This is a genomic window from Pedobacter panaciterrae, assembly GCF_013204795.1.
Lineage (GTDB): Bacteria > Bacteroidota > Bacteroidia > Sphingobacteriales > Sphingobacteriaceae > Pedobacter > Pedobacter panaciterrae.
Window position 1 is genome coordinate 346029 of the sequence record NZ_JABMKW010000018.1, and the last position, 115343, is coordinate 461371.

General features: G+C 39.4%; 91 protein-coding genes and 1 tRNA gene (2 of these 92 cut by a window edge). 32 read left to right on the forward strand and 60 right to left on the reverse strand.

What is annotated here, in order from left to right:
* The 5 genes from metK to HQN86_RS17230 form a co-directional block, all read left to right on the forward strand.
* Window positions 1-1244 carry the 3' portion of a methionine adenosyltransferase gene (gene metK, locus HQN86_RS17210; protein WP_172662152.1) on the forward strand. The gene continues 7 nt to the left of window position 1, outside the view, so 1244 of the gene's 1251 nt are visible here — the last part of the coding sequence; its start codon lies beyond the left edge, outside the window; its stop codon occupies window positions 1242-1244.
* Between the two features lie 147 nt (window positions 1245-1391).
* A complete protein-coding gene (locus HQN86_RS17215) occupies window positions 1392-1739 on the forward strand; it encodes a hypothetical protein (RefSeq protein WP_172662153.1) in 348 nt (115 codons plus the stop codon).
* A gap of 184 nt (window positions 1740-1923) precedes the next feature.
* Complete coding sequence (locus HQN86_RS17220) at window positions 1924-5265, forward strand: VCBS repeat-containing protein (protein WP_172662154.1); 3342 nt, start codon at window positions 1924-1926, stop codon at window positions 5263-5265.
* Between the two features lie 234 nt (window positions 5266-5499).
* Window positions 5500-8640 (forward strand): SusC/RagA family TonB-linked outer membrane protein, encoded by a 3141-nt coding sequence (locus HQN86_RS17225; protein ID WP_172662155.1) that lies wholly within the window; start codon window positions 5500-5502, stop codon window positions 8638-8640.
* 29 nt (window positions 8641-8669) lie between these two features.
* Window positions 8670-10172: a RagB/SusD family nutrient uptake outer membrane protein gene (locus tag HQN86_RS17230; RefSeq protein WP_172662156.1), complete on the forward strand. Its 1503-nt coding sequence runs from the start codon at window positions 8670-8672 to the stop codon at window positions 10170-10172.
* Between the two features lie 47 nt (window positions 10173-10219).
* Here the strand turns inward: HQN86_RS17230 and HQN86_RS17235 are convergent, their stop codons facing one another.
* The 7 genes from HQN86_RS17235 to HQN86_RS17265 all read right to left on the reverse strand — a co-directional run bounded on the left by HQN86_RS17235 (window position 10220) and on the right by HQN86_RS17265 (window position 22549).
* Window positions 10220-11068 (reverse strand): sugar phosphate isomerase/epimerase family protein, encoded by an 849-nt coding sequence (locus HQN86_RS17235; protein WP_172662157.1) that lies wholly within the window; start codon window positions 11066-11068, stop codon window positions 10220-10222.
* A gap of 22 nt (window positions 11069-11090) precedes the next feature.
* Window positions 11091-12209, reverse strand: coding sequence for a Gfo/Idh/MocA family protein (locus HQN86_RS17240; RefSeq protein ID WP_172662158.1), 1119 nt, complete (start codon window positions 12207-12209; stop codon window positions 11091-11093).
* A 48-nt stretch (window positions 12210-12257) separates the two neighbouring features.
* Window positions 12258-12998 carry a ThuA domain-containing protein gene (locus tag HQN86_RS17245; protein WP_172662159.1) on the reverse strand — a complete coding sequence of 247 codons (741 nt, stop codon included), beginning with the start codon at window positions 12996-12998 and terminating at the stop codon, window positions 12258-12260.
* Window positions 12999-13018: 20 nt separating this feature from the next.
* Window positions 13019-16576, reverse strand: a complete 3558-nt coding sequence (locus HQN86_RS17250; protein WP_172662160.1) for a PVC-type heme-binding CxxCH protein — start codon at window positions 16574-16576, stop codon at window positions 13019-13021.
* A gap of 112 nt (window positions 16577-16688) precedes the next feature.
* Window positions 16689-17387, reverse strand: a complete 699-nt coding sequence (locus HQN86_RS17255) for a DUF3823 domain-containing protein (protein WP_172662161.1) — start codon at window positions 17385-17387, stop codon at window positions 16689-16691.
* Window positions 17388-17411: 24 nt separating this feature from the next.
* Entirely contained in the window at window positions 17412-19343 is a 1932-nt protein-coding gene (locus HQN86_RS17260) for a RagB/SusD family nutrient uptake outer membrane protein (RefSeq protein ID WP_172662162.1), read from the reverse strand.
* Window positions 19344-19363: 20 nt separating this feature from the next.
* The gene (locus HQN86_RS17265) at window positions 19364-22549 is read right to left on the reverse strand and encodes a SusC/RagA family TonB-linked outer membrane protein (RefSeq protein ID WP_172662163.1); all 3186 of its coding nucleotides are present in this window, start codon (window positions 22547-22549) and stop codon (window positions 19364-19366) included.
* A gap of 329 nt (window positions 22550-22878) precedes the next feature.
* On the opposite strand from HQN86_RS17265, the gene HQN86_RS17270 reads away from it, so the two are divergent.
* The gene (locus HQN86_RS17270; protein WP_172662164.1) at window positions 22879-23772 is read left to right on the forward strand and encodes an AraC family transcriptional regulator; all 894 of its coding nucleotides are present in this window, start codon (window positions 22879-22881) and stop codon (window positions 23770-23772) included.
* Between the two features lie 11 nt (window positions 23773-23783).
* Here HQN86_RS17270 and HQN86_RS17275 read toward each other — a convergent pair whose 3' ends face one another.
* The 3 genes from HQN86_RS17275 to HQN86_RS17285 all read right to left on the reverse strand — a co-directional run bounded on the left by HQN86_RS17275 (window position 23784) and on the right by HQN86_RS17285 (window position 26535).
* Complete coding sequence (locus HQN86_RS17275; RefSeq protein ID WP_172662165.1) at window positions 23784-24308, reverse strand: ExbD/TolR family protein; 525 nt, start codon at window positions 24306-24308, stop codon at window positions 23784-23786.
* Between the two features lie 428 nt (window positions 24309-24736).
* Entirely contained in the window at window positions 24737-25864 is a 1128-nt protein-coding gene (locus HQN86_RS17280) for a FecR family protein (RefSeq protein WP_172662166.1), read from the reverse strand.
* 83 nt (window positions 25865-25947) lie between these two features.
* Window positions 25948-26535 carry an RNA polymerase sigma factor gene (locus tag HQN86_RS17285; protein WP_172662167.1) on the reverse strand — a complete coding sequence of 196 codons (588 nt, stop codon included), beginning with the start codon at window positions 26533-26535 and terminating at the stop codon, window positions 25948-25950.
* A gap of 667 nt (window positions 26536-27202) precedes the next feature.
* Between HQN86_RS17285 and HQN86_RS17290 the strand changes: the two genes are divergently transcribed.
* Genes HQN86_RS17290 through HQN86_RS17300 form a run of 3 tightly spaced genes read left to right on the forward strand, consistent with a single transcriptional unit; the run spans window position 27203 to window position 30824 of the window.
* The gene (locus HQN86_RS17290; protein WP_216854441.1) at window positions 27203-28375 is read left to right on the forward strand and encodes a GAF domain-containing sensor histidine kinase; all 1173 of its coding nucleotides are present in this window, start codon (window positions 27203-27205) and stop codon (window positions 28373-28375) included.
* Between the two features lie 38 nt (window positions 28376-28413).
* On the forward strand, window positions 28414-29661 hold the full coding sequence (locus HQN86_RS17295) for a YaiO family outer membrane beta-barrel protein (RefSeq protein WP_172662169.1): 1248 nt from the start codon (window positions 28414-28416) through the stop codon (window positions 29659-29661).
* Window positions 29662-29663: 2 nt separating this feature from the next.
* Window positions 29664-30824, forward strand: a complete 1161-nt coding sequence (locus HQN86_RS17300) for a hypothetical protein (protein ID WP_172662170.1) — start codon at window positions 29664-29666, stop codon at window positions 30822-30824.
* Here the strand turns inward: HQN86_RS17300 and HQN86_RS17305 are convergent, their stop codons facing one another.
* The 8 genes from HQN86_RS17305 to HQN86_RS17340 all read right to left on the reverse strand — a co-directional run bounded on the left by HQN86_RS17305 (window position 30825) and on the right by HQN86_RS17340 (window position 39376).
* Window positions 30825-32846, reverse strand: coding sequence for an LTA synthase family protein (locus HQN86_RS17305; protein WP_172662171.1), 2022 nt, complete (start codon window positions 32844-32846; stop codon window positions 30825-30827). It abuts the gene before it with no gap.
* A gap of 3 nt (window positions 32847-32849) precedes the next feature.
* Window positions 32850-34274, reverse strand: coding sequence for a glycosyltransferase family 2 protein (locus tag HQN86_RS17310; RefSeq protein WP_172662172.1), 1425 nt, complete (start codon window positions 34272-34274; stop codon window positions 32850-32852).
* Window positions 34271-35335, reverse strand: a complete 1065-nt coding sequence (locus tag HQN86_RS17315) for a HEAT repeat domain-containing protein (protein WP_172662173.1) — start codon at window positions 35333-35335, stop codon at window positions 34271-34273. Before HQN86_RS17315 ends, HQN86_RS17310 begins: the two co-directional genes overlap by 4 nt.
* Entirely contained in the window at window positions 35332-35694 is a 363-nt protein-coding gene (locus tag HQN86_RS17320) for a response regulator transcription factor (RefSeq protein WP_172662174.1), read from the reverse strand. Before HQN86_RS17320 ends, HQN86_RS17315 begins: the two co-directional genes overlap by 4 nt.
* Window positions 35695-36285: 591 nt before the next feature.
* Window positions 36286-37095: a Fic family protein gene (locus HQN86_RS17325; protein WP_172662175.1), complete on the reverse strand. Its 810-nt coding sequence runs from the start codon at window positions 37093-37095 to the stop codon at window positions 36286-36288.
* A gap of 127 nt (window positions 37096-37222) precedes the next feature.
* Window positions 37223-37296, reverse strand: a tRNA-Asp gene (locus HQN86_RS17330).
* Window positions 37297-37415: 119 nt separating this feature from the next.
* The gene (gene prfA / locus HQN86_RS17335; protein ID WP_172662176.1) at window positions 37416-38489 is read right to left on the reverse strand and encodes a peptide chain release factor 1; all 1074 of its coding nucleotides are present in this window, start codon (window positions 38487-38489) and stop codon (window positions 37416-37418) included.
* Between the two features lie 134 nt (window positions 38490-38623).
* The gene (locus HQN86_RS17340; protein WP_172662177.1) at window positions 38624-39376 is read right to left on the reverse strand and encodes a UDP-2,3-diacylglucosamine diphosphatase; all 753 of its coding nucleotides are present in this window, start codon (window positions 39374-39376) and stop codon (window positions 38624-38626) included.
* A 128-nt stretch (window positions 39377-39504) separates the two neighbouring features.
* Here HQN86_RS17340 and HQN86_RS17345 point away from each other — a divergent pair, with 128 nt between their 5' ends.
* Both HQN86_RS17345 and HQN86_RS17350 read left to right on the forward strand, forming a co-directional pair.
* Window positions 39505-40515: an NAD(P)/FAD-dependent oxidoreductase gene (locus tag HQN86_RS17345; protein ID WP_172662178.1), complete on the forward strand. Its 1011-nt coding sequence runs from the start codon at window positions 39505-39507 to the stop codon at window positions 40513-40515.
* A gap of 2 nt (window positions 40516-40517) precedes the next feature.
* Entirely contained in the window at window positions 40518-40847 is a 330-nt protein-coding gene (locus tag HQN86_RS17350) for a 2Fe-2S iron-sulfur cluster-binding protein (RefSeq protein WP_068889978.1), read from the forward strand.
* A gap of 9 nt (window positions 40848-40856) precedes the next feature.
* Here the strand turns inward: HQN86_RS17350 and HQN86_RS17355 are convergent, their stop codons facing one another.
* From HQN86_RS17355 to HQN86_RS17375, 5 genes are all read right to left on the reverse strand, one after another.
* A complete protein-coding gene (locus tag HQN86_RS17355) occupies window positions 40857-42560 on the reverse strand; it encodes a S41 family peptidase (RefSeq protein ID WP_172662179.1) in 1704 nt (567 codons plus the stop codon).
* Window positions 42561-42621: 61 nt separating this feature from the next.
* Entirely contained in the window at window positions 42622-42837 is a 216-nt protein-coding gene (locus HQN86_RS17360; RefSeq protein ID WP_048908302.1) for a hypothetical protein, read from the reverse strand.
* Between the two features lie 94 nt (window positions 42838-42931).
* Window positions 42932-43381, reverse strand: coding sequence for a hypothetical protein (locus HQN86_RS17365; protein ID WP_172662180.1), 450 nt, complete (start codon window positions 43379-43381; stop codon window positions 42932-42934).
* Window positions 43382-43392: 11 nt separating this feature from the next.
* Window positions 43393-44850: a SusD/RagB family nutrient-binding outer membrane lipoprotein gene (locus tag HQN86_RS17370; RefSeq protein ID WP_172662181.1), complete on the reverse strand. Its 1458-nt coding sequence runs from the start codon at window positions 44848-44850 to the stop codon at window positions 43393-43395.
* A 9-nt stretch (window positions 44851-44859) separates the two neighbouring features.
* Entirely contained in the window at window positions 44860-47907 is a 3048-nt protein-coding gene (locus tag HQN86_RS17375) for a SusC/RagA family TonB-linked outer membrane protein (protein WP_172662182.1), read from the reverse strand.
* A 245-nt stretch (window positions 47908-48152) separates the two neighbouring features.
* On the opposite strand from HQN86_RS17375, the gene HQN86_RS17380 reads away from it, so the two are divergent.
* Window positions 48153-48899, forward strand: coding sequence for a DeoR/GlpR family DNA-binding transcription regulator (locus HQN86_RS17380; protein WP_048908297.1), 747 nt, complete (start codon window positions 48153-48155; stop codon window positions 48897-48899).
* On the opposite strand, the gene HQN86_RS17385 is transcribed toward HQN86_RS17380, so the two are convergent.
* Window positions 48896-50095, reverse strand: coding sequence for an anhydro-N-acetylmuramic acid kinase (locus HQN86_RS17385; RefSeq protein WP_172662183.1), 1200 nt, complete (start codon window positions 50093-50095; stop codon window positions 48896-48898). The two genes, HQN86_RS17380 and HQN86_RS17385, sit on opposite strands and share 4 nt — an antisense overlap.
* 334 nt (window positions 50096-50429) lie before the next feature.
* On the opposite strand from HQN86_RS17385, the gene nagB reads away from it, so the two are divergent.
* From nagB to HQN86_RS17400, 3 genes are all read left to right on the forward strand, one after another.
* Window positions 50430-52349, forward strand: coding sequence for a glucosamine-6-phosphate deaminase (gene nagB / locus HQN86_RS17390; RefSeq protein ID WP_172662184.1), 1920 nt, complete (start codon window positions 50430-50432; stop codon window positions 52347-52349).
* A gap of 63 nt (window positions 52350-52412) precedes the next feature.
* Window positions 52413-53570, forward strand: coding sequence for an acyltransferase family protein (locus tag HQN86_RS17395; RefSeq protein WP_172662185.1), 1158 nt, complete (start codon window positions 52413-52415; stop codon window positions 53568-53570).
* Between the two features lie 23 nt (window positions 53571-53593).
* Window positions 53594-56461 carry a M16 family metallopeptidase gene (locus tag HQN86_RS17400; protein ID WP_172662186.1) on the forward strand — a complete coding sequence of 956 codons (2868 nt, stop codon included), beginning with the start codon at window positions 53594-53596 and terminating at the stop codon, window positions 56459-56461.
* A gap of 89 nt (window positions 56462-56550) precedes the next feature.
* Here HQN86_RS17400 and HQN86_RS17405 read toward each other — a convergent pair whose 3' ends face one another.
* The gene (locus HQN86_RS17405) at window positions 56551-58101 is read right to left on the reverse strand and encodes a glycoside hydrolase family 10 protein (RefSeq protein WP_172662187.1); all 1551 of its coding nucleotides are present in this window, start codon (window positions 58099-58101) and stop codon (window positions 56551-56553) included.
* 187 nt (window positions 58102-58288) lie between these two features.
* Here HQN86_RS17405 and HQN86_RS17410 point away from each other — a divergent pair, with 187 nt between their 5' ends.
* Window positions 58289-59197 (forward strand): hypothetical protein, encoded by a 909-nt coding sequence (locus tag HQN86_RS17410; protein WP_172662188.1) that lies wholly within the window; start codon window positions 58289-58291, stop codon window positions 59195-59197.
* Here HQN86_RS17410 and HQN86_RS17415 read toward each other — a convergent pair.
* From HQN86_RS17415 to HQN86_RS17430, 4 genes are read right to left on the reverse strand one after another with little or no spacing between them, the layout of a single operon-like run.
* A complete protein-coding gene (locus HQN86_RS17415) occupies window positions 59189-62908 on the reverse strand; it encodes a sensor histidine kinase (RefSeq protein WP_317171718.1) in 3720 nt (1239 codons plus the stop codon). The two genes, HQN86_RS17410 and HQN86_RS17415, sit on opposite strands and share 9 nt — an antisense overlap.
* A 38-nt stretch (window positions 62909-62946) precedes the next feature.
* Window positions 62947-63828, reverse strand: coding sequence for an ACP S-malonyltransferase (fabD, locus tag HQN86_RS17420; RefSeq protein ID WP_172662189.1), 882 nt, complete (start codon window positions 63826-63828; stop codon window positions 62947-62949).
* 20 nt (window positions 63829-63848) lie between these two features.
* A complete protein-coding gene (gene folE / locus HQN86_RS17425) occupies window positions 63849-64478 on the reverse strand; it encodes a GTP cyclohydrolase I FolE (protein ID WP_172662190.1) in 630 nt (209 codons plus the stop codon).
* Window positions 64479-64489: 11 nt separating this feature from the next.
* Complete coding sequence (locus HQN86_RS17430; RefSeq protein ID WP_172662191.1) at window positions 64490-64900, reverse strand: 6-pyruvoyl trahydropterin synthase family protein; 411 nt, start codon at window positions 64898-64900, stop codon at window positions 64490-64492.
* A gap of 84 nt (window positions 64901-64984) precedes the next feature.
* Between HQN86_RS17430 and mqnB the strand changes: the two genes are divergently transcribed.
* Both mqnB and HQN86_RS17440 read left to right on the forward strand, forming a co-directional pair.
* Window positions 64985-65617, forward strand: coding sequence for a futalosine hydrolase (mqnB, locus tag HQN86_RS17435; protein ID WP_172662192.1), 633 nt, complete (start codon window positions 64985-64987; stop codon window positions 65615-65617).
* A gap of 34 nt (window positions 65618-65651) precedes the next feature.
* Window positions 65652-66497: a menaquinone biosynthesis family protein gene (locus HQN86_RS17440; protein WP_172662193.1), complete on the forward strand. Its 846-nt coding sequence runs from the start codon at window positions 65652-65654 to the stop codon at window positions 66495-66497.
* An 8-nt stretch (window positions 66498-66505) separates the two neighbouring features.
* On the opposite strand, the gene HQN86_RS17445 is transcribed toward HQN86_RS17440, so the two are convergent.
* The 7 genes from HQN86_RS17445 to HQN86_RS17475 all read right to left on the reverse strand — a co-directional run bounded on the left by HQN86_RS17445 (window position 66506) and on the right by HQN86_RS17475 (window position 72406).
* Window positions 66506-66886, reverse strand: coding sequence for a hypothetical protein (locus tag HQN86_RS17445; protein WP_048908284.1), 381 nt, complete (start codon window positions 66884-66886; stop codon window positions 66506-66508).
* A gap of 3 nt (window positions 66887-66889) precedes the next feature.
* Window positions 66890-68122 (reverse strand): ABC transporter permease, encoded by a 1233-nt coding sequence (locus HQN86_RS17450; protein WP_172662194.1) that lies wholly within the window; start codon window positions 68120-68122, stop codon window positions 66890-66892.
* Window positions 68123-68139: 17 nt separating this feature from the next.
* Window positions 68140-68778 (reverse strand): MBL fold metallo-hydrolase, encoded by a 639-nt coding sequence (locus HQN86_RS17455; RefSeq protein ID WP_172662195.1) that lies wholly within the window; start codon window positions 68776-68778, stop codon window positions 68140-68142.
* A 19-nt stretch (window positions 68779-68797) separates the two neighbouring features.
* Window positions 68798-69382: a gliding motility lipoprotein GldD gene (gene gldD, locus HQN86_RS17460; protein WP_172662196.1), complete on the reverse strand. Its 585-nt coding sequence runs from the start codon at window positions 69380-69382 to the stop codon at window positions 68798-68800.
* Window positions 69383-70126 (reverse strand): shikimate dehydrogenase family protein, encoded by a 744-nt coding sequence (locus tag HQN86_RS17465; protein WP_172662197.1) that lies wholly within the window; start codon window positions 70124-70126, stop codon window positions 69383-69385. It abuts the gene before it with no gap.
* Between the two features lie 36 nt (window positions 70127-70162).
* The gene (locus tag HQN86_RS17470; protein WP_048908386.1) at window positions 70163-70933 is read right to left on the reverse strand and encodes a phosphosulfolactate synthase; all 771 of its coding nucleotides are present in this window, start codon (window positions 70931-70933) and stop codon (window positions 70163-70165) included.
* A gap of 69 nt (window positions 70934-71002) precedes the next feature.
* Entirely contained in the window at window positions 71003-72406 is a 1404-nt protein-coding gene (locus tag HQN86_RS17475) for a tetratricopeptide repeat protein (RefSeq protein WP_172662198.1), read from the reverse strand.
* Between the two features lie 287 nt (window positions 72407-72693).
* Here HQN86_RS17475 and HQN86_RS17480 point away from each other — a divergent pair, with 287 nt between their 5' ends.
* Both HQN86_RS17480 and amaB read left to right on the forward strand, forming a co-directional pair.
* Entirely contained in the window at window positions 72694-73158 is a 465-nt protein-coding gene (locus HQN86_RS17480) for a nuclear transport factor 2 family protein (protein ID WP_172662199.1), read from the forward strand.
* A gap of 11 nt (window positions 73159-73169) precedes the next feature.
* Window positions 73170-74711, forward strand: a complete 1542-nt coding sequence (amaB, locus tag HQN86_RS17485) for an L-piperidine-6-carboxylate dehydrogenase (RefSeq protein ID WP_172662200.1) — start codon at window positions 73170-73172, stop codon at window positions 74709-74711.
* A 68-nt stretch (window positions 74712-74779) separates the two neighbouring features.
* Here the strand turns inward: amaB and HQN86_RS17490 are convergent, their stop codons facing one another.
* Window positions 74780-75382 carry a GIN domain-containing protein gene (locus HQN86_RS17490; protein ID WP_172662201.1) on the reverse strand — a complete coding sequence of 201 codons (603 nt, stop codon included), beginning with the start codon at window positions 75380-75382 and terminating at the stop codon, window positions 74780-74782.
* Window positions 75383-75629: 247 nt separating this feature from the next.
* Between HQN86_RS17490 and HQN86_RS17495 the strand changes: the two genes are divergently transcribed.
* Window positions 75630-78524 carry a DEAD/DEAH box helicase gene (locus HQN86_RS17495; RefSeq protein ID WP_172662202.1) on the forward strand — a complete coding sequence of 965 codons (2895 nt, stop codon included), beginning with the start codon at window positions 75630-75632 and terminating at the stop codon, window positions 78522-78524.
* Here HQN86_RS17495 and aat read toward each other — a convergent pair.
* Window positions 78521-79153 (reverse strand): leucyl/phenylalanyl-tRNA--protein transferase, encoded by a 633-nt coding sequence (aat, locus tag HQN86_RS17500; RefSeq protein WP_172662426.1) that lies wholly within the window; start codon window positions 79151-79153, stop codon window positions 78521-78523. The genes HQN86_RS17495 and aat overlap by 4 nt on opposite strands.
* 69 nt (window positions 79154-79222) lie before the next feature.
* Here aat and HQN86_RS17505 point away from each other — a divergent pair, with 69 nt between their 5' ends.
* A complete protein-coding gene (locus HQN86_RS17505) occupies window positions 79223-79591 on the forward strand; it encodes a YccF domain-containing protein (protein ID WP_172662203.1) in 369 nt (122 codons plus the stop codon).
* Here HQN86_RS17505 and HQN86_RS17510 read toward each other — a convergent pair.
* Entirely contained in the window at window positions 79588-80565 is a 978-nt protein-coding gene (locus HQN86_RS17510) for an App1 family protein (RefSeq protein WP_172662204.1), read from the reverse strand. The genes HQN86_RS17505 and HQN86_RS17510 overlap by 4 nt on opposite strands.
* A gap of 54 nt (window positions 80566-80619) precedes the next feature.
* Between HQN86_RS17510 and HQN86_RS17515 the strand changes: the two genes are divergently transcribed.
* Window positions 80620-81495 carry a diacylglycerol/lipid kinase family protein gene (locus HQN86_RS17515; RefSeq protein ID WP_172662205.1) on the forward strand — a complete coding sequence of 292 codons (876 nt, stop codon included), beginning with the start codon at window positions 80620-80622 and terminating at the stop codon, window positions 81493-81495.
* Here the strand turns inward: HQN86_RS17515 and HQN86_RS17520 are convergent.
* From HQN86_RS17520 to HQN86_RS17570, 11 genes are all read right to left on the reverse strand, one after another.
* Complete coding sequence (locus tag HQN86_RS17520) at window positions 81492-82142, reverse strand: TonB family protein (RefSeq protein WP_172662206.1); 651 nt, start codon at window positions 82140-82142, stop codon at window positions 81492-81494. The two genes, HQN86_RS17515 and HQN86_RS17520, sit on opposite strands and share 4 nt — an antisense overlap.
* A gap of 32 nt (window positions 82143-82174) precedes the next feature.
* Window positions 82175-82867, reverse strand: coding sequence for a peptidoglycan DD-metalloendopeptidase family protein (locus tag HQN86_RS17525; RefSeq protein WP_172662207.1), 693 nt, complete (start codon window positions 82865-82867; stop codon window positions 82175-82177).
* Window positions 82851-83228, reverse strand: a complete 378-nt coding sequence (gene rbfA / locus HQN86_RS17530; protein ID WP_048908269.1) for a 30S ribosome-binding factor RbfA — start codon at window positions 83226-83228, stop codon at window positions 82851-82853. Before rbfA ends, HQN86_RS17525 begins: the two co-directional genes overlap by 17 nt.
* A gap of 31 nt (window positions 83229-83259) precedes the next feature.
* Complete coding sequence (hflX, locus tag HQN86_RS17535; RefSeq protein WP_172662208.1) at window positions 83260-84450, reverse strand: GTPase HflX; 1191 nt, start codon at window positions 84448-84450, stop codon at window positions 83260-83262.
* A gap of 22 nt (window positions 84451-84472) precedes the next feature.
* The gene (trpC, locus tag HQN86_RS17540) at window positions 84473-85264 is read right to left on the reverse strand and encodes an indole-3-glycerol phosphate synthase TrpC (RefSeq protein WP_172662209.1); all 792 of its coding nucleotides are present in this window, start codon (window positions 85262-85264) and stop codon (window positions 84473-84475) included.
* A gap of 2 nt (window positions 85265-85266) precedes the next feature.
* On the reverse strand, window positions 85267-85839 hold the full coding sequence (locus HQN86_RS17545) for an anthranilate synthase component II (protein WP_172662427.1): 573 nt from the start codon (window positions 85837-85839) through the stop codon (window positions 85267-85269).
* Between the two features lie 19 nt (window positions 85840-85858).
* Entirely contained in the window at window positions 85859-87262 is a 1404-nt protein-coding gene (locus HQN86_RS17550; protein WP_172662210.1) for an anthranilate synthase component I family protein, read from the reverse strand.
* Window positions 87263-87495: 233 nt separating this feature from the next.
* The gene (locus tag HQN86_RS17555) at window positions 87496-87930 is read right to left on the reverse strand and encodes a cytochrome B (RefSeq protein WP_172662211.1); all 435 of its coding nucleotides are present in this window, start codon (window positions 87928-87930) and stop codon (window positions 87496-87498) included.
* 84 nt (window positions 87931-88014) lie between these two features.
* Window positions 88015-88422: a Dabb family protein gene (locus HQN86_RS17560; RefSeq protein WP_172662212.1), complete on the reverse strand. Its 408-nt coding sequence runs from the start codon at window positions 88420-88422 to the stop codon at window positions 88015-88017.
* A 26-nt stretch (window positions 88423-88448) separates the two neighbouring features.
* Window positions 88449-88898 carry a carboxymuconolactone decarboxylase family protein gene (locus tag HQN86_RS17565; RefSeq protein ID WP_172662213.1) on the reverse strand — a complete coding sequence of 150 codons (450 nt, stop codon included), beginning with the start codon at window positions 88896-88898 and terminating at the stop codon, window positions 88449-88451.
* Window positions 88899-88915: 17 nt separating this feature from the next.
* A complete protein-coding gene (locus HQN86_RS17570) occupies window positions 88916-89755 on the reverse strand; it encodes a sigma-70 family RNA polymerase sigma factor (RefSeq protein WP_172662214.1) in 840 nt (279 codons plus the stop codon).
* A gap of 60 nt (window positions 89756-89815) precedes the next feature.
* On the opposite strand from HQN86_RS17570, the gene HQN86_RS17575 reads away from it, so the two are divergent.
* From HQN86_RS17575 to HQN86_RS17585, 3 genes are read left to right on the forward strand one after another with little or no spacing between them, the layout of a single operon-like run.
* Window positions 89816-91357 (forward strand): TPM domain-containing protein, encoded by a 1542-nt coding sequence (locus tag HQN86_RS17575; protein ID WP_172662215.1) that lies wholly within the window; start codon window positions 89816-89818, stop codon window positions 91355-91357.
* A gap of 25 nt (window positions 91358-91382) precedes the next feature.
* On the forward strand, window positions 91383-92447 hold the full coding sequence (locus tag HQN86_RS17580; RefSeq protein WP_172662216.1) for a carboxypeptidase-like regulatory domain-containing protein: 1065 nt from the start codon (window positions 91383-91385) through the stop codon (window positions 92445-92447).
* Window positions 92448-92488: 41 nt separating this feature from the next.
* Window positions 92489-92959 carry a group II truncated hemoglobin gene (locus tag HQN86_RS17585; protein WP_172662217.1) on the forward strand — a complete coding sequence of 157 codons (471 nt, stop codon included), beginning with the start codon at window positions 92489-92491 and terminating at the stop codon, window positions 92957-92959.
* Between the two features lie 171 nt (window positions 92960-93130).
* Here the strand turns inward: HQN86_RS17585 and HQN86_RS17590 are convergent, their stop codons facing one another.
* The 7 genes from HQN86_RS17590 to ppnP all read right to left on the reverse strand — a co-directional run bounded on the left by HQN86_RS17590 (window position 93131) and on the right by ppnP (window position 102568).
* On the reverse strand, window positions 93131-94891 hold the full coding sequence (locus HQN86_RS17590) for a RagB/SusD family nutrient uptake outer membrane protein (RefSeq protein WP_172662218.1): 1761 nt from the start codon (window positions 94889-94891) through the stop codon (window positions 93131-93133).
* Between the two features lie 2 nt (window positions 94892-94893).
* Window positions 94894-98175 carry a SusC/RagA family TonB-linked outer membrane protein gene (locus HQN86_RS17595; RefSeq protein WP_172662219.1) on the reverse strand — a complete coding sequence of 1094 codons (3282 nt, stop codon included), beginning with the start codon at window positions 98173-98175 and terminating at the stop codon, window positions 94894-94896.
* A 69-nt stretch (window positions 98176-98244) separates the two neighbouring features.
* Window positions 98245-99168 (reverse strand): FecR family protein, encoded by a 924-nt coding sequence (locus HQN86_RS17600; protein WP_172662220.1) that lies wholly within the window; start codon window positions 99166-99168, stop codon window positions 98245-98247.
* Window positions 99169-99312: 144 nt separating this feature from the next.
* A complete protein-coding gene (locus HQN86_RS17605; RefSeq protein ID WP_172662221.1) occupies window positions 99313-99849 on the reverse strand; it encodes an RNA polymerase sigma factor in 537 nt (178 codons plus the stop codon).
* A gap of 390 nt (window positions 99850-100239) precedes the next feature.
* On the reverse strand, window positions 100240-100989 hold the full coding sequence (locus HQN86_RS17610) for a DeoR/GlpR family DNA-binding transcription regulator (RefSeq protein WP_172662222.1): 750 nt from the start codon (window positions 100987-100989) through the stop codon (window positions 100240-100242).
* Between the two features lie 4 nt (window positions 100990-100993).
* Window positions 100994-102169: an MFS transporter gene (locus tag HQN86_RS17615; protein WP_172662223.1), complete on the reverse strand. Its 1176-nt coding sequence runs from the start codon at window positions 102167-102169 to the stop codon at window positions 100994-100996.
* An 84-nt stretch (window positions 102170-102253) separates the two neighbouring features.
* Window positions 102254-102568, reverse strand: a complete 315-nt coding sequence (gene ppnP / locus HQN86_RS17620) for a pyrimidine/purine nucleoside phosphorylase (RefSeq protein ID WP_172662224.1) — start codon at window positions 102566-102568, stop codon at window positions 102254-102256.
* Window positions 102569-102739: 171 nt separating this feature from the next.
* Here ppnP and HQN86_RS17625 point away from each other — a divergent pair, with 171 nt between their 5' ends.
* Both HQN86_RS17625 and HQN86_RS17630 read left to right on the forward strand, forming a co-directional pair.
* On the forward strand, window positions 102740-103306 hold the full coding sequence (locus HQN86_RS17625; RefSeq protein ID WP_172662225.1) for a serine protease: 567 nt from the start codon (window positions 102740-102742) through the stop codon (window positions 103304-103306).
* 1 nt (window position 103307) lies between these two features.
* On the forward strand, window positions 103308-104864 hold the full coding sequence (locus tag HQN86_RS17630) for a flotillin family protein (RefSeq protein WP_172662226.1): 1557 nt from the start codon (window positions 103308-103310) through the stop codon (window positions 104862-104864).
* 70 nt (window positions 104865-104934) lie between these two features.
* On the opposite strand, the gene HQN86_RS17635 is transcribed toward HQN86_RS17630, so the two are convergent.
* The 3 genes from HQN86_RS17635 to HQN86_RS17645 all read right to left on the reverse strand — a co-directional run bounded on the left by HQN86_RS17635 (window position 104935) and on the right by HQN86_RS17645 (window position 107002).
* Window positions 104935-105540 (reverse strand): GIN domain-containing protein, encoded by a 606-nt coding sequence (locus HQN86_RS17635; protein WP_172662227.1) that lies wholly within the window; start codon window positions 105538-105540, stop codon window positions 104935-104937.
* Between the two features lie 162 nt (window positions 105541-105702).
* Window positions 105703-106326, reverse strand: a complete 624-nt coding sequence (locus HQN86_RS17640; protein ID WP_172662228.1) for an HAD family hydrolase — start codon at window positions 106324-106326, stop codon at window positions 105703-105705.
* 10 nt (window positions 106327-106336) lie between these two features.
* The gene (locus tag HQN86_RS17645; RefSeq protein ID WP_172662229.1) at window positions 106337-107002 is read right to left on the reverse strand and encodes an O-methyltransferase; all 666 of its coding nucleotides are present in this window, start codon (window positions 107000-107002) and stop codon (window positions 106337-106339) included.
* A 101-nt stretch (window positions 107003-107103) separates the two neighbouring features.
* On the opposite strand from HQN86_RS17645, the gene HQN86_RS17650 reads away from it, so the two are divergent.
* From HQN86_RS17650 to HQN86_RS17665, 4 genes are all read left to right on the forward strand, one after another.
* The gene (locus HQN86_RS17650) at window positions 107104-109278 is read left to right on the forward strand and encodes a GH92 family glycosyl hydrolase (RefSeq protein ID WP_172662230.1); all 2175 of its coding nucleotides are present in this window, start codon (window positions 107104-107106) and stop codon (window positions 109276-109278) included.
* Between the two features lie 133 nt (window positions 109279-109411).
* A complete protein-coding gene (locus HQN86_RS17655) occupies window positions 109412-112138 on the forward strand; it encodes an amidohydrolase family protein (protein WP_172662231.1) in 2727 nt (908 codons plus the stop codon).
* Complete coding sequence (locus HQN86_RS17660; RefSeq protein WP_246269679.1) at window positions 112068-113438, forward strand: amidohydrolase family protein; 1371 nt, start codon at window positions 112068-112070, stop codon at window positions 113436-113438. Before HQN86_RS17655 ends, HQN86_RS17660 begins: the two co-directional genes overlap by 71 nt.
* A 219-nt stretch (window positions 113439-113657) precedes the next feature.
* A protein-coding gene (locus HQN86_RS17665; protein WP_246269682.1) for a TonB-dependent receptor crosses the window boundary here: on the forward strand, window positions 113658-115343 show its 5' portion. The gene runs 1512 nt beyond the window's last position; only the first 1686 of its 3198 coding nucleotides appear in the window; it begins with the start codon at window positions 113658-113660; its stop codon lies off the right edge, out of view.

Here is a 115343-nt window from a genome sequence, read left to right on the forward strand (position 1 = left end):
ATTTATTTACATCCGAATCAGTTTCTGAAGGTCATCCGGATAAAGTAGCAGATCAAATCTCAGACGCACTTATTGATAATTTTTTGGCATTCGATTCAGAGTCAAAAGTTGCTTGTGAAACTTTGGTTACCACAGGTCAGGTTATTTTAGCTGGCGAGGTAAAATCACAAACTTACCTGGATGTGCAGCAAATTGCTCGTGATGTAATCAGAAAAATTGGTTATACAAAAAGTGAGTACATGTTTGAAGCCAACTCATGTGGCATTCTTTCCGCAATCCACGAACAGTCCCAAGATATAAACCAAGGTGTAGACAGAGCCAGTAAAGAGGAACAAGGCGCCGGTGATCAGGGAATGATGTTTGGCTATGCAACCAACGAAACTGAAAACTACATGCCTTTGGCATTAGATCTTTCACATACACTTTTACAGGAATTAGCGCTCTTAAGAAGAGAAAACAATGAAATTACTTATTTGCGTCCTGATGCTAAATCACAAGTAACGCTGGAATATTCAGACAACAACAAACCAGTTCGTATTGATGCTATTGTAATATCCACCCAGCATGATGATTTTGATGAAGAGGCTACTATGTTAGCCAAAATCAAAAAGGACCTTGTGGACATTCTTATTCCAAGAATTATTGCAAAATACCCGCAATATGCTCATCTGTTTAACGATAAGATAGAGTATCACATCAATCCTACAGGAAAATTTGTTATCGGAGGTCCTCATGGCGATACGGGTTTAACAGGCCGTAAAATCATTGTGGATACCTATGGAGGAAAAGGAGCTCATGGTGGTGGTGCATTCTCAGGAAAAGATCCAAGCAAAGTAGATAGAAGTGCGGCATATGCAACTCGTCATATTGCGAAAAACCTTGTTGCTGCTGGTGTAGCTGAAGAAATTTTAGTTCAGGTAAGTTATGCTATTGGGGTTGCAAAACCAATGGGCATTTATATTAACACTTACGGAACAAGCAAAGTAAATAAAACAGATGGCGAAATTGCCAGGATTGTTGAAGACCTATTTGACATGCGCCCGTACTTTATTGAGCAGCGCTTAAAGCTAAGGAATCCAATTTATAGTGAAACTGCAGCATATGGTCATATGGGTCGTAAACCTGAAACAGTGACCAAAACTTTCAAAAGCCCCGGAGGCGAAGAAAAAACAGTTACAGTTGAATTGTTTACCTGGGAGAAACTGGACTTTGTAGATAAAGTAAAAGCTGCTTTTTCATTATAAGCTTAAGGAATATTTAAAATTCAAAAAGGCTGACCATGAATTATGGTTAGCCTTTTTACATTATAGCACATCGAATAATACCCTTTCAACAAAAAAGAAAACCATTTCTAAAAGCTGTTGTTTTACTTACAAAAAACAAGACCTATTATGGAACATCCAATAGAAATGAATACACTCAGTCAGGTTTTAGAAAAATTAAGACTTAAAGGCCTGGATAACGAAATAAAGATGACAGATCATGGTAAAATGCAAGGAGTGGGCATTAATAAAATTTATAACCCCGAAGACCTTACCATAATTAAAACCTATCGCTTTGAAGGAGATTCTGACCCTGCTGACAACTCCATACTTTATTTGTTAGAAGACAAAGACAAACAGATAGGCTATATTCTTGATGCTTATGGAATGTATAGCTCTCAGGAAAATGCCGGGTTCGATGACTTTCTAAAAAAAATACCTACCGCAGATAGGGATATGCAAGAGTTATTTAGTTAACCAAAATTATATCTACAGCTTGTTTAGCTAAAAAAAACAGATACAAAAAAAGCATTTTTAATCGAATGCTTTTTTTGTATAAGAAGTTGGGGATGGTGCATCTTTAATGCTTTCCGTAAAAAAGATGATACATTGAAATAAAGTTGTTATCTTCAAGAAGAATTAAACCAAACTTCTTAACCAAATGTCTTCTTTAACCTCTAAACTGCACCTGAGCATAGCGCTTCTCAGCCTATTTTCATTTACATCCTGTGTAAATAATGATAAAAAAACGAGCATTGAGGCTGACACAAATAAACTCTTTTCTCTACTTTCCTCAGATCAAACACATATCGATTTCAATAATACAATCATTGAGAACGAGAGAGCAAACATTATATCTTATCAGTACTTCTATAATGGTGGAGGTGTTGCAATCGGCGATTTAAATAATGATGGTCTCGATGACATTTATTTCTCGGGGAACATGACAAAAGCCAAACTATATCTTAATAAAGGGAACATGCAGTTTGAGGATATTACTGATAAAGCCGGCATAACTGAAGTGGGCCTTTCCTGGAAAACAGGAGTTACCATGGCAGATGTTAATGGTGATGGAAGATTAGACATTTATCAGTGTTACTCCGGGGCGTTACCAGCAAAAAACAGATCCAATAGCTTGCTGATCAATCAGGGAATCAACGATCAGGGAATCCCGATATTCAAGAACGAGGCTGCAGCGTATGGACTTGCAGATACCGCATATAGTACCCAGGCCGTTTTTTTTGATTATGACAAAGATAACGATCTTGATATGCTCCTGTTAAACCATAATCCGAAAGTTTTTACTACCCTTGATGAAATATCTGCCCCTCTAATCTTAAAAGAGCCTGCACCAACCATTAGGATTAAACTATATAAAAATGAAAATAAAAAATTCAAGGACGTTTCTGATCAGGCTGGCATATATAATTCCTCTTTTACCTATGGTTTAGGTGCCGGAGTAAGTGACCTGAACAATGATGGTTATCCCGACATTTACATTTCAAATGACTATTCGGCTCCCGATTATTTGTACATGAATAACGGGAATGGCACTTTCACAAATCAAATTCAATCCCAAATCGGTCACACCTCTTTATATTCGATGGGTAATGATATTGCAGACATTAACAATGATGGCCTTTCTGATATTTTTACCTTAGATATGCTTCCGGAAGACAATCGCAGGCAGAAGTTGCTTTTTTCTCCTGACAATTATGAATATTATGATTTACGCCTGCGTCTTGGCTTCCACTACCAGGATATGCGCAATATGCTTCAATTAAATAATGGGAACGGCACATTTAGTGAAACGGGCCAGCTGTCGGGCATTTCAAATACAGATTGGAGTTGGGCAGCATTGTTTGCAGATTACGACAATGACGGCTGGAAAGACCTTTTTATATCTAATGGCTATATGAGGGACTATACCAACATGGACTTTCTGAAGTTCAAAGGAGATTTCTTGCGTAGCACCGATCCAAGTCAAATAAAAGCGAGTCTGTTAGATCTGATTCACGCGATGCCGGCATCCAATGTTAACAACTACATTTACAAGAATAATGGAAACCTCTCATTTACCAATAAAGTGATGGAATGGGGATTAAACATTCCTTCGAATAGCAATGGGGCAGCATATGCTGATTTGGATAACGATGGGGATTTGGATCTGGTAGTTAACAACATCAACCTGGCGGCGTTTGTTTATGAAAACAAATCAGACAAAAAAGCGAAAAATCAATTTCTCAAAGTAAAACTGCAAGGATCCGGACAAAATACTCAGGGTATTGGGGCAAAGATATGGATCTATAACAAAAACAAACAACAGTATCTTGAACAAATGCCATCTCGCGGCTATCAATCAAGTGTTTCCCCGATTTTGCATTTTGGCTTAGGGGATGCTAATTCCATTGACTCTCTTCGAATAGTTTGGACAAGTGGAAAACAAGAGGTGATCTCAGGTATAAAAGCAAACCAGCAAATACCCTTGTTAGAAACAAACGCAAAACTAATATATAAAGCTCCGCAGCTTGTTCCTTCTATATTTAAAGAGGTTAAATCGCCTATAGCATTCCAACAGCAAAAAAAATCAACCAACGATTTTAAGCGACAACCATTATTAATAAATCCTATGTCATTTTCCGGGCCGTGTATAGCCAAAGCAGATATAAACGGCGACGGTTTAGAAGATATTTATATCGGCGGAACTCAGGGGCAAACCGCTGTGCTTTTTATTCAAAAAAAGAATGGCGAATTTGTTAAAAAACCTCAGGCAGCTTTTGCTTCCAGCATAAAAAGTGAGGATGCAGATGCAGTTTTTTTTGATGCCAACAAAGATGGTTTTATCGATCTTTATGTATGCAGCGGGGGCTATGACAGTTATACTCCAGCAGACCCATCACTGCAAGACCGGCTATACTTAAATGATGGCAAAGGTAATTTTAGGCAAGCAGTTAATGCGCTACCTAAAATGCTAAGTAGCAAGAGTTGTGTCCGCGTCACAGATTTTAATCAAGATGGTCATCCAGATTTATTTATAGGAGGAAGAGTAGTCCCAGGTCGTTATCCAGAAACACCAGCGAGCTATTTACTGATTAACGATGGGAAGGGAAATTTCAAAGATCAAGTTGAAACCATAGCGCCGCAATTACAAAAAGCAGGAATGATCACAGATGCAGCATGGGTGGATTTGAATGGCGATAAAAAACAGGATTTAATTGTTGTAGGAGAGTGGATGCCTGTTACCGTATTAATTAGTAATAATGGAAAATTGATTGATAAAACCACTGATTATTTTGATAAACCCTTTTCAGGATGGTGGAATAAATTACTGGTTGATGATCTAAACAATGATGGCTTGCCGGATATAGTGATTGGAAATACCGGCTTGAATACACAATGCAAGGCAACAGAACAGGAACCCGCAGAAATGTATTACAAAGATTTTGACGACAATGGATCAGTTGACCCCATATTATGCTTTTACATTCAGGGAAAAAGCTACCCCTACGTAACCAGGGATGAAATGCTTGACCAGATGAGCATCATGCGCACCCGTTTTCCGGATTATAAAAGTTATGCTGATGCATCAATGAAAGACATATTCACGAAAGAGGAATTAAACGGTGTATCAAGGCTAAAAGCCAATCATTTAAAAACCACAGCCTTTATTAATAATGGGAAAGGCAAATTCAAAGAATTGGACTTGCCCATCGAGGCTCAATTTTCGCCTGTGTTTACCGTTACCGCCATTGATTACGATAAGGATGGCAATAAAGATTTGTTGTTATGTGGTAACATTAGCCGTGCACGACTCAGATTCGGAAAATACGACGCCAATTATGGCTTGCTTCTTAAAGGCAACGGTAAAGGCGGTTTTACCTACATCTCTCAGCAAAAATCCGGTTTTAATATAAAAGGAGATGTGAGAAGCGTAGTACAAACCAATAACAAACTGATATTCGGCATTAGCCAACAGGGCCTGAAGGCATATACATTAAGGTAATCGGGAAAGGCAATTGCCAGATAAATTACATGGCAAAATAGCTTAATGATTTGCAAAAATAAGTTAACAATCCAACTGAACTTTACTATACTTTCATAGTAATAGCATCATATCTTTTATTAAAATCTATTTCTTTTAAAAATCTGGATGCGTATCAAGCAGCTCAGATCGGAGAAGAAACAGGTACAAAAATAACTTAAAAGGTATCTGCTAGTTAACTAAATCATCCCAAATATGAACCAGTTTTTAACTTTGACACCCAAGGGTGTGGCTTTGCGCCAAAAAATTATTTGCCTGTTAACAGTTCTGTTCCTGGCGACAACGATGCAACTACATGCAAACTATCTAAAAAAAAATCCTGCTTACCTACGCATCCCCCCCATCGATGCAAAAGGAAAAATCCTGGATGAAAAGGGTGTTGGAATTCCCGGAGTCAGCATTAAAGTAAAAAGTACAGGACAAACTACAACAACTGATAATGACGGCAATTTCAGCATAAAGGGTTTAACCGACGAGGCGATTTTGATTGTTTCCTATGTCGGCTATACCACTCAAGAGGTAAAGGTTACTTCCGGAAACATGTCAATTAAGTTAGTGCCACAATTGCAAGGTTTAGATGAGGTTGTTGTTGTAGGGTACGGAACCGCAAAAAAATCGGATCTAACCGGAGCAGTAGGTACAGTAAAAGCAGAAACGCTTCAGGAGCGTCCGGCCTCGTCTCTTAATCAAAGCTTATCGGGTCGCGTGTCAGGCGTAAATGTATCCTCCAATTCCGGCAGACCAGGCGGCCGGGCCAGCATCCGCATTCGGGGCGCAAGTTCATTAAGTGTGTCTAATAATCCTTTATATGTGATTGATGGAGTTATACTCAATGCTGTAGATCTGAAAAACGGGAGTTCCCCGATCGATTACATAAACCCTAGCGATATCGCCTCTATCGAAGTATTAAAAGATGCCTCATCAACAGCAATTTACGGAGCACGTGGAGCCAATGGTGTAATCATGGTTACCACTAAACGTGGATCTTCCAATGGAGGGAATGTAACCTATGAATCAGACTTTAGTTTAGGTGTACTACCTAAAAAACTTGAAGTGCTCAATTCGAAAGAATTTTTAGCAGTAGAGGATTTAGCCTATGCAAACGCCAAAAAATATGATCCCGTAGGGTGGGCAACAGGAACAAAATACACAGACCCTAAGACCAAGCGTAACAATCCAAAATTGTTTGATTCACAAGGCAACCCATTATATGATACAGATTGGCAGGATGAAGCATTCCAAAAAGCGTTTACACAAAATCATCAGCTTGGCTTTGCCGATGGTAATGAAAGAAGCAGCTTTGGCGCTTTTTTAAACTATCGCAATCAGGAGGGGCTCGCACGTGGCTCATGGCAAAAAAGATATGCCGGCCGCTTTGTATTTGATAGCCAGATAAAGAGTTGGCTAAAAGTAGGTGGAACAATGGGTTATACAGATCAAAATGACAAACAAGTTGATCAGCTCGATGGAGGAGGAATAACCATGATGCGTCAGGTATTAGAGGCCTTACCGATTATTCCTGTAAAATATGCCGATGGATCATGGGCAAGCAACAGAGACTATCCGGGAATGGAAGGTGGCGACAGCCCTCTTCGTGTAGCTGCCGATAGGTTATATTTTTTGCGCACCCAAACTTTGCTCGGCAATATGTATGCGGCCATTAATCTGGCTCCCGGATTGGAGTTCAAATCAACAATTGGTACTAACATCATTAATCAGAGAGAGGATTATTTTGCAGCCAAAGGGATGCAATACATTTCTGACAATGGAGACGCCCGGGTAAATAACAACAGGTACAACTCATGGCAATTCGAGAATTACTTAACCTATAACAAGCAATTTGCGAAAATACACTCCATAAGCGCTATGGCAGGTCTATCCTGGCAGCATATTGATCGTTTTGAAAATCAAGCAAACACTCAGGGTTTCGATGACTCGTATTTTCTGTACAATAACCTGGGTGCAGGATCTAGCCCTCAGGCTCCTTCCTCCAATGGCCAGGCTTACGGGCTGAATTCATATTTTGCCCGCATAAATTACAGCCTGAACAACAGGTATTTAATAACTTTTACGGGTCGGGCAGACGGGTCTTCTAAGTTTGGGACCGAAAACCAGTATGCCTTCTTTCCTTCGGCCGCACTTGCCTGGAGAGTAATCGAAGAAGACTTCATGAAGAATATTCCCAGCATTTCAAACCTGAAGATTCGTGCCAGTTACGGCGCTACCGGAAATTCTGAAATTCCGGCATACAGAGCACTTGCAGGCATGGGTAATTATAACGTAATTTTCGATGGAACCCGAAATATCGGCATAGGCACCAACCGCATGGCCAATCCTACCTTACAATGGGAAAAAACGAAACAAATTGATTTCGGGCTTGAGGTCGGCTTATTCTCCAACAGGTTAAATTTCGAACTCGATCTGTATCGCAGAAAGGTTAATGGCATGTTACTAGAAGCCCCTTTACCACTAAGCAGCGGGTATCCCAGCATCTTCTCTAATGTTGGAAGTATGGAAAACAAGGGTATTGAATTTAGTGTAAACTCCACGAACATCAAAACAGACGATTTCTCCTGGAGTACAACCTTCAATATTTCCGTGAACAAGAACAAAGTTCTTGCCCTGGCCAGTGGCGATATATTTTCAGGAAATGGAGTAATTAGAGTAGGCGAACCTGTTGGCTCTTTCTTTGGAAGGGTACACCTGGGAACCTGGGGGACCAATGAAGCCGCAGAAGCAAAGAAATACAATATGCTGCCAGGTGATGTAAAATATAAGGACCTAAACAACGATGGCAGAATAAACGATCTGGACAGGACTATAATAGGAAAAGGTATCCCAGATGGGTTTGGCACGTTCTTAAATACTTTCCAATACAAGGCATGGTCATTAACCGTAGACCTTCAGTATATGTATGGCAATGATGTACTGGATAGAAGCATCCATTCAGCGGAAGACAGACAAGGCATTGCCAACAGTTACAAAACCGTGTTAAATGCCTGGACAGAAACCAATCAAAATACCTCAATTGCCCAAATCAGACCAATTAATGCCTATTATACCACAAACAATGATAGTCATAAAGTAACTGATGGATCATTTATCCGTGGGCGCAATTTATTACTTGCATATTCCTTTCCATCAGCAACAGCTGCTTCATTAAAACTGAATCGCCTAAGGATATATGGTTCCGTTCAGAACTTTTTTGTAGCTACTAAATATAAAGGTTATGATCCGGAAGTTTCCAACTCAGGAGCACCCTTCGATCAGGGCTTAACATTATATGATTACCCAAAGCCAAGGGTATTTATGGTTGGGCTTAATATCGGGCTATAGTTTAATACAAACCTTCTTAAGAAAGAAAAATGAAAACAATAATAAAAAAATATGGATTCCTGGTATTAACGGTTTACACTTTGGGGTTTACCAGCTGTACCAAATTTCTAGATGAATCGGATCCCAGCAATTTTACGGTAGAAAATTATTTTACTAAACCAGAACATGCAAGAAGTTCTGTAAATGCGATCTATGCAAGCATGCGTGATCCGATGAGTAGCGGCTTTGGCGGCGGCCCCTGGACAATGACTGAATTTGCTACCGGGCAGGCTGCTACTGATTTAGGGCAGGCTGTTGACAGCTATTTTGTAAAGGATCTGCAAAATACTGCCGATAACAGCTATGGATTAAATTATTGGCAAAATTACTATAAGGGCATAGGTAATGCCAACCTTTCAATAGCAAAGATACCATCCATCGCAATGGATGCTGCAGAAGCCAAAAAATTACTTGGCGAGGCTCATTTTTTACGCGCCTGGTATTATTTCAATTTAGTTCAGATGTTTGGTAATATTCCGCTGATAACAGAGCCCGTTGATTTGAAATCGGATCAATTGAGACCAAAACAAGCAGCTCCGGATGATGTCTACAAATTGATTGTGGAAGATTTAAAAACAGCAGAAGCTGCAGGCCTGGCATGGGTTGATGTTACAGGAAGAGTAAGCTTAGGAGCAGTAAAATCATTACTGGCCAAAGTATACCTTACCATGGCTGGCTACCCATTACAGAAAGGAGCTGAATATTTCGATTTGGCAGCAAAAAAATCAGAGGAAGTAATCGACTCCAAACAATTTAAGCTGTTCAATACTTACGGAGATTTACACAACCCGGCTAAGAAAAATATTGAAGAGAATATTTTTATGATTCAGTATAAGACACAGATCATTCCGGCAAACTGGCAGGAATTGATCATCCCTTATAATAAAAATATTTCAGCATACTCTGCCGAAACCGGAGGTATTTATGCCACAGCTGACTTTGTAAAATCATATGATCCGGCAGATCTGCGTGCAAAAGAAGGTCAGTTCTTTTTCACCAAGTTTACCAATCAGGACAACAGAAATCTGGTAGTAGATCTGGGAGGATACTTTATTTACAAAATTTTTGATGTAGCGGCACATACAAGCACGGCCAATAGCGATCTTAATTGGTCACTTCTCAGATATGCCGAGGTGCTATTGATATATGCTGAAGCTGCAAATGAAGTAAATGGCCCAAGTACCAAAATATATGACGAAGTTAATCTGATAAGGACAAGGGCACAATTGCCAAAATTAACTGGCTTATCCAAAGATCAATTACGGGAAGCGATTTGGCGCGAACGCTGGTATGAATTGTGCTTTGAAAATGTGACCTGGTTCGATATGGCACGTCTCCGTAAAGCATTTAATGTGAGCACCAAAGGATTTGATAATTATGTTGGCCATAAATTCTCCTATGGCCCGGTTTTAACCCAAAGAGAACTGCTGTTCCCAATCCCTAGCAGGGAGTTGAGGAACAACACTAATTTGATTCCAACACCAGGGTATTAATTAATGTTAGTTAATGAGGCTATCCAAAAAGGATAGCCTCTATTGAACTAAGAAAATAGCCTTTTATAAAAAGCAAGACCGTCTATCGCAAGATCATCTGAACTATTCGCCAGGGGCCGCCATATAGAGGCCGCTCTTGCAATCTCTTCCGACACCTCACCAAAAGTTTCTATCACAATAGCTTTTTCATAGCCAATTTCAGTCAATGCCTCCTTAATGCCAATCCAATCAAGGTTACCAGTTCCGGGAGTTCCCCTGTCACTTTCATTTGCCTGGATATGACACAATAGATCCTTACCCAATTTCCTTATCGTATCAGGAATATTCTTTTCTTCAATATTGCAATGGAAAGTGTCTAATTGTATTTTGACATTGGGACTGCCTACCTCACTAACTAAGGAAATAGCCTGATCGGCAGTATTGATCATATCCGTTTCAAACCGATTTAATGGCTCTACCCCCACCACCACCCCATAGTCGGCTGCTACTTCACCAATTTTAACCAGATTTTCAACGCACCAGCTTCTTTCTCTTTTTTTTTGTTCCTCGGTTATAAAACGGGTTTTTCCAACTGCAGAATATACCGGGCCACCAAAAATAGGGCTCCCTAAATGCTCCGCTATTTTAATGCAATCAGTAATATATTTGAGACCTTGCGCCCTTATTCGTGGATCCTCGCTGGAAATATCGCGTTCGGCACCAAATGCACCACTAACAGTAGCCTGTAATCCGGTTTCTTTTATGAGCTCTTTTAATCTAACCCAATCAATTAATTCTTGTTGTTCAACTGCTACTTCTATGATGTCAAATCCCATTCCTTTGATCTTATGAACAAGATCAAAGGAATGAGAAGTAAAGGGTGATTTCCAAAGGAATGTACTTACTCCAAATTTCATAAGGGATAAATTAAAGTTTTAATTAGATTTCGAAATCAGGTATATTGATACGCGTACCACCTTTCATTGCAGACTCATGCGCACAGATGCCTGCACAAGTATAATTGGCTGCCAGTGCAGCATCAACTGCTGAATCTCTACCTTCCATTATAGCAGCAACAAATTCCTGAACCAAATGAGGATGTGAGCCACCATGTCCTGCTCCCTGTAAAAATGAAACATGATTCGGATCATCTATTTTTTCTCTTTTTGTGAAATTCGCAATCTCAGGAATTAGCTGTTCATCGGTATCAGGTACGCTTATCCTGCGCGCATTTTCACCCCCATCAAACACGATGTGTTCTTCATCCTGCAACTGTTCCCATTCGAATGACATTTTCGTACCATATACATCATAACTTTCACGGTATTGGCGTACCACATCAAATAAAGAACGCGTAGCTTCTGCTACTACATCCGAGTTTTTTAACTTAAATGTTGCGGTTTCCACTGCAAACGGAGATCCATATCTGCTGGTCAGATCATCGCTTAGCCTTCCTGAACCATGACATACAACAGATTCAGCTTTGGTGTTATTGATCCTTAACAAAGGAGAGATGGCATGCGTTCCATTAAGCATTGGCGGATAGCCTTTCCAGTACTCGCCCCATCCATCCATACTCATGTCCTGAATATGGGAACCTCTAACAAACTGAATCCGACCCAGATCACCATTTTCTGCCAGTTTCAGCCCATAAAGGAACTCTCTGGTATATAGCGCCGTCTCCATCATCATGTACACTTTGTTAGCCTTTCTTTTAGCTTCAACTATCGCCGTACAATCCTCAACCGTCATCGCCATAGGAATGGTACATGCAGTATGTTTATTGGCGTTGAGTGATGCGAGCGTCATTTTAGCATGCTCAGGAACAGGAGTTACGATATGGATGGCATCAACGTCTTCTCTTAAAGGAACATCCTCATAATTTGTAAAGCAAAGATCCCTATCCAAATTAAATTTAGTGGCAAGCTCATCAATAGTGTCCTGATTGCGGGTACAAATCCCTACGGCTTTAACATCAGGGTGGTTCTGATAGATTGGAATAAACTCTTTACCAAAACCCATCCCTACAATAATTACGGTAATTTTCTTTTGACTCATGTGATTATTTAATTTAGATATTAACAGTTATTAAAAAGTTCAACAATATTATTTATGGCTCACCCACTTAATGGCATTCCGGATAAGCGTATGATAAACAGGTAAATCGTGCGATTCTGCATCATGACCTAATGCGATCCCAACAATCCGGGCTTTCGGATGATTGACAACAAATACAGAAGGATAAATAGCGGTAGATCCTTCCACACTAGAATTCGCTAAAATCTTTATTCCCGGCCCCGCAGCATCCACTTTATAGTAGTAGCGTTCATCTTTCAGGCTAAACTTCTGGTCTACCCCCTTTGTTACAGGATGTTTTGCATCAACAACATTCACTTCAAATGAGCCATATTTATCATGACCTTTTGATCCACCACTTACCAGCTGAACATTATATTCGGGCCAGTCTTTCCAGTTGTACCACAGTGCAGCATGAGCAAGCACCAGGCCCTTACCAGCGTTAACAAAGGCAAAAATGGCTTTCCTCAGTTCAGGATCTTCCATTGGCTGGTTGTTCGTTAAGAATAGAACATCAATATCGGGCAGTTTAGAAAGAATACTGCTCACATCACTTGTATAGGTCACAGTAGCAAGCCCGTCTTGCGCTAAGGTTTTTGTATCGACTTCTTTATACCATTTGTCGAAATCATGGGAAGCACCCCCACCTACCATCAGCGTACGTATTGCTTTGGTTTTTTTCTGAGCATTGGCCGGAGAATTTACCCCACAACTACTCAACGATAATACCAGGATAAAAAGCGAAGCCAAAAAAATTACATTCCATTTCATATCAAAAAGTTTATTTTAAATTACTTAACTACTCTCATAATACCATTCATTCCTCTCCAGTGACCAGGAAACGTGCAAAGAAAAGGATAGTCGCCAGTGACATCTGGCACTGTAAAATCAAAAGTTACTACATCCCCCGTGTTCAAAAGTTTAGTGGCATGCAAAACTTCGGGCATAACAGGCACATAATTCTTTTGGGCAGCCTGCGGATCACGAAGCATATCATCTGCAGCTTTCCCTACCTTTTGTAAGGTACCGGGTTTAATAATAAGCATATTATGCTGCATACCATCCGGATTTTCCAATTCAAAAATCAGTTTCTGCCCCGCTTTTACTGTAAAGAGATTTTTATCAAATTGCATCAGGTCCTTTACCACTTTGATTTTAATCAGCACAGGTTTAGAACCATCATTTTTAATTGTAGTTGCGGTCGCTGCCTTTTTACTTCCTGAGGGTTCTGCTTTTTTTAATTCAAGTGATGCATTTCTTGTTTCCCCTTTTAGTGGCAACATTCCATTATAAAATGGTTTCTGGTCCTCACTTTCTTTATCTCCAACAAAGCGCAAGCTGCCCTTAAGTGCATTTTTAAAGAGCCCGGAAGCTTTTGCATCGGCTACTTTTCTGCCATTTATTTCCAGTGTAATCATACCACCTGTCTCCAAACTGGCAATCACATCAAAAGATCTGTTCGGTACTGAATCTTTCGTTACTGCTGTATATGATTTACCGTTTTGGTTAACCACCATATTCAGATTCCCTGATTCAATAAATAAGCAATATCCATTATCCTTATTTCCCTGAGCCATAATGGCACCATTAAATTCACTGTTTCTAGCCTTGGTTACAGTCGCCTTGAAATGAATTTCCTTTCCGGCAACATCAGGCGACAACTGTGTGCTGCTACCCCTATCCAGCACATAAACTTCCTGACTAACCGCATTTACCAGGCGCCAGGTAAGACTTGAGTCACTAACTTTTTTACCACTTTCTTTTGAAACTGACAAAAAACCTTCTCTATTCTTCAAAGCTGCTGCAAACAGTGCTTGCGAGAGCCACTGGTCTTTTTCATTTTCCGCTTCAAAACTGGCTTCATAAATGATCTTCGCAGTTTCTTGTGATTCGGGTAAAGCGGCAAGTGTTAAAATTGCAGCCATTCTTGTATTTAAATTTTGGTCGTTAAGAATACCACTGCTTTGCATTAGATGTATCGTATGGTTGTTTTTAGGTAATACTTCTATTGCAGCTTTTCTTACTCCAGCCACAGGGCTAGATAAGGCCTGCACTACAACTTTCGTAGCTTCAGCGTTTTTACCGTCCAATACGCCCATGCCATTTAATGTCCACAATGCATTAACAGCCGATCCATTAAGCCCAATTTCATCTGCTTTTTGATCGCTTACCAACTTTAACAATGCAGGAATAGCACTCTGATCTTTTTTCTCTACCAGTAAACGTTGAGCCGTTATTCGCCAAAACATATTGTCGCTTTCTAATGCGGCAAGCAATCCGGGTGTATCATTCTTAGATAATGATATTGGAGTATATGGCTTAGCCTTTTTATATATCACACGATATATCCTACCCCGATCAAGATCTCTTAAATTGCTGATCAATGCATTTCCCTGTCCTAGTTTTTGATCTGCTAAAGTAAGTGGCAGAATAAACTCCGTAGGCGATTGTCTGGGAACAAATGTGTTGTGTTGAATAACAAAATTATACCAATCGGCCACCCATACCGCACCATCCGGACCAACTTCTGCCTGCACCGGACCAACCCATTCGTCGGAGCTTGCCAGGAAATTCCATCCATCTTTTTCTATAAATCCTGCTCCATCCGGCTCAATGATTGCATTATGGATTAATTTCACCGTAGGTTCAGATATAAAGGCAATGCGGTTCCAGTAATTTTTTGGGAAATTTCTGGCAGTATATAAATGGTGACCAGCAGCTGCAGTAAATCCGCCAACCACATCTACTTGTCGCAGGTTAGGGGTCATGGCATGCACATCATAGTGGCCATCAATTTTCTGAACTGCATTTAGATTTAAACCAGGAAGTGTCCTTTTGGTGTAAGAAGCAGGCATAGAATAAAATGCGCTGTGTGTATTGTTAGCGGTAGATATAAAAACATTGTTATCTTCCGAGAAGCCCAGCCCCCAGGTATTATTACTTGTTGGCGCGAGGTATTCGAAATCTTTTCCATCCGGCTTAAACCGATAAACACCCTGCCCAAAACGGGTATTAACTCCCTCTATTTGCCCATTGAAACCCGAGAAGCCCACGACCCCCCAAATTTTATTATCAAAACCATATAGCAAGTTTGAAGGACCTGCATGGGTGTCATTTTTACCCCATCCGGTTGATACTATTTCATGAACATCAGCCTTATCATCACCATTGGTGTCTTTCAAAAACACCATGTTCGGTGCTTGCGAAATGATCACTCCATCATTAGCAAAAACAATACTTGTTGGAATATTTAAACTGTCTGCAAAAACGGTAAACTTATCCGCTTTACCATCTCCATCTGTGTCTTCACAAATTTTTATCCGGTCATTTGCCGCACCATCTGTTTCAATAAAAGTATTTGGATAATCTACAGATTCCACTATCCAAAGTCGTCCTTTTTCATCCCATGCCATTGCAATAGGATTGGTGATATCTGGTTCCGCAGCAAAAAGCTTAATGTCAAAATCTACCGGAACCTGTATTAATTTCAAAGATTCTTCCGGAGTTAACCCTTCCTGTATTTTAGGAACTATGTGCCTTGCTGTAAAATCAGCTATTGTATCCGGATAAATGCTCATATTAGGAATTTCTAATCTTGCAATCTGATCTTCTACTTTATCGCCAACAGCCCATAAGACTCCGTTCCTTACCAATTTCAAGAAATTTCCGTTCTTCCAGGTTGCATCATCATGTCCGTAAGCGGTGTAAAAAACCCTTCCTTTTCCCTCATTCCGTACCCAGGTGTATGGCTCTTTTCTTGCCCCTTCGGTACGTTCGGTTAATACAACGATATCAGGATTTAGTTTTTGATGAACATAGGTTTCATCTGTAGTGGTAAATGCGGTAATATTTTTCATTACCTGATGCGAAGGATTTGAGATTTGCGCAGTAAATGATCCGTTACCATGTGATGCAAACTGACCCCCAATTGCCTTTATATACCATTCGGAATTTTTAAAACAACCTGAAGCCGAATGTAGTGGAATCAGACCTTTACCATTTTCAACAAAGTCCTTCAAAGCCTGCTCTTGTGAAACGGATATCGTATCGTGGTTAGCATAGATAATCAACCCATCATATTTGCTTAGGTTTTCTGTATTCAGATCCTTCAGGTCTGTAGTATAAGTAAGGTTAATGCCACTTTTAAAAAGTTCAATGGCCAGCCAGGGCGCATATTTACCTGAATCGTGATGTGTACTGAGGTTCCCCAGGAATAAAATTTCTGCCCTTCGGGGTGCTTCTTTAGCAGAACTTGTTAATCCCTGAACTGCTCCACTTACTCGTGTTTTGTTGGAGCAGTTTTGGAATAAAAATGCGCTAAACAGCAATAAAAAAAATGTTTTTCTCATGTGTGTTAAGATTATTTAGTTAAAAGATACTGATTTAGCTAAAATCATCTTTTTAAACTTTGTCAAACCAGCTCCCAATAAGAAAAGGGAGCTGGTTTAACTTAAAAAAATATTAAAAAGTTAATTTCTTTACAGGTGCAAAAATCATATCGTCAACACCCGAAAATTTGACCCCAATGCTGGCAAACACATAATTTTGAGTAGGGACTAATGTTGGCACAGTAACACTTAAACTCACATTATTCAGGTCGGTAATTGCAGACCCGGCTAAGTTGGTTGTAGCAACATTGGTTTGGGAATCCGCAAATCGTGTTTTGCTGATATAAAGCGTTACGCGTTCTATTGTTTTAGCATTTGCATCCTTTACAATTTGTTCTAACTTAAATGTTCCGGTAACACTTCCACTTGAATAAGTAAGCTGAGGTGTCCTTATCATATAGTAAGGCATTACCTCAATATCCATATTGGTGTTTCCTTTTAAAGTTATTGCAATTGAATCGGGCTTGCCACCGGTTTGTTTCCAAACAAAGGGGCCTTGTCCAATCGGAACAACCATTTTGTAAAGCCCATCAAAAAGCAGGTGTGAAAACGCCCCTTCAGGCGTGAATATACTGCCTATGGCACCGGTTTTACCAAAGCCCGATTGATATAACTCGTAGCTCACCTTATTATACTCAAAATTCAGTGGCTCCCCCTGATAAACTATACGTCCGGTTAAAGCAGCCTTAGGCGCATCAAAATTATCCTTCTTACAAGACAGAATAACGGTACTGAGTGCGAAAAACAGTATATAATGAAATTTAATTTTCATAATTATAAGATTTATAAATAATACTTATTGATTAGGTTGTTTAACTAGTTTTGGATTTCTTGTGAGGATATCGGGCTCAATCTCACTATAATAATTACCCAATTGCCAGTTGTCGCTTGCAGTAACAATGTTTGATAAATCCACTTTGTAAATCCACTTACCATTATTTGGTGATCCCGGAGCATAATATTTATATGGCAACAAACTGTAAGGTTGAGTACTGCGTTTTGTCGCTTTAGAAAGATTACTTAAAAGATCTGTTTTATTTAAAGCAACCCCATCAAATACCTGGTGGGCAATTCTAAACCTTTTAAGGTCAAAGAAATATTGTCCTTCAAAAGCAAATTCCACTCTACGCTCATGCACAATCCGATCAAAAGTGATATCGCCACCGGTTAAAGGAACAACTAATCCGGCCCTGGCCCGTACCTGATTCATGTACCCCGCAGCAACCGAAGATTGTCCTAGCTCAAAGGCTGCCTCGGCTGCATTCAATAAGATTTCAGCATAACGATATCTTACCAACCAAACGGCACTTCCTACCCCACGCTGACCCGAGCCAATAGCAGGGTCCTGATATTTCCGGATATAGAAACCGGTTTGAGCAGTATTACCAATTCCGTTAATTGGCCCATCAAAGCCAACAACCTGTTCCGGTACCGTTTTACCAGGTAATACCTTTTGAGCACCGCGCTCACCTCCACTGATTACCGTTCCGTTTGCTAGTTGCACTCCAGCCCAAATGTCAACTGGTCTGGCTTTAAAGCTTGAGCCCGGGATGATTACCGTGCCACCCAAACGGGCATCTCTGCCGGCAAATATGTCCTGTTGATTGGTATAATAAACATAATCACCGTTAGCGTCATTGGTAGCTAAAGGGGCGAATGTATTATCTAACTTTTCAAATGACTGAACCAAATTAAGGGATGGATTTATACGGCCACCTTCTTCTTCTTCAGCACCAAAACGAGGCTGATTTACTTGCGTAAATCCATGTCTTTTGAATTTTAATGCATAATCGTCAACCCATATCACCTCATTATTTTGTGTTTTATCATAAAATATGGCAGCAAAGTTTTCAGAAAGATTTCCGGGTTGCTTTTTGTATAGTGAATAAGCTCCCGCTGAGCCACTGATGATTTCTTCAGCAGCTTTCAAGGCAGTGGTATAATAAGCATTTGCCATACCTGCCGGAATACCTACCTCGCCACCTGAGAGCGAAACGGAAGGAGTTGTTGCGCCGTATTTTGCAATAGAAGCAGCATATAAAGCAGCTCTTGATTCCATAGCCAATGCAGCACCTTTGGTAGCACGGGCTTTAGTATTGCTATTTGCAGGAAGCAACAGTTTTAATTCCTCTGCCTCCTTAATTACAAAGTCATACATTTCCGATTCCTTTGCCCTTGGATATTGCAAAGAAGTAACATCAGTCCCATTAAACTCTAATGAATTGAGAATGATAGGCACGCCTCCATAATACTGGGTTAAGGTGAAATAATAACTTGCCCTTAAAAACCTGGCTTCAGCAATATAAGACGCCTTGGTTGCTGCGTCCAGTGCAGTAGCTGTTGCACAGCGCTCCATAAACAAGTTAAGTTCGCGGATATAAGTATAATCCCATGGTGTCCAGAAGTACGTTGCCCTGCCGCCAACATCTGGCCCTCTGTATCCCCTAAAGCCCCAGGTACTGTTACCATGGTAATTGTTATATTGTCCATTTTCAGAATAAAATGACTCATTAAAGTCACCAAAAGTAACCCACTCAGTTAACCTTGGATAATCGTACTGACGATTGTAAAGATCTGCCAGGATAGATAGCACCTGTGTAGGGTCACTAAAGGCCAGTTCAGGACTTAATACCTGAGTAGGCTTTATATCCAAATAATCTGAATCGCTTTTGCACCCCAAACTAAAAACGAATAAGGTGGCTATTGCTATTATAAATTTATTTTTCATGTTAGTTCAATTAAAAACTGTTATAAAGTGAGGTTAATGCCCATGTTAACAAATGAATTTTGTGGGTACTGTAAACCATTTGTATCCTGAACTTCCGAGTCAACCTTGTACTTGCTTAGGTTATCAATAGAAAATAGGTTATAGCCATTTACAAACAGGCGTGCCTTTTGGATGTTTATTTTTCCTATTAGTGATTTAGGTAAGGAATAACCAAGCTCCAGTGTTCTGGCACGAATGGCCGTTACATTATGCAACCAAAAAATAGAGTTTTTATTTACCGAACTGGCTGAATTGACGTTAAATCTTAATGCAGGATATTTACCTGGTATCCATTCACTATTTAAATCAAAAGCATCAGCTCTTCTCCATCTGTCAGTTAAAATGGTATTTAATGCACCTGAATTATATGAAAACCCTCTTCTGATTTCGTTTTCCTGATTATAGCTGTACATAGATCCGATTGAAAAATCAGCAGCAAAATCAAATCCCTTCCATGCTACGCTAAAATTAAACCCACCATTGATAATTGGCTGGTTGGTTCCGTCGGCGCTTCTTCCATAACCTAACGGGCGCTCATCATATCCATCAATTTTTCCATCACCATTAAGGTCCTTATAAATCAAGTCGCCCGGTAATAGGGTCTTATTACCCTGTCCGTCAATATTTATCGGATAGTTATTTATTTCTTCCTGTGATTGAAACTGGCCTACTACATCATATGCCCAAAAAAGGTTCTTGTATCTACCCTCGGCAGAATTACGGTACTGATCCCATGAGTTAAAAAATATCGGTTTGTAAGAAGCGGTGAACTTACTACGTGCGTATCCAACATTTCCACCAACGCTAAAAGTAACTGCACCAGCCGATCCATTGTAAGCAAGTGAAATCTCACCCCCGGCCTGCTCGTCTTTATTTATATTTTCGTCGCTTAGGTTAAAGCCAATCTCGCTAGGTAAAACGATATCATATTTGGTGCCTCTAAGTCCTGTTCGCAATCTTTTAAAATAGTCGACACTTCCAATCAATTTATTGTTAAACATGGTAAAATCGGCACCTATGTCCAGGATCTTACTTTTAAACCAGGAAATATTTAAGATGGGCTTACCTTTATCTCTTGAACCTATAATTGGATTTCCATCAAGAATGCCATAGCCATTCTGATTATAATTATAGCCGGCAAGATAATCAGTTGGTAATATCCCGTTATCATCATCTCCAAGTACACCGTAAGAAGCACGGATTTTCAAATCGTTCAGCTTACTGTTTTCACCTAACAGTGATTTCATGAATTTCTCTTCAGTAATTCTCCATCCACCAGATACAGAAGGGAAAAATCCTACTCTTTTATCCGGAGCAAATTTCCATGAAGCGTCCCTCCTGCCTGAAAACTCCAGGTAGTACTTATTCGCATAATTGTAGTTTATCTTTCCAATGTATCCGATACGGGCTTGCTGATCATCGCGATCATTGTAAGTATCCGTAGTGTTAAAATAGATAAGCGGAAGCACATTTGTTGCTGGCACGGCATGAACAAATACTTCTTTGTCCCTTACATCATATCTTTCAGAAATGAGAAGCCCTCCTACTGTATGTTTACCAAACGTATTGTTGTAGTTTAATCCAACCTGATAGTTATTCTTTTCTATCTTCTGAGTCCTACGCTCCCGCCATGGATTGATACTACCTCCGGTTGCTTTATAAGTATCGTCGGTAGGATTATAGGTATACGTTTTGTAAGTATACTCATGACCATCGTGCAGGCGATCTTCGAGTCCGTAAGAATAAGATCCCTGTGCAACAAGTCCCTTTATGTATGGGATTTGATATTGGGCATTAAACCTGGCCGATCCGTAACGTCTTCTATCATTCGAATATCCACCGTATTTTTTATTGTTATAAGCCCAATTGGATTCATTGTGGCCAATATCATTTATATAATCCGGATTGTCATTGGCATACGGACGTTCCCAGGGCCTGTTCCATAAGATGGCAGCTCTTGGTAAATTATAGTCATCACCTCCGGGTATTCCGGGATTATCTCTCACTTCGTTCCATCCATTTATCCCAATCCCAACCTTTAACCTATCTGTAATATTGGCATCCATATTGGCATTGATGTTTTTACGCCCATATGTAAACTCGCGTCCTAATACAGAATATTGGAACATATTTGTACCAGAAAAATAATAGTTTATTCTATCAGAACCACCTGTAGCATTAATAGCCTGCTGATACAACGGCGCATTTTTCTGTACAATAAAGTCTTTCCAGTTAAAACTTTGATAACCCGGAGCGGTGCCTTCCTTGTATTTGGCTAATTCCTCTTTGGTAACGGTAGTTGTCCCTCCGTTGTTCATCTCCGCATCAGCTTTGCCTAAATACCATTCGTATGAATCGTTCACTACATCAGGAAACCTGCTCCAATTCTGAAAGCCGGCATAGGTATCGATATTTATTACATTCTTTTCCCCTCTGCTTCCTCTTTTTGTGGTAACAACCACTACACCATTCGCAGCACGTACACCATAAACAGCTGCAGAAGCATCCTTTAAAACGGTAATGCTTTCTATATCACTTGGCGCAAGATTGTCGAACTGTCGTTTATCCTGCTGGATCCCATCAATTACAAACAATGGATTCCCCATGTTTCTTACCTGAATGGTAGCCCCACCTCCTGGTCTCCCATCAGGCATACGAAAGGTAACACCCGGTAATTTCCCAGCCAATCCTGTACTTACTTGCGATCCGCCATGTACTTTTTCCAGATCTTTACTGGTAACCGTTGAAATGGCTCCTGTTATTGATTCTCTTTTTTGGGTGCCATATCCCGTTACAACAACTTCGGTTAACTGTTGTTTATCCTCTTCCAATTCTACGTTAATTGTGGTGCTACCCTCCACGATAACTTCTTTTGTAAGAAATCCGATATAGGTGAATACCAATACGCCTCTTCCCGTTGGTAAGGAAACGGTGTACTTGCCCTGTTCATTTGTACTCATACCTGTATTGGCCCCTTTTAACTTAACGCTCACCCCGGTTAGTGGTTTTTGTTGAAAAGTTACGGTACCAGTAATGGTCTTTTGTTGTGCATGCACAGACTCCCGGGACAATAAAACAAGGGTAATCAGTAAAAGAAAAACATGATAATGTTTTCTTAGCAAAGCTTGCTCAAATAGAACAAATCTCTTGAGTATTAATTTTTTCATCTTATATTAAGTTTGATTAAGTTTAGGTTAAATAACTGAAATCGACATATTTAATGCTCATACTACTATGGCTTATCTCCTTTCTTTAATTAATGACTAATAAAAATTACCGCGCCCATAAATTAACTTATGGCGTCATGTTCTGATTTTCTAGATAGTTGCGGGATTCCGGAATCGCGTCGTTCTATTTTACAATCGTCTATATTTGGTTTTGGTTAATACAAGTTTAAATTTTATTGCGCTGGAATCATTGGCACTTGTTATCTAATAATGACTATATTGTATCCTAAAATTTCCATATAGCCAATATTTAAGATAATTTTAATAAAATGACGCACGTTATTCCCAAATCGCCTATTTCACAATCTAAAGTGTATGTGGTTAAAGAAATTTATGCCCCCTACTTTGATCCTACGTTTCACTCACATCCCGAATTTCAATTAAACTGTGTTCTGGAAGGCGAAGGAAGCCGTTTTGTAGGTAATAACATCACCTCATTTAAGGCTATGGATATGGTACTTATTGGCCCGCACCTTCCCCATGTATGGAGAAATGAAAACAAATATTTCGAAAAGGACAGTACACTATCAACCAGGGTTATTGTGGTATACTTCCATAAAGATTTTTTTGGAGAAGCATTGCGGTTAAAAGATGAAATGGGCCAAATCGACAGGCTATTTCAAAAATCTGAACGGGGACTAGAAATTATTGGGAAAACAAAGGTTGTTGTAAGTAAAATGATGCGTGAGCTGTTAGAATTAGATGGCATGGATGGCGTTATTCAATTGCTTAAAATATTAAATGTACTTGCTAAATCAAACGACTATCATTTTGTTACCCATAATTATTTGATTTCATCTAATACTGAAGCGGAGACTACCAGAATGAACAAGGTATATGGGCACGTAATGAGGAATTTCAAACATACCATTAGTGCGGAGGAGGTTGCCTCCTTAATAAATATGACCCGTACATCCTTTAGCAGATATTTTAAGGCGCGTGTGAATAAATCATTTTCAGATTTTCTTAAAGAGATCCGAATTGAATCTGCCTGCAAATTACTCAAGGAAGGAAAAATGAATATTGACCAGATTGGTTACGAATGCGGCTTTCAAACGCTCTCTAACTTTAATAAACAATTTAAAAAAGTTATAGGAAAACAACCTAATCAATACCGGAATGAATACCAAAAAGTAGCAGCCGAGTCATATCGGTATTTTTAACCTTAGAACGGTTACCTTTCTATAAATCCTTGTTCCTGACTGGCCAGACTATTGTCATCAATCAGATAAGATTTCACATCTGCGATACTCATTTCATCCAGTACGTCTACAAAATTCTTATATGTAGATCCTTCGGTGGGTTTAATAATAACTATCATAAACTTGACCGGATCATTTTCATGCAACTTTGCTATTTCCTTTTTATTTTGAGCTAAAACACTGCCTATCATTTTAAAACTTACACGATGTGGAGTTGCTTTCTTCGTCTCACCTTTATACCAGACAATGCTATTATCCTTACCCAAAAGAACCGTTAGCGTTCTTGACGCAGGATAAGGCTGATCAGGGATATCGATAATCGGCTTGGCTATATCCATGGCCTGCGACTTAGATAAGGAAGTTGTGAGCATGAAAAAGGTTATTAAAAGAAATGCCAGATCTACCATTGCGGTAAGGTCTACGGAGGGAACTGCTTTTCGGGTTCTGTTTTTTCCTTTTAAGGCCTCGCCATTTTGAGGAATGCTTAAGGTTGCCATAGTTCTGTCTTTTAGTTATGATGTGGATAAACATCAAATTTCATAAGGAAGACAGAAATATTTTTTTGAACTCAGAATCATCAAAATTTTGATTTTTAACTCAAAATTTTAAAATAAACTATTTAAATTAATTTTATAGAAACTATTGTTCTTAGAACAGTAGCATAGTATATTTAATAAAACTAAAAAGATATGTAAAAGCTAAATACTATATTTTTGCCGAATCTTCAAAATATTTGAAGCATTTAGCACTTAAGAATCTCGTCCTAAAAACCTGAGAACTTCCAAACAAACGAGAGAATAAGTGATGTTAAGTAAAAACACGGGATTTATAGACATTCATGAAAGCTTAAAAAACCAAATAACGGCTATTTATACCCTATAACTAAATTGACTGTAACGATTGTACATCTCGCTGATAGTAGACACTATAACACGATGATTGTTTTTCCTTCTACCCTGAATTTTACATCACCAGTTAACTCCAGGACGTGAAGTATCTGTGAGATTTTTCCATATTTGGATATGGTACCGCCAAAAATCTGTTTGCCGGCTTCTTTATTTTGATAAACAACATCCATGTTGTACCATCTTGATATTTTCTTCATGATATTTTGAAGAGGTTCGTTTCTAAAAGAAAATTCTCCTTCTTTCCACGCAATAACATCATTGGGGTCCACAACATTCACTTTAATCGCCGTTCCTGAATTCACAGCCTGTTGTCCGGGTTTAAGTGTAATCTGGTTAACCTGAACACTACCTTCAAGCAACGTTGTATTTGTAAACTGGTCATCAGAATAGGCGCTGATATTAAACCGTGTTCCAAGTACTTTTACAGTTTGTGTTTTACTTTGTACTAAAAATGGATGCAATTTATCTTTAGCAACTTCAAAGTAGGCTTCGCCGTTCAGCTCTATTCTACGCTCTTTAAGCCAACGAAAAGAAATCGGATATGTTAGAGATGAAGCGGCGTTTAGCCATACTTTCGTGCCGTCCGGCAACGAGAGCTTATATTGTCCGCCACGTGGCGTTCGAATGGTATTTGAAATTTCAGAATATGAGCTTTTGCCCCCGTTCTGTAACGGGGGCAGCTCATGTCGAGAGGTATAAATAATTTCTCCTTCCTTGGTTTTTGTAATTTGAGTGGTAGATTGTAGGGCCAGCAAACCAATTTTAGCATTTAACAAATTGATCTTTTTACCATCGCTCAAAATGAGTACGGCGGTATTCTTTCCCGGATCAATGTCATTTACATATGTTTTATTCGAAGTGTCTTTAGTGAAGAAATAAATAAAAACACCCAGGACGATGATCGATGCTGCTGAAACTGCAACCCCTAATGGCCAGCTTATCATTCTGGCCGTTTCTGGCTTAGTAGCTTTTAGAATAGGTTGCCACATCTGATCATCGATAGTCTCCAGATCAATCTGTGATAAACCGGACTGCTCATCCTCACGGAATTTGTGCAGCCAGTAACGCACTTTTTCAAGTTCCCGATCGGAGCATGTCCCGGCCTGAAATCTCTCCAATAAGTCCTTTACTTGTTCATCGTTCATAATCTACCCTATGCGTTTTTTAAGATAATCATAACAAAGACACCTCAGAATTAGGAATCGGGTACACGAAGGGAAAAAAAATATTATTTCAACATCCCTGTTAAAAAAGCATATATAAAAAGGAACAGTCCAAGTTTTCCCCGAAGTGTTTTCAACGCCCTTTTAATTTGAGTAGCTACCGTATGTTCGGAGATATTTAAGCGATCTGCTATTTCTTTGTTACTTAAATATTCCTGGCGTCTCAATTGAAATATTTCGCGCATTTTTTCTGGCAGGTTGTTGATCTCTTTTTCAATTAATGATTTAAGATCTTTTTCCCTAATGCGATAGTCCGTTTGAGCAGCTGCATTGTCTGTAACTTCTTTGAATGATGAGATGTATTCCTGAGTGATGGCCACATGCCGAAAAACATTAAGTACACGATTTAAAACAGCCTTGTAAAGGTAGCCAGAAAGTGTAGTCTGAATATTTAAATTACTCCTGGAATTCCATAAATGGACATATATCTCCTGGATAATATCTTTGGCACTTTCGCTGTCCTGAAGCTTTTTATACGCATAGATGTAAAGCAGGCTATTGTACCGCTTATAAATCTCGGTAAATGAATGATGGTCCCCTGCCCTCAGGAGATCTACAAGCTCAGCGTCTGAAAGTGTTCTACAATCATTCATTTATAAGGTTTTCTTTCAACAATGATCTTTTAGAGCTCCTTTAATGAAAAAAGAAGCGGCGCTGCCTAAATTAATGGACAGTCGCCGCCTCCTAAATTAACGCTCTCACCTCAAGATTATAAAAAATATTCTAAACTATCAAGGGTAAAATCACAATAACCTTAGAGTCAGTATTTTTAAAAAACATACAAACCTGGATTCAATTTATTTAAATATAGATGTTGTTGAGAAATGTCGCTTGATCCATTATTTTTGGATTCTTTTGGGCGCACGCGGAATTCTTGGAAAAAACAAAAAAGCCACTCGATTGAGTGGCTTTTACGGGCCGGACGGAACTCACCCAAGCCCAAAACAACCTTTAAATCAATATTTTACAAGCCCCCAATGAAAACTCCCTGAATTACTCACGATTTCAAATTACCATATAACGGCAACCGCTATTCTACTAAAATAGGAAATCAACCTGTTGCCTATAGCCGCAGTGAAAACGAATTGCAAATTAACAGCATTTGAAAGGTTACAGTGCTTTGGTAACATCATATCTCTTCATTGCTGTTTCAAAAATTCTGGCACATTGTTGGTTATACGCATACCGGTATTATATTAAACCTTCGGCAATTGTCAACAAGCTATGCGCCAAAATAGTCATCCTATACCTGAAAACGAAATGGCAAGACTCATCCGTCTAGCTGAACTCGATATTGACTACAGCAGTTTATCTGAAAACTTTAAAGATCTCACCCGCCTAGCCGCCAAAATAGCAGGCACAGAAATCTCCCTGATCAATCTAATTGATTCCTATACACAATGGACACTTGCAAACCATGGAATTGAGGTGGATCAGACGACAAGAGAGGAATCTGTCTGCCAGTATACAATCATGAATGACGATCAATTTGAAGTAAAGGATCTTTCCAAAGATGTAAGGTTTAACAAAAACAAATACATAGAGGCCCCTTTATCCTTACGGTATTATTTCGGCGTCCCATTGAAGGATCAACAGGGTCTGAATATTGGTGCACTTTGCGTTCTGGATACAAGACTTAAGACACTCAACCCGGAAAAAATAGAACTGCTGAAGATCATTGCAGCAGAAATAGTCAACAGGCTGAAGGCTTATAAGGCTATGGAAGAATTACGTGATCAGGTTAAACAGGCTGATGAATCCAGGAAAAAAGTTGCCCACGACATCAGGGGGCCTCTTGCGGGCATAATCGGCTTATCGCAGATCATAGCTGAACAAGGCAAAACTGCCAATATTGACCAGGTGATCGATTTTATTAACCTGATCCACACAGGCAGCAAGTCTATCCTGGATCTTGCTGACGAAATTCTCAGCCAGGAGCATGAAACCAAACAGCTCAGTAGCCAGCATTTCGATCTCAGCAGCTTTCGTGATAAGCTGAAACAGCTGTACGCCCCTCAGGCCGTCACCAAACAACTACAGTTGCAGGTCAGTGTCAATCAGGACACCCAGTACATCCCCTTTTCCAAAAACAAGCTTCTACAAATTACAGGCAATCTGATCTCCAATGCAATAAAATTTACGCCAAATAAAGGAAGGATCCTGGTTGATCTGGATTTGATTGTCAAATCTGATCAAAATAACCTGAATATTGCAGTTTCGGATACCGGAGTTGGTATAACCGAAGAAGAGATCACCCGGATCCTCAGGGGAGACAGCCATACCACGGCGGGGACAGGCGGGGAAAAGGGATATGGATTCGGTCTTTCATTGGTAAAACACCTAATTGAAAAACTCAACGGGCGATTGGAAATTCACTCTCAGATTGGTCAGGGGACTACTTTTAAAGTGGAACTCCCTTTGAGTAATTTATAATTTATTATCTTTAGGGTATCACCCTAATGTAATGAATCATGCGCTTAAAATTTCATTTGCCCTTAACACTTCTATTTTTTTCTTTCCAATTCCTGCAGGCTCAGGATCAGAATATCGGTTCTGATGAATTGTTTACCAAAGCACGCAGCGCGGCATTTGATCAAAAAGATTATCCCAAGGCAATTTCGCTAAGTAAGCAGGCCCTTGCAAAAAGTCCCGATTATACAGATATCAGGATATTTCTTGGCAGAGTTTATACCTGGAATAAACAACCAGATAGTGCCAGACAGGCCTTTAGTCAGGTTTTAAATAAACAACCAGATAATGCGGATGCGTCACTGGCTTTTGCCAGCCTGGAATTTTGGGAAGGCAATTCTGAAAAGGCACTTGAACATGTAAACTCCGGGTTGAAGCATCATAGCGATGCCAGTGATCTGTTGCTGCTGAAGGCAAAGGTCTTGAATGACCTGAAGAGATGGTCTGAGGCCAATATAGAGATAGAAAAGGTAATCAAGGCCGATCCAAACATGACTGAAGCAAGAACACTTGCGGCCAGGGTAAGGGAGAATTCCTCAAAAAACAAAATCGGGGTCAACTACGACTTTATCTATTTCGATAAACAATTTGATGATCCCTGGCACCTGGTAAGTGTGGACTACAGCCATCAAACCGCCCTGGGCTCGGTCATTGGCCGTATTAATTACGCCAACAGGTTCAAAAACAATGGGGTTCAATTCGAGATTGACGCCTACCCTCGCATTTCCAATACCTTTCAGGCTTACATCAGCGGAGGATATTCCAATAATGTCGGGGTGTTCCCCCAGTACCGGGCAGGTTTTTCATTGTATGCCAATTTGCCTGCAAGTTTTGAAGCAGAAGCCGGATTCAGGTACCTTACCTTTGGTGAATCTACCTGGATCTATACCGCCTCTGTTGGTAAATATTACAAAAGCTTCTGGTTCAATTTCCGGACTTTTCTCACCCCTTCAAATAATGAGGTTTCCCAGTCGTTTGCCTTAACAAGCAGGTATTACTACGGCGGTGCAGATGATTACTTCAGTTTACGGCTGGGTACAGGTCTTTCTCCTGATGATCCGCAAAACAATGTGCTGATTGGCAATGCAAACTATAAGCTAAGGTCAAACAACATCACTCTGGGATACAGACGCGCGTTCAAGTCCCTGAATATTCTAATCGTTAACCTGGGAGTTGACAATCAGGAATATAAATTGAATACCAGAGGAACACAGATTGACCTTGGTCTGGGATACATCAGACGCTTTTAGTGATGTCAAAAAGGAGAAAAATACTGGCCCTACTGGCAGTTATTGCGGCAATCCCCTTACTGATGTGGCTGCTCTGGCTTTGCACGCCTAAAACAAAAATGGTGGCGGCAATAATCGACAAAACGGTCCTGACCACCCGTGGCCAGGAACACATTTCCTTAACCTGGATCCTGAACCACCAGAAATTCACCAAAACCAGTACCAAGTCTTATCAGATTGCAAAGGACTATTTCGGTTTTTTCCCCCTGGACAAGGAGAACTTCCGCTTAAAAGGCTTGGAACGATTTAATCCTGATCAGCTGAAACAGCTGAGTGAGGATGCGGACATGGTGTATTTTACAGATACCTATGGCATTTACAACAATGAGTGGTATAGCCAAAAGAATAATACCGAGCGCTCCGGCATGATTTACGGAGGAATGAGCAGCCAGGACATTGAACTACTGAGGCTGATGAAAGCCAAAGGCAAACTGATCATTACCGAATTCAATAGCATTGGAAGTCCTACACACCTGGATACCCGCCTGAGGTTCGAAAAGCTGTTTGCCATGCGCTGGACAGGCTGGACCGGACGCTTTTTTGACAACCTTGACAGTACAAAAAACAAGGAACTACCAAGATGGTTAATCCGCAATTACAAAAGAGACAACAACAATCAGTGGCCATTTACAAAAGCAGGAGTTGCCTTTGTAAACGATAAAGATCAGGTAGTCATTCTCCAGGACAGCACTGAATTGGATGATCCCATGCCCCATATTACCAGCAGTCCATACGGGCAGCAGAATTTTGGTCTTCCAAGCAAAATTAAGTATGCGTTCTGGTTTGATGTGATCCAGCCCGATCTTAAGACCAATACCCAGGTTGCCAGCTTTACCCTGGATGTAAATGCGAAAGGCCGTGAGCTGCTGGCAGCCCATCAGCTGCCCAGGGTTTTCCCTGCTGTAATTATGCATAAGCATGAAGATTATCGGTTCTATTACTTCTCTGGTGATTTCTGTGACAATCCCATCACCATGGGTACTTCCTATTTTAAAGGTATCAGTTTGTTTAAATGGATGTTCTATAACACAAGCGATCCGATGGAACGTGCCAGTTTTTTCTGGAACTTTTACCGGCCCATGGTTAGCCAAATACTGAAGGAAGAAAAAAAATTCAAAAAGTAATTAATGCTTAGTTGGGCCGTACTTGTTCAACACCGAATCTGGTAAAATGCCTGCGCGGTTTCCAATGCCAGCATTTCTCCGCTTAAAGTGATCAAAGGCGTTCTTTAGCCGTTTATAAATGGGCTGATCCTCTACCGACTCCTCCTGCAGATCCGGGCCCATCTTGTAAAGTGAGCTTCCGTTGAGGTGGTACTCTCCCATGATGAAGTCGATAATATCTGTCTTGGTCTGGATAAGGGGATACTGATGAACGTTACGGAAGTTTCTTGCAGTATCGAGGCCCTCTCCCATCCAGCTCGCCTGATCTGGCACCTTAAGTTTATAACTGGCCTTAAGGAAGCTCAGCAGACTTGGGACGATATCAAAATGTGTGGAAACGGATGCAAACTGTGCATTCCGCTTTAATAGGGGTGAATAAATGATCAGCGGGACATGATACCTGTCAATTTTGCTGCTCATGGGGATTTCGGGCATTCTATGATCACCTGTAATGACAAAGATCGTATTTGCAAAATCTTTACGCTTTTTGCACTCCTGAAAAAAGCTTCTGAGTGCGTCGTCAGTATACATAATGGAAGAATACTGCAGCTTGTAATTCCTATAGGTGTCCTTTTTTGGATTCTCAAAACCCAGCTCATCCATACGCTGCTCAAACTTACTAACATATTCAGGCTGATCATTGACCAGAAAAGGATTATGACTGGCGACAGTGAGGATCACATTAAGTTCCGGGGATTTTGATTCCTCATCGGCCCTGGTTGCCAAATAATGTCTGAAAAGCTCCTTGTCATTGTAGCCCCACGTGAAGCCGTTGACAGCGGGGAGTTTCACATATCCCCCGGGGAAGGATTGAATGTCCCTGAGCTCATCAACATGATTCTTCTTTAAAAATAGAGACATGTTATCGAAACTCGCATCACCCCCGTAATAAAATGAAGTAGTATAGCCGTTAAACTTCAGCAGGCTATATAATGAGGCATGTGGCGGCATTTTATCTCCAAGTTCCAGAAAACCATTTTTTGAAAACGGCAGCGAGGCCATTAAAGAGGGCAGCACAGCAAAGGTACGCCCGCCTTCACTTAAGAAATTCTTCCAATATAGACTTTTACCGGACAGGGAATCCAAAAAGGGGGTAAAATTACCCAGGTAGGCCCCTTCATTAGTGAATGCCCTACCCAACCCCTCTACCAAAATGATAACAATATTGGGCCTGCTTGGGGATAAATTAAAAAAGGAGCTCAGCACATCCTGATCGGACACTTCGTGCAGGAAAGGGAATTCAGAACCACCGGTATATTTAAACGATGTACCGACGGTCTTTGTGTCCCCATAATCCCCAATATAAGCATCTGCATAAATATCGGATTCCTCGTCCGGAGGATAAAAATGAAGGTAAGAACTTACAAAAAAATAGTCAGTTTTATTGAGCACCAGATTGTTGTCAAAATCAGATTGAAACGGACGGCCACGCATCAGCTGCAAGACACCGGTAACTAAAAAGAACAAGGATAATCCAGGGAAGATCACCGCGGCCCAAAAGGGCAGCTGTATTTTACCAGGCAGGAATTTTAAAGCCACAAGTACCAATGCCACCAGCAGGATAAAACTCACAACCAGCTGAATACCCAGTCCTGTGGAGGCGCCAACGGTCTGTTTGATGTCTGCAATGGAATATCCATACAGATCAGCACCCAGAGGCACCAGAGAGGTATTGAAATATTGAACCAGGCCGATCTGAATGATGATCATCAGGATGATAAAGATTTTGAACAGCACTTTTGACAACTTTAAAGAGCTCTGGGCAAGCAGAACAAAAAAGATATATTCCAGAAAAAGCCCTTTGAACCAGAAAACCACATCTCCCAGCAGCGCCCAGAAAACAAAGGATGCTCCCTTTTGCGGGAACTCATGGGTAAATCCATTTAACAAAATCTCAAAAATGCGTATCAAGAATAAGGCAGCAAGCAAGACCAGGGCCAGCTGTATAAAAACCAATGTTGCTGATTTAAATCGATCGATCATTGTCTAAACTGTTTTTTTTGTAAAACCCTGCCTGGTCATCTCACCCCAGGAATTCTTCTTTCTCAGCAAATCAATATTCCCCTTAATAGCTGACCATACAACAAAAGGATGAAAAATAAATGGCTCTAAAAATGCCGTAATGATTAACATCAGCAGATCTTTGCTGCTTTTATACTGGTTATAGGTCAGTACTTCCATCAAAATGGCAAACACCGAATAAAGAAATCCGAAGCTGAATATAAACAGCAGCAGACCAATAAAAAAAGACCAGTGAATCAAGCCCAGTAATACGAAAATCACAAAACTCAGCAATCCCAGAAATTCCACGATTGGTGCTAAAAACTCAAAAAAGAACCAATAAGGATAACTGATCATCCCCAGTCGTCCGTATTTGGGGTTAAAGAACATCACTTTATGGAGCTGCAGGGTCTCTATGGTTCCTCTTGTCCAGCGGTTTCTCTGCCTGCCAAGAATTTTAAAAGATGCAGGTGCTTCGGTCCAGCAAAGCGGATCAGGAATAAAACTCACCTTATAAGGTACTTTTTGCTCTTCCATATACCTGCGCATCCTTACCACCAGCTCCATATCCTCCCCCACGGTATTGTGATTATATCCGCCGCATTTGATGACGATATCCCTATCGAATGCCCCGAAGGCACCTGAAATCAATAGCAAGCCGTTTAGACGGCTCCAGGCCATCCTGCCCAATAAAAATGCTCTGATGTACTCCAGGGTTTGCACCCTAGGAAGAAACTGTTTGGGCAGATTAACCTTTACCAATCGCCCGTTTTCGACAATACAGCTGTTGGCGATTCGGATTACTCCGCCCGTGGCGATAACCCTGATTTTGCTGTCTTCCAGAAAAGGTTTTGCCAGCTTCAGCAGGGCATCCTGCTCCAGGATACAGTCCACGTCAATACAAACGATATAATCATTTTGGGAGATGTTGACTCCCACATTAAGGGCATCTGCCTTCCCCCCGTTTTGCTTATCTACAATGATCAGCTTCTTGTAAACTGCCTTTCTGCTTTTGTAAACACCCAGCACGTCCTTGGTGGGAATCCTTTTGTTTACAAAAAAATCCGTCTTATAAAGGTCGTAGGCGCTGATCAGCTTCTCTAGAGAATCGTCTTTGCTCCCGTCGTTAATGATAATCACCTCCAAATTGTTGTAATTGATCGACAACAAAGACCTTACGTTTTCAATGATATTTGCACCTTCGTTATAGGCAGGCGCAAGAATACTGATACTTGGGGCCTGTGTCGAACTGGCCAGCACGCGGTAGTCTGTAAAACTGTTTTTACGCAGGTAAGTACGGATTTCGCCGATTGAATAACCGCCAATGAACATGTAGCAGGAAAGCAGCAGGATGGAATAGATCAGCAGTCCGTAGGTAAAAAAATCAAGCACTATTGTTTGCCAGCTCATACTCTAATTTCACTTTTAACCTGAGTAATTATTTCCTTCAACGGGTAGGACTGTGATTGTGGCCAAGCCATCAATAAGTCCATACCGGATTGACTGAGGCTTGCCATTGCTCGGACAACCGAGAGTTTCATTTCAAGATCTTCTGTATTTAAAAGTCCTTGTAATCGGGGTAGATCAGCTTCATCACCGATTTTTTTTACAGCCTTCAAAATGGCCAGCTGGTTATTATATTCTTCCAACGGGACCCTGTCCAATAGTTTTTTTGATGTGTCTTCACTGTAAATTTCCGTCAGGGTGTATATCGCCTGAGTCCTTACACTGGATTCGAGGTGTTCAAGGCAAGCAACAATCTCTTGGTAAAGTTCAAAATGATGGTAGTTACGGGCGAGTTTCAGCGCAAATACAACAACACTGGCATTTTCAGATTTAAGCCATTTGTCAATTCCGGTAAGGTTTACATGAGGGATAACAGACAGCTCCTTTAATAATTTCATCTGTTGCCACTCCGAGAGCTGATAAGTGATCACATCCAGAAACCGAAGCCCTTCAAACCCAAAAAGATTCAGCACGGCCAGCTGAGCTTCTGCCCGGACCAGTTCATTTTTATTGTTGGTGAAGCGGTATATCCTGGCAAGGTGCTCCTTGAGTTCCATGGTGCCAATCTGCTGGATCCCCACAGCCATAAGGTGCCACTTACCTGTTTCAATTAGCTTAATGGCATGGGTATCCAGGTCCAGCTGCAGGTACAGTTTTTTGATATTTTGTCCAGCTTGACCAGACATATTTTTCTTTGCCGCAGTAATCTTTTTGGTCAGCTGGGCCCTAAATCTGCTATTCTCCAGATTCACCCTCAGGCGCGGAGTGACCGGTATCGGCTGGTCAGCGCTACTGCCGCTTTCATTGAAAAAAATTGCCTTTCTGAGCAGTAAATCAATCATACTGTCCCATTTGGCATATTTTTTTCTCCATTTTTTCCGGATCAACAGGTAAGCGGTCATGAAAAAAATCAGAAATGCTGCCGCACCGAAAAAGAACAATAAAAGCGCCTGAAAAAATATCATCTCGAATGAACAAGCATAAACCTTTTTATTCGCACAGACAACTCATTGGGGCTGAAAGGTTTGGTAATAAAGTCGTCGGCACCTAGGCGGAATGCTTCAAGAACGATATCCTCCTGTCCCATGGCAGAAAGCATAATAATAGGCGTCTGATCTTTTTCTCTTAGCGCTGCCACCACCTCCAAGCCTGAAAGATAAGGCATCATGATATCCGTAATTACCAGTTCAGGCAGGAACTGATCTATTTTTTCCAAAGCTTCCCTGCCGTCCCTGGCAAGGATGAGCTGATGTCCATCTTTCTTTAAACGGAATTCTAAAGTCCTGAGCATAAGCTCATCGTCTTCAGCAATTAGAATCTTCATATATTAGCAGTTAGGGATGATTAACTAATAATTTTAAAACGCGTTATGCTGACTCTAAGTTAAGTCTTTTAGCAAAAAAAAGGCAAAAATGTTTTGGAAAATGATTGGGAACTCAGTATTGGTCAATAATCTTTTTTATCCGGGCAATTTGGCAGACGTCATTTTAAACTAACCAACATTATCACCTCAATACCAAATATCCGTCTTCCGCCGTTTGTGGCACCCTGTTGATGTAAAACTGTCTTCGAGACTCTTCAAATCTTCTGCTGCCCAAGTTGATGCTTTAAGCAATTTTTTCCTGTAAGCAGATTTCTTACCTTGATTATTTTCCTGAATGGTTACACCTAAACCTTTAAGTATTTTACCAAAGTACTTTTTTTGTCAGGAATATTTATAATTAGCGTTTCCATATAACAAATATACTAAACGTTAGGATGTATATAAAATTTCCCAAGAATTGTCCTCAATACTCATCCATTCCAAATCGATCAATGGATTGAGAAATCTGTCAAAAAACTATGCTGAAGTCAGGATTACATGTTATCCTGAGCAGATAAATGCGAGATATAATAGGGTCTAGTTAGGCTTATGTTATCTCATCTTCCTCCCTTTTTTAGGCGGATTAAAGTTCATGACAAAGTTTTGAGTAAGATTTTTCTTTTGGTCAATTTCCTTCTTCATTCTTTGCATAGAAGTTTCAGCAAAAAAAACAGTTAAAATACCGGTATCTTTATGTTTAGCAGATTGTTTTAAAGCTTCAATATAAGCAGCCTTTTCTTCGGCTCCAATTATTACATGCGGCAGATTGAACTTTGCAAGTATGAAGTTTGAAATCAGACGGCCAGTTCTCCCGTTTCCGTCCGGAAAGGGATGTAGATAAATAAAAAACTGGTGAAACCTAGCGCTAATGTCCAGCGGATGTAATTCGGCCTTTTCCATAGCTAATTCTGTGGAACTGATCAATGATGGCATACGTGCAATACTCACCCTGAAATCTCCAAAAACCGTATCCCCTGCAGCCATTTGCGTGTTGGTATATTCCCCTGGCTCAAGGCCCTTCGCAAATTTAAGGGTATTTTCCGTTAGTATTCTTTGTACCTGTTTGATCAAATTTTCGGTTAAAGGCTGTTTTAGGTCGTTAAATACGAATTCATAGGCTTTAAAATGATCTAGGATTTCATATGCCTCATATAAAGACCTGTTGTTTAACTTTAAATTGAGGCCCTTTTCTTTAAGCTCGCGTGTTTCATCCACGGTAAAGGTATTCCCCTCTACTGCACAGCTGTGCGCAGAAAACAATATTTCGTTATATTCCTTAAAATCTTCGAGATTAAAGCTATCAATAATAACTTTGCTGTATTCTGCTACAAGCGCATCATATTTTTTAAGCAAGCTCTCCATTTATTGTTTTGATTAAGGATTCAAAAGATGACTTTTAAAGATACACCAAATCTAAAAATATAGAAAAACACAAAAAAGCCTTCAAACGTGTAATTTGAAGGCTTTAGTTTGGCATTGCTACCTTTAGCGGACCGGACGGGACTCGAACCCGCGACCTCCGCCGTGACAGGGCGGCATTCTAACCAGCTGAACTACCGGTCCGTTTTCCCTATTTTCGTTTCGTTGTTTCGTTTCGGGATTGCAAATATAGCGCCTTTATTTAACTTTGCAACATTTATTTTAAAATAGTTATAACTCCTTAATTCTCTGATAATTATTTTTTAGAGCACAGATCCCTCTTTCATTTTCTCTGCATTCTCGGCGAACTGCAACGCATCAATTAGCTCCTGAACACCTCCATCCATCACTCCGTTTAGGTTATAAAGCGTTAAACCGATGCGGTGATCCGTTACCCTTCCCTGCGGATAGTTGTACGTTCTGATCTTCGCTGAGCGGTCACCAGTGGAAACCATAGTCTTACGTCTGGCGGCAATATCACCATTCTTCTTCTGCAATTCAATATCGTATAACTTACTACGAAGCATCTCCATTGCAATAACTCTGTTTCCTAGCTGAGAACGTTCCTGCTGACAAACTACTACAATACCGGAAGGCCTATGCGTTAACTGAACCTTAGTTTCAACCTTATTTACGTTCTGTCCACCCGCACCACCGGATCTGGAGGTTTGCAAATCAATATCTGCCGGATTAATGTAAAGATCTATCTCCTCAGCCTCAGGCAAAACAGCTACGGATGCAGCCGACGTATGAACCCGTCCCTGAGTCTCTGTATCCGGCACACGCTGAACCCTGTGTACTCCAGACTCATACTTTAACTGTCCATAAACATCTTCTCCACTTACTTTCAGGATCACCTCTTTGTATCCACCAGCAGTACCCTCGGTTACATCTACTGTTTCTACTTTCCATCCCTTTTGTTCAAAGAAACGGCTATACATTCTATATAAGTCGCCGGCAAACAAAGCTGCTTCATCACCACCTGTACCACCTCTAATCTCAAACACCGCATTCTTTGCATCCTCAGGATCCACAGGAATAAGCATCAAACGAACTTTCTCTTCTAATTCTTCCTGTTGTACCAGTAACAAGTCAAGCTCTTCTTTAGCCATCTCACGCATCTCAGGATCTTTCTCTGTACTCAAGATCTCTTTATTTGCCTCGATGTTGCTCATTACATTCTTGTAGACTTTATACTCTTCTACAATTTTACCTAAATCTTTATACTCTTTATTTAAAGCTGCAAAACGCTTCATATCCTGCATGGTATCAGGATTACTTAACTGCTCCTCAACATCTTCCCAACGCAGTTTAATTGCTTCTAATTTCTCTAACATATTCTTTTATTTCAGAAACTTTATAATTGTACCGTTAGCAACAAATAACACAACCTGTTTGTTAACAGCATCTTTTATCCAGATAACGATTTTTTATTCGGGCAGCAAAAATACGGCTTTTTCAGTTAACGACACTATAAATTTTTATCAGGAAAATATTTAAGGCTCAGCACATCGCCATCAAAAACCGCATATGAATTATAGGTAATCCATTCGCCCAGGTTCACATACTTAGTTCCGCCACCTAAATCCAAATCTAAAGGCAAGTGTCTATGCCCAAACACAAAAAAATCATAGTGCTGTTTTACCATTTGCTCTTTAGCATATATGGCCAGCCATTCATTTTCAATGCCTTCAAAAACTTCCACTTTGCTACTGGCTGCCCTGCTGCTTCTAGACCAACCGTTTGCTATTCCCATTCCAATTCTTGGTGGAACCATTGAAAAGAGCCAGCGGCACACCGGATTTCTAAAGATTTTTCTCAGCATCTTATATTTCCTGTCGCCAGGTCCTAATCCGTCACCATGATGTAAAAAGAACCTTTTCCCATTTCTTTCAATTACAAGTTCGTCACTTATAATTTCAATCCCCATTTCCTTTGTGAAATAGTCGTTAACCCACATATCATGGTTGCCCTTAAAAAAATAGACCTTAATCCCTGCGTCTGTCATAGCCGCCAGCTTTCCCTGCAGGCGAATAAACCCTTTAGGTACTACAGTACTATATTCAAACCAGAAATCAAAAACATCTCCCATCAGGAAAAGTTCGCTACATGTGGGCTCAATGGCATTTAACCAACGAAGAATGCGATCTTCCCGCTTACGACTTTCAAAAAAATCCGGAGAGCCTAAATGAAAATCAGAGGCAAAATATATGTTCTTATTCATCAATAAAACAAAGATAAGTAAAATATTAGCTCAGTTTGTTGTCATAAGTTCTACGGAGTATCTAGATTATTTATAAATAGCATCGATATTATAACAAAAGTTTGTAAATTCGCACAAATTTTAAACACATGATTTCTACTGATATAGCCATAATTGGCGCCGGACCCGTAGGTTTATTTGCAATTTTTGAAGCAGGACTATTAAAAATGCGCTGCCATTTAATTGATTATTTACCGCAGGTGGGTGGTCAATTGTCTGAAATATATCCTAAAAAACCTATATACGACATCCCGGGCTACCCAACAGTATTGGCTCAGGAGCTTATAGATAACCTGATGGAGCAGGGAAAACCTTTCCACCCTGGTTTCACTTTAGGCGAGCGTATAGAAGGCTTAGAGAAACGTGGAGAAGGTGATTTTGTACTTACTACAAACATGGGTACTATTATAGAATCTAAAGTTGTGGTAATTGCGGGAGGTTTAGGTTGCTTTGAGCCTCGTAAACCGGCTGTATCTGGTTTAGAACAATTCGAAAACGGAAGAGGTGTTAACTACATGATTCTTGATCCGGAGCAATACCGTGGTCAGAAAATGGTGATTGCAGGTGGTGGTGACTCTGCCCTTGACTGGACCATATTTTTAGCCGACATCGTAGATGAATTAACTTTGGTACACCGCAGCGAAAGCTTCCGTGGCGCACCAGATTCAGTAAACAAAGTAATGGCATTAGCCGAAAGCGGCCGTATAAACCTTGTTTTAAACAGCAATCTAAATTCAGTATCTGGAAACGGAAAACTGGAAACGGTAGAGCTTATTCACAATAAGAGCCTTGAAACTACCGCAGTAGCTGCAGACCATTTAATTCCTTTATTCGGTTTAAGCCCTAAGTTAGGCCCTATTGAGCAATGGAACTTAAACATCAACAAAAGCGCTATAGAAGTTAATACCGACGATTATTCAACAAACATACCAGGCATTTATGCTATTGGTGATATCAATACTTACACTAACAAATTAAAACTGATCCTTTGTGGATTTCACGAAGCTGCTTTAATGAGCCATAGTGCATACCAATACATGAACCCAGGTGTTAAATACACCATGAAATACACCACTGTAAACGGCGTATCAGAATTTTAAGCATGGAAGACAATAACATTACCCTACACGTACAAAACCCTGATGGCAGCTTAACTACTCTTGAAGCCCCTGTAGATATGGGATTAAGCTTAATGGAGTACCTTAAAGCCTGCGAATATGATATTCTTGCAACCTGCGGCGGAATGGCCTTATGTGCTACCTGCTGTGTAGATGTACTTGAAGGAGAAGAAAAGCTGAATGAAATGACAGATGACGAGTATGCAATGCTTGATACTTTACCAGATGTACTTCCAAATTCAAGACTTGCCTGCCAGCTTCAGCTAAATCCTGCTATGGATGGTTTAGTTGTTAAACTACATCACGCTGAATAAAAAAGGTCTTTAGTTTTCTGCTGTTGTTATTGCTGCAATCGTTTTGGTGGGGCTGCCTATAGTTTTATATTCACCCTCACCTTTTAATACCGCTAGCATTTTAGTGGAACTACCCAAAAGCGCCTTAGCTGCCTGAAGCTCCTTGTCGTATTGGAATGCCTGAATAACCTTTCCCTTCTCGTAATAATAACGGCTTACGATCTGTGTTTCTAAAACACGTTTTATTTCGGCTTTATAAGTGATAAGATCTGTTTTCTTAGCACCAAGCATCTTGTCCTTTAAATCATCCAGATCTACCTTAACAACGCCCAATTTATTCTCTTTTTCTGCCTCATCTCGCAAATCAGACAATAAACGTTCAGTACGTGAAGCATACGAATAATCTTTACCCGCTAATGAGGCTACAAATTGATTGTAATCGTTATCTGTCAATTGAAAGTTACCAGCAGGAGCAATAGTTTTATTTTTCTTTTTATAATCATTAGCATAATCAAAAAACAGATTCTTGCTCATAATTGACATGGTAATAGGGCTTGGTCTGCTCGAGTTCACTACCACATCCGGATATACTCCGTTTCCATCATAAACGCTTCTGCCTGCACTGGTATTAAACTTATGAGATAACGAATCTGCAAACTTCAGTGTTTTCCCGTTTGCATCTTTATGCGCATAATCAAGCGCCTGAATACAGCGACCAGATGGCGTATAGTACTTAGCCACCGTAACCTTAACCAGGCTATTGTAAGGCAAATTAAAGGTTTGTTGTACCAACCCTTTACCAAAGCTTCGCTGGCCAACAATAATTGCTCTGTCGAGATCCTGCAATGATCCTGCAACAATCTCTGAAGCAGAAGCTGAGGAACCACCAACAAGCACTACCAATGGCATCTTCAGCAATAAAGGCTCAGTCATTGTTTTATAAACAATGGTTTTTTGCGGATTCCTACCCTTTTGGGTTACCACCAACACATCTCTGTTTACAAAAAGGTTAACTATTTTAACAGCTTCCTGTAAAATACCTCCACCGTTGTATCTTAAGTCAAGGATCATTCCCTTTGGCTGCTGCTTATTCAGGGCAATTGCGGCGTCCTTTACCTCCTGAGCAGAATTTTCAAGAAACTTATCTAAACGGATGTAGGCAATATTATCTTCCGTCATACCCGAATAAGGCACATTAGGTTGCTTAATCTCATCACGCACCAGCTTCTTAGTGATTACAGAACCGTCTCTTATAATCAACATATCTACTGTAGACCCTTTGGGGCCACGTAACAATTGGCTTATCTGATTACGGTCTTTCCCCTTTACCTCATTGCCATTTATCTTTACCAACTGATCTCCTGGCTTTACATCCTGCTTATCTGCCGGATATCCTTCAACCACTTCATTTACAAACAACTTACCTTCAATAGAAACCGTGCTGGCACCAATACCACCGTATTGCGTACTCACATACTTTAATTTATAATCTTCAATTTCAGATTCCGGGATGTATTCAGTGTAAGGATCAAGATTCTCCAACATCGCATCGATGCTGTTTCGCATAAGGTCAGATGGATTGGTTTCCTCTACATAATTGATGTTAATCTCTTTATATAAAGACGCAAAGATGTCCAGATTTTTAGATACCTGAAACAAGTCCTCTTTAAAAGACCATGTTAAAGAAGCGAAAGCTATAAGCGCAAAAACGGCAGCTAGTTTATATTGTTTCATCGTTCACCAATCTGTTTAATGGTAAACTTACAAATAAAAACACTCCAAAAAAATCCAAAAGTTAAAGTCTGTTCCCGTCAGGATCAGCCAGGGCCTTTTTTATGGTAAATTCAACATATTCTCTGTCTCTTTTAACCAAATCCATAAGCTGCTGTACAAGTTGATCTTCCTGTCCCGGAGCAAAAGAAAGATTCACTTGCGCCAAATCACGATATTTTCTTAAAAATTTAATTTTAACCTTTTGCCAGGTTTCAGGAGTAAGAGTAAAACTTGCCATAAATAAATACTTTAGCGCAAAAGTATGAAAATAAGAGATATCTCTGCAATAAAAAATCCCCGGTCATACAACCGGGGACTAACGAGAGATTACATTATTGGATTTTAAGAGTCAGTGTAGCTTTTTTAGTAAGGGTATTCTTATTAACCACCTCTATTTCCATAACCACAGAAGTGCCTTTTGCCAAATCACCAGGAACCTGATAACCAAGCAATAAAGAGTCTGTCCGACTAACTGAAGAATACGCTTTTTGATAAGGAGTTGTCGAAACAAGTGCCTGAGCATTTGCACCTACAGTTGATCTTAAATTGATTTTATCAATTGGATCATCAGACCAATATCTCAGGTCCAACTGTACATTAGTTCCTGCCGCTACATTGGTAGTTTGCGGAGGCTTAACCGTAAATCCTGCCACAACAGGTACCTTTCCAATAATTGTAATATTATCTTTTAGCCATTGGTCCGGATCATTCTTCTTGCATGCCGAAAACACGATCATGGCAGTAAAAGCAGCTATAAAGAGTTTTGATATTTTATTTTTCATATTCTTCAATATTAATTAAACAACCATAATTTCACAGCCTGATTGGCCACCTGAGGAACATTTGGATTTCTGCCCGGCTCATTATCTGCATATTTTGCACGCTGTACATAGCTTGTGCCCAATAAATTTTTAAATGGCGGAACTAAACCAGGATATATGGTATTACTATATTGATATCTTCTCATATCTGTCCAGGTTTCCATTTGCAGGAATAGCGCAATGTACTTTTGCAACATCACATCAGTAAGCGTTAAATTAGCAGAGCCTTTGCTGATAAGCGGATCATTAACATATTTATTAATATCATCTGTTCCTACCCCCAACTTCTGCATGTTCCCTTTAATTCCGTTTAAATATGCAGTATAGGCTCCCTCTTTGTTGGTAGCAAATAATGCTTCGGCCCTAATAAACTGAACCTCGGCATATGTCAATATAGGCACAGGCGATGTTCTTGCTCCGTAAAAGGTTTTTTCAGTGATATCACTATTTGCCAAACTAGCCCCTTGCTGGGTGCTCAAGGCACCAACCGGTCTGCCGATATAGGTGGCTGCACCAGCATTATCAAACAATTTCGGCAACCTTGGATCAATAAGTGCGTTAAAATACCCCGTTCCATTCATTAAGTTAACCATAAAATAAGAAGGGCGATGCTGTTTTGAGGCAATGGCCGGCTGACCAAGATTGGTATACCAAGGACTAGGCTTATCCTGAGTATATTTCACTTGCAAATCGGCTGCTCCGGTAACATCATCAATGGCCAGTGCAGCATCATCAGCCGCTTTAAGCGCATTAGATGGGTCTTTAGTTGATAAATTGATGTAATATCTGGCTCTTGCACCATAGGCTGCCTTTTTCCAGCTGGCAATTACACCTTTAAAAGCCAGATCAGTAGCGCCAACCTGTAATGCTGTATTTGTTGGCACAGGCTTATTTAAATCGGCTATTGCTCCGTCTAAAAGCTCTTTTAATGATACAGTGTATATATCTTGTTGCTTATCATAAGTCGGGCTAGGAACCGAAGGGCCTTTAAAAGCTTCTTTGTATGGCAAATCGCCCCATAAATCTGTACACTGCATTAAATTTAAAGCAAGTAATAGCTTTCCAATACCCGCATACTGAGGAGCTCCAGATACTTCCGATCTTTGGATAAGATCCTTTAAATTAGGCATTGCATCCCTATAGGCCGATTCCCATATGTTATCAAAACCATACGGATTATACGAATCTATATTTGCCTCGTATGCATTAAATCCGGCAAGGTATTGCGGATAGGCATTACCATATTGACCTGCGTTAAAAAACGAAGTTGCCGTAAATTGAATTGTTGAGGCCAGCAAGCCCGAAATGGTTGCCTGCTCTGGCGTCAGTCTCGATGGATCATCATTAATGTCCAGCTGTTTCTTACATGCTCCAAATATTACAGAAGCAGTAAGTAGTGCGACAAAAACTTTAAAACTTATATTTTTCATAACTGAATCTTAGAAATTAACATTTAAACCAAGAAATATACTTCTGGTAGTTGGCACACCAGTACCCACATATCCAACAGAATTTGAACCTGCTCCATAAGCACTTGCTTCAGGATCAAACCCAATAAAAGGAGTGCTTAACCACAAGTTATTTGCCGTTGCAGAAATTGATGCCGACTTAATAAAACTTTTGTTCAGCCAGCTTTTTGGCAATTCGTACGACAAGGACACATTCTGCAGCCTAATCCATGAAGCATCCTGGAATCCATTATTTTCAGGTGCCAGTTTATAAGGGAAACTGTTCGCATAAAAAAGCTGATCGATAACCACTTGCTTATCATTTGGAGCATATATAGGGGCTTCTGGTGTTCCTATGTTTTTCACTCCTTTAAATATTACCTGTGTATCTCTGATTTGTGTTTCGGCACCTATACCAGTAGAAAATCTTTGTGTTTTAGGAATATCAAATACATCGCCACCTCTTCTAAAGTTGAACATGAACGAGAAGGTTATCCCTTTATATGCTAAAGTACTTCCTAAACCACCTGTCCAGTCCGGATAGGCATTACCAATCAGGTAGTTATTAGATAACGGCTGAGGAATAATCGGATATCCATCAGCACCAATAACCAGCTGTCCGTTATATTCACTATTCTGATCTGTAACACGGGTATATGGCCATCCGTACCAATCGCCCGGTCTTCCGCCTGTTTTTATGATTTGTTTTACCCACGGACTTTCTGGGTTGAACTGGATTTCATTTACTCCCGGAGGCATAGAAAGCACCCTTCCTTTTGTGCGCGACCAATTTGCACTTACATCCCATTTAAAGTCATCACTTTTAACAACGGTTGCAGTTAACAGGAACTCTAAAGATTTATTTCTGATCTTTCCGGCATTGGTTACAAAAATATCATAGCCTGATGCGTAACTAATAGGAACAGGTACAATCTGGTCAATACTGTTCAGAATCGCATAGTTTGCATCTAAAGTTAAGCGACTTTTAAAGAAATGAAATTCACCCCCTACCTCTAGTCCTTTTGTTCTTTCAGGACGTAAAGATTCAGAGCCTATCTTAATATCGCGTCTTACACCGCTTACGCCATCAAATGCAGCCAATGTAGAGTAATATTCACCAATCTGATAAGGATCAGCATCTTTACCCACTTCAGCATACGAAAGCCTTAACTTACCGAAGTTAAATACGTCGTTCTGCTGTAAGCCCAAAGTCTCGGTAAATACATACGATAAGCTGGTCGAAGGATAAAAGAATGAGCGGTTACTCTGCGGTAAGGTAGATGACCAGTCATTTCTTCCTGTTACACTTAAGAAAACAGTATTGTCGTAACTCACATTTAAATCACCAAAAATACCGATGATGTTCTTTTTACCCGGATAGGTTAAAGTAGTATATACGTTGTAGTTATTAATACTCTCTACATTAGGAACAACCGCCTGAGCGCCATTAAGAGATAAGTTGGTTCTGTTAATATGGGTATATGAATGACCTAATAAGAAGTTCACAAACCATTTCTCGCCAAACTGCTTGCTTGCCCTGGCATAGAAATTAGAGTTCACCTCGCTATAGCTAATCCGTTGCTCGGTCATAGACCCCAGCGTACTGATCAGCAATCCTTTTTCATTATAAATCTGTCTGAAATCGGTGTAGTTGTCAATACCGGCTTTGTAGTTAAAGGTTAACCAGTCGTTTGCTTTAAACTCTGCGCCCAAATTTCCTATTACCCTGTTTACATTATCCTTTAAAAAAGCATTTTCAGTAAAATAGAATGGATTTTGAATAGAGGCATTATACGTTTTTTCAGTTCCATCCGGATTTAGGTAGTCTGCAGGGTTAACTGTATTGGTATGACGCATCAAATAAAATATTGTACCCGAGGTGATACCGGTACGAGGATTTTTACCACCGGAATTAATATAATTTGCAGATCCTTCAAATTTGAATTTTTCCGAGGCCTTTAATGTCCCCGAAAGTCTGATGGATGTTTTGCCGTAATCAGAATTCGGCACAACTCCCTTTTGTTCTGAGTTCGAAATTGAAGTAAAATAAGTAGCATTATCATTTCCTCCGCTAAAAGTAAAGGAATTCTGTGTCTGATGCCCTGTTTTAAAGAACACATCGTAAGGGTTATAAACGGGTATACCGCTTTCAATTTTAGGCCCCCAGCTATTTACACTCGGCACATATGCTCCACCGTTACCATTACCATAGGTTGTTTGTATTGGAGGTGTTTTTGTTACGTCGTCGAAACTAACGGAACTTTTAAAATTAAAGCTAGGTTTACCAGACTTACCTGATTTAGTAGTAATGATGATGGCACCGTTGGCAGCCCTTAAACCATACAATACAGAGGCAGCTGGTCCCTTAAGGATGGTCATTGTTTCAATATCCTCTGGGTTTATATCACCGGCACGGTTAGGGTTTTGAAAGTTATCACTGTTGATACCAATTAGATCAGTACTGTTGGAAATAGGAATACCATCTACAACAAACAATGGCTGATTATCGGCCGAAGGATTCAAAGAGTTAATCCCTCTGATCTGAACTCTTGTACCTGAACCTGCAGCCCCACCGGAGCTTGTAATTTGAACACCGGATGCTTTCCCCTTTAACGCATTTAACACGTTAGACTGGTTGGTATTTGTAATATCCGCTGCTTTAATGTCCTGAGTTGCGTACCCTAAGGATCTTTTTTGTTGTTTAATACCAAGGGCGGTAACCACAACCTCACTTAGTGCTTTTGAGTCTGGAACCATGGCAACATCTAGTGTTGTTGTGCTGCCCACTGTTTTTTCTTGCGTAATCATACTCACATAAGAAAAAACCAACACATCATTTTCGTTGGCTTTAATACTGTACCCCCCGTTATTAGCGGTTTGAACAACAGTAGACGTTCCTTTTATTTTTACGGAAACGCCCGGGATGGGAAGCCCATCTTCAGTTGAGGTGACTTTACCTGTAATCGTTTTTTGCTGGGCAAATGTTTGGGAAATTAGCAAAAAACCAACTGTAATAAACAGAAGTAGTTTTTTTTTCATGAACGATAGTTTGGTTAATAAATTTAAGTTCTCGTTTGGCTATTTGCGGGGAAATACGGTTTTTCAAAACACGCAATTACACGCAAAAAATCAAACCTCTAGTAAATATCATAAATGTTTTTCATTTATTTACAAAATAAACAACTATTTCATTCTTGTTACACAAATCAATATTGCACAAACCTGCATAAACCCGCATTAAATTATTAATCGTTTTTTATTACTTTAGTCAAAAAAATAAACAGATGTTGAAAAAAGAAAGACATGATTTTGTAATGAGGCAAATCAATTTACACAATCGCGTTCTTACCTCAGACCTTGTTCAGTTGTTGAATGTTTCTGAGGATACCATCAGGCGCGACCTCCAGGAATTGTCGGACAACAACAAGCTGTTCAAGGTTCATGGTGGCGCATTGTCAAAATCTTACCAATCTTCTTTTGATGATAGTTCTGTGTATGCCAAGGATGCTAAAATCAGTATCGCCAAAAAAGCCATTTCACTTATAAAAGATGGCATGGTTGTTTTAACTGGAGGAGGAACTACCATAATTGAAGTGGCCAAGCTTCTTCCAGAGAATTTACACGCCACTTTTTTTACCATTAGCCCATTTGTAGCTATTGAACTGGCCAAATATGCAAAGATAGAGGTGATTCTTATCGGGGGTCTGTTCTCTAAGAATTCGCAGGTAACTTACGGCGGGCATGTGATAAATCAGTTATCAGAAATCAGTGCTGATCTTTGTTTGCTGGGAACAAGCGCGCTTCATCCAACCGATGGCTTAACAGATACCGACTGGGAAATTAATCAGCTTAAAAAAACGATGCTTAACTTTTCAAAAAGAACGGCAGTACTTTGCATCTCCGAAAAGCTAGACATATCATTAAGGCTTAAAGTAGCCGCTCTGGAGAATATCGACTATTTGGTTACTGAGCTCCCTGCAGACGACGTAACCTTAAATGCTTACCATCGTAAAAACCTGCAGATTCTTTAAAAAGGCAAACAGATTTTACCCATACAAATTGATGGAACACCTGCCCTATCGCCAAAATTGATGGCATTGCCCGTTAATGTTTCATTAGCCAACACGGCAAACAGAACAGCTTCTTTAGCATCCGGATTTATTTGCAGGTCTTCTGTGGTATAAAACCTGGCATTGGGCAACCCTTCTTTAAGTTGCTTTACAAGCAAGGGGTTATGCATACCACCCCCACTCATATATATCGATGGTTTTTGGTTGTCGCCAAAGCACTTTTCAATGGCATCAACAATAACCTGGGCGGTAAAACTGCATAGGGTTGCCATTATGTCTTCATTGTTAAGGCTACTCGTTTTTGATCGCTCCTGTGCAGCCTTTAAATACTTCAGATTAAACAATTCCGGCCCTGTTGTTTTGGGAAACTGTGCAGTTAAAAAATCTGACTGCATCAATTCCTTAAGCAATGCAGCGCTTACCACACCCGCTTTAGCTATTGCAGCGTTTTGATCAAAATATAGTCCTTCGTAGTGATGCTGAACAAATTGGTCCATTAAAGTATTCCCCGGGCCAACATCTGTAGAAAACACTTTTGCCGCATCATTATCACCTGGTAAATACGTAAAATTGGCTATCCCTCCTATATTCAGCATCACCCGATCTTCTCCCTTTTCAGAAAACAGCAGATAATCACCATATACGGCAAGGGGGGCGCCTTCACCTCCCGCTGCAATATGCTTTTGTCTAAAATCACATATGGTAACGACACCTGTTTTCACCGCAATATGATCCCCATCGCCTATCTGCAAAGTGCCATTCGGATAATCAGACAATTTATGCAAAGAGGCAGGTGCATGAAAAATAGTTTGTCCGTGACTTGCAATTACATCAACGTCCTCAGGCTTTAATCCCCACGATTCAATAGCCTTTAAAATCATCTCGGCATGGATTAATCCTATTTTTTCATTCATTAGGCAAACCATTTGCAGATCGGCATCTTTTCTGGAAAATATAGCTTTCACCTCTGCTTTAAAAGCATTAGAATAAGGAACCGTTTTAAAATTCTTAACCTTAACCTTTGTTGCTGCACCGTTTCCGCTAATATTGCAAAGGGCAATATCCAATCCATCAAGTGAAGTACCCGACATTAATCCGATTATTAATCTTTCCTTTTTCTCAATGGTATGAAAAAGTCTGGCCCAGTTGGCATTCATAGTTAGAATTTTGCTTCTGCAAGATATTAAATCCTCACATGATTTACACTTCATTCACAATTTCTTCACAAAAAGGTACCTGTTTGTGGGTTTGCTATGAACAAGCTCCGAACAATCCTCGAAGAAACTCTAAATCAATTAAAAAAAATATTTCAGGCATGCTATTTTCAAAAACACCGTTTACTCAACATCTCAATCGATTGTGTAAAATACAATCCGTAATACCAACCGGTTAATGACCTGAATTTAGCCTTTTTACCAAATTAAAATTCTTGTTATACTCAATAGAGTCGCTATATTTACTGCTCCGTACAAACTTTAAGAACAAAAATAAATGGCAAGATTAAATCTTCTGGAAGAAACGCGTTTTGAAAAATTACCCGTTTCTGTCTTTGAAAACCCTAAGGCCGCATCACTTAGCGTGGCTAAACGTATCGGGGATCTGATTAAAGAAAAACAAAAGAATAACACTCAGGCTGTTTTAGGTTTAGCTACTGGAGCTACACCTATTGCAGTGTATGCAGAATTAGTAAGAATGCATAAAGAAGAGGGTTTAAGCTTTAAAAACGTGATCACGTTTAACCTGGATGAGTATTATCCGATGCAGCCAGACGCTGCTCAAAGCTATGTTTCTTTTATGAACGAGCATTTGTTTGATCACATCGACATCGACAAAAACAATGTTAACATCCCTGATGGAACATTGAGTCTAGAAGAAATTCCTGCTTTTTGCCTTGCCTATGAAAAAAAGATTGGAGATCTGGGAGGTTTAGACATCCAGATATTGGGTATTGGACGTACCGGTCACATTGGTTTCAATGAGCCGGGTTCTGCGCCAAATTCCGGTACTCGTTTGGTAACTCTTGATGACCTTACAAGACGTGATGCTGCAAGAGATTTTGGTGGTAAATCTTTTGTGCCTACAAAAGCAATTACCATGGGTATTGGTACTATATTCAAAGCCCGCGAAATTATTTTGATGGCATGGAACAGAAAAAAAGCTTCCATCATTAAAAAAGCTGTTGAAGGCGAAATTTCAAGTGACGTTCCTGCTACCTACCTACAGCTTTCTGAGCATGTTGAGTTCATTTTGGATCAGGACGCAGCTTCTTTATTAACCCGTTTTGATACGCCTTGGTTGGTAAAAGATTGCGTTTGGGATGAAAAACTAACCAGAAAAGCAGTAATCTGGCTGGCAAATCATTTAGGTAAACCTGTTCTTAAACTTACCGAGGATGACTACAATAACAATGGCATGGCTCAGTTGGCTATCGACAGAGGCCCTGTTTACAACATCAACATAGACATCTTTAATAAATTACAACACACTATTACCGGATGGCCGGGCGGCAAACCTAATGCTGACGACTCGCAAAGACCGGAAAGAGCTGAACCTGCTAAAAAGCGTTCAATTATTTTCTCTCCGCACCCTGATGATGACGTAATTTCAATGGGTGGTACTTTTATCCGTTTGGTAGATCAGAAACATGATGTACACGTAGCTTACCAAACTTCAGGTAATACTGCAGTATGGGATGATGATGCACTTCGTTTTGTTGAATTTAGCATTGATTTTTCTGAAAAAATGGGTCTTGGTAAAGACGAGTTAAAAGGATTGTACAACAACATGCGCGATTTTATGGAGAAAAAACAACCAAATCAGGTTGATACTCCAGAAATTCAAACGGTAAAAGGCTTGATCAGAAAAGGAGAGGCTATTGCAGGTGCACGTTACTGCGGACTTGAAGATGATCATATTCATTTCATGGCGCTTCCTTTTTACGAAAGCGGAAAAAACAATAAAAACCCTGTTACCGATCTGGATATTCAATTAACAATGGACCTTTTGCAAAAGGTTAAACCAGAGCAAGTATTTGCTGCCGGAGATTTTGAAGATCCACATGGAACTCACATCGTTTGCTTCAATATCATTTTAGAAGCGTTAAAGCGTTTAGCAAAAACTGAAAGCTGGGTTAAAGATTGCTGGTTATGGATGTACCGTGGTGCATGGCAGGAATTTGAAACTCATGAAATTGAAATGGCTGTTCCGCTTAGTCCACAAGAGGTGGAAAGAAAGAAATTCGCTATTTTCAAACACCAGTCGCAAAAAGACAGAGCTGTTTTCCCTGGTGATGATGCCAGAGAATTCTGGAAAAGAGCTGAGGACAGAAACAGAGAAACTGCCCAGGCTTATGACAATTTGGGATTAGCAAACTACGAGGCGATGGAAGCCTTTGTACGCTATAAATTTTAATTATATTTATAATCGCTATTGTGTTTACGCAATAGCGATTATTTTGTAATTAATTCCCCATTCATGACTTCTATTTCAGCCAATACTGATACTCCGGCAAGACTATTATCCCTTGATTTTTTTAGAGGCGCCACGGTAGCGGCTATGATACTTGTAAATAATCCCGGAGATTGGGGTAATATTTACGCTCCTCTTGAACACGCAGAATGGAATGGCTGCACGCCTACAGATCTAATTTTTCCTTTCTTTCTATTTATTGTTGGTGTTTCAATTGCTTACGCGATGGGAAGCAAAAAAACTGATCCTGCAACACATAACAAAACCATTTTAAAAGCACTTAAAAGAGCGTTTATCCTATTTGGCTTAGGATTATTCCTATCCTTATTTCCCAAGGTGTTTACTGATCCTATAGGTGCCTTTCAGCATGTACGCATTCCCGGGGTGCTACAGCGGATCGCAGTAGTATTCTTTATTTCGTCCATTATATTTCTTAAAAATTCCGAAAAAAACATCTTCAGGATATTAATTGCCTTGTTAGCTGTTTATTGGGCATTAATGACATTTGTACCTGTTCCCGGCGTTGGATATGCTAATCTTGAAAAAGAAACCAATCTTGGTGCATGGATAGACAGGGGCATACTAACTGAGGCCCATCTATGGAAATCAGCCAAGACCTGGGATCCGGAAGGCATCTTTAGTACCATTCCGGCAATTGCAACAGGCTTATTCGGGATTCTGGTTGGCGTTTACCTAAAACGTAAAGATATTGATGCCGCTTTTAAAATAGCCTGGCTATTTACTACCGGTTGTGCCGCCGTAGTTTTAGGTTTATTATGGGATTTACAATTTCCAATTAATAAATCATTATGGACTAGTTCCTTTGTTTTGTACACTGGCGGGTTAGCAACGGTGATACTTGCCCTTAGTTATTGGATAATAGATGTTCACCAATACAATCGCTTTACCAAACCTTTTGTGGTATACGGCGTAAATGCAATTACAGTATTTTTTTTATCGGGGTTGATACCACGTATATTGGGTATGATCCATGTAAAAAACAGCGCCGGCACCGAAGTAACCTTACAAGCTTGGCTTTACTCAGGTTTCTCTTCCTATTTCTCTCCAATTAATGCATCACTAGCCTGGGCAATTGCCTTCATATTGTTCTGGCTGATAATTCTTTGGGCGATGTATAATAAAAAAATTATTATAAAAGTTTAAATTTAGCCCATTAACTATTTTTCATGAAAAGAACAATCAACACTCTCGTATGTGGGCTTGCCGCGTTTGTGGCATTTAATACTCCCGTACTTGCGCAAAAAAAACCTTCAGCTGTAAAAAAGACGGTATCAGCAGCTGCAAAAAAAAACAATGATACTTTGATCCCCAACGACCCTAATGTTAAAATTGGGAAACTGGCGAATGGTTTAACTTACTACATCAGAAAGAATGTAGAACCTAAAAACAGGGCTGAATTATATTTGGCAACCCGAATAGGTTCGTTAATGGAAGAAGATGATCAGCAAGGATTAGCCCATTTTACGGAACACATGGCCTTTAATGGCACAAAAGATTTCCCTAAAAACGACATCATCAATTACCTTCAAAAAGCAGGTGTCCGTTTTGGTGCCGACTTAAATGCCTACACCGGCTTTGAGCAAACGGTTTATCAATTACCTATCCCAACTGATAGCACCCTGGTATTTAAAACAGGTTTTAAGATCCTGGCTAACTGGGCAGGGAAAGTGGTTATGGAGGGTGAAGAGATTGATAAAGAACGCGGTGTGATAATCGAAGAAGATCGCCAGCGCGGAAAAAATGCTCAGGAACGTATGAGCAAACAGTTACTTCCCCTATTACTAAAGGGCTCGCGTTATGAAAACCGCCTGCCTATTGGAAAGATCGATATTTTAAAATCATTTTCTCACGACAGGATCAGAAGCTTTTACAAGGATTGGTACAGACCAAATTTACAAGCTGTGATAGCTGTTGGTGATTTTGATGTAAATGAAGTTGAGCAGTTAATTAAGGCAAACTTCTCTGACCTAACTAATCCGGCAAATCCTAGACCTCGCTTAAATTATGATTTACCCGACAACAAAGAACCGCTTGTTAAAGTTATTACGGATCCTGAGCAGCCTTATGATGTTGCCATCATCATGTATAAATTACGTGGAAATGCTACAAAAACCACTGCCGATTTTAAAAAGAGAATCATGTATTCTATGGTGAATAGCATGCTGGGTGCAAGATTTGAAGAGATTCTGCAAAAAGAGAACGCTCCTTTTATTTTTGGACAAAGCTCATTCGGACCATATCAAGGTGGCCTGGTTTCGGGTATTAATGCTTTTCAAACTGTAGTTGCAGCTAAGTCGGGCGAGCAGTTGGAAAAAGCTTTTGCTGGAGCACTTGCTGAAAATGAGCGGATGAGCAAATTTGGTTTTGTACAATCTGAATTGGATGTTGCCAAGAAAAACATTCTTACAGGCAACGAAAAACAATACAAGGAAAAGGATAAAACAGCATCATCAAACTTTGTACAGCAGTACCTGAATAATTTCCTTAAAGGAAGCACCATTCCTTCTATTGATTATACTTACGCAGAAACCCAGAAAGCGGTTGCTAATATTACCCTTGAGGAGATAAATGCGCTGGTAAAAACGCTTACACCAAAAGAGAATCAGATTATTGTTGTTCAAGCTCCTGAAAAGGACAAAGCTATTCTGCCAACAGAAGCGCAATTGGTGGCCGGTGTAAAAAATGCTGGTACCGGGGTTACTGCATATGTCGATAATTCGTTAAACAAGCCTCTGTTGGAGAAAAATCCGGTTGCAGGCAAAATTGTTGGTGAAAAGAAGATTGATGCCGTAGGCGTTACCGAATTAACATTGAGCAACGGAATTAAGGTGCTTTTAAAACCTACTGACTTTAAAAATGACCAGGTCATCTTCAGTTCATTCTCTAAAGGAGGAATGTCTGTAGTTAATGATGAGGATCTTGAATCGGCACAGATGGTAAGTCTGATTGCCCAAAGTGGGGTTGGCGAGTTTAATCCGACACAATTATCCAAACTGCTAGCTGGCAACACTGGCCGTGCTGGTGCTTATGTTGATGACCTCTATCAAGGCTTTAGCGGAAGTTCTTCTCCAAAAGATATTGAAACAGCTTTTCAAATGATTTATGCTTACGCGACCAATCCGAGAAAAGATAGTGAGATATTTAACAAGAACATCTCTGATTATAAAGTAGTACTGAGCAATAAAAATGCAAACCCTAATAGTGTTTTTAGCGATACTGTTCAGGCGGTGTTATCGTCGTACAACAAGCGTGCTATGCCTACTAATCTACAAGATTTGGACAAAGTTTCGCTAGACAAAGCTTTTGACTTTTATAAGGATCGCTTTGCCGATGCCAGTGAACAAACGTTCATTATTGTGGGTGCATTTGACATTAACACCATCAAGCCGTTTATTGAAACCTATATTGCCAGCCTACCTGCTCTGAATAAAAAACAGGATTTTATTGACCGCGGAGTTAGGGCACCGAAAGGAAAGATCAGTAAAACCGTTTACAAAGGCTTGGAAGATAAAGCTGCTGTGGAGTTGTACATTCATGGAGATTATACCTTTAATGCAGATAACAATATTCAATTAGATGCGTTAAAAGGCGCTTTAGAAATAAAGATATTAGAACGTTTACGCGAAAAGGAAAGTGGTGTTTATAGTCCGCAGGTTGGCTTAAGTCTTGAAAAGTATCCTGCCGGTCATTACTACTTTAATATTTCATTTAGCTGCGCTCCTGCTAATGTAGAAAAGCTTATTGCAGCAGCACTTGATGAAGTAAATAAGATTAAAGCCAGCGGTGCTTCTGCAGATGATATCACCAAATTCAAATCAGAAGAACAGCGTCAGTTTGAGCTTAATTTACGTAACAACAATTATTGGTTAAGCTACCTTAGCAGCCGTTTAAAAAACGGAGAAAACTTAGATCAGCTATTGGGTGAAAAGCAAAGACTAAACAGTGTTTCTGTTGAAAGCACAAAAACTACTGCTCAGAAATATTTAAATGAGGATAATTATATCCGCTTAGTTTTGTTACCACAACAAAAATAGAGCTGTTATTTAAGCAAGAAGGGGGTGGCTCAAGAGATCTCTCCTATCGTCGAGATGACGACTGCCCCCTTCTTTATTTTCATGTATTACTAGTTTGGTGCCAGGGCTTCTTTAGCCTGTATACCTACCGGCCCGCTAGGTTCACTTTCATTCTTTAACCGATCCAGTGCCGTAACCAGGTAATTATATCTTTTACCACTATCTACATCAGTATCTATAAAGGAGGTAAATTCTTCAAAACTTATTTTAAGAATATTTCTGGCATTTAATATCCCTATTTTCTCGCCTTCTTCAAAACGGTAAATCACATAACCTGATGCAGTTTCTCCGTCTTCTGCAGGAAGAGGTTTTTCCCATTTTAGGTGCACACCATCATTCAAAGCATCTGCAATAAGTTGCCGTGGTTGGTTAGGCATTACATCATCAAGCCATGGCATTTGAGGTGGAAGTGCCGGATATTTATAAAAATCGTTTTTTAAGGAATCTCCAAATGCACGTGCTACGGTAGAGAATGATTTGGAACTAAAGTAAACACTTCCCTGTACCCGATTATTTTTCCTGATGTACCTGATCTGATCAGGCATCTGCTTTGGTAATCGCCACGCGGCCTCCATTCTTTGGTTCACCAGATAGGCAGCTTGTCCTATATAAAGATGTCTGCCATAGGTATTGTTACTCCACCAATCTACTAAGGTAGCAAATGGTGCCACTCTGCGTGTAAAGCTAAAATATATCTGAGGGTTAATGTAATCTACCCAACCTTCTTTAACCCATTTTCTGGAGTCGGCAAAAAGCTCTGCATAATTAGACAATCCGCTGGTTTCAGATCCCAGTGTATCTTCAGACTTGTTTCTCCAGATTCCGAATGGACTAACTCCGAATTTAACATACTTTTTGTAGTAATGAATACTGTCGTTCAATTGTTTAATAAGTACATCAACGTTGTTTCTTCGCCAATCATTTATATCTGTAAAGCCATTGGCATATTTACTAAATGTTGCGGCATCATTTATTCGCTGCCCTTCAACTTTATATGGATAAAAGTAATCGTCGAAATGTATTCCATCCACATCGTATCCTTTTACAACATCCAGGATAACCTGCACAATATATTCTCTAACCTCTGGTATTCCAGGATCAAATTGTTTTTTACCTGCGTAAGTAAAGAAAAGCTCAGGTCTTTTTCTAGTCATATGGCTCTCGTGAACCACTGCATTAGCGCTCATTGTAGCTCTGTAAGGATTAAACCATGCATGGAGTTCCATCCCTCTTGAATGTGCTTCTTTGATTGCAAAAGCTAATGGGTCATAACCCGGGCTCGGAGCAATGCCTTGCCTACCCATCAGCCACTGGCTCCAGGGTTCCCTTGGGCTTGCATAAAATGCATCTGCAGCCGGCCTAACCTGAAGCATTATGGCATTCATACCATTCTCTTTGTGCTTCTCCAGGATGCCTATAAGCTCCTGCTTTTGCTGATCTACACTAAGACCTGGTTTAGAAGGCCAGTCTATATTGGCAACGGTTGCCACCCAAACCCCTCTAAACTCTCTTTTTGGAGCAATTTTTGATGTGTCTTGCGCAAAAAGAGATAATGGTTGTACTATGGTTAATAATAGTGCATAAAAAGTGAGTTTAAACATCCTTTCTAATTTGTGATAGTATAAAATTTAGTTTCATTTGTTGTGTTCAGAATACAGTTCAGTTCCCTAATCCTAGCAAGTAAACGATTTTTTTCAAAGTCTCATACAAATAGAATGTTTTTTTTACCAATTGTTATATTTTTATTTATGTTCGCGCCTCAACCTAATTTAGTTAAGAATTGAAGTAATGTCAGACAAGAGTGATCCAGTAAATAAAGGCGACCGCAATAAAATCTACTTTTTAGTTGTTGTTATTGTTGCCTTATTAGGTACCAACGCCTACCTTTTTATCAAAGATAAAAAGGAAAACGAACGATTTGTTACTGTTAGCACAGAGAAAGATCGTTTAAGACTGGAGGTTGAGAAAATTGAAATTGAACTTGATAAGGTAAATGCCTTGAACCTTACTTTAAGTGAAAAATTAATTAAGGAACAGGAACTTGCCCGTGGAAAGATTGCCGACCTTAAAGCAGCACTCCAGAATGGTGAGCTTACCCAGGAACAGCTCGTTGTGGCTCAAAAAGAAGTACGTGAACTACGGGAATTTGTGAAAATCTATAATGAAGACATCCTTCGTTTAAAAAAAGAAAATTCCCTTCTTAAAAGCGAGAGGGATAGTTTGAAGGCTTCTGTCAATTTTGCCAGTGAGAAGGCCAATGAACTGGAAAAAAGAAACCAGGAACTCAGTGCAAAAGTAAAGACCAGTGCCGCTTTAAAGGCTGCGAATGTGCATATTATAGCTTACAGGGTAAAAAGCAGCGGTAAAAATATTGAGGTAATAAAGGCCAGTTCAGCAAAAAAATTAAGTGTAAAGTTTGACATTGTACCTAATCCGCTTGCCCAAAAAGATTATCACAAAATCTACCTTCGTGTATTTGATCCGGCAGGTAACCTTATTGCAAACGAGAACAACATGTTTGAAGCTGATGGACAAGAGATGCAGTACAGTTCATCCACATCTATCTCCTATAATGACGACAATACCAGTTTTAATATGGATTGGATTAACCCTAATGAATTTATAAAAGGGGAGTATTCGATCATTCTATATGCAGATGGCTATACAATGGGCCGCGCAGAAATTGTTTTAAGATAAAGGGAAACTAAGGTAAAAAGTAGTACCCACCTCACCAAAAGATTTGAACTCCACAGTTCCACCCGCATTCTCTACAGCCTGTTTAACAAAAGCCAATCCTAAGCCAGTTCCTGACGATTTTGTTGTGAAATTAGGCACAAATATTTTATCCTGTAAAGAAGAATCGATACCCTTCCCATTATCCTCAACCTCAATAAATACACGTTCCTGATTATTGGAGATGTTTACCTTTATGATACATACCGTATCAATATCGGCGGCCTCAATTGCATTTTTAAACAAGTTATTAAAAGTACGCAGCACCTGATCTTTATCACCAAGCACAACAACATCCGTATTGGTATTGTTAAGGATGTAGATCTCCGCATCCTGGGTGTTTCTAAAAACGTCTCTGGCCTGCCCAATTATAGGTAACAATTGGAGTTTCTCGAGCTTGGTATCAGGCATTTTAGCAAAATTAGAGAATTCCGACGCGATAGTAGATAGACTGTCGATCTGCTCAATGAATGACTTGCTAAACCTTTCAAATTTATTTTCAAAATTAGGATCTTTTTCCTTCCACGACTTTTCGAGCAGTTGCACTCCAAGTTTTAAAGGTGTGAGTGGGTTCTTAATCTCATGGGCCACTTGTTTTGCCATCTCGCGCCATGCACTTTCCCTTTCTGAGCGGGCAAGTTTAACGGCACTTTCTTCAAGCGCAGCAATCATCTTGTTGTATTCTTTTATGAGCGATCCAATTTCATCGTGACGTGACCAGCCAATGGGCTGATTCTTTTGCCCGAGTTTTGTTTTTTTAATGCTGTCCTGAATAAATGTCAATGGGCTGGTAATTTGATTGGCTAGAAACACTGCAAGTATCCCTATAGCCACAAATACCAGGGCGTATATATTAATCAATGTATTAATGAACACGCCGATCCTGGCTTGATAGTCAGCTTCGTTCGCATAATACGGCATACCAATATAGGCTACCGTTTGATTCTGAGCATTTCTAATAGGCGCGTATGCCGATGAGTAGGTAAAACCACTTATCCTCTCTGAGGGGTTAATATAATCTGACCCTTGTAATTGATTTAAATGAAGAAATGCCTTTGATGCCATTCTTCTACTTATAATACCAAGATCATACATCTTTGGCGTCGACGTAAATATCAATAATCCATTGGTATCAAAAAGATTTAAATAGGCAGCATTTATATCAGCAAACTGGTTGAATTCGTTTACTGCTCTATCTGTGGGAGCAGGGACCCCTGTTGCCAAAATCAGTTTTTCATAAGATTGCTGCACTTTTCTCACCTTCTCCTTGATGAAATCCTGTTGTTGCCTCCGATATTCATTACGTATATAGAAATAGGTGATCCAGCCCACAATGAGTAAGGTTGCCACTACCGACAAAACAATAGAAAATTGAATCCTGGTTTTGTAAAGAATCTTGTTGGCATTAATCATTAACGAACGGTTAATATTAAACCAGCCACTCCAGCTCTCATCAATATTTTTAAGTAGCCAGATTAGCGTGTACAATGTTATGGAAAACAAAATGAACACAAGAAAGAAGAAAGATAACGTAGCGAGCTGTATGATAAACGATACGTCTTCTTTGCTGATTACAATTAATTTTGAAGGCGTAGGATAATAAATCAGGTGTGAATAATTGAGGCTATCTTTAAAAAAGCCCACAGTATTATTGCGTGTGGCAAACCCATCACTCGAAAGCTTATAGGTATAATTACCCGATTGTCCTTCTAATCTGCCATCTTTATAAAGTGCAATAGAGTATTTACTATAATTATCCTCGTTTTTAATGGATCGGTCCATTAAAATTTCGGGCAGCTGACCTTTGTAATTATAAAGCTGGGATTTTAGCTCGATAACCAGTGTTCCCAATATTTGATTCTCTTCGTAGATCGGGATAATTCCAAAATAATTTTGATACCCAAAGGTATCATTCAAACGATAAAAATAATTTGATTCAGGAACTTTTACGGAACCCGCCTTTACCAGATTTTTAAAATAACTAAGCGGTATTGTCTGTATTCCGGTAGCTGATGAATCAAGATGATTATACTCGTATAAGTTGTATTCAAACCTTGGCAGATAGCGCTCTATGTAATCCTTCTCTATGCTCTTCTTAAGTTCTATTGGGCTGTTAAAATTAGGGTCTTTAAAATAACTTAATACGACCTTATTAGCCAAAATCGTTCTTTCCAGATTTTCTATAGCACTAACCACTGTAAAATCATCAGAGGAGACCAGTTTCTGCGCCATGGCGAACCTATTTACATGCTCCTTCTCGTCAATGAACCTTAGGTATTTAACAGAAGATATAAACGCAAGGCAGAAGAACAACAATGCAAAAACTGCTATTGAAAACTTGTTGTTCCTGATATAAAAGTTCCACGAAATAATAAAAATAAATAGCGCATATGCTATGAAAAAGATACTGAACCCCGTACCTAGCTTATAAATAAGACAGGCGAAAAAGGCAGCCAGAAAGAGTATGACTCTTTCCCTATTGGTTACATTTAATTGCAGCGTTTGCTGCATGAAAATATTTGCAACAAGGTAAATATTAAACCAGACAAGGCACAAAACAATAATACTAACCCAGCTTACCCCATCAAGGTTTATAATATTGGTGATGTCAAAATTTATTTTTGAATTAATGATCAGTCCAAGGAATACCTGATCAAATAAAAATGCAAGTGCTCCAAAAATGAGCAGCAGTACAAAGTGAAAGGACAATCCACCCAATTTACTTCGCGTTAGCCACCCTGGCAGCTTATATTTATCATTATAGGTAAAAACAAACAACACCACCCATGTAATCGCTATTACGTTAAGCAAGAAATCTCCAAGAGAAGGAAGGAAAAAGCTTTCAGCATATATCTTGGGGCTAAATATGGGTAAATTAAACTGCCTGTTAAACCATCCATATTCTAAATCTGTTACCCTTATCGTTACAAAGAAAAGCAAGATCAGCACCGTTGCCGGGATTAAATTGCCTCTTTTGGCTAACCAGCCACAAAAAGAATTAAAGAACAAGCAGAAGCTAAATAGGCCCACTATCCAAAGCCAAAGCTCTATTGTACCATAGATACTTCTTGAGTAGGTTGACTTAAGTTTAACTTCGAATATGATTTTGCCATCCAGATTACTGATACCCTGTACTTCAGGATCGACAAAAGTTGCCAGGGAAAGAGAATTGTTATTGGACAAGTAACGTGAAAAATCATTCTCAAGATATTGATTCTGGATGCTGAATTGATTTTTAACTTCTATCAAAAAAACAAGGGTATAACTACCGGTAGTTTTCTTAATAACTTCGAACCAACCATTTGCAAACTGAGAAAAAGACGACCCCTCTTTAATGGTTTGCGGGTCGGGTGGAACCAACGAATTATAGCTCCAAAATTTAAGTTTATTATCTTGATAGGTAAGAATATTGATACCCTTATCGCGATATTTATTAATAAAATTTAATCCATACTGATCATTTAAATGATACTGCTTAGCCTTTTCAACCTGAGCAGGATCATTTAAAAAATCATAAACAAGTCGTTCATTTATGGAGAGATTCTTCTGAAGCTTTCCTGCTTCGTGGGCCAGTAACTCCTTTTTTGTTATTGAATGCTTTAGCGATAATGCTGTAACAATACAGCAAGCGCCTAATATCAATAAAAGAAATCTGATTTTACCCCCGATACTCACACTTAAATGTTATTTTAATAAAGGTATTATTACCAGGTTTAGATTGTAGTTGCAGAACTTGTTGGCATTGCTCTATTAACCTTTTTCACCAGACCTTGTAATACATTTCCCGGGCCAACTTCTACAAATTCAGTTGCTCCATCGGCAATCATCCGCTCTATAGTCTGTGTCCACTTCACGGCACCTGTTAATTGGGTGATTAAATTCGGCTTAATTTTTTGAGGGTCTGTATTTGGTGTAGGATCTACATTCTGATAAATAGGACACACCGGAGGCAATATGGTCACATTTTCAATAGCCTCTTTTAATTCTATTCTTGCTGGCTCCATCAATGGAGAGTGAAATGCACCACCTACATTCAACTTTAATGCACGCTTTGCACCTGCTTCAGTTAACTTCTGACAAGCGATATCTACACCTTCAATACTTCCCGAGATAACGATCTGTCCAGGGCAGTTGTAATTTGCAGCTACTACTACCTCATCAATATCATTGCAAATATTTTCAACTACTTCATCTGCTAAACCAAGTATAGCGGCCATAGTTGACGGTTGAAGTTCACATGCTTTTTGCATTGCATTCGCCCGTGCAATAACCAGTTTCAAACCATCCTCAAATGACAATGCCGATGCGGCAACAAGCGCAGAGAATTCGCCTAGCGAGTGTCCGGCAACCATATCTGGTTTAAATCCTTCGCCTAATGTTTTGGCTAAAATAACAGAATGTAAAAATATTGCAGGCTGTGTTACCTTAGTTTCTTTAAGCTCTTCATCCGAACCAGAGAACATAATATCACTGATGCGGAACCCTATAATTTCATTTGCCTTTTCAAATAATGTTTTGGCCTGCTCATTTTCGTATAGTTCTTTTCCCATACCTGAAAATTGGGCACCCTGACCTGGAAATACATATGCTTTCATAAATACGTTGGTTCTTTTTTTTAATGTAAGTTGGCTGTTATTAATCTTAAGAATTCAGCTCTTGTTTTATCTTTTGCAAATTCTCCTGTAAACGCCGATGTGGTGGTAACAGAATTTTGTTTTTGTATTCCCCTCATTGCCATGCATAAGTGCTTGCACTCTATCACAACTGCAACCCCAGTAGGTTTAAGGGTTTCCTGAATACAATCTCTAATCTCATTTGTTAAGCGTTCCTGAACCTGTAATCGTCTGGCAAAAGCATCAACAATACGCGGTATTTTACTTAAACCAACAATATGTCCATTAGGGATGTAAGCAATGTGTGCCTTACCAAAAAACGGAAGCATATGATGTTCGCACATAGAAAAAACCTCTATATCTTTCACCACAACCATTTGGCTATAGTCTTCCTTAAACATAGCTCCACGTAGTATTTCGGCCGGGTTAAGGTCATAACCATGTGTTAAATACTGAAGGGCTTTAGCCACCCGTTCGGGAGTTTTAATTAACCCCTCTCGCTCCGGATTTTCGCCTAACTGACCTAAGATATCTTTATAATGATTAGCTACCGAGGTGATTTTTTCTTCGTTATAACGGTCAATTTTTATGTACCCGTCTTCTGTCTCATCTAAATGATCTGTATGATTCATATCTGTGATTATTAACCGAAATACTCAACAAAATTATTCTCGGTTTCGTAAATTTTTATGCAGTGCAATTGAGCTCCTGATTCGGCAATAAGTGCATACAATTCATCCCATATAGCTATGGCCAAATTCTCCGTTGAGGCAAGTTTCCCTTTCATAAAATCTACGTCAAGATTTAGGTTCTTATGATCGATCTTATCAACTACCTGGGTATTTGTAATGTCCTTTAACCACTTTAAGTCTACCAGAAATCCCGTTTCAGGATTGATCTCTCCTTTAACCGTTACATACAGCTGGTAATTATGTCCATGCCAGTTTGGATTAGCACATTTTCCATAAACTTCCGTATTTTTATCTTCAGTCCAGTCTAGCCTCGAAAGTTTATGCGCTGCGTTGAATGATGCTTTTCTTGTGATATATATCATTATAAAAGGTTATTGTTTGTAATTAACAAACAAATATACGCAGAAAGCTTAAAGTAGAAAGGTTTAACACTAACTTAGATGTTTATGAAGATTCTGCTAGTTGCCGCCACAAGACCAGAAATCGGGTTATTAACCGAGCATTTTAAGCTCCCTGAAAAAGATTTCATGCAAACTCCCGAATTTGACATTCTAATTACGGGTGTAGGGATGACAGCAACAGCATTTGGCTTAGGCCAGCATCTATCAGCTAAATATAACCTTGTGTTAAACCTGGGCATCGCCGGATGCTTTGATCGTTCCATCCCCCTTGGTTCAGTACTAAATATAACTGTAGATGAGTTCGCAGAGCTTGGAGCCGAAAACAAGGAACATTTTATCAGTATTGATGAACTTGGGTTTGGTAAAAGCAGCTATTCTGCATATAACAACCTGTTAAGCGAGTCGGTAACAAAGCTGAAAAAAGTAAAAGGAATAACCGTTAATCGCGTTCATGGAAATGAAGTAAGCATTTCGGCAGTTAAAACCCGTTTAAATCCGGTAACAGAAAGTATGGAGGGAGCTGCCGTATTATATGGATGTGAAAAAGCCGGCATCCCATGCCTGCAGATCCGCAGCATTTCCAATTATGTTGAGCCAAGAAACAAAGCCGCCTGGAATATCGGCCTTGCCGTAAAAAACCTAAATGAGTGGACACTTGGATTTTTGACAAATACATAACTATTCAACTTTTCATACTCCTTATCTTTAGGCCATGAAACTAAGTCTTGGCTTTTCTCCGTGTCCAAATGATACATTTATTTTTGATGCCCTCATACACCATAAAATTGATACTGAAGGTTTAGACTTTGAGGTGTTCTTCGACGATGTAGAGACCCTAAACCAAAAAGCTTTCGGAGGTGAGTTAGACATTACCAAGCTAAGTTTTCATGCTTTTGCCCATGTGTATAAGCAATATGCGCTATTGGACGCAGGAAGTGCCCTTGGATTTGGTGTAGGCCCTCTGCTTATCTGTAAAAATGAAAACCTTATTCATAACCCAGAAGAATTAACAGCAAATCTTAAAGTTGGAATTCCCGGAAAGTATACCACAGCAAATTTTCTATTGGGGATCGCCTTTCCCCATTTAGTAGACAAACAGGAAATGATTTTCTCTGAAATTGAGTCCGCTTTAATTAATAACATGATTGATGTTGGCCTCATCATTCATGAGAATCGTTTTACTTATGCTGATAAAGGACTTCATAAGATTGTTGACCTTGGAAGCTACTGGGAGCAATTAACAGGATGTGCTATCCCACTTGGGGGAATTGTAATTAACAGAAATCTTGACAGAGAAATACAGGAAAAAGTAAACAGACTGTTGCGGAAGTCCGTTGAATTTGCTTTTGCTAACCCTAAGTCAGGCATAGATTTCATTAAAGAGCATGCTCAGGAAATGAGTGAAGAGGTGATGTATAAGCACATTGAGTTATACGTAAACAAATACTCCATTGATCTTGGTATTGAAGGAAGGAAAGCAATAGATGTGCTGTTTAAGCTGGCCATTGAAAAGGGATTAATTCAGCCTATTGAACATGATTTATATTTAATCCCTTAATCCCTCAATTAGTTACAAGGCCCGTCAGGTATTTCTTTCGTTATTTTAAGCACCTTGGTTACTACCATTGTAGAATCAAAATCTGCTGAGACAATTAAACTGTCAGATTTGATTAAATGACACTCTACCTCAATATAAACAGGTTCGTACGGTTTCTCGAAATTAAAGTTACTGTAAGCCAGTTCCAGTGTTTTTGCGCTATCTGCTACCCAATACTCCCTACCCTCATCACAATCCGTAAATGACTTTATTTCGGGGCCATAGCTATACAATCCTTTTATTACTCTCGTAGTTCCTGCTGTCTCTTCGGCATCCTTCCTGTTACAGGCCATAATTACTCCTGTAAGCAACACTAATAAAACTACTGAATTCTTATTAAATCGATTCATATGTTAGAGATCTTGATTTAAGTGGTTTATCTTCTTCACGCTTAAGTTAGATGACAAAGCTGATGCCACAAAAGAAAACACACTTACAGTTAAAAACACCAACAGAAAATCCTTCCATTTAAATGCCACCGGATACGCATTGGTGATCACCAAATTATCTTGCGACATTTTAATAAGTCCGAATTTTTGTTGTAATAAACAGAAGAGAAATCCAACTACTAAACCAACAATACAGCCGGTCATCGTAATCATCATTCCTTCAAATAGAAATATTCGTTTAATCAATTTTTTTCCAGCCCCCAAGCTGCTTAATACGGCTATATCTTTCAGTTTATCTATAACCAACATGGTTAAAGAACCGATTATATTAAAGATAGCGATTATTAAAATAAAAGTAAGAATAATATAAACCGCCCACTTTTCGCTACCCAGAATGTTATAAAGCACTTTATTCTGCTGTATTCTGTCCTTCACTTCAAAATGCTTGCCTATATTTTCTTCAATATTCTTTTTAAAAGCATCCGCATTAATTCCTGGCTTTAGGTTGATCTCGATAGAAGTGATTTTTTGAGGTTCTCCCAATAAATTCCGGGCAAATTTCAAAGGAACAATAGCCACATTATCAAAATCCTGCTGAACTTCAAAAACCCCCGATACTGGAATTGATAATACCGTAAAATCATCTGCTGGATTAATGGAACTCGTTTTACCCCCTTTTTTTGGAGAAAATATCTGCAATGGATTAAACGGATCTGTAGTATTTACCATCAGGTAAGTTTGAATTGCAGACCCGATTACGGCATAATCCCCAGTACTATTTTCAAGCAAAAACTTACCTTCAATAGTAATGCTATCCAAACTTTTATTTTTCAGATAATCCGGGCTAACCCCCTTTATTAAACCAACGGACTGCTTATCATTATACCTTAACAAAGCATTTTCTGAAAGTACTTCACTATACGAATAGATACTCTTATTTTGCTTTAATTTATTGAAATAGGCCGTATTTGGGTCAAATGTTTTACCCTGAACAGGCGAAATAACAACCTGCGGAGTAATCGTATTAAACATTTTCAATACAACTTCCTCAAACCCATTAAAAACAGATAAAATAATAATTAACGCCGCACTCCCTACAAAAACACCAACCACAGAAATTGTGGAAATGATGTTTATAGCATTGGTAGATTTTTTCGCAAAAAGGTACCTGCGAGCTATGTAGAAAGGTGTATTCAATTATTTATTAATAAAAGTTACTGTAAAAAAGGATTATGTTGTTTCTCAAAGCCTATCGTTGTAGGTTGCCCATGCCCCGGAAAAACTTCACAATCATCTGGCAATATAAACAAGTTATTTTTGATACTGTTGATCAATTGCATGTGATTACCTCCCGGGAGGTCCGTGCGGCCAATACTTGAATAAAACAGCACATCACCTCCAATAAGAAAATTATCAGCAGCAGCATAAAAACATAAATGTGCCGGTGAGTGCCCTGGTGCAAAAATTAAATCAAGTTCACTGTTACCAAATTTAACCTTTCCCGTTTCGGATAAGAAAACCTCAGGTTCCGGAGAGAGTTCATAACGTAAACCCATTTGAGGCAAATAGCCTGGTATTGCTTGCAGCACATACAACTCGCCTTTATGGAATTGTGGTTTTAACCCCCAATTGTCATAAACGAACTTATTGCCAAATACATGATCATAATGACAATGGGTATTTAGTAAGAGTACTGGCTTTAGGTTATGCTCTTTTATAAATTTAACCAGAATGTTTTGCTCTTCTCCATCATACATTCCAGGATCTATTATTACACACTCACCCGTTTCATCGTATAACACATAAGTGTTTTCCCTTACCGGGTTAAAAGTAAATCTTTGTATATTGATCATTTTAAATTCTTATCTGGCCTTATTTTATCCACTTAAATGTACTAATCATTCTGTCAATATCCTTCTTAATAAAGGAAACGACGGGTTGTATGGAATCGTACTGCGGTCGTTCGTTAAAATATAATGCCCCTCTGAAATAGTGTTTGGTGCTGTCTGTTAAAAAGAATTGAACAGATGAGGCCGTATTTCCTTCTATTGCATAATACACTCCATAAACTTTCTTTCCCGGATAGTTAATCAATTTCTGGTCTATTGAGTTCGCTTTTACTGTATGCTTAAATGCAAAAGTCCTTGCATCTTCAACCAGACCTTCATATTCCTTTTTAGAAGAGATATCATAATATGTTAAATGCAAACGCGCGTTAAATTGATCAAAAGAAAGGTTGTACCAGCAGGGTCTGGTGTCCTTACTACTGTCGTTCAGCATTTCTGCATACACCGGATAATCGAACGAGAAAGCACATCCATTATTAAAGGTTTTGTACACTTTTTTTGGCATTTCAATATTAAAATATCCTCTCGGCTTAGGAGAATAGTCGCTCCCTGTGCAAGCATAAAGCAACATCATTAACATAGAAAGAGAAAAAAAAGTGAACTTATTCATCTATTTATTCCAAATATACCAGGACCGCTCAGCCTGAAGATACAGCATTTCTAATCCATTTTTAATACTAGCCCCACTAGCCCGGGATTTTGCAAGAAACGTTGTCTCTTCCGGATTATAAACCAGGTCGTAGGCCAAATGATTCTCTGTTAATGCTTCATAAGGGATATCCGGGCAGGTCTCTGGATTAGGAGACATTCCCAATGGTGTGGTATTTATCAAAATGGTATAATCCTGAAGCAGTGTTGAAGTTACGGCATCATAAAGAATACTATTCGAAGTTGGTGATCTTGTAACTACTATAAAAGGAATGTTTAGTTTATTTAAAACATATTTTACAGCTTTAGCTGCTCCGCCATCTCCAAAAACGAGGGCCTTTTTATGGTGCTCATTTAGCATTGGCTTTAAAGACTCTTCAAAACCATAGGCATCAGTATTGTATCCTGTTAATAATTCCTGTCCGTTCTTGCGCTGAATAGAAATACAATTTACTGCGCCTATTTGATCCGCAGCCTCATCAACCTCATTTAAAAAAGGAAGAACAGCAAGTTTATAAGGAATAGTTACATTTAAGCCTTCCAGCTCAATATTTTTAGAAATAAGCTCAGTTAAAAGCCCAATATGTTCAATCGGAAAAAGCTCATATTCACAATCGGGAATATGTTCATTTAAAAATTTCTCAGTAAAGAATTTTTTTGAAAAGGAATGTGATAACGGAAAACCGATTAACCCAAATTTTCTCATTCTGTAAGTTATAATTAAAGGGTAATATTTATAAAATTACAACTTCGCCAAATTCAGGAAATGATCAAACGTATCTCCTCTAAGGCCTAAACGAATGGTTTCTAAAGGTATAACCTCAGCCGGAGCTATATTTCCAAGATTCACATTTGAACCAAGCAGCTTAATAAACCATACCTGTTGTTCCTTTTGAGGAGCTTCCCAAATGATTGTCTCCTCTGGAATCTGAGTAAGAATCTCGTCAACCAAGCCCTCTCTAACCTCTCCAGATCCTCTGTAAATACCTACGTTACCACCTTCTCTGGCTTCAGCGATCACTTTCCACGATCCCGCTTCTATTTCGGCCTGCATAAGTTTAATCCATTTATACGGAGCAAATATTTTAGCCGCATCTTTAGACCCTACTTCTGAGATTACTGTAACCTGCTTAGATAATTTTTGAATAAACTCGCATTTCAAATCATGCTCAATAGTGATTGAACCATCAGAAACTTCTACGTATTCCATATCGAACTGCTCCAGCACGCGACAGTAATCATCGAACTGATTTCTGATAATAAAGGCTTCAAACAACGTACCGCCAAAGTAGGTAGGAATACCTGCAGACTTATAAATAGCCAATTTCTCTTTCAGGTTCGGCGTTACAAAAGAAGTAGCCCAGCCTAATTTTACTATATCAGTATGTATTCCGGCAACGTCTATAAAGTCTTCTGTTTGTCTTAAGCTTAGCCCTTTATCCATAACCATCGTAATTCCTTTGTTCCTAGGTTTTACAGGTCGTTCGGGTATATTATTCAATGGGTAATTCATATTGTTCACAAAGGTGAAAAAAAATCGGACAGTTTTCATCAGCATAACTAATAAAAACTGTCCGATCTTTTATTTTAAATAACGATTGATTACTTCTAGTATCGAACCGTTCTCCTGTAATTGGGGCAAATATTCAAATAATATGTAGTGTTTATCTGGATCTGTGGCCAATGCGGTCTCAAGATATAACAAAGCGTCGTTCTTTTCTCCTAGGGCAAACAAGTAAGCTACCATCCTATAATAGAGCTCTGCTGCATCAGGATTGTTTTTTATAGCATCAGCAATGGTTTCAGAGGCTTCAAGCAATTTACCTTGTTCATATAGAACTGTCGAAAAATCCAACCAGGCTTCAACATCCACCGGATTATATTCAAGAACTTTGTAATAAGCTTCAACAGATTGCTCTATCTGACCCAGTTTATAATAAGCATCTGCCATTGCAAACCAGAAGTCGGGATTCTCCTCATCAAGCTCAATTGCTTTTTTGTAAAAATGAAGTGACTCAAAGAAACGTTCTTCAAAATTAAGCGTTACTCCTATCCCAAACCAGGCATCAGCCATCTTGGGATCCATCTTTACAGATTTTTTATAGTAGGATCTCGCTTCGTCCATACGCTCCAACTTCTCGTAACATTCCCCAATTGCACAATAGGTGTCGGCATTGGGTTTTTCGTATTCAAAAGTGTGCTTATAAACCTCTATAGCCTCTGCAAAACGATCAAGTTGAACTAAAGCATTTCCTTTATTATAGTAAGCAGATGCAAAGTTATCCTTAATCAGGATGGCGTAATCATACGCATCAATTGCTTTTTCAAAAAGATCCAATTTGTGATAAGAATTTGCAAGATTGTACCATGCAGCGTAGGAATAAGGGTCATTGTCTATATATTCCTGATAAAACTGAATACTTTCTTCTTGCTTATCTAATATATCATAACAGAAAGCAAGTTCGTATAATCCGTCCTTGTTTTCCATGTTCTGCTCCAAACTCTGCTTTATATAAACAATAGCACTCTCGTAATCGAGCATGTTTTGATACACATAAGCAATTTGCAGCAAGATCTCGTCTGTAGTTTCAGCAAATTCAAGTGCTTTCTGAAAATTATCCAACGCTTCTGAATAACGCTCAAGGCTATTATAGATATTCCCCCTAAGGATATAGATTTCTGCTTCCGATGCTTCAAGCATTTCTGCTTTCTGCAGTGCTAAAAATGCACGCTCGGTTTGGTCAGTAACAAACAACAGCTGAGCCTGCTTAACCAGGAATACTGCGGCATAAGGATGCTGATTTAACGCATATTCTATTACCTGCAATGCCTTTACGGGGTCGTTCTTTTCAATGTAGTAATCAATAATATTTTCAAAAGCCTGGGCATCAAAAAAGTACTGATCCTGATTACGTATCATCTCTTCGTAACGCTCTACTGAACGTTGCGCATCATCGCTAAAATCAAAATAAAATTCCTCTTCCATGTATCAAATAATTAAAGAACAGATCCCTGTGTTAAAAATACATTATAAGTTTACAACAATTATTAGTAGTACTAACCAAATAATTTTCAACATACACACACCCTTGCCCATAAACAACTGAAATAATAATAGTTAGCCTAAACATCTACCCTCAGAATGTTTTAGCAAGATAGAGAATGAAACAAGGGTTCTGGTCCTAATTCAATACAAAATAACGTAACTTTATTTTAAGACGGGTAATATTCCCGTCACGAAAACATCAACCCTTTATGCAACAGTTCATGAAAATGAAAAAATGTAACTTTCTGATTATTGTTTTTCTTACAACGGTATTTAACACCTCTGCCCAAATCCAGCAACATGAAGAAGACCTTGTTAAAGGCACTATAAACAAATTGTTTGAAGGTATGAGAAATACCGATAGCGCGATGGTAAGTGCTACCTTTGCAAATAATGCAATTATGCAGACCATCCATAAATCCAAAGACGGGGAATTTAAATTAAGTGATGAGAAGGTCGCCGATTTTGTCAAATTTACAGGAACACCACACAAAGAAAAATATGATGAACGAATTGTATTTACAAAAATTTTGATAGATGGGAATCTTGCCAGCGTGTGGACAGATTATAAGTTCTATATTGACAATAAATTTAGCCATTGCGGTGTTAATTCCTTCCAGCTGTTTAAAGATAAAACCACCTGGAAGATCATCTATATTGTTGATACACGGAGAAAAGAGAATTGCCTATAAACTATTTAGTTATGCAGAATAATATCAGCCAGGTTTTAAAAAACCTAAACATACTGGATTTAAATCCGGCCTACAGTACAGGTAATCAATGGGGAGCTTCATCAGATGCCAAAATACTTAACAGCGATTCCCCGGTTAATGGGAATAAGATAGCGAGCGTACAGGTTGCCAGTGCCGAAAATTATGAAACAGTAATAAAAAAAGCAGAAGAGGCTTATTTATTCTGGCGCAGCTTACCGGCCCCAAAGCGTGGTGAGATCGTGCGACAGTTTGGTGATGCGCTTCGTAAAAACAAGGAAGACCTGGGCACCCTGGTTTCTTATGAAATGGGTAAAAGTCTACAGGAAGGATTTGGCGAGGTACAGGAAATGATAGATATCTGCGATTTTGCAGTAGGCTTGTCTCGTCAGCTCTATGGCTTAACAATGCATTCTGAGCGCCCAAGCCATCGTATGTATGAGCAATGGCATCCATTAGGAATTGTCGGTATCATTTCTGCTTTTAACTTCCCCGTAGCTGTTTGGAGCTGGAATGCTGCCCTGGCCTTAGTTTGCGGCAATGTTTGCATCTGGAAGCCATCAGAAAAAACACCTGTCACGGCCATTGCATGTCAGCATATTATTGCTGATGTTTTCAAAGCAAATGACATTCCCGAAGGCGTTTGCAATCTAATTATTGGAGATAAGGAGGTGGGCGAGCTCATGACAAATGACAGTCGTGTTCCCTTAATATCAGCCACAGGCTCTACCCGAATGGGAAAAGCAGTTGCTGTAGCAGTTGGTGCTCGCTTAGGAAAAAGCTTACTGGAGCTAGGGGGCAACAATGCCATTATTATCTCTGAGCACGCAGATTTAGATATGAGTTTAATCGGTGCTGTTTTTGGAGCTGTAGGAACAGCTGGTCAGCGATGTACTTCTACCCGCAGGTTAATAATCCATGAAAGTGTTTACGATGCGTTTACTGCAAAACTGGTAAAGGCTTATGGTCAATTGCGTATTGGCGATCCTCTCGATCAGCAAAATCACGTTGGTCCGTTAATCGACACTGATGCCGTTGCCAGCTACCTTGATTCCATTGAAAAATGCAAAACCGAAGGTGGAAAATTCATAGTAGAAGGAGGCGTTTTAGAAGGGCCGGCTTATACCAGTGGCTGTTATGTAAAACCATGCATTGCAGAAGTAAAAAATGATTACAAGATCGTTCAGCATGAAACCTTTGCTCCAATTCTATACCTGATAAAATACAAAACATTGGACGAAGCTATCGCTTTACAGAATGGCGTACCTCAAGGTTTATCCTCGGCAATAATGACGCTTAATCTTCGGGAAGCAGAACAATTTTTATCTGCTCAGGGCTCCGATTGCGGTATTGCCAATGTTAACATTGGCACCTCAGGTGCTGAGATAGGCGGAGCCTTTGGTGGTGAAAAAGAAACAGGCGGTGGTCGCGAGAGTGGTTCCGATGCATGGAAAGCTTACATGCGCAGACAAACCAATACAATAAACTACTCAAATACGCTTCCTCTGGCTCAGGGAATCAAATTTGATCTTTAAAATATCATTGCATAAAAAAAGCAGCGGGTTACATTCCAGCTGCTTTTTTTATACCGTAGAATTGTTTTTTAATTCTTTTTGTTGGCTGCAACCATTATCTGATTCAATGGAGTTGTTGTTGTTTTTAAAGCTACCAGGTGATCTATATCTAATTTAGAAATATCGTCTTTTACTAAGTTGTGATCTGCAGTTGTACCGCTTAATTTCAAATCAGCATGATCTTTTATGTAAGTATACATACTTTCAGTATTTGCTTTAACGGTGGCTTTTGCATCATCTTTTAAGAATACCTGAAGATATTTAACATCAAACTTACCATCAGTTTTCACAATAGCCTTATCTGAGGCATCTATACGCTGCAGATCATTTACTGAAACCAAAACAGTTACACGATTAGCTTCTGTTGAATTAATAATTAAAGTATATCCAAGTCTTTTAATAGAGGTTTTATCCGGATTGTAATCTCCATTTATTACTTCTATGTGCTCTCTTTTGCCTTGCACCAAAATAACTTTTACATTTCCACTTACTTTCACCTTATTAAAAGTCATCGGAATAGCAGATTCAACTGGTTGTTTATCAATGCCGGTGGCGAATGTTGTCATAGCTGTTGAAGTCATAAAGATAACGGTCAATGCTGAGGCGAATAATGTTTTTGCTAGAGTTTTCATATTTTTGAGTTTTAGGGTTTTTGTAGGCTTTTTTGTTATTAAGACCCTCATTTTCAGCAAACGTTTCAGTCAATCCGGCTCTTTTATACCATCAGAAGTTAACTCACGACCAACAGTCTGATTCCCTCGACGAACTCATTATAAAAATTTAGCCATATTATGAGATTCCATTTGAAAAGAACTTCAATTTGACGTATGTTTAAAGATTTTTAAATGCTTATCCTCCGATTATTTTAATCTTTAGTCAATGTTACGCGTAGATAGTACCAAGCCCTGCAAAATTGTATACTCATTGTGTAAACACGCGTATTTCGGATATTTAATCGAACCTCATATGGTTCAGTTAAATCCGCAGGGCGATTTCTCTCTTACTTATCAGCGTCTGTTCTCACATACTGCTAAAGAGTTTGCGAAACATTTAACAGATAATGATTTTAAGCTTATCAAAATCCTTGATGAAACAGAGCAGGACTTTATCATAAAAAAGTATCATAAGAAAGCGATAAGACCGGGAGAGTTCTTTAGCAAGTTTTTTAACGATAAATTCTATGAAACTGTTCGCCCAAAAATTGAGAAGAAACTATCTGAAGTTCTGGAAGCACTCAAAGCGGAGGGTTCATTATATTTAATGGATAATGATGGCTGGCCTGCAGAGCGAAAAATAGATATTGCACTGGAGCCTTCTACAGTACTGTTCCATTTTAGACGTAATAATATTGAAACTCGCTATTTCCCTACTATAAAATACCAGGGATTAAGAATCGATTTCATGTTCAAGGATGCTCAGGTTATAAGTAATCAGCCAGCATGGTTATTACTTAACGATATGATCTATTTCTTTGAGCAGGATATTGAAGGGAAAAAACTGCTTCCCTTTTTAAACAAGCGCTACATTACCATACCAAAGACAACCGAGGAAACCTATTTTGAAAAATTTGTTTGCCCTCTTATTGAAAAATACCATGTTTATGCCGAAGGCTTTGATATAAAAACCGAAAAGCATGATCCAACGCCTACGCTAAAAGTTATTTATGTGGAATCGGGAGTTTCTCAGCTTCAGCTCTACTTTAAATACGGGGAATATGCTTTTGCTATGGGCAACGAAAAAAAGGTAACCGTTCGTCTTGCCAAAGAGGACGACAACTACATTTTTACCCGTATAAAAAGAGATACTGCATTTGAGAAACAGAAATTTGATACACTGCTAAGTCTTGGCTTAAAGAAAACCAGTGCTCTTTTTCACAACCTCGAAGTTTCGGGCAACCATGATGAAGATCAATCTTATGCCATCATCAATTGGGTAAATGAACACATAGAAGGTTTAAAAAACCTTGGCTTTGAAATAGAGCAACACACCGGAGCAAAGAAATTTCTCTTTGCTGCCAATAAAATAGATTTTGAGATTAAGGAAGATAATGATTGGTTTGACATCAATGCCATAGTATACTTTGGAATCTTTCCGGTACCCTTTCTATCTCTTAAACAACACATACTTCACAAAAAGAGGGAATTTACGCTTCCTGATGGCACCATTGCTATTATTCCGGAAAAGTGGTTTTCTCAGTATGGAAGCCTTTTCAGCTTATCAGAAGGAGGCAAATCGTTACACCTAAAGAAACATCATATAGGGCTCATCAATGAACTGGCAGAGGACAGCATAGCCAATATAACCTTAAGCCGTAAACTTGAAAGATTAAATGATTTCGAGAACATTGCCGACACCCAGATGCCGGTCCATTTTAAAGGCGACCTGCGTAGTTATCAAAAGGCTGGCTACAATTGGTTTAGTTTCCTGCGTGAGTATAATTTCGGCGGGTGTTTAGCAGATGATATGGGTTTGGGTAAAACCATCCAGACACTGGCAATGCTGCAAAAGCTTAAAGAAGAAAATGAGCAAAATTCAACTCATGGCACTTCTTTAATTGTTATGCCAACATCCCTAATTTACAACTGGTTAAATGAAGCCAAAAAGTTTACACCTAAGCTCAAAATACATTCACATACCGGAACTACAAGAGATAAAGATGTAAGTATATTTGCGAAGTATGATATCGTTATTACAACTTATGGAATTACCCGTGTTGATATAGATATTCTTAAAAATTTCTATTTCAGCTACATCATATTAGATGAAAGCCAGAATATAAAAAACCCTTCGTCAAAATCATTTAAAGCAGTTAAGGCCTTAAAATCTAAATACAGACTAATACTGAGCGGTACTCCTGTCGAAAACTCTGTAAGCGACCTTTGGACTCAGCTTACCTTTTTAAACCCTGGTCTCCTGGGTACGCAATCATTCTTTAACGAAGAATATGTTCAGGCCATCGAGAAAAGGAAGGATGAAGAAAAGGCCCGTAAGCTGCAAGCCATTATAAAGCCCTTTGTTTTACGCCGTACAAAAGAACAGGTTGCGGCCGAGCTGCCTTCCAAAACGGAACAGGTGTTTTATTGCGATATGAGTGAGGATCAGGCCGCATATTATGAAAAAACAAAATCTGCTTATCGTAACGATCTGCTAAGCAGTATGGATGATGGTACTTATGCAAAAAAGCAAGTACAGCTTTTGCAGGGCTTAACAGCATTACGTCAACTGGCAAACCATCCTGTCATGATAGACGACACCTATGCCTCTGATTCAGGTAAATTCGAAAATGTAATCCATACCCTAGATAATGTACTTAAGGGTGGGCACAAGGTTCTTATCTTTTCGCAGTTTGTAAAGCACCTGAATATTTTCAGAGCCTATTTCGAAAAAGAAAGCATCTCCTTTTCTTATCTTGATGGATCAACCAAAAACCGCGGAGAAATTGTCGCCGAATTCCAGAAAAACACTGAATTAAAGGTATTCTTAATTTCTATTAAGGCAGGTGGCGTAGGTTTAAACTTAACCCAGGCAGACTACGTATTTATTCTTGATCCATGGTGGAACCCCGCTGTAGAGCAACAGGCAATAGATCGTACACACAGAATAGGCCAGGAGAAGAAAGTGTTTATCTATAAATTCATTGCAAAAGATACAGTAGAAGAAAAGATACTAGCACTACAAAACCGTAAAAAACGATTAGCCAGTTCTTTGATTACCACAGAAGAAAGTTTCTTCAAATCCTTAAGTAAGGAAGACATCAAAGAGATTCTGAATTAATCTTTCAGGAATTCATCATATTGCTTGCGCGAAATCATTTCCGCCCCTAAACTCATCAGATGATCATTGGGCAGCTGGCAGTCTATTAGTTTAAACCTATCGGTTTTGCACAGCCATATCAGTGCAGTTTTTGAGGCATTACTTACCAAACTAAACATACTTTCGCCACAAAAAACATCGCCAACTTCCACGCCGTACAACCCTCCTACCAATACATGATCTTTCCATACTTCTACACTTTTAGCATAGCCCTTTTCATGCAAACTAATATAAGCATCCTGCATTTCCTGAGTAATCCACGTGCCCGGCTGATCTTTTCTTCCCACCTTTGCGCAGTTAACTATCACCTCCCGAAATGCTTTGTTAAAGGTTACCACAAATACGTCTGATTTAAGAACTTTAGCCATGCTTTTACTGACCTTCACTTCAGCAGGATATATTACACAACGTTCATGTGGCGAATACCAACAAATCGGATCATCATCACTAAACCACGGAAATATACCATTGTGATAAGCCAAAAGCAATCTTTCAATGCTCAAATCTCCACCTACAGCAAGCAATCCATCGGGATCAGCCAAAGCTGGGTTAGGAAAAACAATCTCATCTTCTGGTAGTCTAAAAACCATTTGCAATAATAAAACATTAGGTTTAATGTAACTAATCTTCCTATATTTCATCATAATAAAAAGCGTAACATGAACTTAATAGGCAATATCATCTGGATCATTTTTGGCGGAATATTTATTTTTTTCGAATATATAATCGGTGGTCTTATCCTATGTCTTACTATTGTGGGAATCCCATTCGGAATACAATGCTTCAAGTTTGCCTTTGTTGGCCTTGCTCCTTTTGGTGTTAAAATAACCGACACCTCTTCCAATACTGGCTGCTTATCAACCGTAATGAATATCATCTGGTTAATATTTGGGGGCTTCTGGATTGCACTTACCCATCTTTTCTTTGGCATCTTGTTCTGCATTACCATTATAGGTATTCCATTTGGCCGACAACATTTTAAATTAATGAATCTTGCCTTTTCTCCATTTGGAAAATCGATAAGCTAATCTGCAATCAACCCTATCTTTTTAGAATGTTCAATTGCATCCACACTGTTTTCAAATAAACAGGTACGGATATTTTGTGCCTCTATTCTTTTCAATAATGCCCTGGTTGGCTCTTCCATATCCTTACGGATATTTCTGATGTAAACAGCCGCAATGTTTTTAGGGTATTTCTCTGCAATAGCAGTATATATTTCCGGGTCCTTCTGTGTATTGTCTCCAAAAAAGACAAACTTTTGATTTGGGAAAGCGTCCAGAATTCTCATCACCCTCATCAATTTCCCTTCGTGTCCGGTCTTACCCGTTTTAATAAGATCCCTCCACTGCTTAATCTGATTCAATAGGAAGGCGCCATCAGGCAACTTATTATAGCTAAAAATCTCTACCAGATAATCGTATAAATTCCACTCGCTGCTAGATACATAGAAAAAGGGATTAGGCTGATCTGCCGTGGTATGTGAAATTGCCAGGGCGGTGTAGTGCGTGTATGTACCTTTAAACGTTTTTCGTGTTCTTGGGTTTTTAATAAAGAGCTCTCTAAGTCTTCTTCTGATAGTTGCCGAATGAGACACCATCACCGTATCATCAATATCAGAAATAAAAGCAAACTGAGTAATGTGAGGTACAAACACCTGACCTAGCCCTATTGCCAGTATTTTTCCATCCTTATCTAAAGCCTCAATCTTTACCCCATGCCATCCTGCATCCACGTTTTCATTGGCCGACCACTCAAACTTAAAAAAGCCATCGTATTCAGTTTTGCGGTATACTTCCTGCCCATTAAAAGTGAGTCTTACCTGTACATGAGGGTATGGCTTTAGTACAAATAACTTTAACAAATGGATAATGTTAACGAATAAATTATTACTAAAACCCTGCATCGTTTTGGCCCTAAATTTAAAAACATGACCATATACCACAAGGTTATGTGTGTGTCCGTATCCATGGTATACCTTAACACTTACAGATTTATTCATTAATAATTAAAACAGAGTAATACTAAAGTTGTTTGTGATATTAAAGAAAATGTAATGGGAGAAAAATCCGTCCAATTGAAATTGTTGTTTATCGTGAATCCGGGATCTGGAAATGGTGAGATCAATTTTGCCGATGCAATAAGCGCATATTTTGAATCGCTACCGCATACTGCCGAGATTTATGAGCTGCCATTAAACTGTTCTTTCGAAAAACTTAAGGAAATAATAGCCAGTGCAAATGCAGACCGTGTGATAGCCGTTGGTGGCGATGGAACTGTGAAATTGATTGCCGAGTGTTTGCTCCAAACAGATACACCTATGGGTATTATACCTGCCGGATCTGCAAACGGCATGGCCAAGGAATTAGGCATTCCCACAACCATTAAGGAATCATTAGATATGACAGTGAACGGGCAGCCAAAAAAAATACATGTCATAATGGTAAACGGTGAGTTATGTATTCACCTTGCCGATATTGGTTTTAATGCCTACCTCGTTAAAAAATTTAATGACCTTCCGCAGCGTGGAATGTGGGGATACACTAAAGCCGCCTGGAAAGCACTATGGAGTCATCATAAAATGGAGGTACTGATTAAGGTAAAAGACAAAACTATCCGTTCAGAAGCAGCTATGGTGGTTATAGCAAATGCCACCATGTATGGCACAGGCGTTAAAATTAACCCTGATGGAAAACTGGACGATGATTTTTTTGAAGTAATTCTGGTAAAAGAATATTCCGTGATGGAGATTTTAAAACTACGATTTACCAACCTGGCTTTAAACCCTAAGAATATTGAAGCCTTTCAAATCACCAGTCTCAACATAAAAACAAAACATAAAGCGCATTTTCAGGTCGATGGGGAATATATGGGTAAGGTAAGCAGAATTGAAGCCAACATAATTCCTGCGGCAATTAATGTTATTGTTTAATTGCAGTATTGCGCTATTTGCTCATCTGCCAGATCAAACCCCATGTTCTTCACAAACATAAAATCCTCACATGCACCTTGCCTGTCTTTCTGTTTCAATTTTTTCAGCCCGTCATTTATCCGCATTTTCATATACTCTTCATCATAGCCAAGGCTTGTTTTTAGCGCTACAATCCTTCGCTCCTCGTCAGCAGTAAACTTACCTGTTGCCTTATGCCTGTAAAAATTGAGCACTGCATCTGTCATACCTACATTGGTTTTATAGGTTTCTATAGCCTGTTTTATATCTTTCTGGCTTTTATTCTGGCAATCATCTCCAGACAACTTAAAGTTTATTGGTACCACAACAGATATCGTAGTATCATGATCAGCAGGAACTATCCATTTACCACTGCTTAATCTGATCAACCTTAGGGCCTCGTCATCAAGATCTGTCCCTATGCCTTTTTGAATCTTAGAGAAATAGACTTCTCCTGCTTTATTCAATTTAAAGCTTATGGTAACACTTCCATCAATACAATTTTGTAGTGAATATCGGGGATAAACCTTATTGTTCATCACAAAAGATTCCAGTCCACCTTTTAAAGTTGGCTGGGCTTTAACATTTAGCCCCAACAAAAGAAATAATGCTAAAAGAATCTTTGACATATACCAATTTACGTATTTTAAACCAAAGCCGATTAAAATGTGTACTTTAAAATTACTTCAGGATCGGGGCAATTCTTTAGATAAATATCTCTTTTCGTGTATTGGCATACACCTGGATAATCACCTTTTAAAGCCTGCATATTCAATATCAGCTGAAAGTGCAAATGCGGGGGCCAGTAACCGTTTTCTTCTTTTGTACCAAAAGCAGCAAATCGCGTACCGGCAGGAATAAACATTCCCTCTTCCAGCCCTTGTAAAGATTCCACACTCAAATGTCCATACAAGGCATGAATTACCACATCTCCCAAAACATATTTCAGAATAATGGTTCCACCATAGTCACCAAAGTTATTGTTGAATTTAAAGCTATGTACTACTGCATCATGAAAATTGTAAACAGGTGTTCCTGCAGTCCCCCATATATCTACACCTAAATGCAGCCTTCTGGGTTCTTCGGCTGTATCAAAATGAGCACTGCGTGCATAGATAGACCTATGTTCATTATACCCACCGATACCGTACTTGCAATTATTTAAACGAAGTTTATCTTCAACCCAGCTAGTAAAAACGTCGGTATCATCTAAAATATCGTTTGTGAGTTCTTTGTTTGCCGCTGTAAGGTCAAACAGATACAACAAATCCTGAGCAGGATCAAAATCAACTACTTTACCAATTATGATATCACTTCTATTTAAGGCAGCTACAAGATCAATCGGCTTGTTCATCCGTCTCCTTACGGTCTCTGGATATTTTATCGAATAACTTATCCATATGCTCTACATACTCATTGGTATCGTCTAAGAAGAAGGTAAGGGTAGGGATTACACGAGCCTGGTGACGAATACGTGCGCCCAGTTTATACCTGATCTCACTTGAATGTGAATTCACCTCAGCAACAGACAAGGTGGTATTGTTTGTGTTTAAAAAGCTCAAATAAACCTTTGCTACCGCCAAATCCGGAGAAACGCGAACCTTAGTAATAGTAACCAGTGTATTGGGTAAATATGCAGAGCCTTCGCGCTGAAAGATAGCAGCTAATTCCTCTTGTATCACCCCGGCAAATTTCTGTTGACGTTTACTTTCCATAATTTTTCTCTTTCTTCTTTAACGGCATTAATTAATATAACAGCTTATCATAAGGATAGCGCTCGGTATGCAAAGCAACAACTTTATCATATAATAATTGTTTAAATTCCTCTAAATTCTCTTTGTGCAGGGCAGATATAAATATAGAAGGGGCATTATGATTTGCCATCCAGCTACGCTTAAAATCATCAAGCGTAAGCACGGCTCTTTCCTCATCTTCATGATCAGGCTCAGGGCTTACGTAAGCGTCCATTTTATTAAATACCATGATGGTCTCTTTATCCCTCGCGCCAAGATCTTTTAAGGTCTCATTCACCACATTGATCTGATCTTCAAAGTTAGCATGCGATACATCCACAACGTGGATCAATACATCTGCTTCACGTACCTCATCCAATGTCGATTTAAAACATTCTACCAAATGGTGAGGTAACTTTCTGATAAACCCTACTGTATCTGATAATAAAAACGGCAAATTCTCAATAACCACCTTTCTTACTGTAGTATCCAATGTGGCAAATAGTTTGTTTTCGGCAAACACTTCCGATTTAGAAAGCATATTCATAATCGTTGATTTCCCTACATTCGTATAGCCAACAAGAGCAACCCTTATCAGTTGTCCACGGTTCTTTCTTTGCGTTTCATTTTGTCTATCAATCTGGCTCAGCCTGCTTTTTAAAAGAGCAATCTTTTCAAGGATCATCCTTCTATCACTCTCAATCTGAGTTTCACCCGGACCTCTCATACCAATACCACCCTTTTGGCGCTCTAAGTGAGTCCATAAGCGGGTAAGTCGGGGTAATAAGTATTGTAATTGTGCCAGTTCAACCTGAGTTTTAGCCTGTGCAGTTTGTGCCCTGCTGGCAAAAATATCAAGGATCAGGTTACTCCGATCTAATATTTTAACCTGTAATTCCCGTTCAATATTTCTTAGTTGTGATGGTGAAAGCTCATCATCAAAAACAACCATATCTATCTCTTCAGACTTTACGTAAGCCTGTATTTCTTCAAGTTTCCCTGTACCTACAAAAGTTCCACGGTCAGGCTTAAGCATCTTCTGTGTAAATTCATGTTCCACCACACCACCTGCCGTATCTACCAGAAAAGCAAGCTCATCCAGGTATTCCCTGGTTTCATCTGGCTTTTCACCAGGCCTGATTACTCCTACAAGTACTGCCCGTTCCGGCTTAAGTGCCGTGTCGTAATATTTCTGTTTTCCCATGTAAAGTACAAAGATACAAAAGTTATACCGAGATCAATTCACTGACAAACTCTCTGATTGCAAGTCCCGGATCCTCAGTTTTCATGAAGTTTTCGCCAATCAAAAAGCCATTAAACCCGGCTTGTTTTAACAATTTAATTGTAGAAGTTTCGCTGATGGCACTTTCAGATATCTTCATAAAATCAGCAGGAATCTGATCTGCAAGATCAAACGAAGTCTGAATGTTTACTGTAAAATCAGCAAGGTTTCTGTTGTTCACGCCAATGGCATCCAGATCCGTACAAACGCTCCTTTCAAGCTCTTCCTGATTATGCACTTCCAACAGCACATTAAGGCCTAAACCCTTCGCTGTGCCCGCTAGCGTAGCAATTTCCTGGGGAGTAAGGATAGCAGCAATTAATAAAATGATATCAGCACCCCAGGCTTTTGCCTCGAGGATCTGATATTCATCAATCATAAAATCTTTTCTCAGAATAGGAACTTTGTTCGCAGCCCTCGCTTCCAGCAAATCTCGTTGGTGACCTCCAAAGAAATCAGTATCAGTTAGTACCGACAATGCCGAAGCCCCCGCCGAAGCATAAGCCGTAGTGACATCAGCAACTGTAACTTTGTCATTAATAACACCCTTAGATGGAGACTGGCGTTTAAACTCAGCAATAATACCGGTACGGTCATCTGCTAATAAAAACTCCTTAAAAGAATACGGACTGCGATTAAAGTGCTGTGCAGCCTCCAACTGTTTAACAGAAACATGCTGCTTCGCCAAAGCCACTTCTTCCTTCTTTCTCAGTACAATTTTATCTAAAATATTCATATCTAACTTTCTAACCAGTTCTGCATCATTTGTTTTCCGTGCTCAGTAAGCACGCTTTCCGGATGAAATTGTACACCACGTACATCAAACGTTTTATGGCTCAAGGCCATAATCTCGTCCGTTTCATCAGTTGCCGTAACCACAAAGCAATCAGGCAGTCCTTTATTACTTACCACCCATGAGTGATAGCGACCTACTTTTATTACATCCGGGCAATCCTTAAATAAAAGCTCACTCTTATCCAACACCGTAATTGGTGTAGCAATTCCATGCATAGGCCTGCCTAAATTTAACAAACTTCCTCCAAATGCTTCAGCAATAGCTTGCTGCCCAAGGCAAACACCAAAAATACTCTTTGTAGGCGCATAGGTTTTGATTACATCAAGTAACAAACCCGCCTCTTCAGGTATCCCTGGTCCTGGCGAAAGCAAAATCTTATCGTACTGCTCAACATCCGCAAGTTCAAATTTATCATTCCTCCACACCTCAACATCCCTGCCCAATTCATTTACTAAATGCACCAGGTTATAAGTAAACGAATCGTAATTATCTATAACCAAAACTTTCTTTTGCATGATCTTATTATTCTCCATCTTAAATTTGCGTAGCCATTTCTATTGCCCTGCGCAAAGCAGCAATTTTATTATTTACTTCGTTCAGTTCATTTTCAGGAATAGAGTCGGCAACAATACCGGCACCCGCTCTGTAATGCAGCTGGTTGTTTTTACTCATAAATGTCCTGATCATGATGCAGTGATTAAACTCATCATTAAAGCCCATGTAGCCAAGCGCCCCGGCATAAAAATTCCTTCCCAGACCTTCATTCTCATCAATCAGCTGCATCGCCCTGTATTTAGGGGCTCCGCTTAATGTTCCTGCCGGATAAGTATCGGCCACAACCTTAAATGCAGATACATTTTCCTGCAGGTTGCCACTCACTTTAGAAACCAGGTGGATCAGATGAGAATAGTATTGAACTTCTTTAAAAGATTTAACCTGAACACCGCTGCAATGCCTGCTAAGGTCATTCCTGGCCAAATCTACCAGCATTACATGCTCAGCACTTTCTTTAGGATCCTCTTCCAGTTTTTTTGCTTGTTCTGCGTCTTCTATATCATTTCCTGTGCGTTTAAAAGTGCCTGCAATAGGAAAAATATTAGCTACATTATTCTTTATGGTAATCTGGGCTTCTGGCGATGAACCGAAAAGCTTAAAGCTTCCGTAATCAAAATAAAACAGATAGGGTGATGGATTAATTGATCTTAAGCATCTGTAAACATTAAACTCATCCCCTAAAAAGGACTGGTTATATGCCCGTGAAGGAACAATTTGAAAAACATCACCACGCAATATGTGCTTCTTAAGTTTATCAACCATGTTCATGAAGTCCTCATTTGTCAGGTTAGAACTTTCTTCGCCATTCGTCTTAAAACTATACTCCGGATAGTTCTTGTTCTGAATAATGTATTCCATCTTTTCCAGGTCCTCATTATCATCTCCATTGAACCTGTTTTTAAACAAGGTGATCTCATTACGGAAATGATCAATGGCGATAATATACCTGTAAATATGGTACTGCATTGTTGGGATCTCTTCGCCTTTCGGAGTTTCAGAAGTGAAGGTTATATCTTCAAAATGTTGTACAGCGTTCCATGTAAAATAGCCAAACAAACCACTGGAAATATGTCTGTTGCCATCAATTACGTCCGGTGTAAAAGCAGCTTTAAAAGCATCTATTTCTTCGGTTAGCACAAACTCCGTTTTTTCCTCTTTCTGTCCATCAGGAAAGTAAGAAGAAAGCACACCATCTTGCAGTATAATACCTGCAACAGGTTCAGCACACACATAACTCATAGAGTTCTCACGACTATGATAGTCGGAGCTTTCCAGTAAAATTGTATTTGGAAATACATCCCTCAATCTCAGGTAAATACTTACCGGAGTAGTGGTATCTGCAAGTCTCTTTTTATAAGTTGTGTTAATGATATAATTATTCATAATAACATTTTTTTCAATTCATTTATTCAAATTGCCAGATCATAAAAAAACCCGGCGTGTGGTTACGTCGGGTTTTACAATGTGGTTTGGTTTAGGTTGATAAACTATAAGGTACACAAGGTTGCGACGAAACTCTTTTCAGAATTACCACGCCACTGCCAAGTATGTATATTGTTAATCATGTGCAACAAAAATATAAATAAATCTTACTAAACAAAATTAAATTGTGAAATTTATGAAACTCCAAAAAAACTACGGCTCGGATCAGCCATAGTCATCTGTATAATTGATGCAATGATCACGATTAAGCCCAGTCCAAAATATAGCGCAATAGTGCGGTGCTTGGCCGATGGATCATCTGCTCTTTTCGACCTTGCATTGCCTACAGTAACTAAAATGGCAGCAAAAATCATCATTGCAATATGTTCCATTTTCCAATATCTTATTCCTGCTTCAACCAGCGGGCTCACAAAGTACAATATCAAACCAAATAAAATTTGGATATGCACAAATATTAAAGTAAACACATTCAATTTCCTATTTCCTTCTGTATATGGTTTTTTTCCAAGCCACCCTGCAATTGCAGTTACTATTGCCAATACCAATAAAATTAAGACGAGATAACGCCAGCCTGAGTGTGCACTCTTTAAGATGTGATAAAAATTCATAACGGTTTTTCTTTCAAACTTAAGTAATTACTTTATGCTTTATGTAATAGCTAATTACTAAATGATATTTAAAACGATTCTATTTTAGGCCTCAACTGCATCGTAAACAACTACTTTCTCCCATAAATGGCTGTAGTTTTTTATAAATTCCAGGTGTATTGGATGGGTTTGATAGGTTGCCTGACCTTCAAGATCACTAAAGAACATCAGTTCAGATACCCCCCAGCTGCTATCAATAACATCGCGTTTTTCAGTACTGGCTACAATACCCACATGTAATTCTTTTACAGTCGGGATTTTCGAAAGTGCTTTCACGCCTGCGGCTAATTTATCACGATCTTCTTTTGAATCTGGATTTTTCAACCAGAAAAACACATGGTGTACCACCGGATAATTTTTTTTCATATTTGATAACGGCATAGCGGTTGCAGCTGTCCCCACGGCAAGTGCTGCAGCGGTTCCAATAAATTTTCTTCTGTTAGACTTGTTCATAATGCATAAATCTATGAAAAAAAATATTACTTCACTTCATATGTGCCAGCTATTGTTCCAAAAGACTTAACCAGCCTGTTCCATGAATTAATCTGGGCTACCGCCAATGAAAGATTTGCAATATCAGCATTAGAAAAATGCTTTTTAAGCTCATCATGCAGATCATCTGATTCTTTTTCGTCCTGAAGATTGGTTAATCTTTCAGCAAAAGCCAATACAGCCTTTTCTTTAGGGGTATAATAGTCTGTTTCTCTCCAAACCGGCAGTGAGATCAGCCGCTGTAATGTTTCGCCTTTGTGTACCGCTTCCTTCGAGTGCATATCCAAACAATATGCGCAGCCATTAATCTGCGAAACTCTCACATCCAATAAATCAATTAATAGTGGATCAATTCCTGAACTGCGGAGATAATCCTTTATCTGTCGCATTGCTTTAAATAACCCTTCCGGGATTTCGTTCTGACTAATTCGTAACATAAAATATTCTTTTTCTCTTAAAGACAATCAGCATATCTAAAGCGTGACAACTTATCTGGATTTCGGATAAAAAAGATATTAGCAATTTCATTTTGCTCAAAAACAAATATCTGGCAACTTACCATCACCCCATCTTCATAATGAAACATTGCCGGTTGATGATTAATCCTTCCATATTTAAAGGTTCGTTTGGCAAAGAATTTCGTTTGCAATCCTTTTAAAAACTTAATTACATTAGCCCTACCCAAAACAGGCCTTAAAGCAGCCAGTACTTTTCCGCCGCCATCAGAAATCACAGAGATCTCCGCCTTAAGCATCAACTCCAGCTCCTGAACATCACCCCTCTTTATTGCATTTACATATTTTAAGAGCAATTCTGTTTCCACATCATTTTTACCCTGCTTCTCCCTCTGTTGCAAGCTTTGTTTTGCTCGCTTCAAAATTTGTCGCGAGTTATCAATGGTTATTTCCAATACCTCAGCAAGCTCTTCATGGCTATAATCAAAAGCTTCTTTTAGAATAAACACTGCCCTTTGGCGAGGCGTTAATTTTTCCAGAAGCACCATTAAGGAATAAGAAAGCACCTCTTTTTTACTCAGGGCAGAATCAGCGTCATTGGTATCAATAGGTTCCGGCAACCATATTCCCGGATACTCATGTTGCAACCGCTCATTTTGCTTCTTGTAATTAATAGCCAAATTAATTACTGTACGCACCAAATAAGCTTTTTCATTAATAACATTGGAATCTATCTGCAAGAATTTTAGAAAAGCATCTTGTACGATATCGAGTGAAGCCTCGTAGGATCCTGTAATATTGTATGCGTACGTAGTCAGTAAGGGCCTTAAATGATTCATAGTACTACTATTTCAAACTTAAAGAAAAAAAGAGATATTTACTTAACGCTACAAACGCTCATGAGAACATCAACGCTACTGCCATTTATCCTTTTATTCTCCATATTTATTGGGTGTAAACAATCGAAAGAGAAATTAATTCTTAACATCCCAGACCCTAAAACACTTAACGAATCATATGTCAGCAATCCAGACAAAATACTTGCAGACGAGACTGTTTTTACATTAAATGAAAAACTCAGGGAATTAGACCAGTCGGGGAAAGCACATATTGATGTGGTATTTGTCAAGACTATTGGAGATAATGTACCCAAGGAAATTGCAACAATGTTATTCAACTCATGGAAAATCGGTGACAAGAAAACCAATAATGGCTTGCTTATATTTATAGTTGAAGACCAACACCGGATAGAGTTTGAAACAGGTTATGGATTAGAAGGAATATTGCCTGATGTAACATGTTACAAAATCCAGCAAGACTACATGATTCCCTATGCCAAGCAGAACGACTATGACAATGCAGTAAAAAAAGGCGTAGATGCGGTTATTGAACACATCACCACAGAAAACAATGCAATATACCAAGCACCCGACACCACTTCAGTTGCAGAGGTTGAGGCCCCACCGGCTATTATTGACCCTGGCATTTCAGAACCTTATGATATCACCCCACAAGCCCTCACAGCACCGGTAAAACAAAGGGCCGCTCCCATTGTTGATTTCCTTTTGCTCATAATCCTTGCCATTTATATTGTATTTTCTTCGTTGGTTGGTCAGCGGTTAACAGCACACAAAGGCATACCGCGACTAAAAAATCCTGTGATCTATTTTCTTTGGATAGTACCGGTTACCCTGGTTATTTTATTAAACATATACCTGCCATTTGAATGGCATAACATCAGAACAATTCTAATACTCTATTTCTTTCTATGGGCGTACGTGAACTTACATTTCTACTTTTTAGGCAGGAAGCTAACTGCCACCCTAAAAGATAAAACACCGCACGAACAGTATCTGACATGGCAATCAACACATTTGCCATCCCAATACATCAGAAAAGCATTCCCTACAACATTTTTAACATCCTACTGGAATAAGTACACTGAACTGCTGCATACTTTGCGATCAAGCCCAATGACATGCGAAAAATGCAGCAATAAGATGATTATACTAAATGAAGAAAAAGATGATCAATACCTGTTAAAAGGAAATATTATAGAAGAGCAAATTGACTCCATAGATTACGATGTATGGGTATGCAGATCTTGTAAAACAGAACTGATACTCGATTATAAGAATCCTGAATCTAAAGCCCAGGAATGCTCAAAATGTCATTTCCATACCTTTTTATATAAACGAAGGGCTATCCATAAAGCTTCAACCACAGAAAATGAGGGCTTCGGCTATAGCTATTATCTATGCGAATATTGCAAATACGAAGAGAAGATAAAGTTTATCATCCCAAAAGTATCAACCTCAAGCGGATCTTCCTCTTCGGGCAGCAGCAGCAGCTGGTCTTCTTCTTCCAGCAGCAGTAGTAGCAGTTCTTCAAGCAGCAGCGGAGGCTCATCAGGAGGCGGCGGGGCTGGCAGCAGTTGGTAGGCGCTTATTAATTAACTAATTAATTATGAAACAAATTATACGTTTAATCTTCATTATTTTACTTACCGCAGATTCATTAAAAGCTCAGGAATCTTTTACAATAAGCGGCACTGTATTTAACGCAAAAGAGGAAATTATACAAGGTGCTACTGTGTTTATTGATGGCTCTGAAAAAGGTACAGCAACCAATGCAAAGGGCGAGTTTAAATTTGCCAATATAAAACCCGGCACCTATCAGGTAATTGTGAGCATGATTGGTTATGCTTCCACAAAACAAAATGTAATTATCCAGAACCAGTCTGCTTCACTAAATATTCATATTAAAGAAAAAACAACTGTTCTGCGTGAAGTAGTAATTGGTGATGACTCTCAGCGCAAAGAAAACATAAAAATATTTCTTAAGAATTTCCTGGGTGAGTCTGCTAATGCAAAAAAATGCAAGATACTAAACCTCGAAATTATTGATTTTTCGACCATCAAGACAATACTGGAGGCCACATCAGATGACTTCCTGATTATTGAAAACAAAAGCCTGGGCTACCGCATAAAATACCTGCTCAGAAACTTTCGCTACAACAAGGGAACGGGAGTTACAAGTTACGATGGGGAATCTGTATTTGAAAATTTGGCAGGTACTGAAGAAGAAAAAAGCACCTGGATTGAAAACAGGAAAAAAGCTTACCAGGGTTCCCTCATGCATTACTTAAGATCACTCTATAAAAACAATTTGAGGCAAGAGGGCTTTATTACTCTTGAAGTAAAGAACAACAATCAGCCATTACAATTAGCTCCCAATCCGGTAAACATGGAGCAATACATCAATACTGTTGACAGCAATTTTATTCAGTTGAAATTCAAAACCCGTCTATATATTGTTTTTAATAAAGAGAATACTTTGAAAGCTGACAGCCAGGATCAAAATGGTACCATCACAAAAATGATGGGGAAGGATGGTTCTATTATGCGCCTGTTTTTAGATAATGCTATAATAGACAGTAAAGGCAGCTATGTAGATTACAGAAGCTTTTTTATACAGGGCTTTTGGGGTGGCAAAAGAATTGGCGACCAACTGCCATTTGAATATAATTAGATTCATCTATCTTTATATTGATCATCAAAAAATAGAAACAGATGGAAAAGAATATTCCAACACTTTACGAATGGGCCGGAGGCATGCCTGTTTTTGAGAAACTTATGAGTTCTTTTTATAAAAAAGTTCTGCTTGATGACACTCTTGAACCTATTTTTAAACATATGTCTGCCGATCATCAATTGCATGTAGCACATTTTATTGCCGAAGTTTTTGGTGGCCCTAAAATGTACAGTTCCGAAGAAGGTTCGCACTTTAAAATGATTCAAAAACACCTTGGCAAACATTTAACAGAAACCCATAGAAAACGTTGGGTGCAGCTTCTTATAGAAACTGCAGACGAGCTTACTTTACCTGCTGATCCTGAGTTTCGCTCGGCATTTGTAGCCTATATTGAATGGGGAACCAGGATTGCTGTTTTGAATTCTTCAGAAATGGAAGTGGCATTAAATCCGGATGAACCCATGCCCAAATGGGGATGGGGAGAGCCTGGCGGGCCTTTTATCCCATAAACACAATAGTTCGTATTTCTGACCTCCCCTACTCATTCTTAGTTCGTAAAAATGTGCATTTTCTCGAACAAGTGTAAAACAAGCGACGAACCAGCTTTAACCAAAGTATACAAGAAAGGGTTGTCAGGGACAACTTTACGCCCTAACAACCCTAAAAAAAACTGAATAACCTTAGTATCCCTGATTCTGATGGAATGCCTTGGTTACATCTAAAGTTGATTGAGGTATTGGAAATATCCTTCTTGTAGGCTGAGATGTTGGCTTGGCACTAAAAGGAAGTTCATATTTTCCAAAGCGGATCATTTGTGGTCTTCTGAACATTTCCCAATACGTTTCAAAAGCAATCTCTTTATAAAGACCAGCCTCGTCAAGCGATGTTATCGCTACACCCGGTGCATTTCCATAAAGCGATTCTCTTTTTCTTGACGTGCGTAAAATGTTGATGTCGTTTAATGCCAAGGCAGTTTGTCCTTTACGGAAATAGGCTTCTGCCCTCATGGTATAAATAACGCCTAAACGGAACAAGGGGATATCAACATTGCTGGTTCCGTTTCCTTCTTCAGGGTCAAACTCAAACTTAAATACGCGCGCTCCCCTGTTGATCTGGTTTTGAGCAAACACAGCTTGTGTAGGGTTAGTAAAATTAAGTTCAGGAGTAAAATCCATACGTGTACCGGTACTTTTTTCCATATAAAGCTCAGAAACTTTAATCCTTCCGTTGTCAGTCATTTCAAAACCACCCGAAGCATTAAGTTTAGGCCCATACTGAGGCCCAACCATGATGCCGCGATTGAAATGAAACCATGGCAGGTTATTGCTTTTAGGAACAATATCTGATGCGGGAACACTACCCACTGCATCGTTCATAAACCAGGTTCCATCGCTATACTGGTACTTTCTGGTAAACCTTGGATCGTCGTGGTTTCCATTCCAGGTAGCATAAAACTCCGGACTGATACAGGCTGCATTAGTTCCTCTGTTTGCAGGAGATGGTTTTTGGTTACGCTCTACACCAACATATGCAAAGGAATTAGAACCGTTTCTGATGTAATCTATTTTTTGCACCACCACAAAAATAAGTTCAGAACCACCTGAATTTTTGATTGCGAAGTTGTCGAAATAGTTGGTTTCCAAACGGAATTTACCAGGGTTGATCAATAATGAGGTGTAATAGATCACCTTATCCATATCAGTATCATTGCTGTTTACCGACTTCTCATTAAAATTAAAGGAAGCTGCATAGCGATCTTTATACACTGCACGGTTAAGGTACATATTAGCTAATAATCCATAAGCCGCCTCTTTAGTAAACCTTCCGTTATGAGTGGATTGCTCTCCCAACGTGGCAAGACTTGGAATTAAACCCTCTACCTCGGTAATAAGTCCGTCTATTGCTGATGCTGCCTGTCTAATTTCTAACGGGGCATTTTCATTAGCTGGATCACGGTAAGGCGCTTGCCCAAACAGATCAAGGGTAGTATAGGTATAGTAGGCTAATAAGCCTTTAGCTTCGGCAAGGAAAAGATCCTTTTGTGCGCCGGTACCCGTGCTGTTTGCTTTTATAGCTGTTAATGATCTGGTGATGCCATTGGTAAGCATATTCCAGTTATCTGTTACAATCGGATTATCGGCCGCCCAGGTAAACTCATGCATAGAACGCCATTTACCGCCATCGCCCCAGTCGCTTCCACGTGTAGGCAGCAGGGCCTCGTCTGTTGTATATTCCTGTAATGAAAATACCGCCCCATGATCTACAAAGGTTCCGTCGCCCAACCTGTCGTAAGCTGCCGCTAAAGCACCCGCAGGATTGGAAGCATCTTCACCTAATACTTCATCAAGCACAACCTCGTTTAATTTTGTACAGTTGGTAAGAAACAAGGCTCCAAGTAGAAATATGATATTTCTTGCTCTAAATAGTTTGTTTGTTTTCATTTTTATAATTTTATAGTTGCACCAAAAAGAAACGTTTTTGCAGTTGGATAGCTAGAATAATCTATACCCAATGATTGGTTTCCACCACTCGCTTTTGGACTGTTAATTAATGGGTCGTAACCACTGTATTTAGTGATTGTAAATAAATTTTGTCCGGTAACATAAATGCCTAAACCATTAAGCCAGGTCAGCTTGTTGAACTTAAAATTATAGCCCAAACGTGCTGAATTAAGTCTTAAGAAATCCGATTTCTCTAAGTAAAGTGTAGAAAGCTGAGGGGGATTTGCAGGATTGGCACCAGATTTAAAATAACGGGTAGAAACGTTTCTGTCTGAAGCCAGGTTATTAATGTTTAATGCATTTAACCCCGTATTATTTACCAAATAACCACCCGACTGGCCTATGATTGAAAAGGAGAAGTCGAAGCTTTTGTAATTCATCTGGCTATTAAAACCGTAGGTAAATTTGGGAATTGCACCTTGAATGATCACACGGTCATTGTTATTGATTACCCCATCGTTATTAACATCCTTAAAGATGTTAGCTCCTTTATCATCATATCCGATATGTTCCAATAGGTAAAATGAGCCAGCAGCATAACCACTTTTATAAATATTGGCCGCTACCCCTGACTGTCCGGGACCTGAAATTGTTCCTGAGAGGATTTCGGAAACGGGTAGGTTTTCAATTTTATTTTGAAGTGTGGCACCGTTGACATCAATTGACCAGCTGAAATTACCATTGTCGATCAGCCTGGAGCCCAACATAAACTCAAACCCTTTGTTTACTATTTTACCATCAATATTTACCCATACGGTATTGGTAGGGCTTAGCACCTGTGAAGGAATATTAAGAATGGCATCAGTTGTGGTTTTTTTGAAATAATCTAATGTTCCGTATAATTTGCCTTTCCATAGTTCAAAATCCAATCCCACGTTGTATTGAGTTACTACTTCCCACTTTAAATCAGGATTTGGTGTTCTGGTAACAGAGATGCCGTTTACCAGAGCTAAATCATTATACAAATAGTATCCGTCGCCGGTTGATAGTGCGTAACTGGCTTTAGTGATTTTGTTTTCGACCTCCTGGTTACCAGTTTGACCCCAACTGGCTCTTAATTTTAGGTTATCAAGGAAAGAAACATCTTTCAGGAAATCTTCCTGCGACATGTTCCAGCCAAGTGCAAAGGAAGGAAAGTAACCGTATTTGTTGTTTTTTCCGAAACGGGTAGAACCATCGGCACGTACAGAAGCTGTTAACAGGTATTTATTTGCATACGAGTAGTTAACCCTTGAGAAAAAAGACTGCAATTCATTTTCCTGCGCAAATCCGAATACTCCTGTTTGTTTACCTGCAAAACCAGGGTTGTTTTCTGGTAAAACACCTGAGCTTTGATCAGCTATCCCATCAATGCTAAAGCTATTTCCGCCCCGCTCAAACTTTTGATAGGAGAACCCGCCAAGTACTTCCAGTTTGTGTTTGCCTTCTAACAGGTTATAGTTCAGGTAGTGCTCCATAAGCGTGCTTTTGGAGTTTAAATTGTACTGCACGTATTTCCCGGTTGGATTAATGTCTGTTAGGTTAGGGAATATAGTGGTATTCCTTTCTGCTACAGAACGATCTAAGCCCAGGTTAAATTTGTATTCAAGGCCTTTTACTATTCTGAATGAAACGTCCATATTTCCAAGCACTCTTAACGTGCGTGTTCTGTCGCGATAAACGCTAAGCAAATAAGCCGGGTTGTAATGCGCATTCATGTTGAAATTGGTGTATTTACCATTTTCATCAAATACCGGACGTGTTGGATTAGACATTAAGGTTTGGATGATCAGCTGTCCATTGGAACCTCCATCGTCGCTGGTCGGAACGCCATCATCTTTTGTTTCACTTGCGGTAAGGTTTACGCCTATTTTTAAACGCTGGTTGTCAAGAAAAGATTCAGAGGCATTGATCCTGCCTGAAGTACGTCTGAAGTCACTGTTTTTAACAATACCTTCCTGGTCCATCTGTGCGGCAGACACATAGTAGTTACCAGAATTTGTTTGTTTCGAAAACGATAATGAATTGTTTCTGGTTTGTGCGCGACGATAAATCACATCCTGCCAATCGGTGTTGCCACCATGGTCAAAAGCTTTCTCGGTAATTGCATTACGGTATTCATCTGCCGAAAGCAGATCAAGCTTATGTGCTACGGTAGAAAGGCCAAGGTAAGAATCGGCGGTAAAGGTCGCCTCTCCCTTTTTCCCTTTTTTAGTGGTTACAATAACTACCCCGTTGGAACCGCGGGCTCCATAAATTGCAGCTGCAGAAGCATCTTTTAAAACAGAGATAGATTCAATATCACTTGTATTTAAAAAGTTAAGCGGGTTCTTTGCCTTGGATGATCCAAATCCTACATTTTGTCCGGTCGGGCTTACGTCGTCGTTAGTTAAAGGTACTCCATCTACTACAAAAAGCGGCGTGCTTCCACTTCTGATAGAGCCTACACCACGGATGGTTACATCAACACCACCACCCGGCTCACCGCTGCTGTTCACTACCCTTACACCGGCAACTTTACCTTGCAATAAGTTATCGGCCGATACCACAACTCCTTGTCTGAAGCTCTTTTCATCCAATTGGGTAACTGAACCGGTTACATCTTTCTTTGTTTGTTTTCCATAACCTACAACTAAAACTTCGCCCAGACTGGATGCATCAGGCTCCAGTTTAATGGTAAGCACATCGGCATCAATTACAACCAGTTTGCTTTTATATCCAATAAATGATACTTCTAAGGTTTTTCCTTTGGCAGATCTGATTTCAAATTCGCCTTTAGTACCTGTACTAACAGCATTTTTAGAATCTGTTTCTTTAACTGTTGCACCTATAAGCGGCAGGTCGTTTTCATCCAACACTTTACCCTTTATGGTTTGTTGAATTGAAAACACTTTAGCAGGTGTTTTATCTTTTTTATTCTTACTGATCAACACCAGATTTTCAACAATACTATAGCTAAAATCGGCTTTTTCAGACAGGTCCTTAAGCAGCTCTTTAAGCGGTTTGGAATAGGTAACCGGGTATGTCTTCTTATCTGCAATTACCGCCTCGCTATAGCTAAACTTATAGTTGGTTTGCTTGCTCAATTGTAAAAAGATGTTTACCAAGGTCTCGTTGGATGCCTTGGTATTTTCGTTGAAGTAACTGTTAACCAATGTTTTTGACTGGGCTGGTTGCAGAAGCAGGAAACCGACGGCCAGAAAACATATCTTTTTCAGGTTAAAAAAAGTATATTTATAATGCATATTTAAGTTATTAATTTATTTGATACTTAATAGTTAGCCGTAGTTGTTCTCAGCAACTGCGGTTTTTTTTTAATGACTTACGGTTACTGTCTCTCCATATGGTTTGAATTTTAGGTGTGTAACATAATTGATTTGATCCAGGATATTTTGAAGTGATAAACCGCCTTTGATATATAGCGTTATCCTTGTATTTAGCATTTCTTTGTCCTCAGGTTTAAAGTTTACTCCATACTTGAAATTGAGGAGGGTAAATACCTTATGGAGGGTTACATTGTTTAAATCTATATCCTTCTTATACCAGCCGTAAAGCGACATATCGCCTACTCTTTGTTTTTTAAGTCCTGATGTACTGAAAACCGCTCTTTCATTGGGTTCCAAATAAGTAATCTGCTTATCTGAAGAGACGCGCACATGCCCTGTGATTACAGTAACGCTTGACCTGCCTTTATCAAGACTGATATGGAATGAGGTTCCCAATACTCTTGTTTTAATATTAGCAGAGGTAATGATGAAAGGATGTTTTGGATCTTTTGTTACTTTAAAAAAAGCATTGCCTTTTAGCAAGGTAACAGATCTGGTTTTGCTATTAAATTGTTCAGGGTATTTAAAAACTGAGTTTGCAGCAAGGTAAACCAGTGTACCATCAGTAAGCTTTACAGAATCGGTAGCAGAGGCAGTTGTTACGGTAATATCTTTAACATCAACCTTAGCGTTTAAAAAGACTCCAATGCCCAACATCAAGACAATACATGCGGCGGCTGCATATTTATAATAGATTGCGAAAGATTTTTTTACCGTGCCATGGGCCTTTATGTTCTTAAATATCTCGGCAGAAACATTTTCCTTAGAACCCATTTTAGTGCTATCCCATTCAGCATTGTCAAATTCTTTTTTTAGAAAATCCTCCAACAGATTTTTCTCTGCTTCAGAAATTTCATTTTTCTCGCTTTTCTCTATCAGATGCCTGAGATAGTGTACCTTCTTTTTTGTCATAATACTTATAAATCAACTATAAGTACCAGCGATGGCAAAAAAGTACTATCGGGGTATGTTAAATAATTGTTAATTGTAATTCACTTTCTAATCAATGAGAGATTATTTCGTCATCTCTCCTATCGTCGAGATGACGGGCGTGTACTATAGCATGATATGAGTGACAAGGTAAATTCCAATTGCAAAGATTAGCAAAGATGTTTCTCCGGCATGGACTCTTAGCTGCTTTAATGCAGAAGAAAGCTGGTTTTTTACCGTTTGTTTAGAGAGGTTCAGCGTAGCTGCAATTTGCGCTATATCCATTTCCTCTAATTTGTTCATAATCAGAATTTCTTTCCTTTTCTCAGGAAGATGTTCTAATAAGGAGTAAAGTTTATCGAGCAATTCTGGTTCTAGCGAAGACGTGTTCTCGACCAGGTAGTTTTCAAATTTTTCCTCAATAACTACCGTATCAAAGCGCTTTTTCCTATACTCTTTTAGTACCTGATTTTTGGCGGCCCTAAATAAATAATGCTCTATAGATAAAATCTGGACTTTATCTCTTCTGTCCCACAGGTCGGTAAAGATATCCTGTACTATGTTTTGTGAAACATATTCGTCACCCGTCATCTTAAAACAGAAGGCATATAATTTTTCCCAATGCTGGATATAGATATATTCAAAGCTTTTAAGGTCTTTCATTGGAGCTTGTCTGTTTGTGCGCTAAGTAACAAAACTTAAATAGCCTCAATTTTATTTAAAGGTTATATTTAAATTAATTCTTAGTATTTGGTTAGCTGAATATACCTATTTTAAACTATCAAGCAAAGACCGAAGATTGCATTTCTAACCAAAATTTATTTGCAGGATATACACACCGGCGCAATTGAGGATATTCTTTCTACATTTTGATGCATATTATACACTGGCTCTTTTGGGGGTGGCTGGTTATTAATGCTTTAAAGGACTTTTCATTGGCTGGCCTTGCTTTTGCATAACTATATATGTCCGGGGAGGACCTTTTAGGAAAGTGAGAGAGATAGGCGCAGGAACCAGGGTGGGTGTTTAGGGTTCATCCACCCTTCTTCTTGATTAAACCAGTTTTATTCCCAAATTGCGATAAGCGTCTAATCTGCTATCGTCACTTGGGATATCAGTAATTAGCACATCTATTTCCTGCATGTCGCATACTTTAAAACTATGCACGCCATCCAATTTCTCTGTATTACTCAATGCAATCTTTTTTATGGAGGAATTTAGCATTGCCTGTTTTACTTCTCCATCTTCATTTATTGCTGCAGTAATTCCAAATTTACTCTGAACAGCACATGTTCCCATAAAATACACGTCTGCCACATAATGCTTAACCTCTTCGCAAGTTTTAACACCGGTATTGGTTTCTGTATTGCGGTTATAAACCCCGCCTAACACAATTATTTCAATTTCTTTAAATTTTGATAGAATTGGAATAAGCGCCTGGTTATTAGTAACCACTCTAAAGTTGGAATCTAGTGGCAAGTGCGCGGCAATTGCACATATAGTGGTTCCCCCATCCATAAACACGGTTTGCCCCTTTTTGATAAATTGCTGTGCCTTTAGGGCTATTACATCTTTTCCTTCGGTAAGATACGCTGTACGATTCTGAAAACTTAATGGGTTTCTTGAAGGTAAAATGGCGCCCCCTCTTACCTTAGCTAATAATCCATTACTATGAAGTGTTTCAATGTCTCTTCTGATGGTATCCTCAGAAACATTTAGTTCGGCTGACAATAAATCGTAAGCTACTTTGCCGTCACGCTTTAAAAGACTAATAATATGATCAAAACGCTCTTCTCTTAACATAACACTAATGTTTAGGTTTCATTTTATAGAAAACAGCTACCAGAATAAGCAAAAAGCCGCTAAAACCTAAAGCTATGGGCAATGAATAATGATGAGCAATAAATCCAAGCATAGCTGGTCCGGCCAATTGTCCGGCATAGCCGATGGTAGTAATTGCGGGAATGGATACTGAAGCAGAAACATTTTTTAACCGGCCACCTTCACTAATGAACACGGGGACAATATTGGCTGCGCCTAAACCCAATAAGATAAAACCCAGCAGAGCAGTAACCAACCAAGGCGTGAGTATTACTAAAAAAATACCTGCGGCACCAATAAGGCTTCCACCGATAACAACTTTTGGCCCGTCAAGGTGGGAAACCAGTTTATCTCCAAGTAATCGCATAGTGGCCATTGCAATTGAAAATGCTGCATAACCAACGCCAGCCAGTTCTTCGTCTATTTTTCTGTTTTCTGTTAAGAAAACTGCACTCCAGTCTAACATCGATCCTTCGGCCAGAAAAACAGCAAAACACATTGCGCCTAAAAAAAGAACACCTCCGGTTAGCCACGAGAACGAGCTGGAATTACTATTCTGATCATGTGAAGAGAAATCTTTAATAGCAGCCCTTTCGGTCTGCTGATCGAATAATGAGCTGTATTTCCATGAAACAATAATGATCAGCAAAACAGCGATACTTACGGCGGCAGTTATTGGCTCCAGGCCAAGTTTCATCAGGAAACCCAAACCCAGCGAGCCCAAAAGCCCGCCAACACTAAAAAGTCCGTGAAGTGACGACATAATTGGTTTACCAAATCTATTTTGCACATGTACTCCGTGAGAGTTCATTGCCACATCGACAGTGCCTACCGCCGAACCAAATATGAACAGTACCACTCCCATCCAGATCACATTGTCCATAATTAAAAGCAATGGAAGTGTTAGCGCCATAACTAAAGCAGAGCACAGCATAACTATCCGGCTCCCGTAGCGATTAGACAAAATACCACTTACGGGCATCATACTAATGGCGCCTGTACCTAACAGTAAAAGTAGTAAGCCTAAACTTGCATCGTTTAACTGAAGCCTTTCCTTTGCATAAGGAACCATCGGTGCCCAACTCGATACGCCAAGTCCACATACCAAGAATACTGCTTTTGTGGCTCGTCTTGCTTTTATCGTTTTTTCAATGATGTCCATAACGCATATTTGTACTGCAAATAAATGCAAATTTGCACAAATACGCAAAAATAATATGGTTTTAGATAAAAGAATTGAATTAGATTAGCCGTAATAGCAGATATAAGCTACATCGTCGTCACATATAATATCAAAAGAAGTACCAGCAGCCACGTGGAAATTTTCCTGGCTTTTATATTCTTTATAGCTGTCGCCCGGAAGTTTTACATGCATAATGCCAGATACGATTACCATTTCTTCTGGTGATGATGCAGAAAACGTATAGGTTCCCTTTTTCATTACGCCAACTGTAGCTTTGCCTTTTAGCGTTTCCAGGCCAAGGCTTTGCACTTTGCCTTCAAAATATACATTGTGAGATATTACGTCGTTAAGTTCAGAAGAGTTATCAGAATTACTCATGATTATAGTTTTATTCGGTTAAAGGTTGTTTCTGAAGGCAAATGTATTAATTAATAAATCTCAATTCTTAATTTTCATAAAGTTCCCGCTTAGATTTCCAAGCCAAAATTGGTGTTTTTTAATGCCATTTTTGGTTTGTTTAAGTTTTAGAAAAATTATATTTTTACAACAATGGATTACTTTAACGCTCTCGAACCCTTACTAAGGGCATATTGGTATATAGCTATACCCGTAAGTTTGATATTTATAATTCAAACTATTTTAACATTTATTGGCGTTGATTCTGCAGATGGAATAGACGCCGATTTTGATGGAAACCTTGATCATGCGGATGCACCCTTTCAGCTATTCTCATTCAGAAATTTAATTAACTTTCTTTTGGGATTGAGTTGGGCCGGTATCTCATTTTACTCCATTATTACGAATAAACCTTTACTGATCATCGTGTCCGTTTTAGTAGGAGCTGGTTTTATCTTTTTGTTTTTCTTAATAATGAAGCAAATTCAAAAGCTGGCAGAGAACAATACTTTTAAGATAGAATCTACCTTAAACAAAAATGCAACTGTTTATCTGCGCATCCCAGCAAATAAAACAGGAACCGGTAAAATCCAGATCAGCATTAACGGATCCTTTCGGGAAATTGATGCCATTACCAATGGAGAATCAATAGAAAGCGCATCAACTGTAACCATCATTAGTATAGAAACCCAAAACATAGTCTTAGTAGAAAGAATTTAGAATGGAAAACATCTTACAATCACCACTTACCATCATCGTTGTTGCCGTTATCGTTATTTTTGTAATGCTATCGGCGTTAATTGCCCGCTACAAAAGATGTCCTTCAGACAAAATTTTGGTTATTTACGGAAAAACCGGAGGAACTTCGGCCAAGTGTATTCATGGCGGAGGCGCCTTTATCTGGCCGGTTATTCAGGATTTCGCGTACCTTGACCTTAAGCCGATTTCAATTGAAGCGAACTTAGTAAATGCGCTAAGCCGTCAGAACATCAGAGTTGATGTTCCATGTCGCTTTACAATTGCCATTTCTACAGAAAGCGACAGCATGAACAATGCTGCTGAACGTTTGCTTGGCCTTGCTGCACCGGAGATACAGGAATTGGCCAAGGATATTCTTTTCGGACAGCTCCGCCTGGTTATTGCCACCATGACCATTGAAGAAATAAACTCTGACAGGGATAAGTTTCTGGATAACATCTCAAAAAATGTAGATACTGAGCTTAAAAAGATCGGGCTTAAACTGATCAACGTTAACGTTACAGATATTAAGGACGAGTCTGGCTATATCGAAGCGCTTGGTAAAGAGGCCGCAGCAAAGGCCATTAACGAGGCTTTGATTAGTGTTGCAGAACAAACCAAAATTGGTGAAACCGGTAAAGCTATTGCCGACAGGGAAAAAGATGTTCAGATTGCCGAGACCCAGCGTGAGCGTGATGTTAAAATTGCCATTACCCAAAAAGACAGGGAAATCAGCATCGCCTCAGCGGTTAAAGATGAAAGAATTGGTAAGGCCGAAGCGGAGAGAGATACGCGTATCAAAACTTCAGAAGCCAATGCCATTGCCGTAAAAGGAGAAAATGAAGCAAAAATAGATATCGCTAATTCCGACGCACTTCGTAGAGAGAAAGAAGCTGAATCGTTAAAAATAGCGGTTTCTGCAGAAAAGGTTCAACAGGCTCAGGCATTGGAAGCATCATACCTGGCTGAACAAAAAGCCGAGGCTGCCCGTTCGGAAAGAGAAAGGGCTACACAGATTGCCAACATAGTTATTCCGGCTGAAATTGCCAAGCAAAGGGCAATTATACAAGCACAAGCAGATGCCGAAACCATTAGGGAAAATGCGAAAGGTGAAGCAGATGCCATCTTTGCAAAGATGGAAGCCGAGGCAAAGGGTCTGTTCGAAATACTAACGAAACAGGCAGAAGGTTATAAAGAAGTAGTAGCCGCTGCAGGTGGCGACCCAACCAAAGCATTCCAGTTATTGCTAATTGAGAAATTACCGGAATTGGTAAAAACACAAGTTGAAGCAGTGAAAAATATTAAGATCGACAAGATCACCGTGTGGGATTCAGGCAGCGGTGCTAGTGAAAACGGCAATTCATCTACCGCCAATTTTGTTTCGGGAATGATGAAAACTGTTCCCCCGCTTAATGATCTGTTTAATATGGCCGGATTAAACCTGCCTAATTACCTAAAAGGCTCGGAACCAACTGATGGACAAGATGCTGCTCCTGCTAAAAGTGAAATAAATAAGGCCGACGAAAGTCCAATGCCGTAAAGCAAGCCGAAGTAAGTTCATAAAAAAAGCCCGGTAATACCGGGCTTTCTCATGGATTAAGCGTTTTATTTTACTTTATTGCCGCTGTTTTATCAGCACTCATAATCACCCCTTCACTTAAATTCTCTGTTTTCAAACTGGCAAAATTATCAAATTTAACATTCTCCATATTACTTGCGATCAAGGTATGCTCATCTGAACTACCACTCATCTTTAACACTGCATCCTCACTGATCACTGTATATAAACTACCCACCCTAGAGTTAATTTTAGCTGTTGCACTTTGACTTAAAAACAACTGAAGATATTTTACATCAAAGTTGCCTTTAGTAACAACTACTGAACCACCTGCAGCTTCTATTCTTTGCAGATCCTTTACAGAAACATTTACCGTAACCTGATTACTTTCTGTAGAGTTGATAAACAAAGTTTCTCCCCTTCTTAAAACTGATGTGTTATTTGCATCGAAGTTTTCATCAACAAAAACTCCTTCCTTATCACTTTGGGTTAATACAATCTTCACATTTCCTGCAACCCAAATTCTGTTGATTCCTTTTGAACTTGTTTTTACTGAAGTAATTTCAATGTTATTGGCAGCTAAAGTTGTCATTGCCGAAGAGGTTAAAAAGATTGCTGCTAATGCTGTTCCGAATAGTGCTTTTGTTAGAGTTTTCATGACTTTATGTTTTAGGATTTTTCTTATTGTTTTTATTAATAAGACGTCACTACTCCCCTTTCGTTTCACCCAAATCCGGCGTATTATACCAGCATCGTGTAACTCACGACAAACTCCCTAAAAATTTCGACCAACGGCTGTAAATATTTTTTAGATATGAAATCAATCGACACTTAAGCCGAGCTGTTCCAGTTTTATTTTGGTGTCTTCATAGTCTGTATGGCAGATTCCGGTTAACCCCAGCCCCTCCGCTATCTGCACAAAAAGCATCCTGTCATCTATATATATACTTGTTTCGACATCACTTTGAGAAATGTCTATAGCAACCTTAAAGATATCTGCATCCGGCTTTCTGAAATGGACAAAACTTGAAGAGATGAAAAAATCAACAAATTCATTTAGTTTGAAAGTACTGATCCGATACTGATTAAGCTCTCTCCCTTCGTTACTGATCACTGCCACCTTTAAGTTATACTTCTTCTTTAGATCGCATATCAGTTTAATCATATCAGGATATGGAAGAGATTTACTGACCATAAATTCTTTAAAATCGTCCTTAGAATAATCCCGGTCTTCATAAAACACAAGCCTATCCAAGTACTCATCAAGCGTAATTTTTCCAACCTCGTAAGTATCAAAGGTGAGGTGATGTCTTTCTTCTACCTCTATAAGATCCAGATTAAATAGTTGCGCTGCTTCGGCCCTTGCCTTCCGGTCCCAGCCGTTAGTGAGTAATACCCCACCTATATCAGTAAAAAGTGTAGTGATTTTTTTGTTCTGAATCATCGTGAATTATTTATTTTACTACGGCAATAGCCATACCATCGTATTCTTTAACGCCAACTGTTTGAAGTATAGTTGCAGTGACATTTTTATTGGAAGCTAACAATTTATTGAAACGCTGCACACCTATAACCCTATCATCTGTACTATTCTCATCAAGTACTTTACCTTCCCGGATCACATTATCGCAAATGATAACCGTTCCCGGATGAGATAGGCTTAATGCCATTTCAAAATACTCAGTATAAGGTGGCTTGTCTGCATCAATAAATATAAGATCAAAAGGTTCTTCTTTGGCTTCCTTTATTTCCAGCATAATGTCCATCGCCTTACCTACTCTTATGTCAACTTTATCCAGGAGTCCGGCATTTTTAATGTTCTGCTTTGCAACATTTGCATGACGGGGATCAAATTCGATTGTAACAATCTTACCATCTTCGGGAAGTGATCTTGCCAGCCATATTGTGCTATAGCCAGCAAGCGTGCCCAGCTCAAGCACTCTTTTTGCATTACACATAAGTGCAATAACCTGCAAAAACTTACCCTGGTTTGCTGTAACGCTGATCTGAGGCATTTCTGCGGTGTCTAAAGATTTTATTGTCTCCTGAAGAACTTCGTCTTCCGGTGCCAACATCTGACTGATGTAATGGTCTACTTTACCAAATATTTCCTGATCCATATACAAATATAAAATTCGCGGCGGCATGTACAATGACAAACCGGGGAGTAATCTTTTCGAAATTTATATATTTGGTAAACAACACAAATGTTTAAATTAAAATGAAACTCAGAATTAAAAACCTAAGCTTAATGCTGATCGTTCTGCTTGCATCTTTTAATGTAAGTAAGGGCCAGAAAACAAAAAGTTTTACCAAGTATGTAAATACGTTTATCGGTACTGCACCACTTACCGATTCAGCGATCCTTGGTTATAACCTACCTAAAGGATGGAGATCGTGGGCAGGACTTACCTTTCCAGGCAGTTCGATGCCTAATGCCATGGTACAACTTAGCCCCATTACAGAATACGGATCGGGCGCCGGATATGAATATGAAGACAACATGATTTATGGCTTTACCCATACCAATAAAGGCCACTGGAATCTTTGCAATATCCCTATCCTTCCTGTTTCAGGAAAATCAACAACTCCAGATCAGGATGGCAAGTTCGGTTCCCACTTTTCTCATAAAAAAGAAAGTTCAGCACCAGGCTTTTATCAGGTATACCTGGATGATTACGATGTTAATGTAAGCCTTACTTCTACATTAAGATCCGGCTATCATAAATATGAATATAAAAACAAAACCGGTCGCAAAATCCTGTTTGACCTTGGCAAAGCAAACAACAGAGTAGGAAATTGGAAAATTGAACAGATAGGAAATACAGATTTGCAAGGGTTTCAAAACGTTGGTGAGGTAATTTATTTCTACGCCAAACTGAACAATAATATCGAAAAGCTGGAAAAACAGGAAGAAGGTTCAAGAAAAGGCTTTGCTATGGTTCACCTGGCAGATGGTGGCAAAGAACCTGTTGAACTTAAAATAGGTTTGTCTTTTGTAAGTACTGAAAATGCTAAAGAAAACCTTGAAAAAGAAATTGGAACTAAATCGTTTAATCAAATCCGTAACGAAGGGACCCAAACGTGGGAAACTATATTATCATCTATTCAGGTAAAAGGTGGAACTGAAAAGCAAAAACAAATGCTTTACTCTTCTTTGTACAGATCTTTGCTATGGCCTGCATTACGAAGCGATGTAAATGGAGAATATACAGATGCAAAAAAGAAACCAGGAAAAGCAGACTTTAACTACTACACAGAACCATCCTTATGGGACACATATCGCAATAAAGATGTGCTTTTAGGGTTGATTTCTCCTAAGGTTGCACTCGATGTAATCAAATCAATGAAGGATGTTGGCGATAAAACCGGATTTATCCCTACGTTTTTCCATGGTGATCATGGCGCTTCATCCATTGTTGGGGCATACCTGAGAGGAATTGACAATTTCGATGTAGAAGGCACTTATAAGCTGCTTTTAAGAAACGCAAATGTATCGCCAGGTGCACGGCCTCATTTGGAGGAGTATATTCAAAAAGGATATATTTCGGATCCTGACATTGCTAATCCGCATGTAGAAACTAAAGCCAATGCAGGGGTATCAAAAACCCTGGAATATTCGTACGATGATTATTCGCTTGCGCAAATGGCGAAGAAGCTTGGAGATACAACCAATTACAGGATCTTAATGGCCAGATCAAAAAACTTTAAAAACATGTTTGATCCCTCCACACGTTTCATGAGGGGCAGATTGCCAAATGGCGATTGGATTAAGAATTTTAATCCTCAGTATCCATACTATGAGTATATGTACAGAGAAGCTAATGCCTGGCAGGTATCTTTCTTTGCTCCTCATGATATCCCGGGATTAATTGAATTGTATGGCGGACCAGTGGGTTTTGAATCAAAACTTGATTCATTGTTTACAGTACCTTGGAACCCTAAGTACATCGCCCGAAATGTAGAAACAATGATCGGTCAGTACTGTCATGGCAATCAGCCAGATCATGAAGCTCCTTTTGCCTATCACTTTATAGGCAAGCCGGAAAAATCACAGAAAATCATCGACAAAATACTGAACGAGCTGTATGGAATTGGCCCTGAAGGCCTGGCACTTTCCGGAATGGATGATGCCGGAGAAATGTCTGCATGGTATGTGTTGAGCTCATTAGGTTTGTACACATTTTCGGCAACAGACCCGGAATACCTTGTAACAGCCCCTCTCTTTGATGAAGTAATTTGGAAAACAAACACCAACAAAACATTAACCATCAAAAAACCAGGTAAAGGACGAGGAATTACTGTTATAAAAGTTAACGGAGTAGAGAACAAAGGTTACTTTGTATCTCATGACCTGTTTAAGAACGGCGGCAATCTAGAAATCATCACAAAATAATGAGCATTCTGGCTAGCTTTTGTAACAAATATGCAAAAGCTAGCCAGAATTTATAGTTTTTAGCCCTGCATACAGGCAACAAGATTTTAATTCCGGCTTTTTTGTAATAGATTTAGGGACTTAACTAAATTTTATGAAGAAAATTCTGCTTAGCCTGGCTCTGGTTTTCTCTGTTACGCTCCTGTTTGCCCAGCAAACTTATCCGGTTAACGGCTCATACGACATCAGACAAGGCACTTACGCTTTCACCAATGCTAATATTGTAGTTAGTGCAAATCAAATTATCCCTAATGGCACATTACTAATTAAAGGGCAAACCATTCAATCTGTAGGAACTGCCACCTCAATCCCTAAAGGATATGTAGTGATCGATTTAAAGGGAAAATTCATATACCCTTCTCTTATTGATGCCTTTACCTCATATGGATTACCTGAAGCCAACCGTGTTTCCGGTCCGCGTCAATCTATATTTACCTCTACAAAAAAAGGTGCTTATGGCTGGAATGAGGCAATAAGACCCGAAACAAAAGCAAACACCTTTTTTGCTGCGGACAGTAAGAAAGCTGATGATTTGCGTAAAGCAGGCTTTGGAACGGTAAACGCAATTAGCAGAGACGGTATTGCCCGCGGAACATCTCTTGCAGTAACACTAAGTGATGAAAAAGAAAACAGCACCATACTTAATCCACAATCGGCAGCGAATTACTCTTTCAGCAAAGGATCTTCGCAAAATGATTATCCAACTTCTTTGATGGGTGCAATAGCCTTACTGCGTCAGACTTATTACGATGCACAATGGTATGGCAAACAAAAAGAAGAATACAACATCTCCTTGGAAGAGTTTAACAAACAACAAAACATTCCTCAGATTTTTGAAGCAGAGGGATGGCAAAATGTACTAAGGGCCAGCAAAATTGCACAGGAATTTGGCAAACAGTACATCATAAAATCTAATGGTGATGAATACCAAAGAATCGAGGCTGTTAAAGCAACCGGGGCAAGTCTTATTATCCCCATTAATTTCATTAAAGCCTATGATGTTGAGGATACTGTTGAAAACAGGAATATAACGCTGGCGCAAATGAAAGCATGGGAAATGGCTCCTACCAATCCGGCAGCGCTGGAAAAAGCAGGAATTAAATTTTCACTTACCACTCAGGGCCTGGAAGCACCAAAAGATTTATGGACAAACATACGCACCGCTCTTGATAATGGGCTAACTCAAAAACAAGCGCTCTTATCACTTACTGAGATCCCTGCCGGGATGATTGGAATAGCGGATAAAGTAGGTACTCTTGAAAAGGGAAAACTGGCCAACTTTATTATTACATCGGACAGCCTCTTTAAAAAGGAAAATATAATAGAAGAGAATTGGGTGCAAGGCAAACGCTTTATTCTGTTTAAAAAAGATGATGCTTTAAAAGACACGACAAACAAAGTGATTGCTAAAACCGCTGAACCAAAGAATAAAGATGCTGTAGGTTCATTAATTTTTCCATTTACCGCCTTTGGCAATACAACACCTTTAAAACAGGAAAGCGTTTTATTGAAAAATGCTACGGTATGGACAAATGAAAAAGAAGGTATTTTACAAAATGCCGATGTCCTTTTAGAAAACGGCAAAATCAAAGCTGTAGGCAAAAACCTAAATACCGGAAACGCCAAAGTAATTGACGCAACGGGTAAACATGTAACACCTGGTATTATAGATGAACACTCCCATATTGCAGGTACCGGAGGTATCAATGAAGGTGCACAATCTGTATCTTCTGAAGTACGTGTGGCAGATATTATCAATTCTGAAGATGTAAATATTTATCGTCAGCTAGCTGGCGGAGTTACTACTTCACAGATTCTACATGGCTCTGCAAACCCTATCGGTGGTCAGTCACAATTGATTAAATTAAGATGGGGCAAGTTACCAGAAGAGTTAAAGTTTGCAGGGGCCGATGGTTTTATAAAATTTGCGCTTGGCGAGAATGTAAAACAGAGCAACTTTGGCACCGGCGCACGATTCCCGGTTACCAGAATGGGCGTTGAACAGACCTTTGTAGATGAATTTACACGTGCAAAAGAATATAAATCAGAACTTGCCAAAAAGGGCAACACTGTTCGCAAGGATCTGGAGTTAGATGCCATAGTAGAGATTCTGGATAATAAACGCTTCATTACCTGTCACTCTTATGTACAGTCTGAAATCAATATGCTCATGCATGTTGCAGATAGCTTAGGTTTTAAGATTAATACTTTTACCCACATTCTTGAGGGTTATAAAGTAGCCGACAAAATGAAAGCCCGCGGTATCAACGCTTCTACATTTTCTGATTGGTGGGCTTATAAAATGGAGGTTGCCGAAGCGATTCCCTACAATGGAAAAATCATGCATAACGTAGGCATCACAACTGCATTTAACTCTGATGATGCTGAAATGGCCCGCAGATTAAATCAAGAAGCAGGGAAAGCTGTTTTATATGGTGGTGTACCCGAAGAGGATGCCTTTAAATTTGTAACGCTAAACCCTGCAAAAATGCTGCACATTGACAATAAGGTAGGCAGCCTTAGGGTAGGTAAAGATGCTGATGTGGTAGTTTGGTCTGATAATCCGCTATCTATTTATGCCAAGGCCGAGAAGACTTTTGTAGATGGTGTTGCATACTGGGATATAGATCGTGATGCCCAGATCAGAAAAGAACAACAATCGGAACGGGCGCGGTTAATTCAAAAAATGAAGGACAGCAAAGACAAAGGCAGCAAAACGCAACGCCCTAAAGCAGAGCAAAAGCACTTGTATGATTGCGAAACATTGGAAGATTATTCTCTTGAACTTAATGAAATGGAAAGGACTCATGACCATGAATAAATACATTTTAACGCTATTGATGTTGCCTTTGGGATTAAGCAGCTTTGCACAAGCCAACATTTCACCGGCAAAACCTCAGGATAAAAAGACCATTGTGATGGGTGCGAAGCTTCATGTAGGCAATGGAAAGGTTATTGAAAATAGCTACCTCATTTTTGATAAAGGAAAAATTACAGGCGTAGGAGATGCAACAGTTGCCCGTATTGATATGACTGGCTCAACAGTAATCCACGCAAACGAAAAACACATCTATCCCGGGTTTATTGCTCCCACCACCAATCTTGGGTTAATTGAAATCAGTTCTGTTAAAGCTACGCTTGATTATAACGAGATTGGGGATTTCAACCCACACATCAGAGCTTTGGTGGCTTACAATACAGACTCTAAAGTACCTGCTACTGTAAGAAGTAACGGTGTACTAATGGCTCAGATAACTCCACAGGGCGGCACAATATCCGGCAGCTCATCAGTAGTACAGCTCGACGCCTGGAACTGGGAAGATGCTGCTATCAAAAAAGATGATGCCATGCATTTGAACTGGCCTGTAACGCCAAAATTCAGGAACACTGGTAATAGACCTGTTGTTTCTGCCGATGTGCTTAAAGAACGTACACACAACCTTCTAAATGCCCTTGATCAGTTTTTTGCTGAGGCAAAAGCCTATGCCGAAACAGATAAACCTGCAGTAACAAATACAAGATTTGCAGCGATGAAACATTTGTTTGATGGCAGTCAGCGACTGTTTATTACCGCAGCAGGCGAGAAAGACATCATTGCAGCGGTTAAGTTTGCCAAAAAATACGGCATTACGTCTGTTATTGTAGGTGGCGATGAAGCTTATTTAATTACCAGTTTCTTAAAAGAAAACAACATAGCAATTATAGTAAATGAGCCCCATAACTTACCCGATTCTGATGATAGTGATGTAAATATGCCTTATAAGAATGCTGGGGTATTGGCCAATGCAGGACTCGATGTAGTGATGGGTATGCACAGTTATTGGCAGCTAAGGAATCTTCCTTTTATGGCTGGCACTATTGCTGCCTGGGGTTTAGATAAAGAAAAAGCTTTACAGACCATTACATTAAACACTGCAAAAGTACTAGGAATAGATAAAACGGCTGGAAGTTTGGAAATTGGTAAAGATGCGACTTTCTTTATCTCCGCTGGTGACGCCCTTGATATGAAAACCAATAAAGTTGAGCAGGCATTTATTCAGGGCAGAGACATTAATCTGGATAACCTCCACAAGCAGCTGGACAAAAAGTTTAGTGATAAATACAATGCTGGGAAGAAGTAGCTCGTGTCGTCTCGACGTAGGAGAGATCTCTTGAACTCTGGCATAATCAAGAGATCTCTCCTACGTCGAGATGACGAAAGCTTTAAACTCCTGTGATTGGTAATCTATTTCGTAGCATCATTAATATCCAAATCGTTGCAGAATTTCTTAATATAAATCTATTTCTGAGCTAATATTCCAACCCTAATTTCGTCATCAAAAATCAACCTACTAACTCAGATGATGAAAAATTTACTATGTACAGCTCTCCTGCTTCTATTCTGTTGCTTTGCCCAAAATAAACTCCTGGCACAAACAACACAAACTTCAATATCAGGAACCGTTACTGATACTCAAAAAAAACCTGTTCCGGGCGTATCTGTCAGGGTTCGTAATGAATCTACAGGATTTAACACCTCCACCACTACCAACAGCAATGGTGTGTATACCTTTAAAGAACTTCCCCTTGGGAAACCCTACACTATTACTGCAACTTATGTAGGTTTTGGCGACCAAAAAATAACCGGCTACTCATTAAATCAGGGTGATGCCCTGAAAATCAATATCACCATGCAGGATGCAGTAGAAAACCTGGCAGTAGTAGAGATTGTAGGATCAGGACTTAAAAACAAAACTGAAAACCTCGGTGCTGCAACCACCATTACGGCCAGAGACATTGAGAAACTTCCTGTTAACGGCAGGAATTTCACCAATCTTATGGACTTGTCTCCTTTAAGCCGCGGTGGCACAATATCTGGCCAGCTGGGCTCTTCTACTAATTACACTATTGATGGTATGACGGCTAAGAATCCAACTTCAGCAGGTTCTACCACCAGCCGAAGCGGTGCACCTTATTCTTTATCTATGGAAGCTGTCCGGGAATTTCAGGTAGTTACCAACCAATATGACGTAACCTTTGGCAGAAGTGGCGGTGGGACCATTAGTGCAGTAACCAAATCGGGTACGAATACTTTTAGTGGAGGAGCATTTACTTATGGCCGGGCAGACTGGCTGGCAAGTCCTTATGCAATCAATGGCAACAAACGCCAATCTGATTTCTCTACCTATCAATATGGATTTTCATTAGGCGGTCCGATCATTAAAGATAAACTGCATTTCTTTGCTGCATGGGACCATCAGCGTGATGCAAGGCCTTTGATGATTGCCAATCTGGAAACCGACGCCGATATTACTCGACTGAGGATTACTCCTGCCACACTAAAAGAGTTTGTGGATATCGCCCAGGATAAATATGGGGTAAAGGGACGCCAGACTGGAGAATTTGATAAGCTACGCGGTTCAGATGCAGGTTTTGCAAGAATCGACTGGCAAATCAATGAGAAAAACCTGTTGACAATCAGAGACAACTACACCAATGACCGCAACAAGCAGGGCCTGGAAGACAATAGCCCGATCAATTTGTACGAATCTTATGGAAATGACAAAAACGTAGATAACAGCTTACTGGCTACTTTACGTTCATCCATCAATTCCAAACTAACCAATGAGCTAAAGGTACAGCATTTGTACACCTACCAATTAAGCAGTCCAGGTGATCAGTTGCCTGCCGCAAACATTCCAAGAGCCGTTGTAGAAAACGTAATTTCAAGTATTAATGGAGCCAATGCAGCAACAAATATTCAGATAGGTGGTCACCGTTTTGCACAGGAAGGTTTTACTAATAATGTATTACAGATTGTAAATAACCTGTATTACAACACAGACAAGATTAAATATACTTTTGGCGCAGACCTAATGTATACCCGTGCACATTCTGTTTACGGAAGTGAGCTGAACGGCAGGTTTTGGTTTAGAAATACCGCAGATCTGGCCAATCCGGCAAACAATAGAACTGCCTTGCAGAATTTCAATGACCTTAAACCATACAGATACACAAGGGAAGTGCCTTTAGTGGCCGACCCAAGT

Coding starts and splice junctions, on each gene's coding strand:
- HQN86_RS17355 (WP_172662179.1), bottom strand. CDS start 42,560: ATGAAACAATATAAACTAGCTGCCGTTTTTGCGCTTATAGCTTTCGCT.
- HQN86_RS17285 (WP_172662167.1), bottom strand. CDS start 26,535: ATGAATGATTGTAGAACACTTTCAGACGCTGAGCTTGTAGATCTCCTG.
- HQN86_RS17465 (WP_172662197.1), bottom strand. CDS start 70,126: ATGAGAAAATTTGGGTTAATCGGTTTTCCGTTATCACATTCCTTTTCA.
- HQN86_RS17480 (WP_172662199.1), top strand. CDS start 72,694: ATGAAAAAATGTAACTTTCTGATTATTGTTTTTCTTACAACGGTATTT.
- HQN86_RS17545 (WP_172662427.1), bottom strand. CDS start 85,839: ATGCAAAAGAAAGTTTTGGTTATAGATAATTACGATTCGTTTACTTAT.
- HQN86_RS17260 (WP_172662162.1), bottom strand. CDS start 19,343: ATGAAAAATAAATTTATAATAGCAATAGCCACCTTATTCGTTTTTAGT.
- HQN86_RS17225 (WP_172662155.1), top strand. CDS start 5,500: ATGAACCAGTTTTTAACTTTGACACCCAAGGGTGTGGCTTTGCGCCAA.
- HQN86_RS17630 (WP_172662226.1), top strand. CDS start 103,308: ATGGAAAACATCTTACAATCACCACTTACCATCATCGTTGTTGCCGTT.
- mqnB (WP_172662192.1), top strand. CDS start 64,985: ATGAAGATTCTGCTAGTTGCCGCCACAAGACCAGAAATCGGGTTATTA.
- HQN86_RS17310 (WP_172662172.1), bottom strand. CDS start 34,274: ATGAGCTGGCAAACAATAGTGCTTGATTTTTTTACCTACGGACTGCTG.
- HQN86_RS17380 (WP_048908297.1), top strand. CDS start 48,153: ATGTTGAAAAAAGAAAGACATGATTTTGTAATGAGGCAAATCAATTTA.
- HQN86_RS17315 (WP_172662173.1), bottom strand. CDS start 35,335: ATGATATTTTTTCAGGCGCTTTTATTGTTCTTTTTCGGTGCGGCAGCA.
- HQN86_RS17385 (WP_172662183.1), bottom strand. CDS start 50,095: ATGAATGCCAACTGGGCCAGACTTTTTCATACCATTGAGAAAAAGGAA.
- HQN86_RS17495 (WP_172662202.1), top strand. CDS start 75,630: ATGTTACGCGTAGATAGTACCAAGCCCTGCAAAATTGTATACTCATTG.
- HQN86_RS17615 (WP_172662223.1), bottom strand. CDS start 102,169: ATGGACATCATTGAAAAAACGATAAAAGCAAGACGAGCCACAAAAGCA.
- HQN86_RS17655 (WP_172662231.1), top strand. CDS start 109,412: ATGAAGAAAATTCTGCTTAGCCTGGCTCTGGTTTTCTCTGTTACGCTC.
- HQN86_RS17605 (WP_172662221.1), bottom strand. CDS start 99,849: ATGAAAGACCTTAAAAGCTTTGAATATATCTATATCCAGCATTGGGAA.
- HQN86_RS17625 (WP_172662225.1), top strand. CDS start 102,740: ATGGATTACTTTAACGCTCTCGAACCCTTACTAAGGGCATATTGGTAT.
- HQN86_RS17350 (WP_068889978.1), top strand. CDS start 40,518: ATGGAAGACAATAACATTACCCTACACGTACAAAACCCTGATGGCAGC.
- HQN86_RS17430 (WP_172662191.1), bottom strand. CDS start 64,900: ATGATATATATCACAAGAAAAGCATCATTCAACGCAGCGCATAAACTT.
- HQN86_RS17265 (WP_172662163.1), bottom strand. CDS start 22,549: ATGAAAAAATTAATACTCAAGAGATTTGTTCTATTTGAGCAAGCTTTG.
- HQN86_RS17650 (WP_172662230.1), top strand. CDS start 107,104: ATGAAACTCAGAATTAAAAACCTAAGCTTAATGCTGATCGTTCTGCTT.
- HQN86_RS17475 (WP_172662198.1), bottom strand. CDS start 72,406: ATGGAAGAGGAATTTTATTTTGATTTTAGCGATGATGCGCAACGTTCA.
- HQN86_RS17640 (WP_172662228.1), bottom strand. CDS start 106,326: ATGATTCAGAACAAAAAAATCACTACACTTTTTACTGATATAGGTGGG.
- HQN86_RS17250 (WP_172662160.1), bottom strand. CDS start 16,576: ATGAGAAAAACATTTTTTTTATTGCTGTTTAGCGCATTTTTATTCCAA.
- HQN86_RS17215 (WP_172662153.1), top strand. CDS start 1,392: ATGGAACATCCAATAGAAATGAATACACTCAGTCAGGTTTTAGAAAAA.
- HQN86_RS17325 (WP_172662175.1), bottom strand. CDS start 37,095: ATGGAGAGCTTGCTTAAAAAATATGATGCGCTTGTAGCAGAATACAGC.
- HQN86_RS17635 (WP_172662227.1), bottom strand. CDS start 105,540: ATGAAAACTCTAACAAAAGCACTATTCGGAACAGCATTAGCAGCAATC.
- gldD (WP_172662196.1), bottom strand. CDS start 69,382: ATGAATAAGTTCACTTTTTTTTCTCTTTCTATGTTAATGATGTTGCTT.
- HQN86_RS17490 (WP_172662201.1), bottom strand. CDS start 75,382: ATGAAAACTCTAGCAAAAACATTATTCGCCTCAGCATTGACCGTTATC.
- HQN86_RS17370 (WP_172662181.1), bottom strand. CDS start 44,850: ATGAAAAATATAAGTTTTAAAGTTTTTGTCGCACTACTTACTGCTTCT.
- HQN86_RS17555 (WP_172662211.1), bottom strand. CDS start 87,930: ATGAATTTTTATCACATCTTAAAGAGTGCACACTCAGGCTGGCGTTAT.
- HQN86_RS17290 (WP_216854441.1), top strand. CDS start 27,203: ATGGCAAGACTCATCCGTCTAGCTGAACTCGATATTGACTACAGCAGT.
- HQN86_RS17445 (WP_048908284.1), bottom strand. CDS start 66,886: ATGAATCGATTTAATAAGAATTCAGTAGTTTTATTAGTGTTGCTTACA.
- HQN86_RS17230 (WP_172662156.1), top strand. CDS start 8,670: ATGAAAACAATAATAAAAAAATATGGATTCCTGGTATTAACGGTTTAC.
- HQN86_RS17645 (WP_172662229.1), bottom strand. CDS start 107,002: ATGGATCAGGAAATATTTGGTAAAGTAGACCATTACATCAGTCAGATG.
- HQN86_RS17240 (WP_172662158.1), bottom strand. CDS start 12,209: ATGAGTCAAAAGAAAATTACCGTAATTATTGTAGGGATGGGTTTTGGT.
- aat (WP_172662426.1), bottom strand. CDS start 79,153: ATGGTTTTTAGACTACCAGAAGATGAGATTGTTTTTCCTAACCCAGCT.
- HQN86_RS17520 (WP_172662206.1), bottom strand. CDS start 82,142: ATGTCAAAGATTCTTTTAGCATTATTTCTTTTGTTGGGGCTAAATGTT.
- HQN86_RS17550 (WP_172662210.1), bottom strand. CDS start 87,262: ATGAATAATTATATCATTAACACAACTTATAAAAAGAGACTTGCAGAT.
- HQN86_RS17575 (WP_172662215.1), top strand. CDS start 89,816: ATGAGAACATCAACGCTACTGCCATTTATCCTTTTATTCTCCATATTT.
- HQN86_RS17245 (WP_172662159.1), bottom strand. CDS start 12,998: ATGAAATGGAATGTAATTTTTTTGGCTTCGCTTTTTATCCTGGTATTA.
- HQN86_RS17505 (WP_172662203.1), top strand. CDS start 79,223: ATGAACTTAATAGGCAATATCATCTGGATCATTTTTGGCGGAATATTT.
- hflX (WP_172662208.1), bottom strand. CDS start 84,450: ATGGGAAAACAGAAATATTACGACACGGCACTTAAGCCGGAACGGGCA.
- HQN86_RS17295 (WP_172662169.1), top strand. CDS start 28,414: ATGCGCTTAAAATTTCATTTGCCCTTAACACTTCTATTTTTTTCTTTC.
- fabD (WP_172662189.1), bottom strand. CDS start 63,828: ATGAAAGCATATGTATTTCCAGGTCAGGGTGCCCAATTTTCAGGTATG.
- rbfA (WP_048908269.1), bottom strand. CDS start 83,228: ATGGAAAGTAAACGTCAACAGAAATTTGCCGGGGTGATACAAGAGGAA.
- HQN86_RS17220 (WP_172662154.1), top strand. CDS start 1,924: ATGTCTTCTTTAACCTCTAAACTGCACCTGAGCATAGCGCTTCTCAGC.
- HQN86_RS17595 (WP_172662219.1), bottom strand. CDS start 98,175: ATGCATTATAAATATACTTTTTTTAACCTGAAAAAGATATGTTTTCTG.
- HQN86_RS17235 (WP_172662157.1), bottom strand. CDS start 11,068: ATGAAATTTGGAGTAAGTACATTCCTTTGGAAATCACCCTTTACTTCT.
- HQN86_RS17580 (WP_172662216.1), top strand. CDS start 91,383: ATGAAACAAATTATACGTTTAATCTTCATTATTTTACTTACCGCAGAT.
- HQN86_RS17440 (WP_172662193.1), top strand. CDS start 65,652: ATGAAACTAAGTCTTGGCTTTTCTCCGTGTCCAAATGATACATTTATT.
- HQN86_RS17275 (WP_172662165.1), bottom strand. CDS start 24,308: ATGGCAACCTTAAGCATTCCTCAAAATGGCGAGGCCTTAAAAGGAAAA.
- HQN86_RS17560 (WP_172662212.1), bottom strand. CDS start 88,422: ATGAACAAGTCTAACAGAAGAAAATTTATTGGAACCGCTGCAGCACTT.
- HQN86_RS17395 (WP_172662185.1), top strand. CDS start 52,413: ATGACTTCTATTTCAGCCAATACTGATACTCCGGCAAGACTATTATCC.
- HQN86_RS17455 (WP_172662195.1), bottom strand. CDS start 68,778: ATGATCAATATACAAAGATTTACTTTTAACCCGGTAAGGGAAAACACT.
- HQN86_RS17590 (WP_172662218.1), bottom strand. CDS start 94,891: ATGAAAACAAACAAACTATTTAGAGCAAGAAATATCATATTTCTACTT.
- HQN86_RS17280 (WP_172662166.1), bottom strand. CDS start 25,864: ATGAACGATGAACAAGTAAAGGACTTATTGGAGAGATTTCAGGCCGGG.
- HQN86_RS17270 (WP_172662164.1), top strand. CDS start 22,879: ATGACGCACGTTATTCCCAAATCGCCTATTTCACAATCTAAAGTGTAT.
- nagB (WP_172662184.1), top strand. CDS start 50,430: ATGGCAAGATTAAATCTTCTGGAAGAAACGCGTTTTGAAAAATTACCC.
- HQN86_RS17305 (WP_172662171.1), bottom strand. CDS start 32,846: ATGATCGATCGATTTAAATCAGCAACATTGGTTTTTATACAGCTGGCC.
- HQN86_RS17365 (WP_172662180.1), bottom strand. CDS start 43,381: ATGAAAAATAAAATATCAAAACTCTTTATAGCTGCTTTTACTGCCATG.
- HQN86_RS17340 (WP_172662177.1), bottom strand. CDS start 39,376: ATGAATAAGAACATATATTTTGCCTCTGATTTTCATTTAGGCTCTCCG.
- HQN86_RS17610 (WP_172662222.1), bottom strand. CDS start 100,989: ATGTTAAGAGAAGAGCGTTTTGATCATATTATTAGTCTTTTAAAGCGT.
- HQN86_RS17515 (WP_172662205.1), top strand. CDS start 80,620: ATGGGAGAAAAATCCGTCCAATTGAAATTGTTGTTTATCGTGAATCCG.
- HQN86_RS17405 (WP_172662187.1), bottom strand. CDS start 58,101: ATGTTTAAACTCACTTTTTATGCACTATTATTAACCATAGTACAACCA.
- HQN86_RS17470 (WP_048908386.1), bottom strand. CDS start 70,933: ATGAATTACCCATTGAATAATATACCCGAACGACCTGTAAAACCTAGG.
- HQN86_RS17510 (WP_172662204.1), bottom strand. CDS start 80,565: ATGAATAAATCTGTAAGTGTTAAGGTATACCATGGATACGGACACACA.
- HQN86_RS17600 (WP_172662220.1), bottom strand. CDS start 99,168: ATGACAAAAAAGAAGGTACACTATCTCAGGCATCTGATAGAGAAAAGC.
- ppnP (WP_172662224.1), bottom strand. CDS start 102,568: ATGAGTAATTCTGATAACTCTTCTGAACTTAACGACGTAATATCTCAC.
- folE (WP_172662190.1), bottom strand. CDS start 64,478: ATGAATCATACAGATCATTTAGATGAGACAGAAGACGGGTACATAAAA.
- HQN86_RS17345 (WP_172662178.1), top strand. CDS start 39,505: ATGATTTCTACTGATATAGCCATAATTGGCGCCGGACCCGTAGGTTTA.
- prfA (WP_172662176.1), bottom strand. CDS start 38,489: ATGTTAGAGAAATTAGAAGCAATTAAACTGCGTTGGGAAGATGTTGAG.
- trpC (WP_172662209.1), bottom strand. CDS start 85,264: ATGAATATTTTAGATAAAATTGTACTGAGAAAGAAGGAAGAAGTGGCT.
- HQN86_RS17410 (WP_172662188.1), top strand. CDS start 58,289: ATGTCAGACAAGAGTGATCCAGTAAATAAAGGCGACCGCAATAAAATC.
- HQN86_RS17565 (WP_172662213.1), bottom strand. CDS start 88,898: ATGTTACGAATTAGTCAGAACGAAATCCCGGAAGGGTTATTTAAAGCA.
- HQN86_RS17400 (WP_172662186.1), top strand. CDS start 53,594: ATGAAAAGAACAATCAACACTCTCGTATGTGGGCTTGCCGCGTTTGTG.
- HQN86_RS17255 (WP_172662161.1), bottom strand. CDS start 17,387: ATGAAAATTAAATTTCATTATATACTGTTTTTCGCACTCAGTACCGTT.
- HQN86_RS17300 (WP_172662170.1), top strand. CDS start 29,664: ATGTCAAAAAGGAGAAAAATACTGGCCCTACTGGCAGTTATTGCGGCA.
- HQN86_RS17660 (WP_246269679.1), top strand. CDS start 112,068: ATGATTGCGAAACATTGGAAGATTATTCTCTTGAACTTAATGAAATGG.
- HQN86_RS17320 (WP_172662174.1), bottom strand. CDS start 35,694: ATGAAGATTCTAATTGCTGAAGACGATGAGCTTATGCTCAGGACTTTA.
- HQN86_RS17585 (WP_172662217.1), top strand. CDS start 92,489: ATGGAAAAGAATATTCCAACACTTTACGAATGGGCCGGAGGCATGCCT.
- amaB (WP_172662200.1), top strand. CDS start 73,170: ATGCAGAATAATATCAGCCAGGTTTTAAAAAACCTAAACATACTGGAT.
- HQN86_RS17360 (WP_048908302.1), bottom strand. CDS start 42,837: ATGGCAAGTTTTACTCTTACTCCTGAAACCTGGCAAAAGGTTAAAATT.
- HQN86_RS17375 (WP_172662182.1), bottom strand. CDS start 47,907: ATGAAAAAAAAACTACTTCTGTTTATTACAGTTGGTTTTTTGCTAATT.
- HQN86_RS17570 (WP_172662214.1), bottom strand. CDS start 89,755: ATGAATCATTTAAGGCCCTTACTGACTACGTACGCATACAATATTACA.
- HQN86_RS17525 (WP_172662207.1), bottom strand. CDS start 82,867: ATGAACAAGCCGATTGATCTTGTAGCTGCCTTAAATAGAAGTGATATC.